Source organism: Agrobacterium sp. 22-223-1 (assembly GCF_053522385.1).
The window spans coordinates 56619-171961 of record NZ_JBNWCN010000005.1 but is presented as its reverse complement, the minus strand read 5'-3'; the positions used below and the strand labels follow the sequence as shown (position 1 = coordinate 171961).

Annotated in this window: 98 protein-coding genes and 2 pseudogenes (2 of these 100 cut by a window edge); 41 read left to right on the top strand and 59 right to left on the bottom strand. The window is 59.7% G+C overall.

All coding sequences use genetic code 11. The features are described 5' to 3' along the window. The 10 genes from ACQZ60_RS20070 to ACQZ60_RS20025 all read right to left on the bottom strand — a co-directional run. Positions 1–59, bottom strand: partial view of an NAD(P)/FAD-dependent oxidoreductase gene (locus ACQZ60_RS20070; protein ID WP_448735974.1) — the 5' end (the start) only. The gene continues 1162 nt to the left of window position 1, outside the view; only the first 59 of its 1221 coding nucleotides appear in the window; the start codon lies at positions 57–59; its stop codon lies off the left edge, out of view. After that, complete coding sequence (locus ACQZ60_RS20065) at positions 56–1453, bottom strand: FAD-dependent oxidoreductase (RefSeq protein WP_448735973.1); 1398 nt, start codon at positions 1451–1453, stop codon at positions 56–58. Before ACQZ60_RS20065 ends, ACQZ60_RS20070 begins: the two co-directional genes overlap by 4 nt. A gap of 144 nt (positions 1454–1597) precedes the next feature. After that, a complete protein-coding gene (locus ACQZ60_RS20060; RefSeq protein WP_020812344.1) occupies positions 1598–2392 on the bottom strand; it encodes an ABC transporter permease in 795 nt (264 codons plus the stop codon). 12 nt (positions 2393–2404) lie between these two features. Continuing rightward, positions 2405–3283 carry an ABC transporter permease gene (locus tag ACQZ60_RS20055; protein ID WP_003521979.1) on the bottom strand — a complete coding sequence of 293 codons (879 nt, stop codon included), beginning with the start codon at positions 3281–3283 and terminating at the stop codon, positions 2405–2407. After that, positions 3280–4353 carry an ABC transporter ATP-binding protein gene (locus ACQZ60_RS20050; protein WP_020812345.1) on the bottom strand — a complete coding sequence of 358 codons (1074 nt, stop codon included), beginning with the start codon at positions 4351–4353 and terminating at the stop codon, positions 3280–3282. The genes ACQZ60_RS20055 and ACQZ60_RS20050 overlap by 4 nt, the downstream gene beginning before the upstream one ends. A gap of 275 nt (positions 4354–4628) precedes the next feature. Beyond that, complete coding sequence (locus tag ACQZ60_RS20045) at positions 4629–5669, bottom strand: ABC transporter substrate-binding protein (protein WP_035261025.1); 1041 nt, start codon at positions 5667–5669, stop codon at positions 4629–4631. A 62-nt stretch (positions 5670–5731) separates the two neighbouring features. After that, on the bottom strand, positions 5732–6397 hold the full coding sequence (locus tag ACQZ60_RS20040) for an RraA family protein (protein WP_003521976.1): 666 nt from the start codon (positions 6395–6397) through the stop codon (positions 5732–5734). A gap of 15 nt (positions 6398–6412) precedes the next feature. Beyond that, on the bottom strand, positions 6413–7195 hold the full coding sequence (locus ACQZ60_RS20035; RefSeq protein ID WP_448736065.1) for a carbon-nitrogen hydrolase family protein: 783 nt from the start codon (positions 7193–7195) through the stop codon (positions 6413–6415). Positions 7196–7342: 147 nt separating this feature from the next. Beyond that, the gene (locus ACQZ60_RS20030; protein WP_020812348.1) at positions 7343–8251 is read right to left on the bottom strand and encodes a LysR family transcriptional regulator; all 909 of its coding nucleotides are present in this window, start codon (positions 8249–8251) and stop codon (positions 7343–7345) included. A 238-nt stretch (positions 8252–8489) separates the two neighbouring features. After that, entirely contained in the window at positions 8490–9149 is a 660-nt protein-coding gene (locus tag ACQZ60_RS20025; protein WP_269312848.1) for a hydrolase, read from the bottom strand. Positions 9150–9299: 150 nt separating this feature from the next. On the opposite strand from ACQZ60_RS20025, the gene ACQZ60_RS20020 reads away from it, so the two are divergent. Beyond that, complete coding sequence (locus ACQZ60_RS20020; protein ID WP_448735972.1) at positions 9300–10220, top strand: LysR family transcriptional regulator; 921 nt, start codon at positions 9300–9302, stop codon at positions 10218–10220. Between the two features lie 34 nt (positions 10221–10254). Here ACQZ60_RS20020 and ACQZ60_RS20015 read toward each other — a convergent pair whose 3' ends face one another. Then, the gene (locus tag ACQZ60_RS20015) at positions 10255–10608 is read right to left on the bottom strand and encodes an antibiotic biosynthesis monooxygenase (protein ID WP_003521971.1); all 354 of its coding nucleotides are present in this window, start codon (positions 10606–10608) and stop codon (positions 10255–10257) included. A gap of 126 nt (positions 10609–10734) precedes the next feature. Here ACQZ60_RS20015 and ACQZ60_RS20010 point away from each other — a divergent pair, with 126 nt between their 5' ends. Further along, complete coding sequence (locus ACQZ60_RS20010; protein WP_448735971.1) at positions 10735–11622, top strand: LysR family transcriptional regulator; 888 nt, start codon at positions 10735–10737, stop codon at positions 11620–11622. 19 nt (positions 11623–11641) lie between these two features. Here ACQZ60_RS20010 and ACQZ60_RS20005 read toward each other — a convergent pair whose 3' ends face one another. The 5 genes from ACQZ60_RS20005 to ACQZ60_RS19985 form a co-directional block, all read right to left on the bottom strand. After that, a complete protein-coding gene (locus ACQZ60_RS20005; protein WP_448735970.1) occupies positions 11642–12193 on the bottom strand; it encodes a DinB family protein in 552 nt (183 codons plus the stop codon). An 89-nt stretch (positions 12194–12282) separates the two neighbouring features. After that, complete coding sequence (locus ACQZ60_RS20000) at positions 12283–12879, bottom strand: NUDIX domain-containing protein (RefSeq protein ID WP_448735969.1); 597 nt, start codon at positions 12877–12879, stop codon at positions 12283–12285. A gap of 28 nt (positions 12880–12907) precedes the next feature. Continuing rightward, positions 12908–13753: a PhzF family phenazine biosynthesis protein gene (locus ACQZ60_RS19995; RefSeq protein WP_448735968.1), complete on the bottom strand. Its 846-nt coding sequence runs from the start codon at positions 13751–13753 to the stop codon at positions 12908–12910. 50 nt (positions 13754–13803) lie between these two features. Beyond that, a complete protein-coding gene (locus ACQZ60_RS19990; protein ID WP_080853727.1) occupies positions 13804–14433 on the bottom strand; it encodes a LysE family translocator in 630 nt (209 codons plus the stop codon). Positions 14434–14469: 36 nt separating this feature from the next. Next, a complete protein-coding gene (locus ACQZ60_RS19985; RefSeq protein ID WP_448735967.1) occupies positions 14470–14874 on the bottom strand; it encodes a VOC family protein in 405 nt (134 codons plus the stop codon). A 136-nt stretch (positions 14875–15010) separates the two neighbouring features. On the opposite strand from ACQZ60_RS19985, the gene ACQZ60_RS19980 reads away from it, so the two are divergent. The 11 genes and pseudogenes from ACQZ60_RS19980 (at position 15011) to ACQZ60_RS19930 (ending at position 28855) form a co-directional block, all read left to right on the top strand. After that, positions 15011–16357 carry an aminotransferase-like domain-containing protein gene (locus ACQZ60_RS19980; RefSeq protein WP_448735966.1) on the top strand — a complete coding sequence of 449 codons (1347 nt, stop codon included), beginning with the start codon at positions 15011–15013 and terminating at the stop codon, positions 16355–16357. Positions 16358–16411: 54 nt separating this feature from the next. Further along, positions 16412–17017 (top strand): annotated as a pseudogene (locus ACQZ60_RS19975) (nucleotidyltransferase domain-containing protein); the annotation flags it as partial. Between the two features lie 352 nt (positions 17018–17369). Beyond that, positions 17370–18137, top strand: a complete 768-nt coding sequence (locus ACQZ60_RS19970; protein ID WP_003521962.1) for an aspartate/glutamate racemase family protein — start codon at positions 17370–17372, stop codon at positions 18135–18137. 16 nt (positions 18138–18153) lie between these two features. Further along, positions 18154–19092 (top strand): ABC transporter permease, encoded by a 939-nt coding sequence (locus ACQZ60_RS19965; RefSeq protein WP_020812359.1) that lies wholly within the window; start codon positions 18154–18156, stop codon positions 19090–19092. Further along, positions 19092–19895, top strand: a complete 804-nt coding sequence (locus ACQZ60_RS19960; protein WP_080853733.1) for an ABC transporter permease — start codon at positions 19092–19094, stop codon at positions 19893–19895. The genes ACQZ60_RS19965 and ACQZ60_RS19960 overlap by 1 nt, the downstream gene beginning before the upstream one ends. A gap of 64 nt (positions 19896–19959) precedes the next feature. Continuing rightward, complete coding sequence (locus tag ACQZ60_RS19955; protein ID WP_448735965.1) at positions 19960–21063, top strand: ABC transporter substrate-binding protein; 1104 nt, start codon at positions 19960–19962, stop codon at positions 21061–21063. 71 nt (positions 21064–21134) lie between these two features. Continuing rightward, entirely contained in the window at positions 21135–22193 is a 1059-nt protein-coding gene (locus ACQZ60_RS19950; protein ID WP_448735964.1) for an ABC transporter ATP-binding protein, read from the top strand. A gap of 96 nt (positions 22194–22289) precedes the next feature. Then, the gene (locus ACQZ60_RS19945) at positions 22290–23831 is read left to right on the top strand and encodes a hydantoinase/oxoprolinase N-terminal domain-containing protein (RefSeq protein ID WP_425645143.1); all 1542 of its coding nucleotides are present in this window, start codon (positions 22290–22292) and stop codon (positions 23829–23831) included. A 4-nt stretch (positions 23832–23835) separates the two neighbouring features. Continuing rightward, positions 23836–24930 carry a DUF917 domain-containing protein gene (locus ACQZ60_RS19940; RefSeq protein ID WP_448735963.1) on the top strand — a complete coding sequence of 365 codons (1095 nt, stop codon included), beginning with the start codon at positions 23836–23838 and terminating at the stop codon, positions 24928–24930. Between the two features lies 1 nt (position 24931). Next, complete coding sequence (locus tag ACQZ60_RS19935) at positions 24932–26020, top strand: DUF917 domain-containing protein (protein WP_080853737.1); 1089 nt, start codon at positions 24932–24934, stop codon at positions 26018–26020. Positions 26021–26110: 90 nt separating this feature from the next. Further along, entirely contained in the window at positions 26111–28855 is a 2745-nt protein-coding gene (locus tag ACQZ60_RS19930) for a LuxR C-terminal-related transcriptional regulator (RefSeq protein ID WP_448735962.1), read from the top strand. 53 nt (positions 28856–28908) lie between these two features. On the opposite strand, the gene ACQZ60_RS19925 is transcribed toward ACQZ60_RS19930, so the two are convergent. The 4 genes from ACQZ60_RS19925 to ACQZ60_RS19910 form a co-directional block, all read right to left on the bottom strand. Further along, on the bottom strand, positions 28909–29871 hold the full coding sequence (locus ACQZ60_RS19925; protein ID WP_448735961.1) for a hypothetical protein: 963 nt from the start codon (positions 29869–29871) through the stop codon (positions 28909–28911). 82 nt (positions 29872–29953) lie between these two features. Next, positions 29954–31639: an ABC transporter permease gene (locus tag ACQZ60_RS19920; RefSeq protein ID WP_448735960.1), complete on the bottom strand. Its 1686-nt coding sequence runs from the start codon at positions 31637–31639 to the stop codon at positions 29954–29956. Further along, the gene (locus ACQZ60_RS19915) at positions 31636–32733 is read right to left on the bottom strand and encodes an ABC transporter ATP-binding protein (protein WP_448735959.1); all 1098 of its coding nucleotides are present in this window, start codon (positions 32731–32733) and stop codon (positions 31636–31638) included. The genes ACQZ60_RS19920 and ACQZ60_RS19915 overlap by 4 nt, the downstream gene beginning before the upstream one ends. 102 nt (positions 32734–32835) lie before the next feature. After that, positions 32836–33828, bottom strand: a complete 993-nt coding sequence (locus ACQZ60_RS19910) for an ABC transporter substrate-binding protein (protein ID WP_003521817.1) — start codon at positions 33826–33828, stop codon at positions 32836–32838. 293 nt (positions 33829–34121) lie between these two features. On the opposite strand from ACQZ60_RS19910, the gene ACQZ60_RS19905 reads away from it, so the two are divergent. Next, positions 34122–35255, top strand: coding sequence for an ROK family transcriptional regulator (locus ACQZ60_RS19905; protein WP_120356996.1), 1134 nt, complete (start codon positions 34122–34124; stop codon positions 35253–35255). A 61-nt stretch (positions 35256–35316) separates the two neighbouring features. Here the strand turns inward: ACQZ60_RS19905 and ACQZ60_RS19900 are convergent, their stop codons facing one another. The 8 genes from ACQZ60_RS19900 to ACQZ60_RS19865 form a co-directional block, all read right to left on the bottom strand. Continuing rightward, positions 35317–36240 carry a dihydrodipicolinate synthase family protein gene (locus ACQZ60_RS19900; protein ID WP_448735958.1) on the bottom strand — a complete coding sequence of 308 codons (924 nt, stop codon included), beginning with the start codon at positions 36238–36240 and terminating at the stop codon, positions 35317–35319. Between the two features lie 64 nt (positions 36241–36304). Continuing rightward, the gene (locus tag ACQZ60_RS19895) at positions 36305–37258 is read right to left on the bottom strand and encodes a phosphoglycerate dehydrogenase (protein WP_448735957.1); all 954 of its coding nucleotides are present in this window, start codon (positions 37256–37258) and stop codon (positions 36305–36307) included. 25 nt (positions 37259–37283) lie between these two features. Continuing rightward, complete coding sequence (locus ACQZ60_RS19890; RefSeq protein ID WP_020812373.1) at positions 37284–38351, bottom strand: ABC transporter ATP-binding protein; 1068 nt, start codon at positions 38349–38351, stop codon at positions 37284–37286. Positions 38352–38355: 4 nt separating this feature from the next. Then, on the bottom strand, positions 38356–39189 hold the full coding sequence (locus ACQZ60_RS19885) for a carbohydrate ABC transporter permease (RefSeq protein ID WP_020812374.1): 834 nt from the start codon (positions 39187–39189) through the stop codon (positions 38356–38358). Positions 39190–39206: 17 nt separating this feature from the next. Next, positions 39207–40100 (bottom strand): carbohydrate ABC transporter permease, encoded by an 894-nt coding sequence (locus ACQZ60_RS19880; protein ID WP_020812375.1) that lies wholly within the window; start codon positions 40098–40100, stop codon positions 39207–39209. A gap of 195 nt (positions 40101–40295) precedes the next feature. Beyond that, complete coding sequence (locus tag ACQZ60_RS19875) at positions 40296–41618, bottom strand: extracellular solute-binding protein (protein WP_020812376.1); 1323 nt, start codon at positions 41616–41618, stop codon at positions 40296–40298. Positions 41619–41928: 310 nt separating this feature from the next. Continuing rightward, the gene (locus ACQZ60_RS19870; RefSeq protein ID WP_020812378.1) at positions 41929–42636 is read right to left on the bottom strand and encodes a GntR family transcriptional regulator; all 708 of its coding nucleotides are present in this window, start codon (positions 42634–42636) and stop codon (positions 41929–41931) included. A 92-nt stretch (positions 42637–42728) separates the two neighbouring features. Beyond that, positions 42729–43586 carry a LysR family transcriptional regulator gene (locus tag ACQZ60_RS19865; RefSeq protein ID WP_031234334.1) on the bottom strand — a complete coding sequence of 286 codons (858 nt, stop codon included), beginning with the start codon at positions 43584–43586 and terminating at the stop codon, positions 42729–42731. A gap of 91 nt (positions 43587–43677) precedes the next feature. On the opposite strand from ACQZ60_RS19865, the gene ACQZ60_RS19860 reads away from it, so the two are divergent. Next, positions 43678–44928 carry an MFS transporter gene (locus tag ACQZ60_RS19860; protein ID WP_020812380.1) on the top strand — a complete coding sequence of 417 codons (1251 nt, stop codon included), beginning with the start codon at positions 43678–43680 and terminating at the stop codon, positions 44926–44928. 59 nt (positions 44929–44987) lie between these two features. Here the strand turns inward: ACQZ60_RS19860 and ACQZ60_RS19855 are convergent, their stop codons facing one another. Together ACQZ60_RS19855 and ACQZ60_RS19850 are read right to left on the bottom strand one after the other, a co-directional pair. Further along, the gene (locus ACQZ60_RS19855; protein ID WP_020812381.1) at positions 44988–46079 is read right to left on the bottom strand and encodes a rhodanese-like domain-containing protein; all 1092 of its coding nucleotides are present in this window, start codon (positions 46077–46079) and stop codon (positions 44988–44990) included. A 41-nt stretch (positions 46080–46120) separates the two neighbouring features. Continuing rightward, positions 46121–47728 carry an ABC transporter substrate-binding protein gene (locus ACQZ60_RS19850; RefSeq protein WP_448735956.1) on the bottom strand — a complete coding sequence of 536 codons (1608 nt, stop codon included), beginning with the start codon at positions 47726–47728 and terminating at the stop codon, positions 46121–46123. A 397-nt stretch (positions 47729–48125) separates the two neighbouring features. Between ACQZ60_RS19850 and ACQZ60_RS19845 the strand changes: the two genes are divergently transcribed. From ACQZ60_RS19845 to ACQZ60_RS19765, 17 genes are all read left to right on the top strand, one after another. After that, positions 48126–48968 carry an NADPH-dependent oxidoreductase gene (locus ACQZ60_RS19845; protein ID WP_448735955.1) on the top strand — a complete coding sequence of 281 codons (843 nt, stop codon included), beginning with the start codon at positions 48126–48128 and terminating at the stop codon, positions 48966–48968. Positions 48969–49273: 305 nt separating this feature from the next. Continuing rightward, complete coding sequence (locus ACQZ60_RS19840; protein WP_448735954.1) at positions 49274–50302, top strand: ketopantoate reductase family protein; 1029 nt, start codon at positions 49274–49276, stop codon at positions 50300–50302. Between the two features lie 49 nt (positions 50303–50351). Continuing rightward, complete coding sequence (locus tag ACQZ60_RS19835; RefSeq protein WP_080820244.1) at positions 50352–50921, top strand: TetR/AcrR family transcriptional regulator; 570 nt, start codon at positions 50352–50354, stop codon at positions 50919–50921. A 12-nt stretch (positions 50922–50933) separates the two neighbouring features. Further along, complete coding sequence (locus tag ACQZ60_RS19830) at positions 50934–51536, top strand: DsbA family protein (protein ID WP_448735953.1); 603 nt, start codon at positions 50934–50936, stop codon at positions 51534–51536. Positions 51537–51622: 86 nt separating this feature from the next. Further along, positions 51623–52999 (top strand): FAD-binding oxidoreductase, encoded by a 1377-nt coding sequence (locus ACQZ60_RS19825; protein ID WP_448735952.1) that lies wholly within the window; start codon positions 51623–51625, stop codon positions 52997–52999. A 38-nt stretch (positions 53000–53037) separates the two neighbouring features. Then, positions 53038–55443: a molybdopterin guanine dinucleotide-containing S/N-oxide reductase gene (locus ACQZ60_RS19820; RefSeq protein ID WP_448735951.1), complete on the top strand. Its 2406-nt coding sequence runs from the start codon at positions 53038–53040 to the stop codon at positions 55441–55443. A 336-nt stretch (positions 55444–55779) separates the two neighbouring features. Next, positions 55780–57435 carry an ABC transporter substrate-binding protein gene (locus tag ACQZ60_RS19815; RefSeq protein ID WP_448735950.1) on the top strand — a complete coding sequence of 552 codons (1656 nt, stop codon included), beginning with the start codon at positions 55780–55782 and terminating at the stop codon, positions 57433–57435. A gap of 38 nt (positions 57436–57473) precedes the next feature. After that, entirely contained in the window at positions 57474–58484 is a 1011-nt protein-coding gene (locus ACQZ60_RS19810) for an ABC transporter permease (protein ID WP_448735949.1), read from the top strand. Then, entirely contained in the window at positions 58481–59326 is an 846-nt protein-coding gene (locus tag ACQZ60_RS19805; protein ID WP_035262723.1) for an ABC transporter permease, read from the top strand. The genes ACQZ60_RS19810 and ACQZ60_RS19805 overlap by 4 nt, the downstream gene beginning before the upstream one ends. Further along, on the top strand, positions 59305–61023 hold the full coding sequence (locus ACQZ60_RS19800) for a dipeptide ABC transporter ATP-binding protein (RefSeq protein ID WP_035262720.1): 1719 nt from the start codon (positions 59305–59307) through the stop codon (positions 61021–61023). Before ACQZ60_RS19805 ends, ACQZ60_RS19800 begins: the two co-directional genes overlap by 22 nt. Next, positions 61020–62153 (top strand): LLM class flavin-dependent oxidoreductase, encoded by a 1134-nt coding sequence (locus ACQZ60_RS19795; RefSeq protein WP_020809094.1) that lies wholly within the window; start codon positions 61020–61022, stop codon positions 62151–62153. Before ACQZ60_RS19800 ends, ACQZ60_RS19795 begins: the two co-directional genes overlap by 4 nt. Before the next feature lie 108 nt (positions 62154–62261). Next, on the top strand, positions 62262–63365 hold the full coding sequence (locus tag ACQZ60_RS19790; protein WP_020809093.1) for an LLM class flavin-dependent oxidoreductase: 1104 nt from the start codon (positions 62262–62264) through the stop codon (positions 63363–63365). Between the two features lie 113 nt (positions 63366–63478). Further along, entirely contained in the window at positions 63479–64654 is a 1176-nt protein-coding gene (locus tag ACQZ60_RS19785; protein ID WP_020809092.1) for an acyl-CoA dehydrogenase family protein, read from the top strand. Between the two features lie 157 nt (positions 64655–64811). Continuing rightward, positions 64812–65741: an MYG1 family protein gene (locus ACQZ60_RS19780; protein WP_448735948.1), complete on the top strand. Its 930-nt coding sequence runs from the start codon at positions 64812–64814 to the stop codon at positions 65739–65741. 219 nt (positions 65742–65960) lie between these two features. Next, a complete protein-coding gene (locus tag ACQZ60_RS19775; RefSeq protein ID WP_059761233.1) occupies positions 65961–66509 on the top strand; it encodes a TRAP transporter small permease subunit in 549 nt (182 codons plus the stop codon). A 15-nt stretch (positions 66510–66524) separates the two neighbouring features. Continuing rightward, positions 66525–68033, top strand: a complete 1509-nt coding sequence (locus tag ACQZ60_RS19770) for a TRAP transporter large permease (RefSeq protein ID WP_049832270.1) — start codon at positions 66525–66527, stop codon at positions 68031–68033. A gap of 67 nt (positions 68034–68100) precedes the next feature. Next, a complete protein-coding gene (locus ACQZ60_RS19765) occupies positions 68101–69213 on the top strand; it encodes a TRAP transporter substrate-binding protein (RefSeq protein WP_020809088.1) in 1113 nt (370 codons plus the stop codon). A 63-nt stretch (positions 69214–69276) separates the two neighbouring features. On the opposite strand, the gene mctR is transcribed toward ACQZ60_RS19765, so the two are convergent. The 3 genes from mctR to ACQZ60_RS19750 all read right to left on the bottom strand — a co-directional run bounded on the left by mctR (position 69277) and on the right by ACQZ60_RS19750 (position 72762). After that, positions 69277–69909, bottom strand: coding sequence for a two-component system response regulator MctR (gene mctR / locus ACQZ60_RS19760; RefSeq protein WP_020809087.1), 633 nt, complete (start codon positions 69907–69909; stop codon positions 69277–69279). After that, a complete protein-coding gene (mctS, locus tag ACQZ60_RS19755; RefSeq protein WP_020809086.1) occupies positions 69906–71303 on the bottom strand; it encodes a two-component system sensor histidine kinase MctS in 1398 nt (465 codons plus the stop codon). Before mctS ends, mctR begins: the two co-directional genes overlap by 4 nt. A 175-nt stretch (positions 71304–71478) precedes the next feature. Further along, positions 71479–72762: a cystathionine gamma-synthase family protein gene (locus ACQZ60_RS19750; protein ID WP_262532062.1), complete on the bottom strand. Its 1284-nt coding sequence runs from the start codon at positions 72760–72762 to the stop codon at positions 71479–71481. A 123-nt stretch (positions 72763–72885) separates the two neighbouring features. On the opposite strand from ACQZ60_RS19750, the gene ACQZ60_RS19745 reads away from it, so the two are divergent. Next, positions 72886–73344 (top strand): Lrp/AsnC family transcriptional regulator, encoded by a 459-nt coding sequence (locus ACQZ60_RS19745; RefSeq protein ID WP_003521846.1) that lies wholly within the window; start codon positions 72886–72888, stop codon positions 73342–73344. Between the two features lie 55 nt (positions 73345–73399). Here ACQZ60_RS19745 and ACQZ60_RS19740 read toward each other — a convergent pair whose 3' ends face one another. After that, the gene (locus ACQZ60_RS19740) at positions 73400–75088 is read right to left on the bottom strand and encodes a dihydroxyacetone kinase family protein (RefSeq protein ID WP_448735947.1); all 1689 of its coding nucleotides are present in this window, start codon (positions 75086–75088) and stop codon (positions 73400–73402) included. Between the two features lie 235 nt (positions 75089–75323). On the opposite strand from ACQZ60_RS19740, the gene ACQZ60_RS19735 reads away from it, so the two are divergent. Then, a complete protein-coding gene (locus tag ACQZ60_RS19735; protein WP_020809082.1) occupies positions 75324–75686 on the top strand; it encodes a hypothetical protein in 363 nt (120 codons plus the stop codon). A 248-nt stretch (positions 75687–75934) separates the two neighbouring features. On the opposite strand, the gene ACQZ60_RS19730 is transcribed toward ACQZ60_RS19735, so the two are convergent. The 18 genes from ACQZ60_RS19730 to ACQZ60_RS19645 form a co-directional block, all read right to left on the bottom strand. After that, positions 75935–76123, bottom strand: coding sequence for a hypothetical protein (locus tag ACQZ60_RS19730; RefSeq protein ID WP_448735946.1), 189 nt, complete (start codon positions 76121–76123; stop codon positions 75935–75937). A 31-nt stretch (positions 76124–76154) separates the two neighbouring features. Then, the gene (locus tag ACQZ60_RS19725; protein ID WP_120356932.1) at positions 76155–77096 is read right to left on the bottom strand and encodes an electron transfer flavoprotein subunit alpha/FixB family protein; all 942 of its coding nucleotides are present in this window, start codon (positions 77094–77096) and stop codon (positions 76155–76157) included. Positions 77097–77121: 25 nt separating this feature from the next. Beyond that, positions 77122–77868, bottom strand: a complete 747-nt coding sequence (locus ACQZ60_RS19720) for an electron transfer flavoprotein subunit beta/FixA family protein (protein ID WP_448735945.1) — start codon at positions 77866–77868, stop codon at positions 77122–77124. An 88-nt stretch (positions 77869–77956) separates the two neighbouring features. Further along, positions 77957–78676, bottom strand: coding sequence for an ABC transporter ATP-binding protein (locus tag ACQZ60_RS19715; protein ID WP_269832928.1), 720 nt, complete (start codon positions 78674–78676; stop codon positions 77957–77959). After that, the gene (locus ACQZ60_RS19710) at positions 78676–79491 is read right to left on the bottom strand and encodes an ABC transporter ATP-binding protein (protein WP_080853767.1); all 816 of its coding nucleotides are present in this window, start codon (positions 79489–79491) and stop codon (positions 78676–78678) included. Before ACQZ60_RS19710 ends, ACQZ60_RS19715 begins: the two co-directional genes overlap by 1 nt. Next, positions 79488–80804: a high-affinity branched-chain amino acid ABC transporter permease LivM gene (livM, locus tag ACQZ60_RS19705; RefSeq protein ID WP_448735944.1), complete on the bottom strand. Its 1317-nt coding sequence runs from the start codon at positions 80802–80804 to the stop codon at positions 79488–79490. Before livM ends, ACQZ60_RS19710 begins: the two co-directional genes overlap by 4 nt. 7 nt (positions 80805–80811) lie before the next feature. Next, positions 80812–81729, bottom strand: coding sequence for an ABC transporter permease subunit (locus ACQZ60_RS19700; protein WP_059757520.1), 918 nt, complete (start codon positions 81727–81729; stop codon positions 80812–80814). An 82-nt stretch (positions 81730–81811) separates the two neighbouring features. Beyond that, positions 81812–82930 (bottom strand): ABC transporter substrate-binding protein, encoded by a 1119-nt coding sequence (locus tag ACQZ60_RS19695; RefSeq protein ID WP_448735943.1) that lies wholly within the window; start codon positions 82928–82930, stop codon positions 81812–81814. Positions 82931–83266: 336 nt separating this feature from the next. After that, positions 83267–84175: a LysR substrate-binding domain-containing protein gene (locus tag ACQZ60_RS19690; RefSeq protein WP_031234414.1), complete on the bottom strand. Its 909-nt coding sequence runs from the start codon at positions 84173–84175 to the stop codon at positions 83267–83269. An 85-nt stretch (positions 84176–84260) separates the two neighbouring features. Next, complete coding sequence (locus tag ACQZ60_RS19685) at positions 84261–85466, bottom strand: NAD(P)/FAD-dependent oxidoreductase (RefSeq protein WP_448735942.1); 1206 nt, start codon at positions 85464–85466, stop codon at positions 84261–84263. Next, positions 85463–86281, bottom strand: coding sequence for an NAD-dependent epimerase/dehydratase family protein (locus tag ACQZ60_RS19680; protein ID WP_448735941.1), 819 nt, complete (start codon positions 86279–86281; stop codon positions 85463–85465). Before ACQZ60_RS19680 ends, ACQZ60_RS19685 begins: the two co-directional genes overlap by 4 nt. A gap of 20 nt (positions 86282–86301) precedes the next feature. Next, on the bottom strand, positions 86302–87507 hold the full coding sequence (locus tag ACQZ60_RS19675; RefSeq protein ID WP_448736064.1) for a pyridoxal phosphate-dependent aminotransferase: 1206 nt from the start codon (positions 87505–87507) through the stop codon (positions 86302–86304). Further along, the gene (locus tag ACQZ60_RS19670; protein ID WP_020812710.1) at positions 87507–89123 is read right to left on the bottom strand and encodes a hydantoinase B/oxoprolinase family protein; all 1617 of its coding nucleotides are present in this window, start codon (positions 89121–89123) and stop codon (positions 87507–87509) included. The genes ACQZ60_RS19675 and ACQZ60_RS19670 overlap by 1 nt, the downstream gene beginning before the upstream one ends. A gap of 3 nt (positions 89124–89126) precedes the next feature. Continuing rightward, the gene (locus tag ACQZ60_RS19665; RefSeq protein WP_448735940.1) at positions 89127–91205 is read right to left on the bottom strand and encodes a hydantoinase/oxoprolinase family protein; all 2079 of its coding nucleotides are present in this window, start codon (positions 91203–91205) and stop codon (positions 89127–89129) included. Continuing rightward, the gene (locus ACQZ60_RS19660; protein WP_059757537.1) at positions 91202–92878 is read right to left on the bottom strand and encodes a thiamine pyrophosphate-binding protein; all 1677 of its coding nucleotides are present in this window, start codon (positions 92876–92878) and stop codon (positions 91202–91204) included. The genes ACQZ60_RS19665 and ACQZ60_RS19660 overlap by 4 nt, the downstream gene beginning before the upstream one ends. Then, positions 92868–93494 carry an SDR family NAD(P)-dependent oxidoreductase gene (locus tag ACQZ60_RS19655; RefSeq protein ID WP_080853775.1) on the bottom strand — a complete coding sequence of 209 codons (627 nt, stop codon included), beginning with the start codon at positions 93492–93494 and terminating at the stop codon, positions 92868–92870. Before ACQZ60_RS19655 ends, ACQZ60_RS19660 begins: the two co-directional genes overlap by 11 nt. 102 nt (positions 93495–93596) lie before the next feature. Further along, on the bottom strand, positions 93597–94337 hold the full coding sequence (locus ACQZ60_RS19650; RefSeq protein WP_448735939.1) for an SDR family oxidoreductase: 741 nt from the start codon (positions 94335–94337) through the stop codon (positions 93597–93599). Further along, positions 94330–95079 (bottom strand): SDR family NAD(P)-dependent oxidoreductase, encoded by a 750-nt coding sequence (locus ACQZ60_RS19645; RefSeq protein WP_448735938.1) that lies wholly within the window; start codon positions 95077–95079, stop codon positions 94330–94332. Before ACQZ60_RS19645 ends, ACQZ60_RS19650 begins: the two co-directional genes overlap by 8 nt. Positions 95080–95176: 97 nt before the next feature. Between ACQZ60_RS19645 and ydiJ the strand changes: the two genes are divergently transcribed. From ydiJ to ACQZ60_RS19630, 3 genes are all read left to right on the top strand, one after another. Then, positions 95177–98230, top strand: a complete 3054-nt coding sequence (gene ydiJ, locus ACQZ60_RS19640; protein ID WP_448735937.1) for a D-2-hydroxyglutarate dehydrogenase YdiJ — start codon at positions 95177–95179, stop codon at positions 98228–98230. Positions 98231–98284: 54 nt separating this feature from the next. Next, a complete protein-coding gene (locus ACQZ60_RS19635; protein ID WP_020812717.1) occupies positions 98285–99016 on the top strand; it encodes a FadR/GntR family transcriptional regulator in 732 nt (243 codons plus the stop codon). A 319-nt stretch (positions 99017–99335) separates the two neighbouring features. After that, positions 99336–99641: a hypothetical protein gene (locus tag ACQZ60_RS19630; RefSeq protein ID WP_448735936.1), complete on the top strand. Its 306-nt coding sequence runs from the start codon at positions 99336–99338 to the stop codon at positions 99639–99641. A 325-nt stretch (positions 99642–99966) separates the two neighbouring features. Here ACQZ60_RS19630 and ACQZ60_RS19625 read toward each other — a convergent pair whose 3' ends face one another. From ACQZ60_RS19625 to ACQZ60_RS19600, 6 genes are all read right to left on the bottom strand, one after another. Beyond that, positions 99967–101631: an HAL/PAL/TAL family ammonia-lyase gene (locus ACQZ60_RS19625; protein ID WP_448735935.1), complete on the bottom strand. Its 1665-nt coding sequence runs from the start codon at positions 101629–101631 to the stop codon at positions 99967–99969. 142 nt (positions 101632–101773) lie between these two features. Next, positions 101774–103081 (bottom strand): MFS transporter, encoded by a 1308-nt coding sequence (locus ACQZ60_RS19620; protein WP_020812720.1) that lies wholly within the window; start codon positions 103079–103081, stop codon positions 101774–101776. 103 nt (positions 103082–103184) lie between these two features. After that, positions 103185–104843: a urocanate hydratase gene (locus ACQZ60_RS19615; protein ID WP_020812721.1), complete on the bottom strand. Its 1659-nt coding sequence runs from the start codon at positions 104841–104843 to the stop codon at positions 103185–103187. Positions 104844–104845: 2 nt separating this feature from the next. Then, positions 104846–105937, bottom strand: a complete 1092-nt coding sequence (locus ACQZ60_RS19610; protein ID WP_020812722.1) for a DUF917 domain-containing protein — start codon at positions 105935–105937, stop codon at positions 104846–104848. Between the two features lie 2 nt (positions 105938–105939). Beyond that, entirely contained in the window at positions 105940–107178 is a 1239-nt protein-coding gene (locus ACQZ60_RS19605; RefSeq protein WP_020812723.1) for a Zn-dependent hydrolase, read from the bottom strand. Beyond that, positions 107178–108560, bottom strand: a complete 1383-nt coding sequence (locus tag ACQZ60_RS19600; protein ID WP_020812724.1) for a dihydroorotase — start codon at positions 108558–108560, stop codon at positions 107178–107180. Before ACQZ60_RS19600 ends, ACQZ60_RS19605 begins: the two co-directional genes overlap by 1 nt. A gap of 72 nt (positions 108561–108632) precedes the next feature. Between ACQZ60_RS19600 and ACQZ60_RS19595 the strand changes: the two genes are divergently transcribed. Further along, positions 108633–109853 carry a LysR family transcriptional regulator gene (locus tag ACQZ60_RS19595; protein ID WP_080707371.1) on the top strand — a complete coding sequence of 407 codons (1221 nt, stop codon included), beginning with the start codon at positions 108633–108635 and terminating at the stop codon, positions 109851–109853. A gap of 748 nt (positions 109854–110601) precedes the next feature. On the opposite strand, the pseudogene ACQZ60_RS19590 reads toward ACQZ60_RS19595, so the two are convergent. Continuing rightward, positions 110602–111012 (bottom strand): annotated as a pseudogene (locus tag ACQZ60_RS19590) (transposase family protein); the annotation flags it as partial. A gap of 532 nt (positions 111013–111544) precedes the next feature. Between ACQZ60_RS19590 and ACQZ60_RS19585 the strand changes: the two are divergent. The 3 genes from ACQZ60_RS19585 to ACQZ60_RS19575 form a co-directional block, all read left to right on the top strand. Further along, positions 111545–113548 (top strand): HAMP domain-containing methyl-accepting chemotaxis protein, encoded by a 2004-nt coding sequence (locus ACQZ60_RS19585; protein ID WP_448735934.1) that lies wholly within the window; start codon positions 111545–111547, stop codon positions 113546–113548. A gap of 75 nt (positions 113549–113623) precedes the next feature. Next, complete coding sequence (locus tag ACQZ60_RS19580; protein WP_448735933.1) at positions 113624–113932, top strand: hypothetical protein; 309 nt, start codon at positions 113624–113626, stop codon at positions 113930–113932. A gap of 380 nt (positions 113933–114312) precedes the next feature. Next, positions 114313–115343, top strand: partial view of a putative bifunctional diguanylate cyclase/phosphodiesterase gene (locus tag ACQZ60_RS19575; RefSeq protein ID WP_448735932.1) — the 5' end (the start) only. 1045 nt of this gene lie beyond the right edge of the window; 1031 of the gene's 2076 nt are visible here — the first part of the coding sequence; its start codon is at positions 114313–114315; the stop codon falls past the right edge of the window.

The window sequence follows — 115343 nt, the reverse complement described above, 5'->3', positions numbered from 1 at the left end:
TCCAGCGCCGCCGCCACGCCCGCCGGACCGCCGCCGACCACGATCACATCCGCACTCATCGGTCGTCTCCCTCGCGAACGGCAAGCGGAGCTGCCAGACGGTCGCCCGTCATCGCGGCCAGCCGGGCGTTGCAATAAAAACCCTGACAGCGGCCCATGCCGGCGCGGGTGCGCCGCCGCAGCCCGCCGAAATCGCCCGGCGGCACCGGGCTTAAAAAGGTCGCCTCGATTTCGCGGCGGGTGACGAGTTCGCAATGACAGACGATTTCGCCGTGATCGGCACGCTGCCAGTCCCGCTCGCAGGTTTCCGTCAGGTTGGGCATCGTCACGTCAGGAGCCGAGGGTGGTGGGACAAAATGCGTGCCGAAACCTTCGTGAAGCCTCAGCGCATGCTGCGCCAGGCCGAGTGCGGCGCTGAGGCCCGTGGAGCGAATGCCGCCAAGCGTGATCGCCCGCCGGTCCGGCCGGGCGGAAATGCGGTAATGCTTCTTTTCAGACGCGGGGCGCAGACCGGCATAAACGGCGGTCACGGAAACGGAAGCAAGCGCCGGAACGATCTCCGCGCCGCGTTCCAGCAGTGCTTCCAGCGTCGCCGTCTCGACCGTCGCGCGCTCCCGGTCTTCCTGCTCTTCCGCCGTCGGGCCGACGAGAACATTGCCGAAGGCGGTGGGGCACACCACGATGCCCTTGGTGATTTCGGTCGGAACGGGCAGGACGATGCGCGGCACATGCCGACGGGCAGCCTTGTCCAGCACCACGAACTGCCCCTTGCGGGGCTTGATGGCGAAGTCGGGCGAAAGCCCCAGACGCGCATCGACGATATCGCCGAACAGCCCGGCGGCGTTGACGACACTCGCGGCAAGGATAACGCCTGCCGTCGTCTCGATCAGCCACGTGCCGTCGAACGCACCGGACAGAACTTCCGCGTTACGCACCAGCTGCGCGCCGAGCGCCACCGCCTGCGTGAGATAGCCCAACGGGGCGGACCACGGATCGATGATATGTTCGCCCGGAACGTCGAGCGCGGCGACAAGGCGGTCGGACAGGCCCGGCATGGTTTCACGGGCCTGCCCCGCTGCGAGGAGATCAAGCCCGGCAATGCCGTTACGCCGCCCCTGATCGGCGATCGCCTGCAGTTTTTCCGCCTCGTCCGGGCTCCAGGCGCAGACCAACGCGCCTGTTTCGACAAGGCTGAGGCCCATCTGCCCGTGAATGGAGAGATATTCCGCCCGGCCTGCCCTCACCAGTTCCAGTTCCAGACTGCCTTCCGGCGCATCGAAACCGGTATGGAGGATGGCGCTATTGGCCTTGGAGGCGCCGGAGAGGATATCGGGGCCTTTTTCGATGACCACCACCTTCGCACCGGCCAGCGCGAAACGGCGGGCGACCGCGCAACCGACCACACCAGCGCCGATGACGGCGACATCAAATTCCGTGGAGGGGGTTTCAGCCATGGGCTTCCCTTTGCCTTCGTCTTTCAAAGCGAAATCAACGGGCGCGACGGATCGCGCCGATGCAGCAGCGGCGTTCATAAACGCGAGTGAAATTCGCGCCTGTGCCAGTAGGGGCAGCCAGCGCCAGCGGGCGGCCCCGAGACTTTATTTCACGAAAGTCTTGGTCAGGCCCGCCGTGCGGTCGACGATGAGGACGACGGCAAGGGTGAGCACGATCAAGAGAACGGAAATGGCCGCAACGAGCGGATCCGCCTGCGTTTCCACATGCTGATACATGGCCACGGGAAGCGTGGTGATGCGCGGGCCGGTGAGGAACAGCGAAATTACCGCTTCATCGAACGACACCAGAAAGGAAAGTGCCGCCGTCGCCACGACACCCGGCGCGATCATCGGCATGGTCACGCGTCGGAAAATCGTGAGCGGCGATGCCCCGAGCGTGGAAGCGGCCTCCTCGAAGATCAACGGCAGGCCGGCAAGCGAGGTGGTGAGAACACGCAGCGCATAGGGCAGCACGATGATGAGATGCGCGATCACCAGACCGGTGAAGGTGCCGAGCAGGCCGGCACCGGCAAAGACGATCAGGATCGCGAGGCCGAGAACGATGGTCGGCAGCAGCAGCGGCGCGGTGAAGAAGGCGAGAAGCGCATCCGCCCCGATCACCCGCATGCGCACGATGGCATAGGAGGCGGGCAGCGCTATCAGCATGGAGAGCACGGTGACGATGATGGCGAGAAGGGTGCTGGTGCCGAGCGCTCCCATCATCTTGGAATTGTGCATGAGATCGACATACCAGCGCAGGCTCCAGCCGGAGGGCGGAAAGGTCATGTAGCTATCGGCCGAAAACGAGATCGGCACGACGAGAACGACGGGCGCCAGCAGGAAAAGGAACATGACGAAGGCGACGATTTTCAGCGCCAGCGGAGCGGGACGTTCTTCCATCTTCGATCTCCTTTAAAGAATGGCCCGCAGAAGCCGGGAATAGAGCACCAGGGCAGCGCCGAAAATCACGAGAATGATCATCGACAGCGTCGCCGCAAGCGGCCAGTTGAGCGTCACAATGGCCTGATCGTAGATTTCCGTCGCCAGAAGGAAGACGCGTCCGCCGCCGAGCAGCTTGGGGGTGATGAACGAACTGACGGCGAGAACGAAGGAAAGCAGGCAACCGAGGGCGACGCCGGGCATGGTGAGCGGCACGATGATCCGCCAGAATACCTTCCACGGCGATGCGCCGAGCGTTTCCGCCGCCTCTTCGACACGCGGATCGAGCCTGCCGAAACCCGCCAGCAGCGCCAGAATCATATAGGGCATCAGGATTTCGGTTAGCCCGATGACGACGCCGACCTTGTTGAACAGCAGCCGCACGCCGCTTTCGGCACCGAGCGCTAAGAGGATGTTGTTGATGAGGCCGTCATCGGCAAGGATCGCGATCCAGCCATAGGTGCGCACCACGGCCGAGGTGAGCAATGGCGAAATGACGAGCACCAGCAGCAGCGTCTTCCAGCGACCCTGCGCCCGGTGAAGATAAAGCGCGATGGGATAGGAGGCGATGAGTGTGAGAACCGTGATCAGAAGGCTTGTCAGGATGCTCTGGCCGATCAGTTCGATATAAAAACCGTCGGTCAGGGTGGACGACCAGTTGTCGAGCGTGTGGGCCTCCCCGAGACCGCCGCCGCCAAGGCTTTCACGGAAAGAAAGCAGGAGCAGGTTGAAGACGGGCATCACGAAGGCCAGCCCATTGACCGCAATGATCGGCCCGAGAAGAAGCGTTGCGAGAAACACCATGGAGGATGTGCGGCTGCCGGGAGCCGTGATCATGACCGCCGCTGTCATTGGCCTGCTCCGAAGACCAGCGTGTCCTCCACCCGCCAGACGAGGCTGACCGCGCTGCCCGCCGCCACAGGTGTTTCCCCGCCGGAAGTCGCGCGCTCCACCGACAATGTCTGTCCGCCCGCGGCGATCTCGTAGTGAAGGATATCGCCTGCATAATAGACATCGCGAACCTCACCGGCGATGCGATTGACCGGCGCTCCGTCGAAATCGGGTGCGGCGTCACCGGCAACCGTCATGGCCATGCGGTGCGGCCGTACCATAAGGTCGATGGTGCCACTGTGCGAGCCGGGCGCACGCAATACCGCATCCCCGACCGTGATGTGATCGCCGACGGCATTGCCGACCAGCCTGTTTGTGCGGCCGACGAAGGAGGCGACGAAAGCCGTTGCCGGGCGCTCGTAAAGATCATGCGGCGTGCCAAGCTGTTCCAGACGCCCGCCATTGAGCACGGCGACCTTGTCGCACATGCTGAGCGCCTCGACCTGATCATGCGTAACGAAGATGGACGTGATGCCGAGCTGTTTCTGAATGCGGCGGATTTCAGAGCGCATCTCATCGCGCAGCTTGGCGTCGAGATTGGAAAGAGGTTCATCGAACAAAAGGATGGAGGGCTGGATGACGAGTGCACGCGCCAGTGCGACGCGCTGCTGCTGACCGCCGGAAAGCTGGGCGGGGCGGCGGTCCTCGCGCCCTTCCAGCCGCACCATGGCAATCGCTTCGCGTGCACGCCGTTCCGCTTCGGCAGCCGGTACCTTGCGCATTTCAAGACCGAACATGACGTTCTTGAGAACCGTCATATGCGGGAAAAGCGCGTAGCTCTGAAAAACGAGGCCGATATCGCGCTTATAGGGCGCAAGCTGCGTCACATCCTTGCCGTCGATCAGGATCGAACCTGACGTCACGGGCGCAAGGCCGGCAATCATGCGCAGCGATGTCGACTTGCCGCAGCCGGATGGACCGAGGAAGGCAACCAGTTCGCCCTTGGGAATCTCGAGATTGAGATTATCCACGGCGACCATGGTTTCGTAGCGCTTGGTCAATGAACGAATCGAGAGGAATCCTGGCTGCATGATGTCTGAAGTTCCCATTCTGGCTTTTTGCCTTTCTCCAGAACATGTCCCATCCCGGCGGGTCGCGGACATGCCCTGTCCCTTGATCTATGCAATCGGGGCGGAAATTCACCTGCACTCTGCGCGGCGCTTTCCCTATGCAGGCCTTCGGGCCCCCACCCCTCCATCGATCCCAACACCGACGGAGGAAATGAGCCGGGGCCCATGCCGTTTCCGCATCCGCCCGAAGGGGATGCGGAAGTCTTGCCATTTTTCACGACAGAGACGCGAAAGCCTTAGCGGCTGAGCGGGATGACCTTGCGGCGCCAGTCCTGCGTGATCTGGTCACGAACCTTCGAGAGGCCGATCCAGTCGACCGGGATAACCTTGTCCATCGCCTTGACGACCGTGCGATCGCTGACATCGGGAGCCACCGTGGCCTTGGCGTTCGTCGGCGCATAATACATGGCGGCGGTGAAGGCGGCCTGGGCTTCCGGGCTCAGCGCGTAATCGATGAACTTGCGGGCCGCCTCGGACGACGGGCCGCCCTTGACGAGATTGAGCGTATTGATCTGCAGGATCGTGCCTTCCTTCGGAAGAACGACCTTCATCTTGCCCTTGGAACCATCGGCATTCACCTGGCTGCGGGCATTCCAGCCCACGCCCAGCGACACCTGACCGTTGACGACAGTCGGATAGACTTCCGGCTTCGGTTCCCAGGTCTGGACGTTCGGCGCGACTTCCGCCATGGCATTGATGCCGGCGTCGATATTCTTGATGAAGTCGGTGCCGCCATTCATGTGGTCCATGATGATGGTCGTACCGATACCGACGATGTCAGGAGCGCTCAGCATGGCGATCTTGCCCTTTAAGGCGCTGTCTTTGAGGGCATTCCAGCTATCCGGTGCGGTCTTGATTGCATCGGTATTGTAGATGAGAACGAGGTTGTCGAAAGTCACGCCGACACCGGCGACGCCTTCGAAGCGGGCGTTCGGATAGAGGTCGGCAACGTTCTTGGTAACGCTTTCATCGACCTTGTCGAACAGGCCTTCGTCCGTGCCGGTCTTGGCGACGGAGACGTCCATCAGCGCGATATCGGATTGCGGAGCAGCTTTCTGCGCACGCAGCGAGCCGAGCATGGCGGCAGAACCCTGCTGCGGGAAATAGTCTACCTTGATATCCGGGTTGGCAGCCATGAAAGGCTCGATGACGGCCTTGGTGTAACGCTCCTGGAAAAGGCCGCTATAGCCGAGGAACGTCACGGTCTGCTGGGCGTGCGCCGGCAGGGCGGCCGCGCCAAGCATGAGAATCCCACTCAGAAGTATCGATTTCTTCATTGTCCTGTTCTCCTCTATTGTTATTGGGAGTGGCGAACGGATCCGCCACCCGAAAGATTGTGTCAGGCGCTCAGCTTGGCCTGGACGAATTTATTGGCGCCGGAAATATCCGGCAGCTTCTCGCCGTTGCGCAGGCGCTCCAGAAGCACGATCTCGGCTTCCTGCATGCCGATGGCGCGTTCCGCCATGGCGCGGGCCTGGCTCGGATGAAGGGCGACAACGCCGCTTTCATCGCACAGGATCGCGTCGCCCGGATTGATCATCTGGCCGCCGACGCTGATCGGAACGTTGATCGCGCCTTCCAGACCAAGGATCTTGGTGGTGATCGGCGACGGGCCGCGGCACCACATGGGCATGTCGACCTTGGTGAACTCCGAGAAGTCGGTCGCCGGGCCATCGACGACACCGGCTTTGACGCCGGCCATCTTCATGGTGTTGGTGATGACACCGCCCCAGCAGGCGTGGCGGGTATCACCGCAACGGTCGATGAGAACGATATCGCCCGGACGCACAAGTTGCGTCAGATAGTGAAGCATGGTCGAATCCGCATTCGGGATGCGCAGCGTGACGGCGGTGCCCGCCACGCGCTTGCCCGGAAGAACGGCCCGGATTTCAGGATCGACGAAACCGGAATGAAGCACATGGCCGATCGTTGCGACTTCGACCTTTTCAAGAAGCTCGATGATGTCGGCGCCGATCTGTTCCGGCATGGGGTTGACGATAAACATTGGGTCTTTCTCCGATCAGAGAACGTGGTGGTTCGCCACCGGCACGTTGGCGCGCACCTTGGCCGAATAGTCGAAGTCGAGAGCGGCGCCGGCAGTTCCGACGGTGTCGGAGCATTGCGCGACGATGTGACCCCACGGATCGATGACCATGGAATGACCCCAGCAAGCCTTCTTGCCGCCCGCATGGGTGCCGATCTGGCCGACAGCGAGGAAATAGGTCTGGGTTTCGACGGCGCGGGCGCGGGCCAGCACTTCCCAATGGTCCTTGCCTGTCATCAGCGTGAAAGCGGCCGGCAGAACGATGACATCTGCACCCTTGTCCCGCAGGGCGCGGAACAGTTCCGGGAAGCGGATGTCGTAGCAGATGCCGCAGCCGACCGTCCTGTCGCCAACCTTGTAGGTCACGACCTCTTCGCCACGGGCAACGGAATCGGATTCGCGGTAGCTGATGCCGTTCGGCGTATCGACATCGAACAGGTGAATTTTACGGTAACGGGCGATCTGTTTGCCGTCCGGGCCGAAAACGAGCGTCGAATTGTAGAAGCGGTTGCCTTCCTTCTCGACGATGGAACCGGCATGCAGCGTGATCGCGTGCTTTTTGGCCAGACCCGAAAGCAGCGAGTAAATCTCGCCGCCGGGGAATTCTTCCCCGCTCTCATGCATTTCCTGAGGATTATCTCCAAGAAATGCGAAGTATTCTGGAAGAACAACAAGATCAGGACTATCCGCCTTGACTGCCTTCTCAATTAAATCGGCAGCAACCTTGAGGTTTTCTGCCTTGTCGTTCTGGGTATTCATTTGAACAAGTGAGACTTTCACGTTGCTCTCCTCTCATGTTGCGAGGAGAATTAAGAACGGGAACTGTTTTCCTGACAAACGGAAAAACTCTATCGAAACCCATAAGGTAAGCTTATAGATTAATCATTTTGCGTTGCAGCATAAAATTTAAGCTGCGGCCGTCATCCATTGCGTGGTGGTTTCACTGACGATTTCCGTCGCCATGTCGGCAATGGCACGGGCAAGCGCGTTGTCACCGCGTTCCTGATAAACCGTGTGGAAGGTAAGAGGCGGCACCGGCGGCGTGATGTCGAGAATACGCGCTTCGCCCGATTTGATGATGCCGTCCACCAAAACGCGCGGCAAGGCGCCCACCCCGACGGCCGTGGCCACAAGGCGCGTCATGATCGACAGCGAATTGGAATTGTAGATGCGGCTATCGGACAGTCCATGGGAATCGAGAAGCGCCCGCAACGCCTGATGCGGCTGCGAGCCGGTCGAGAAGGTAAGCAGCGGAAAATGCGCGATATCTTCAAGCGTGACACCGGTTTCCGGCAGCGGCAGTTCGACGGCGCCGACCCAGCAGGATTCGAAGGTGCAGAGCGGTGAATTATAAATATCCGCAGCCATGATCGGCCCCATGATGAAACCGACATCCACCTCGCCGTTCTGAATGCGCTGCGAGAGTTTCAGGCTGGTATCGATGGTCAGATCCAGACTGACACCGGGATATTGCTCGTTCACGCGGCGGATAAGCAGCGGCAGCCAGGCATAGACGATCGTATCGGCGGCACCTATCCGCACCGTACCCCTCAGCGCCTCGCGGTTACTAACGATCTGCCGGAATTCGCCGGTGAGGTTGACGATCTTTTCGGCATGTTGCAGCGCCAGACGACCGGCGGGCGTCAGGTTGACGCAGCGCACATCGCGCGTGAACAGCACGACACCGAGCTCCCGCTCCAAAGCGGCGATCCGGTTGGATACCGATGCTTGCGTTGTGTGCAAACGTTCCGCGGCTGCCGAAAAGCTGCTCAATCGGGCAGCCCAGAGAAAAGTTTCGAGGAATCGCGTATTCATGGGCTCAATCTTCTCGCATGGCTCCGCGATCCAGCTCCAAGTCTCTGGCTTCGTCTTGCCCTTGGCCTTTGTGGTTCAAGGGGCAGTATGTCCGATGCGCGCGCCCATAGGCAAGCGATCAAAGCCGACGCCTCCCTTTCTCAAGGGATTGCGCCGGCCGCGTTTGCAGGGTGGGAGAATAGCCTTGAGGCGACGGGATGGCGGGAGCCAACAGACGCCCGCCATCCCTGCCCGGTTCTTAGTGACCGCCCTTTGTGGCCGGCACCGGCGTGTTGAGAAGCTGCTGTTCCCAGAGATAGGCGATGCCGCTGCCGCCGAAGTGCTGGATGAGGATTTCGGTCAGTTCCTCGATATGCTCGGTGCGCGCCCAATCGCGCTGCCATTCACCGGCGAGCGCCATCACGGTCATCGGGTTCGCACCGGCCGCGATCATGCGCTGGATGGCAACTTCATGAGATTCCTTCGAAATCCCGCCCGACGCATCGGTAATCACGGTCACGTCCCAGCCTTCGCCGGCGGCCTGGATGACGGGCATTGCGACGCAAACCTCGGTCCACAGGCCGGCGATGATCAGTTGCTTACGGCCGGTCGCCTTGACGACGTTCACCACATTCTCATCCTGCCAGGTGTTCACCCAGGTGCGATCGATGACTTCCTGGCCGGGAAAAACGTCGGTAATCTGCTTGAAGAGAAGTCCGCCCCGCGCCGCGATCACGCTGGTGAGAACCGTCGGAACATTGAAGGCTTTTGCCAGCTTCGCCAATGCGGTCGTGAGGTTGACCACAGCCTGCGGATCGTGGCTGTTCAGGTTCGCGAGCTGATAGGGCTGATGATCGATCAGAACGAGGACGGAATCTTCAGGGCGGAGAAGTGAATCGAGGCCGTTACGAAAGGTCATGGGTTCATCCTATGTTGGCGGTTTATTGAAGCGCTTGCGCAAAGACATGCACCCCTTCGGGCGTTGCCGCGGGACGAAACTTGTCATTCCTGTTTATGATGCGGTAGTCCTTGTCAGCGCTGAGCTGTGTCGCAAAATGAGGAACGCTGAGTGGATATCGAAGATCTCCGGACATTCGTCGAAGTTGCAGATGCGGGAGGCGTCACTTCAGCCGCACTGCGGCTCGGCGTCTCCAAGTCGATGGTCAGCCGGCGGCTCTTGCGGCTTGAAGCCGAACTTGGTGTCCAGCTTCTGGCCCGATCCACACGCGGCGCTTCCCTGACAGAAGCGGGCGCAACCTTCAGGGACTATGCGGCAAGGATTTCAGCCGAAATCGATGTGGCGAGAGAAACGATTCTTCCGGCTGGCGAGCTCCGCGGGCGTCTGCGGATTGCTGCGCCGCTTTCTTTCGGCCCGACGCATTTCGCACGGGTGATTGCGCAAATGGCGTGCCGCTATCCCCAACTCCAGATCCAGACCTGTTACACGGATCGTTTCGTGGATCTGATCGCAGAAGGGTATGATTGTGCGATCCGGGTCGGCCACCTTCAGGATTCCAACCTTGTCGCCAGACGCGTCGGCCCCCTCTACGGAAGTTTCGTCGCCAGCCCAGACTATATCAGGGCCAATGGCTCTCCGGAGACACCGGAAGAACTCCTAACTCATCAGGCGCTCATGCAGGGAACGGAGACCTGGCAGGTGATGGATGGAGACAGAGTGACAAGCATTCGCCCACAGGGACGTTTCAAGGCCGACAACGGGGCCGCGCTCGCCGTCGCCGCAGTTGCCGGTTTGGGGATCGCCGTGTTGCCCGACGATCTCATCAAGAATCATCTGGACTCGGGCGAGCTGGTCCGCGTCATGAAGCGCTATCCGCCGCCGCCGGCGGGAATATTTGTCGTCAGACCGCCCGGCCAGCATCCGGCAAGAAAAATCCGGGTGCTGACCGAAATGCTGATCGAGTGCTTTGACCATGGCCCGGCGACAGCGTTCCGCTCCAATGCCGGGGGAAGCCCCCCGGCCGCCACCTGACCGGCACGTTTTAAAACCGAGCGCGCTCTATCCGTCACTCAGCAATGGGCTTCGGGAGAACCAGATCGCCGACGGTGTATGTGTGAAACTCGCTCCTGGAGACGGCGTCCAGTTTCCGGAATTTTTCGACGAATTGCGGATCGGAAAAGAACTCGTCGACATTGCCGGTTCCCTGAATGGCCTCGACATTGACGACCGTCTCTCCGTCGGTGCTTTTCGCAAGGCTGCTCCAGAGAAACCCTTCTTTTCGTTCGGCAACATAGTGAACGACATCCTGAATAATGGCGAAGGCTTCGTCCTGCTTTCCCGGATGCGCATGAATGACGTTGACAACGAAGGTTGTGGGAGCGGGAGAGCCCGCAAAAGCTGCGATAGGTTTCGTTTCCATGAGTTATCTCCATTTGAAGCTCGGGCCATTTCGGCCGCGACGACATCTGGATATCGGAAGCAAAATAGCGGATAAACGAGCTGCTATTCTTAACATACCGGACAAAAATTCCTTAATTGCGGCGTCATGGACAAGCTCGGAACACTCGGCATATTCATTCAGGTGGCGGAAGCGGGAAGCTTCGTGGCCGCCGGGCATCGTCTCGGCATCTCAGGATCAGCCGTCGGAAAAGCCATTGCGCGTCTGGAGGAGGAGCTGGGCGTAAGACTGTTCAATCGCTCGACGCGCAGCATGGCCCTGACGGAGGACGGAAGTTTCTTCCTCGACACATGCCGGCGCATCCAGTCCGAATATGAGACCGTGCAGGCGCAACTGTCGAGATCGCAGGCCGTTCCGCGCGGGCAACTTCGTGTGAGCCTTCCACTTGCGGGCATGCTTCTGATGCCGACGATATCCGCCTTCATGGAGGCGTATCCCGAAATCAGCCTCGACCTCGATTTTACCGATCGTCTGGTTGATGTCATCGAAGAGGGATTCGATGCCGTCATCCGAACGGGCGAGATCAGGGACACACGGCTGATGAGCCGCAAGCTCGGCACTTTCAGACACAGCGTCGTGGCGGCGCCTGACTACCTCAAGACGCATGGACGCCCGGAGGTTCCGGAAGATCTTGCCCGGCACCGCTGTCTCCACCATCGGTTCGCCAATTCCGGAAAGCTTGAGCCGTGGCCGCTGGTTCGCGAAGGACGCGAAATCAGGATCGATATTCCGGTCGCCACCGTTGCGAGCACGCTGGAGCCCCTGATCTACCTTGCGGAACGATCATTCGGGATAACATGCCTGCCCTCATTCGCGGTGACATCCGAAATCGCTCAGGGGAAACTGGTATCGCTGCTGGACGATTATATGGCCGACACAGGGACCTTCCGCGTCCTCTGGCCGACCAATCGATATCTCTCTCCAAAAGTCAGAGCATTTGTAGACTATATGGCCGCCAATCTTTTCGCCCGATGATCGCACCGACGGCAAGCGCTCAGTAAGCGCCGCGATAATGGTCCCTGATGAAGACGGGAAGATCGTTTGACGGCGGCGTAAAAGGCACCTGATACATCATGTCGCCGACAAAGCCGCGGTGATAGGTGCCATGATTGACGATATGCAGCACAATCTGCTCGCGGGTCATGACGCCTTCGCCTCCTCCGACAAATTCGAAATGAACGGCTGTCGCGAGGTCTACGTCCGCCCAGGTGTCGACCATATCGACATACCAGCGGTCCATTTCCTGAACGGCTTCCCATAATTCGTCAATTGCGGGCGTATGGTCAGTGTTGCGGGCGGTGTAACCGTGTTTCTTTCCTTGTAGATGATGCCTGAAAATATCGTCCACCACATAAACGTGGTTCAGCGTATGCACCATGTTTCCGAACCGCGTCGGCCTCTGCCGAAGGGCTTCACCTTCCGGCAGCTCCATCACGCTTCTGAAGGTCAACCCGTTCGCCCAGGCCTTGTAGCGTACCAGCATTTTCAGGGTGTCCGTTGCCGAGGCGGTGGATGCGTGAACGGGGCTGAGCGGCGCAATACCCATGCTGAAACTCCTTCGTATTTTTGAACTTCAAAAACGATGATCGGGTTGATCCGGCGCCGACGCCCCGGACTGGAAGCATTGGATGACGATCAGCGTACCGCGATCTTTTCCTGCAAGAGCCGGATGGCGAGATGCTGGATCAGAATGATCGTCTTGGCATCGCGAATATCGCCATGGCCGATCATCCGCATCGCCTCGGGCAAGGCGATTTCCAGCACGTCGATGTCTTCGCCCTCGTCCGCTGAACCGCCACCTGCCCCGACCTTATGTTTCTCGGCATATTCGCCGTAGAAAAAGGCGAGATATTCCGTGACCGATCCGGGGCTCATATAGATATCGAACAGATGCGTAAGTTCGGAAACCTCATAACCGGTTTCCTCAACCAGTTCCGCACGCATTCGCGTCGCCGGGTCAGCGCCTTCCAGCAGCCCCGCCGGTGTCTCGATCAGCGATTCCAGACCGCCATTCAAAAGCACGGGCAACCGGAACTGGCGGGTCAGCAGGACATTGTCGCTTGCCGGATTATATAACAGGCATGTCGCCCCGTTGCCGCGATCATATGCTTCCCGGGTCTGCCGTTGCCAGCTTCCGTCCCTCAGCTGAAGTTCATACTCATACTTGGTCAGCCGTCCCCAATCATCCGCCAATACGCGTTCGGAAATGGGGCGGTAAACACTGCTACTCATCAAATTCACCTCGTTTTCGTCTGTTTTTTCAAAGGCCTTGCAACCGGCCTTCGACATGCGTGCGCGTTTCGCCGCCAACCCATATCTGGCCGGCATCGTCGCGCGTCAGGTAGATGCGACCGTGGCGGCCAAGGCGCGTTCCCTGCGCCGCGACATAGTCTTCGCCAACCACGCCCGTCGCAAACAGCCATTGCGCCAGCGAGGCGTTGAGGCTTCCGGTAACGGGGTCTTCAACGATGACGCCCAGATGATCGCTGAAGAAGGCGCGAACCTCAAAGGCGGTCTCGCCGCCTTGCGCATGAGGGCCAACCACACCGATATCGATACGGCCTGGCCAATTGCGGGCCGGGTCGAGGCCAAGCACCTTTTCGGCCGATGCCAACCTGATTCCCAGCCAGCCGGGACCATTATCGATCCAGGCGGCATCGATGATATCGCAAGCCTCGATCCTCAAAAGCTGCCGCACCTCTTCCAGTTCCGCCGGCGTCGGTGCGCCGGAACGGATAAGCGGCGGCGCGGCAAAACAAAGTCGCCCATGCGAGCGCTGGATCGTGACCAGTCCCGCACCGCATTCCTGAACAATGGCGGTTTGATTTTTTGGCATGCCGTTGGCGCAGAGCCAGGCATGGCAGCTGCCCAGTGTGGGATGCCCGGCAAAGGGCAACTCCCTGTCCAGCGAGAATATCCTGACCCGGTAATCAGCCTGCGCATGGGTGGGTTGCAGCAGGAAGGTGGTTTCGGAAAGGTTGAACCAGCGCGTCAATCCCTGCATTTCATCCGTCGACAAAGCATCGGCGCCGATGACGACCGCCAGCGGATTGCCGGAAAGCGGCCCGGAGCCGAACACGTCGATCATATGGATAACAAGACTCATGGCATGGCTCTTTCAGTTGGGATTGATCGGCAACGCGGACGGCGGGGCTGTCAGCTCTGCGAGAGAAGCAATTTCAACCCCGCAACGGCAAATACCGCAGAAAGCACGGATTCGATCCAGCGCCGCAATCTGGTGTAAAGCGCAATCATCGAGGCGGTGGAAAAGAGAAGCGCATAGCTGCCGAATACGATGACGCCGAGAAGGGCGCAGCCGCCAACGATCGCCGGCAACATGCCCGCCGGCGCGTCCTCGCGAAACCCCAGCGACATGATCGCTATCCACGCCATGATCGCCTTCGGGTTTCCGATATGCATGACGAGACCCTGCCGGTAGAGCGCCCGATAGGGCGGCGTCGCACGCCCGGTATTCGTCCCCACAAGGTCGGAGACCGGCTTCAGGGCCGACATGCCCGCTCGAAAGGCCAGATACAGCAGGTAGACGCCGCCAAATATCTTGATGATGAAAAGCGCCTGGGCATAGGCAGCCAGCACGGCGGACATGCCCGTCGCAGCAAGGATCGCCCAGAAGAGCGAGCCGGTGATGACACCGGCAGCCAAAGCGAGGGCGGGCAGACGGCCATCGCGCATTGCCGTGCCCATGATCGCCATGTTGCTTGGCCCCGGGCTGGCGGTGGCGACGATATAGGTGCCGTAGACGAGGGCGATCTGGCTGGCGATCATTCCGATTTTCTCCAGAAGCAGGACACTTCCCCAGCACTATTGCTGGAGGTCTCCGCGATGAACGATGTGGACCTTGTTGCCGTCAGGGTCACGCAGATAGGCGCCGAAATAGCCGTCTCCGTAATGCGGGCGCGGCCCCGGACCTCCTTCATCCGTGCCGCCACGCGCAAGGCCGCCGGCATAGGCCATCTCCACCGCCTCTTTCGACGGCGCCAGAAAGGCGACCATGCCGCCGTTGCCAACCGTGGCTGGCTCGCCGTTGAAAGGACGATAGACATAAAAGCGGGGCAACGGTGAGTGTGCTGCCACCCAGCAAAGCGCCGCAGGCCCGCCATCCGGGGTAACGACCCGCCGCGTCAGGCCGAGCGGGACAAGCACGGCATCGTAGAAGCGTTCCGCCCGCTCAAGATCACGCGTTCCGACGGTTACATGGCTGAACATTCGATCCTCCAAGCGCCGGCATCATGGCCGATTGCCCGCCGTAAAGTGTGGATTTCAATCAGCGTCGTCATAGCCTATGTTACACTTGCTGTTTATTGAAATAGTGTAACGTGACACTTTTATCGAAGGTAAGGCTGTGCTGCTGCAATCCCCCTGGACTCCCCGTCTTGCAGATATTGAGGCGAATGCCGCAGAACGGCTGGTGCTTGCTCTTGCCGATGACATCATTGAGGGTCGGCTGACGGGCGGCGACCGTCTGCCCGCCCATCGCGATCTCGCATGGAAACTGGGGGTGGGGCTTGGCACGGTAACAAAAGCCTATTCAGTGCTCGAAAGGCGCGGACTGACACGCAGCGTCAAGGGCCGTGGAACATTCGTGGCGCTTCAGGAGGCGCACAAGGATCGGCAGTTCGACCTCTCCTCCAATGCGCCGCCGGCCACGCTCAACGCCCGCATTCTGGCCAAGACGCTAACGGGGATCGCCCGCAGGATCGATGCGGATCACATCAATCTTTACGCCCCGCCCACCGGACATCTGGAACACCGCCGTCTTCTGGCCCACTGGCTAGAAACGCTGGGTCTGACCGTCGATCCGTCACATCTGGTGCTGACGAGCGGCGCCCGCCAGGCGCTGGCCCTGGCCTTCGATCTCGCCTGCGGCCCGAAGGGCCTGCTCCTGACCGAACGGATCACCTATCCCGGCGCGATCGCACTGGCCCGGCGTAAAGGATACCGGATGCAGGGTGTTGAAATCGATGCCGAAGGCATGGTGCCGGAAGCGCTTGCCGCAGCGCTCGCCGGCACGGCGTCGCGTGACGGCACAGCAGTCTATCTGACGCCGACGCTGCATAATCCGACAACCGTCACCATGGGCGCGGCGCGGCGGCAGATCATTGCGGATATTTGCCGCCGGGCCGGCGTATGGATCATCGAGGACGGCGTTTATGCGGCATCGGCAGAGGCCTTGCCGCCGCTCGCCTCATTGGCTCCTGAAATCTCGTTTCATGTGAACGGGCTCTCCAAGTCCCTTGGTCCCGGCCTGCAGATCGGCGTGCTTGCATTACCGGCAGAGCTGCACGACACCGCCGAAGACCTTCTGCAGGACATGCCGATGGCCCCATCCGCACTCTCCTGCGCGGTGGTTGAGGATTGGCTGACCTCCGGCATCATCTCGTCAATCCAGCGGGATCTACGCCATGAGGCCCGCCGGCGCTCCAGCCTGGCGATTTCACTGCTCGGCACGAACCAGCTTGGCTCGCATCCCGATGCATACAACGTCTGGCTGCCGATGGAACGCGACGCCGCCAATCGTTTCGCATTCGCCGCTGCGGCAATGCGTATCAAGTTGACCCCTCCCGAATCCATGCTGGTGAATCCCGGCGATCCGGCGAGCGGTATTCGGCTCTGTCTCGGCAACCCGTCATTCGACGATCTCACGGAGGCGCTGACGCTTCTGGCGGGACTGCTGAAGCGTTGGCCTTGAGGCCATCGGCAAATAAACGACGATACGAAAATTGCATGGAAGCGACCGTATATGATGAGTGATCACCCGCTTGTGCCGGACCAGAATGTGTGGACCCCCTGGAGCCCTGCCGAACTGTCCCAGCGACTGGACGGCGTATCGCGGCCATGGTGCGTTGTCGGCGGCTGGGCTCTCGATCTGTGGCACGGGAGCAAGACGCGTGAACATGACGATCTCGAATTCACGGTCCTGCGCGAAGATCTGGGTATTTTTCGCCGGAAACTGGGTGACATGGAGTTCTATACCGTCAGCGATGGCGTTATCGAACCGCTGCCAGCGGACCAGCACCCGGCTCCCGAGATTTTTCAAATATGGTGCTTCGATCGCCCTGCCGGGTGCTGGCGCGCCGATATGATGATCGAGCCGGGGACGAATGACACCTGGGTTTACAAGAGAAATCCGGAAATGACGCGGCCGCGGATCGAAATGGTGTCGCTGACCGCAGACGGCATCCCTTATCTCAATCCCTCCGCCGTGCTTCTGTTCAAGGCAAAGCACAGGCGCCCCAAGGACGAGGACGATTTCGCAAGAGCCCGGCCAAAGCTACCTCTTTCGGAACGCCTCTGGCTGCGAGACTGCCTTGACCGCCTGCACCCGGGTCACGACTGGGTACGGGCGCTGCGCCTCCCGAAGGCCCACTTGCGGTTAAACCGTTCGCAAAACGCCAGAAACGCCTCATTTTACGACTTTGATCGCCCAATGTTTAGTCAAACATCGGAGGCGCATCTGTTTTATGCAGCATTACCTATCTAAACGAATAGGTACTGCGCTTTCAAACCAGCCATACTACCCACCCAAAAGAGTGAAGCCCCTATTCGCCTAAGCTCTTTCGTCCGGCGGCAAGCCGATGCACCGTAAGGCATCGGAACAAGCGGCGCAGTCACCGGAGGCTCGGCAAGCGTCGGATACGCAACTTCAGGCCTGGTTTTGCCCGCATATGCAAGTCGTTGCGGTGCTGAAGGAGATATCGAGAATGCGTGACGTCCATGTTCGTGTCGTATCCCCCATCGTAACGCGCGGCTTTCGCAAACTGGCGGATCTCAAGGCGCTGGAATATCCCGGCATCAGCCTTTCCCACGCCGAAATAGCCACCGGGCCGGGCTCGATCGAAAGCGAGTTCGAGGCGGCGATGTCCGTTCCCGGCACCCTGCTTGAAATAGCCCGCGCCGAACGTGAAGGCGTCGATGCCGTCATCATCGATTGCATGGGCGATCCCGGCCTGCGCCCGGCCCGGGAGATTTCCGGCATGGTCGTTCTCGGGCCATGCCAAACCGGCATGCATGTTGCTTCCATGCTGGGACACAAATTCTCCGTCATTACCGTCATGCGCCGCCTGATCCCGTCTTTTGAAAACACCGCCGCCCTTAGTGGCCTTTCCAGCAAGCTGGCCTCAGTGCGCAGTGTCGATATTCCCGTGCTGGATCTCGAGGCGGACCTTGCCGCCACCGCCCGCCGCCTCGTCGAGGAAGGCAGGAAGGCGGTGGAGGAAGACGGCGCGGAAGCCCTGATCTTCGGCTGCACCGGCCTGATGGGATGCGCCGCCGGCCTGCGTGAAGGGCTGCTTGCCGAGGGCATCGACGTTCCCGTCGTCGATCCCATCCCGACAGCCGTTTCCATTGCCGCCGGCCTCGTCCGCGCCGGCCTTTCCCAGAGCAAGACGACCTATCCGGCGCCACCGGAAAAGGAACTGATCGGCTACGACGCACTGCACAGGGCCATGTTGCCGCAAGCGGCCGAATGACGGGAGATCACGCAACATGGCGGTATCCGCAATGACGACAACGGACAAGCAGATGGACGGCCTGCCCCTCGCTCAGGTTTCGCCGGCGCGAAAACGCTTCGATGACGGTTTCGGCTTCTGGCTGCTCCTGCTGCCCGCCCTGATTTTTTTCATCGCCTTTTTCGTCGTGCCCACCGCCTCGCTTTTCGCCCTCGCCTTCAACAAATCGGTGGCCGGCGTCATCACATTGTCGAGCGCGATCACTTTCGACAATTTCGTGCGCATCTTCACCCGCGCCATTTATTACGAGGCCATCCTGCGTTCCGTCGGCATTGCCGCCGTGGTGGCGCTCGTCTGCCTGGTGCTCGGATATCCGCTTGCCTATGTCATCGCGAAAACGGTCAATCCCGGCCGTAACACCCTGCTGATGATCCTCGTATTATCGTCCATGCAGCTCGACATGGTCATCCGGCTCTATGGGCTGATGGTACTTCTGGGCGATAACGGTCTCATCAACGGCGCACTCATCCGCATGGGCATCGTTTCGCAACCGCTGCCGCTGATGTACAACATCTTCGGTGTCGTGGTCGGGTTGGTGCAGATCACGCTGCCTTTCATGATCCTCTCCCTGATCGGTATCATCAAATCCATCCATCCGGCGCTGGAAGAAGCAGCCAGATCGCTCGGTGCCTCCCGCACGAAGGCCTTCTTCTCCATCGTGCTGCCGCTTTCCATGCCGGGAATTCTGGCGGGCACGCTGCTGGTCTTCGCACTCGCCATTTCATCCTATGTCGTGCCGGCGCTGATGGGCGGCTGGAAGGTCATGGTCATGCCGATCCACATCTACCAGCAGGTGGCGGAAACCGGACGCTGGCAATTCGGCGCGGCAATCGCCGTGGTCCTCTTCGTCACCAGCCTGATGGCGATCGCCGTCTATCACCGCGCTGCCATGCGCACCACGGGAGGGCGCAGCTGATGCGTGAGGAATCATCCATTCCGCTTGTTTTCAGGCTTCTGTCGGTCCTGACACTGACCGTCCTGCTGGTGCCAGTCATCATCGTCATCCTGTCCGGCCTGAATGCCGGCGACTACCTGACCTTTCCGCCGCAGGGTTTTTCCCTGCGCTGGGTCTATGCCTTCCTGACCTCGCCGACCTTCCTCTCGGCCTATGGCGTTTCCTTCCTCGTTGCCGGCATCTCGACAGCGATTTCGACGGTACTAGGCACCATGGCGGCCCTTTTCCTGACACGGTCGTCCAGCCGGCTTGTCGCACCTTTGCGCGCCTTCTTCATGATGCCCATCGTCCTGCCGGGGGTGGTGCTTGGCCTTGCGCTCTATGTGTTTTACGTCACCACCGGCATCGGGCTCGCGCGGAGCATGACCGGGCTTATCATCGGCCATGTCATCGTCACCTGCCCCTTCGTCATCGCCACGGTCACCGCCGCCCTCGTCGGCTTCGACCGCAGCCTGGAAGAGGCGGCGCGCTCGCTCGGGGCGTCTCCCTTCACCGCTTTTCGCCTCGTGACGCTGAAGATCATTTCGCCGGCCATCTCGGCGGGCACCATCTTCGCCTTCATCATTTCCTTCGGCCAGTTCGAGGTGACGCTGTTTCTCTCGACGCCAAACCTGCAGACGCTGCCGATGGCGATGTATGTGGCGCTGCGTTACGCCTTCGAACCCACTGCGGCTGCGGCAGGCATATTCGCCATCCTTCTCGTCGTCGTCTCGATGGTGGCGACCTCCAGGCTCATCAATCTGAAGCGCATTTTCGGCGGCTAGGGCTCCGCCGGACATTCAATGAAATACCCGTATCCATAGATTCAAAAACAAGGGGAACATGGACATGACAGGAATGACATTCGATCCCGGCCGCCGCAGGCTCCTCAAGATGGGTGCTGCAGCGGCAACCTTGCCGCTCTTCAACATCAACCACGCCTTCTCGCAGGATGTGACCTATGACGGTTCCGTTTTCGATGCCGGCGGCGCGGTGTTGCGGATAGGCGAATGGGGCGGCCCCTGGGGCGAGCTGGTGCACAAATATCTGCTGACCGACTTCGCGAAAGATTTCAACTGCAAGATCGAATATGATTCCACCTGGCCGTGGTTTCCCAAATTCGTCGCCAACGGGCCGAAGAAACCGCCGCTCGACATTACCAACTGGAACCTGCCGGAAATGTTCAAGACGGCGGCGGCGGGCGATTTCTTCCACACGATCGACGAAATCCTTCCCAACCTGCCGAACGGCAAAAATCTCTGGCCATTTGCCACTTCGAACGGCGTCGGCGTCACCTGGGCCTTCAACCAGTATGTGCATGCCTACCGCACCGATCTCGTCACGCCGCCGCCGACCAGCTTCAAGGACATGTGGAAGCCGGAATTCGCCGGCAAGCGCGGCACCTACATCACCTCCAACACGCTGCAGATGGACTTCTTCCTCGTCGCCTGCTCGCTGTTTGGCAAGGATCAGTATGATCTCGATGCCGGCTATAAGGCGATGAAGGAATTGATGCCCGCCAAGATTTCGGATTTCACCGGCAACATGCAGACGCTGATGGATCGCGGCGAGGTGGTCATCGCCGTGCAGAGCGACGCCGAACCCATGCAGGCCCGCGACAAGGGCGCGCCTTTCGCCGTCATGTACTGGAAGGAACTCCAGCCGATCCTGACCCAGACCTACACGGTCAGCCGCTATTCCGAGCCGACCCAGAAGAAGCTTGCCTATGCGCTTCTCAACCGGGCGCTGGAGCCGTCCTTCATGACCAATATGGGCAAGGAATTCTACCTGCGCCCCACCGTCTCCAACGCCGTCCTGCCGGATAATCTCGTCAAGGCCGGTATCGTCAACAGCGCCGACGCCACCAAGGATTTCTGGCTGCCGGACTGGAAGGCCTATCTCGAAAACGAAGACGAGATCGTCGAGACCGTGAACGAAATCTTCGCGGGTTGACCCTCGCACCCACAGAACGTCGTGGCCGGTTCCGCCGGCCACGTCCCAGAGGGAAAGGACAACGGAAGCCGATGTCGGATATTCAACTGAAAAGCCTCGTCAAATCCTATGGCGACAATGTCGCGGTCGCGGGCATCGATCTGCATATAGAACAGGGCGAGTTCTTCTCGCTGCTGGGACCTTCCGGCTGTGGCAAGTCCACGACATTGCGCATGATCGCCGGTTTCATCCGCCCATCATCGGGGCAGATTCTGATTGGATCGGACGATGTCACCCATCTGCCGCCGGAAAAGCGCGACATCGGCATCGTCTTCCAGAACTATGCGATTTTTCCGCATATGAGCGTGGCGGAAAACATCGCCTTCGGCCTGAAGCTGCGAAAGAAATCCAGAGAGGAAATCGACAGCTCCGTCGCCTTCGCGTTACGCCAGGTCGGGCTGATGGGATATGAAAACCGCTATCAGCGCCAGCTTTCCGGCGGCGAGCAGCAGCGTGTGGCCCTTGCCCGCGTGCTGGTTACCGAACCGCGCATCCTGCTTCTCGACGAACCGCTTTCGGCGCTCGACAAATCGCTGCGGGAGGAAATGAAATACTGGATCAAGGATCTGCAAAAGAAGCTCGGCATCACCACCGTTTATGTGACCCACGATCAGGATGAGGCGCTCACCATGTCCGACCGCATCGGTGTGATGCAGAAAGCCAGAGTCGAGCAGGTGGGCACCCCGCAGGAAATCTACGAGAGGCCGAAGACGCTTTTCGTCACCACCTTCATCGGCCAGTCCAACGTCATCGACGCCACAGTGAGGGGCCGCCAAGGCGAAAGTCTGGTGGTCAGCTTCGGCGACACCGTGGCGCTGACACGTGTTCCCGCCGAAGACTTCGCCGATGGCAAAGCCGTCAAGCTCGTCGTCAGGCCGGAAAACATCATCATCGGCGAGGCCGGCACCGGCGTTCCGGCAACCGTCATCTCTGAAACCTATCAGGGCGCCCTTGTCCGCTACCATCTTTCGGTCGGCGGGCAGGATATCGTCGCCGAACGGCAGAACCAGTCCCATCTCGCCAGGCTGTCGCCCGGACAGGCGATCGGCGTGACATGGGACCCGGAACGATCCGAAGTCTTGGTGGCCTGAGACCCGGCCACCGGAACCAGAAAATCGGGAAAGGATGCAATGTGCGGCGACTATCCGCGCAGGCGCCCTTCCCTTGTCTATCGACAGGAGAAAGACATGCGTATTGGCATTGATGTGGGTGGCACGAATACCGACGCCGCCCTTATGGATGGGGCAGCGGTCATCGGCGCCTGCAAAAGCCCGACAACGGCCGATGTCGGCTCGGGCATCGTGGCGGTGCTGAACAAGCTTCTGGGCATGACGGGCGTATCCGTCTCGCAAATTCAGGCGGTGATGATCGGCACGACCCATTTCACCAATGCCGTGGTGGAGCGCAAGCGCCTGCTGGAAGTCGCCGCCATCCGCCTCGGCCTGCCTGCCACCAAGGGCCTGCCGCCGCTGACCGACTGGCCGAAGGACTTGGCCGACACGCTTGGCCGCCACACCTTCATGCTGCGCGGCGGACATGAATTCGACGGGCGCACCATCGCGCCTCTCGACGAAAAGGGGTTGATGGAGGTTGCCGCCACCGTGCGCGAACGCGGCCTGAAGACGGCGGCCATCACCTCGGTTTTTTCGCCGGTCACGCCGGAAATGGAGCTTCGCGCCGCCGAAATCCTGCGCGATGCGGTTCCTGACATCGCCATCTCGCTCAGCCATGAAATCGGCAGGGTCGGCTTCCTCGAGCGTGAAAACGCCTCGATCATGAATGCCTCGCTGGCCGAGCTTTCCCGCAAGGTCGTCTCCTCCTTCCGCAGCGCGCTGAAGGAGCTCGACATCAAGGCGCCCTTTTTCATCAGCCAGAACGACGGAACATTGATGTCTCCCGACTATGTGGAGCGTTATCCCGTCCTTACCTTCGCCTCCGGTCCCACCAATTCCATGCGCGGCGCTGCGATGCTGGCCGGTGTCAAGGAAGCCATGGTGGTGGATATTGGCGGTACGACATCGGATGTCGGCATGCTCGTTCACGGTTTTCCGCGAGAATCGGCGGTTGCCGTCGATATTGGCGGTGTGCGCACCAATTTCCGCATGCCGGACGTGCTGGCCATCGGGCTTGGCGGCGGCTCGCTGGTGCGTGACGAGGGTAAGCGCATCGGTCCCGATTCCGTCGGTTACGAGATCACCAGCAAGGCGCTGGTTTTCGGCGGCGATACGCTGACAACCACGGATATCGTCGTGGCGGCCGGGCTGGAGGATATTGGCGACCGCTCCCGCGTTGCGCATATTCCCGCAAAAACCATCGAAACCGCACTCGACACCATGCATCGCATGGTCGATGAGGCCGTGGATCGCATGAAAACCAGCGCCGATCCTCTTCCCGTCATTCTGGTGGGCGGCGGCTCCATTCTGGTCTCGCGCGATCTGCCTTCGGCATCGAAGGTTCTGAGGCCAGAAAACGCCTCCGTCGCCAATGCCATCGGTGCGGCCATCGCGCAGGTGGGCGGCGAGGTGGACCGCATCTTCTCGCTGGAAGGCACCTCGCGTGACGCCGTTCTGGCAAGCGCCAAGGCCGAGGCTTCTGAACGGGCGGTAAAGGCGGGGGCGACTGCAGCCTCCGTCAAGATCATGGATATCGAGGAAGTGCCGCTTGCCTATCTGCCCGGCAGCGCCACCCGCATCCGCGTCAAGGCGGTTGGCGACCTGGTGATCGGTTGAGGACATGGCGATGAAACTCACACGCGAACATCTTGCCGATCTTGCCGTCGGCGCGGCTTTTCTCGGAACCGGCGGCGGCGGCGATCCCTATGTCGGGCGCATGATGGTACAGCAATGCCTTGACGAAGGCTGCGAGGTCGAGTTGATCGACCCCAGTGAATTGCCGGACGACAGCCTCGTCATCCCGACAGCCATGATGGGTGCGCCGACCGTGCTGGTGGAGAAAATCCCGTCTGGCGAAGAGGCCATCTTCTCGCTCCGTCGCCTTGAGAAACGGCTCGGCAAAAAAGCCGGCTACACCATGCCAATTGAGATAGGCGGCATCAATTCCACCATTCCGCTGGTCGTCGGCGCCCGGCTCGGTCTGCCCATCGTCGATGCCGATGGCATGGGGCGCGCCTTCCCGTTTCTCGAAATGGAGACATTCGGCGTTTACGGCATATCCGGCTCCCCCATGGCGGTGAGCAACGAGTGGGGCGATTGCGCGCTGATCGAAGCCGTCGATAACAGGCAGATGGAATGGCTCTCCCGCGCCGTCGCCATTCGCATGGGCGGCTGCGCCTATATTGCGGAATATGCCATGAGCGGCGCGGAGGTGAAGCGCACGGCAATTCCCAATACGCTGACACTGGCGATCCACATCGGCAAGGTGTTGCGCAAGGCGCAGGAGGACCACATCAATCCCATCGAGGCGCTTCTCGGTTTCCTGCCATCCACGCTTTACCGTTACGGCCGCGTCATCTTCAAGGGAAAGATCGTCGATGTGATGCGCGAAACCAAAGCCGGTTTCACCATTGGCCGCGCCCGCATCGAAGCCGTCGCACCGTTCACCTCGCAGATGGAAATCGAAATCCAGAACGAGAACCTGATCGCAAGGCAGGATGGCAAGGTAAGAGCCATCGTGCCGGACCTGATCTCGATCATGAACACGGAAACCGCCGAGCCAATCACCAGCGAAAACCTGCGTTACGGCCAGCGCGTCACCGTGGTCGCCGTCTCCGTGCCCGAGATCATGCGCACCCCGGAAGCGCTGAACGTTTTCGGCCCGGCCTGCTTCGGCCTGAAGGAACCCTTTACCTCCATCGAGGAGATCGACTGACATGGCAATCATCACGGAGCAGGACATAGACGATCTGGCCGTCGGCGCGGCCGTTCTCGGCACCGGCGGCGGCGGCGACCCCTATATCGGCAAACTTCTGGCCAAGGCCGCCATCGAAAAATACGGGCCGGTCGATCTGATCGCACTCGACGCGGTGCCCGATGGCGCAGCCGTCGTCGCCTGCGGCGCGATGGGAGCGCCCACCATCCTCATCGAAAAAATCCCCTCCGGCGAAGAGGGCGACCTTGCGCTTGAGACCTATGAGGACCACACCGGCATCGATGTCGGCGCCATCATTCCCTTCGAGGCGGGCGGCATCAATTCCATGATACCCATCGTGCTGGCGGCCAAAAAGCGCGTGCCCGTCATCGATGCGGACGGCATGGGCCGCGCCTTCCCGCAGCTTGAAATGGAAACCTTCAACGTCTACGGCGTGCCGGCAAGCCCGGTGGCGGTGGCCGACGAACGCGGCAACCGCGTGCTGATCGAGACCGAAGACGCCGCAAAGGCCGAGTGGCTGGCCCGCGGCGTGACCATCCGCATGGGCGGGCAGGCCTATATCGTCAATTACGGCATGGATGGCGAAACGGCAAAACGTGTTTCGGTGCCCGCCACCATGTCGCTCGCCATCGGCATTGGCCGGACCCTGCGCGAGGCGGCCGCAGGGCATCTCGATCCGGTCAGGGCGCTTGTCGATTTTTTTGCGGGCACGCATTACGGCCATGCCGAAATCATTACCTCCGGCAAGGTCTGCGATGTCGCCCGCAAGGAGGAAAACGGCTGGTCGGTGGGGATTGCCACCATCGAACCCTTCGACACCTCGAAACCGAAGGTCAAAATCCGCATCCAGAACGAAAATCTCGTCGCCGAGGAGGAAGGTGGCCGCGTGCTGGCAATCGTCCCCGATCTCATCACCGTGCTCGACATCGACACGGCCGAAGCCATCACCACCGAGAGGCTGCGTTATGGACAACGCGTGAACGTGCTTGCCGTGCGTGTGCCGCCCATCATGCGCACGCCGGAAGCGCTTGCCGTCTTCGGTCCCGCCGCCTTCGGCCTGCCGCAAGCCTATCGGCCACTCGGCTCTTGACGAACGCCCGGCATCAGGCGCTGATAATGCCCTGCCCTTTCCGGACATCATTCCGGCTGGGGCCGGTCGTTCAGTGACGAAAGAGGACCGATGCCGAGCCGTGTCTTGCGTGAAAAGCCGTTGCATGCCGTAAGAACCTTTACCGGCGCCGGGTTGCGCTTCAGCCCGCCGCGCATGCTTTTTTCAGGCATCGAAAGACCCTATCTGCTCTCCAAGCTGGCCGCAGGGCTTTCCAGACAGATCGTCGTTCTTCGCGCCCCGCCCGGTTTCGGCAAGACCGCCCTGATGAAAGCGGCCTATGAACGTCTGGTGGACGGCACCCTCACTTTGCCGGGCATGCGCGATACGGCGGTTTCCCATTGTTCCTGGCTCAATGCGTCCGGCATTGCATCCCCTGAGCGTTTCGTCGGTGAATTGCGTCAATCGCTTGGCCTTGCCGCAATGGCGGACACGCAGGATGCGATGACGGACGCCATGGAAGCGGTGGCGCGGCGTGAGGGCCTGACCATTCTTTTCATCGACAATGTCGACGAAATCGACACCGGCAGCCGATACCGGCTTCTGGAGCAGCTCATTCTTTCCGCGCCCGATGCGCTCCGTATCGCCTGCTCGTCCTGTTCTCCCGCGCAATTGCCGCTTGCCCGACTGAAGGCACGCGGGGTATTGACGGAGGTGACGGCGCGAGAGCTCGAATTCGAGCGATCCGACCTGCGGCGGCTTCTGGCCCGCGGTGCGATGGCGGCGCTTGTCGATCCCCTGATGGAAATCACCCGCGGCTGGCCCGCGCTGGCGCAACTCGCCGCCGGTATCGTGACCGGAGGCCCGACGGAAGAAGAGCGGCGCCTGTTGCTCGCCGGGACCCATGCCGATTTGATGGACTACACGCGCGAAACCGTCATCAACCGGCTTTCTCCGGCGCTTCTGTCCACCCTGCGCCGATTGTCGCCTTTCTCGGAATTTCGTCTTGATCTCGCATCCGACCTCGGTTTGCCCGGCTTGACGGAAGAGGATCTGGCCATGCTGGAGGCCATGCATCCCATTATCGAAAACGGGCCGAATGGCTGGCTCTCCCTGCACCCCGTGCTTCGCACCTGCCTCGAACGGGACACCGCCTTCGTTTCGGAAACGGAAAAGAAGGCGCTGCATCGCCAGGCCGCCCTCTGGTTTGCAACCCGCGCCCATCTGGAACGCGCCGTTTCCCACGCCGCCCAGAGCGGCGATTTCCATATGGCGGAAGAAATCATCGGCAAGGCCGGTGGCGTCGATATTTTCCTGCGGGCCGGGCATCAGGTGCTGGAGCACCTCATCGATAATTTTCCGCCGGAAATCCTGCATGCATCGCCCGGCCTGATGGTCTGTTATGCCGTGGTGCTCTCCAAGCGCGGCAATGCGGCGGCCGGGCGCGAACGGCTCGATATTCTGAAAGAAAACGGCGAATGGTCCGCTGCCGCACTTGCCGCCGTCGACCGTAGCGTCCTCGACCATATCGACAGCCTGATCGATGTTTATGAAGACCGCCGCATGAGCCCTGCCGAGGCGCAACGGCTGGAACGGTCCGCCGCCGCCCTGCCGCCGCATGCCACGTGGGAACTCGCCTGGCTCTTCAACCACCTCTGCATCATTTACACCCGGACCGGCGAGCTTGAGGAAGCGCGGCGGGCGGCGCTGAAGGCGCTCGGATATTACCGCGAGGAAAAAACGCCCTATGCCCAGGTCTTCATGCTCATCCACCTCGGCCTCGTCAGCACGCTGACCGGTGAATTTTCCGCCGCCCTGCAATTTTGCCGGGAGGCCGAGGAACTGGTGGAACGGGTGCACTGGACGGACAGGAACCTGCTTGCCATCGTCCGCCTCGCAACAGCCGATGTGCTTTATCAACAGGGTGAGGTGCTTCATGTCGAGCAGACCCTGACGGAATGCGTAGAGCCGCTGATACGCGGCGAAAGCTGGGTCGACCTTTTCATGCGCCTGTTCTGGCTGCTGGCCCGCAGCCGTCTTCAGGTCAGCGGCTTCGACGCCGCCGCTGCCGCAATCGACAAGGCGGAGGAAGTGGCGGTGGAGCGCAACCTGCCCCGCCTGAAGACCGCGGCTGCGATCATGCGTGTCGATCTGCTCGTCAGGGCCGGCATGATCGAGTCGGCAACGCAGGCGATGGAACGGGTGGAAACCCTGAAACAGGCGGGCGGTCCCGGCAACTGGACCTGGCGCGAGGCCTATGATTTCGACATCGCCAGCGCCCGGTTCGCGCTTGCGCAGGGGCAGGGGCCGCAGGCATTGCTAAGGCTCGAAGCCCTGATCCTTTCCGCCAAGGCGTCCGGCCGCGCCTATCACCGCATGCTGGCCGAAATCATGGCGGTACAGGCATCGTGGAAAGCGGGCCGACAACAACAGGCCTTCGCCTATCTGCAATCGGCCATCGCCCTTGCCCGCGCTCACGAGGCGACCCAGCTCTTTACCGATGAGGGGCACGATCTTGCCACCACATTGCGCGCCATCGTGCGCCGTTTCGGCCTGAAGGTATTCAGCCCGAACGCGGTGGAATTCATGAGCCGCATCGTCGGACACGGCCTTGGCCGCCAGCCACGCATGGTGATGCCGCTGGGCGGCAATGACGACGGCGCAACACATGCCGCCGGACTGCTGAGCGGGCGGGAAACCACCGTTTTGAAACTTCTCTCCGAAGGCCGCAGCAACAAGGAAATGGCCCGCGATCTCGGCCTTTCGGAAGCGACCGTGAAATTCCACCTGAAGAACATCTACGCGAAGCTTGGCGTCAGCCGGCGCGGCATGGCCGTCTCCGTCAGCAAACATCTCAAGCTGACCGACCGCGAATGACGCCGACATCGATATGCGATGTCGGCCGGCTCACATGAGGTTCGTAAACTGGACTACCCTTGAACCAGGTTGAGGCAAATGACGGTCCTGTCATCGCTGAATTCCGCCGTTGTCGAACCTTTGACGGACGGATATTCGCGCAGCTTGTGAAAATCCGCCGCCTCGACACGCGCGAATTCCGCTTCCCAGGCCACAACATCTGTCCCCACCGGCAGGGACAAATAGCCGTCGGAGAATATTTCAACGCTCGAGAGCCCGTCTTTGGCGATACGGACGTCAACCGTCCCCTCCTGCATGACGGTTCCGCCATTCACCGAGGCGTAACCCAGTACATGCCCATGCCGGTTTGCGAATTGCGGCTGAACACGGATTCCACCCATCAGGAATTCCTCGACCGTTTCAATGTCGTTCTCAAGGCCGCTCATCCCGGCCGCGGCAATAACGACATTTTCCGCATCCCGCGCCGTCATGATACCGTTTGCGACAGCCGAACGCAGGCCTGAGAAGATCGTCGCGCGCGTGCGCGCCTCGGCCGCATCGCCATCACCGATGGCGGCGAGAAGCTGTTTGAACACGAATATACGCGCCGAAGTGCTTACCGTATCGATCAGCTTTGTGTGCTGAAACAGACGGGTGCCGTTGATCCTGACGCCGGAATCGCCGGCAAGCAGCAGGCGGAAGCTGTCGCCCATATCCGCGACGATCGCCAATGTGGTCGATGGCGGATGGCCGGCATTGATACGCTGCGCCTCCTTTTTCAGGATATCGCTGATATTCTGAAAAAGCGCAGGCGCGGCGAGCGTTTCCAGCCTGCCGTCAAGGCTCATCTCAGCCACGGCATTGGCGGCGGCAAGGGCCGCGATGCGGCCGGAACTCAGCCCACCGTAACTTGCTCCGGTCGGGTCGGTCGCGCCGTCGAAAACGGCCAGAACCCGTCCGGGAATGAGAAGCGCCACATCGTCCCCCGGCTTTGCGGCGTTCTTGTATTTCGATTGCGAAAAGCTCGCGATATTCATCTTTCTGGTGTCCTTGCAGAGGGAGGCTGGCGGCGACACATGGGTCGCCGCTGCTGCAGTTTTGAATGATATTTGGATGGTTTCAGACGAAAGAGGCTTCCTTGTCTTCCGAAAGCCGGAAGACGACGAAGACGCAAAGTCCGGTGCTGACGAGAAGTAAGGTGGAAAGAGCCGCGGCCGTGCCGAACTCGCCGTCAATCACCTGAATATAGATCAGCACGGGCATCGTAATTGTCCGCGCCGTGTAGAGGATCAGCGTCGAGGACAATTCGTTGATGGCGGTGATGAAGCTCATCAAGGAACCGATGATGAGACCCGGCAACATCAGCGGCACCGTCACCGATATGAACGTCTTCGCCGGCGAAGCGCCGAGATTGACCGCGGCCTCCTCGATGGACGGCTTGATCTGCCGCAGGATCGACGTCGTGGAGCGCACGCCGTAAGGCAGGCGGCGGATAAACACCAGCAGGATGATGATGAGTGCCGTGCCGGTAATGTCAAAAGGCGGATAACGGAACGTCGTGACGTAGCCGATCGCCATGACGACGCCGGGTATCAGATAGGGCACCATCAGCAGAAGATCGAGCGAGCCCGATACTGCATTGTCCCGCCTGACTACGATGAAAGAGAGCAGGCCGGAAACGATGGCGATCAACACCACGGCGGCAATCGCAAAGGTGAAGCTGTTGGCAATCGCCTGCGGTGAATCGCGAAGAATGCGGGCATAGCTGTCCAACCCGAAACCGCCTGTGAAGACGGGGCCGTTCGTCGCGAGAAACGATGTGTAGATGACCGTAAGGGACGGCAGCATGGCGACAAAGACGACCAGATAGCAGAAACCGTGCACGATAGACGATTTCAGCGGGCGCATGGAGCGCTTTACCGGCCGGTTGGTCAATGAGCTGGCATAACGGCGCTTGGCGAGAATGTGCCGCTGCAACAGAAGTGCTGCCATGGAAATAGCGATCATCACCATGGAAATCGTGACTGCCATGGTCGGCGTGCCGGCCATTTCGGAGGTGTATTGCGCATAGGCGATGGTCGAGAGCGTCCTGATGCCCTTGCCGAGGATTGCCGGAGTTCCGAAGTCTGCGATGGACAATACGAAGCAGATGATCGCGCCGGTGCTGACTGCCGGAAAGACCAGCGGCAAGGTGATCTTGCGGAAGCGTTCGAACGCGGTGCAGCCGAGGTTTTCCGCCGCATCCTCATAGGATTTGTTGATGGTGTTCAGCGCATTTTCCGTCATCAGGAAGATATAGGGAAAGAACTTCAGGCTGAAGACCATCACGATACCCGGTATCCCGTAGATGGTCGGCAGTGAAATGCCGGCGAAAGACAGGAGATTGGTGACCGCACCGTTGGCGCCGAACAGCATGATCCAGGCATAGGCGCCGATGAAGGGCGGCGCGCACAGAACCAGCACCGCGAAGGTGGCAATGAAGGTACGGCCCTTGATGCGGTAACGCGAGGTGCAGAAGGCAAGCGGAATACCAAGCAGGCAGGCACCCAACATGCCGAGCACGCCGATCACAAGTGTGTTCCACAATGCCACGGTATAAAAACGCCGCGTCAGCACCTGAACATAGTTGCCGAAACCGAAATCACCCGTCTTGGCGTCGAAGAAGCTGATGAAGAACACGCTGAAAATCGGCAGGATCAAGAAGATCGCCAATATGACAACGGCAAATGCCGTCACGCTGGTCCAGAAGCCCGGCAGTCTCAGGCGGAAGCCGCCCGTGGTAGCGGTCGCGGTCATATCCGTCATGACAGGCGCTCCCCAGTAACGCCCTCACCGAAGAGCTTGGTATCGCCCGCAGCCCAGGAGAAAACCGTTTTCTGGCCGGGCTGAAGGGCGATGATATCGGGCGACGGCTTGGTGATCGCCTCGATTTCCTCTCCCGACGACAGCACCGCAGCAACATTCATCTCGCGGCCGGTGAAGCTGACCTGCCTTATGGTGACAGGCAGTTCGATGCGGCGTTTATCTTCGGTCGCGGGCGAGCCAACGGTAATCGCTTCGGGACGGATGGCGGCAACGACCGTTCGTTGCGGCGCAATGGCGTCGACCTGCGGCAGCCCCACACTGTGCCCGGAAATGGATATCTGCCCACCCGAACGATCCAGCGTCAGGAAGTTGTTTGCCCCCACGAAGGAGGCGACGAAACGGTTGGCGGGGTTGTTATAGACTTCCCAGGGCGCTGCGGCCTGCTGGATGACGCCGCCATACATCACGCAGACCAGATCGGACATGGCAAGCGCCTCCTCCTGATCGTGGGTCACATAAACCGTGGTAATGTTCATGGCCTGCTGGATTTCGCGCAGCTCGCGCCGCAGATCCACGCGCAGTTTCGCATCGAGGTTGGATAGGGGCTCGTCCATCAACAGCACTTTCGGATTGATGACGAGCGCACGCGCCAGGCCGACACGCTGCTGCTGACCGCCGGATAATTCATGCGGCATGCGCTTGGCGTAGGGAGCGAGCTGCACGATGTCGAGAATCTTGCCGACCCGTTCGCGAATCTCGGTGGAAGATGCCTTGCGCTGCTTCAAACCGAAGGCGATGTTGTCGAATACGGAAATATGCGGGAAGACCGCATAATCCTGAAAGACCATGCCGACATCGCGCTTATGCGCAGGCACATGTTCGATCGCCTGTCTTTCGATGCTGATACTGCCGCTATCCTGCTGGTGAAACCCGGCGATCGTGCGCAGGAGGGTCGTCTTGCCGCATCCGCTCGGACCGAGAAGCGTAAAGAACGATCCCGAGGGGATGGAGATATTGATGTCGGAAAGGGCAACGACATCCCGGTAACTCTTCTTGATGCTGGTGATTTCCACGGCGGCCATGTGCTGCTCCATGACAGATCCTGCACGGCCCGTGACCACGCTGGACAAAACGAAAGCGAATTGTGAATGGGATAAAGGGGGACGGCCGCTTCCGCGCCGTCCCCGGCAATTATCTTACTGAACGTCGAGCAATGTCTCGTTCCACTTTTCCATCAGGCGCGCGCGATTGTCCGCAGCCCATTTGAAATCGTATTTCGCGTCTGGAACATCGGAAAGCGGAACGAGTGCCGGATTGGCGGGGACATCGGTTCGAACCGAGCGACGACCCGCCTTCACCACGATTTCCTGCGCTTCCTTGGAGACGATGAAATCGATGAAGGCCTTGCCATTGCCGGCATTCGGCGCTCCCTTCACGAGCGCCATGCCGTCAGGCGCGATTGCCGTACCCTCTTTCGGATAAACGATTTCGACCGGCGCGCTGCCGAGCTTGTAGCGCAGCGCGGCATCTTCAAGCGTAATGCCAACGGCCTGTTCACCATCGTTGACGAAACGCGGCACCGCGCCTGAAGAGGTGGAAAGAACCGAGTTGCCGAGAATGCCGGTATAAATTTCCCAGCCTTTTTCCTCGCTGTCGAAATCCTGCAATACCGTCGCCATCTGAATATAGGCCGAGCCGGACTGGTCGGCGCGGGCCGACGAAATCAGGCCCTTATATTCCGGCTTTGCGAGATCGGCCCAGGACGTCGGAACGGGAGCGCCTTTCAGGGCCTCCTTATTGACGATAAAGGCCGTGACGACAGCCGTGAAAGGCACCCAGTTCGCGCTCGGTGAGAAGGCAGGGTTGATCGACGCAGCCTCAACCGGCTTGTATGGCTCGAAAAGGTCGGCGGAGAAATCGATGACCGTCCCGTCGACGCTCCAGATCACATCGCCCGCCGCCTTGCCGCTTTCCGCCTTGATGCGGTTCATCAGCTCGCCGGACCCGGCTTTGACAAGCTCGACCTTGGTGCCGGTTTTCTTTTCGAACATGGGCAGCAACTCGTCCATAAGCTGCTGCGGGGCGGCGGAATAGACCACGACGGTACCTTCGGCATGAGCGAAAGCCGCGCTGGCGAGGAAAGTGGCGCCGGCAAAAAGGCGCGCGAAAATAGTGCATGATTTACGCATAAGGGGGCTCCGTTTTTTTTGTTCCCTGACAGACCGGCCCTGCGACATGATTTCTTTTTGATTTTGCCTGTCGCCACCCGCTGCCTATTATTTATTTTCTTTACGTAAATTAATTAGTCAAGCCGGAATTTATTTTGAGTGCGAAAATAAAATATCCAATTGAAAAAACACAATTTTTTATGATTCTCACTCTCAGTCATCCGCTTTCGGCGGCAGGTTTTCCGGCAAAACGAGGTGTACAATCGCACGATTTGCGCTAATCATCCGGCGTAACTTCTCGCGGGGAGACTTGTTTGATCGATCTCGGCTACAATGAGCGGCGTCTGCTCGAGATTTTGCGCGGCAAGGGAGGCATGTCGCGTATCGAGCTGGCGCGGGAGATGGATGTTTCCGCACCGACCCTTACCCGCCTGACGGCCAATCTCCTGGAATCCGGCCTCATCGTCGAAGCGGAGGAGGCCCGCAATGACGGCAAACGGGGGAAACCCTCCACCGCCATCGAAATCAACCCGAACGGGCTTTTCACGCTGGGGGTCTACTTCAATCCAGACGATCTGCGTGTCTGCGTGGCCGATCTCAATGGCACGATAAGGCAGGAAATCAGATCGGAACTGGAAGGGCACAGTTTCGAGCATATTATGGAGATGGCCGAGGCCGCCGCCCGGCAAGTGCTTGAAAAAGCGAAGATAAGAAAGAAAGACGTGCTGGGTTGCGGCATCAGCTTTCCCGGCCATTTCAAGCGGGATCGCGGCCACGTCTTCCGTATCAAGCAGTTCGAAAGCTGGCGCGACATCGACGTCGACAAGGACTTCCAGCCCTATTTCGATTTCCCGGTCTTTCACGAAAATGACGGCAATACCGTCATTCTTTCCGAGCTCTATTACGGCGCAGGCCGCAATATTCGCAATTTCGCGATGATCTGGCTGACATATGGCATCGGAGGCGCTCTGGTGGTGCAGCGCCATCTCTATCGCGGCACCAATGGCAATGCCGGCGAGTTCGGCGGGCTGTTTCCGAAGTCCCATCCCCGCCCCTCGGGACAGGACCTGTGCGACACTCTGGCTGCTCAAGGCATCGGCATTCGACGCCTGAAGGACATTGACGAAAGTTATGCCGACCATCCCGCCGTGGTGTCGTGGCTGGAGCGGGCAACGGATCAGCTTCGTCTGCTTTCATTGACGGTCGCCCGCACGATGGATCCGGCAGCCATCATTTTCGGTGGGTCGCTGCCGGACTGGATTCTCGAACATATCGTGCGGCGTATCGGTTCGCTGGAAATACTCGGCGAGGATTTTTTCGTCGAGCCGCCGGAAATACGCAAATCGATCATGAGCGACCTGCCTCATCTGGGCGCCGCCAGCATACCGATCTACCGCGCCACCACGCCCAGCTATTATTCCGGGCGGGCGCTGAAAGGCTGGGCATGACATGCCATGGCCAGCAGAACTCTTTCCCCATTGGCCTCCCTGTCGATGACAGAGGAAGCCGCTACCTGGATATGCGCCGCCGGAATTCCTCCGTGCCCTGCATGATCTTGTCCAGAAGAGCCTCTATCGCCCAGAAACGCTCCTGAATATCGAACGTCACCGCACGGCTTTCGATTTCGCTTATGGTACCGAGGCGCTGGTGATAGAGCTTCGCCAGTTTGGGATAGCCCATGGGCTCCGCCATGGCGGCAAGCGCCAGATAGACCGACAGCTCGTCAGCCAGTTCCGGTTGCCGGCCGGCTTCCGTCAGCAGCCATTTGTAGAGATCGGGATGGAAATTGGTGAAGACCCCGGTGAAACCGCGCGATCCCGCTTTCATGGCGTCGAATGCAATCGCCGCATTGGCGTTGACGATGGCGAGCGGCGTATTCGCGGTGAGCGCTACACGCCGCTTGACCGTTTCAAGATCACAGGAGACATCCTTGAGGATAACGAAACGACCGCTATTGGCGCAGAAGGAAATTTCGGCATCGGTCATGAGACGGCGATAGGGCGCCGGGCATTCGTAAAGACCAAGCGGCAGGTCGGAAGGCAGACGCTCGAGAAGCCAGCCGAGATCGTCGAGAAACTTCGAACCGCCCTGCTGCCGGGCATCCAGCCTGTTGGTGACAAGCACCATGCCGTCAACACCCGTCTGCGCGATGGCATTGAGCTCTTTCTGCTGATCTTCAAGCGCCTCGCTGATATGGCCCGAGGCAATGACGGGGATGCGGCCGGCTGCGGCCTTCTTAACAAAAGCAGCCAGTTCCACGCGCTCCTCAAGGGTGAGGAACATCATCTCAGAAGACTGGCAAACGGCAAACAGCGCGTCCGATCCATTGGCGATGTACCATTCCACGAGATTGGCGACGCCCTCGAAATCTATCTTGCCGCCCCTGAAGGGGGTAATCATCACGGGAATGATGCCTTCGATACGCTTGGTCATTGTTTTCGTCCTGTCAAACATATGTGGTTCCGGCATTCCGATGCGGAAGCCTTGCCGGAGTGGATCAGAGCTGGTTGCGTGGCTGGCGGTTCGCGAGCACATCGATTACGGCCTCGGCGGTAATCCGGCCGATGGAGGTGTAGGTTTCGTAGGTTTCCGCTGCCGTATGCGGCGTGGTGACGATCTGCGGCAGGGTGAAGAGCGGATTATCGGGCAAGGCAGGCTCCATCTCATAGACATCGATCGCCGCTGCCTGAAGATGGCCGCTGACGATGGCGCCGTAAAGCGCCTTCTCATCCACAAGGGCGCCGCGCGCCGTGTTTATGAAGATCGAGCCGGGTTTCATCCGGGCAAAACGGCCGGCATCCATGAGACGGCGCGTCTCCGGCAGGCTCGGCATCATCATCACGAGAATGTCGGAAGACGAAAGCACCTCATCCATCTCGCACATCCGCACACCAAGCTTCGTTGCGGCAGCCTGGTCGGGAAACTTGTCGTAAGCGATCACCTCCACATCGAAACCGGAGAGTTTGCGCGCGATCTTGCGGGCGATGTTACCGAAACCGAGGAGACCGACGCGGCGGCCGATCAGTTCCTGCCCGACGAAACGGTCCCATGCGCCACCGCGCAAGGCATCGTGCAGATAGGGTATCCGGCGCATTGCCGAAAGGATCAGCCCAAGCGTCAGTTCGGCCACCGCATTGGCATTGCCGCCCGGCGCATTCGTCACCGCGATGCCATGCCGGTGGGCCGCATCGATATCGATATTATCGACACCGACACCAAAACGCGCGATCGCCTTCAGTCGCGGGGCAAGGTCGAAAACACGGTCGTTCCAGGTATCGACACCGGCGATAACGGCATCGACATCGCCAAGTCTTGCCGATAATTCGTCAAATGTCATCGGCCGCCCGAAGCCGTTTTCAACGACGTCGATACCTTCCGCCTCCAGCATCGCCTTGGCGTCCGCGCAATAGCGGGAATAATTCGTTGCCGTTACCAGTACGGTCTTGCTCATTGCAGTGTCTCTCGGAAAATCGGAATTAAATACGTGCACCGGCCTGATCGAACAGAACGCAGCGATCAGGATCGAAACTGACGGTCAGGATTTCGCCCGGCGCAGGCGCCATATCGCCCGGCAGGCGGCAATTCAGCCGGTTGCCGGCAATATCCAGCAAGGCGAGCGTGTCGGCCCCCAATGGTTCGATCAGTTGAACGGGACCGGAAATCGTGGCGGACAACGAAGCCCGATGGGCCGAATCCAGCGAAAGATGTTCTGGCCGCACGCCGAGTTCCGCTGCACCTTCATAGTCCCGGCGTTCGACCGAAACGGGGATGCGCGTACCATCCGGCAGGGTTGCAACACCCTTCGAAAGCTGCACGGGCAGGAAATTCATGGCCGGCGCCCCGATAAAACCGGCGACGAAACGGGTTCTCGGGTTGCGGTAAAGCTCCTGCGGCGCACCGATCTGCTGGATATGACCGTCTTTCAGCACGACGATACGATCGGCCATGGTCATGGCTTCCACCTGATCGTGGGTGACATAGATCATGGTGCTGCCGAGCCGCTGGTGAAGCTGCTTGATTTCCGCACGCAGATCGACACGCAACTGCGCGTCGAGATTGGAGAGCGGCTCATCGAAGAGAAAAACCTTCGGTCCGCGCACCATGGCGCGCCCCATCGCCACACGCTGGCGCTGGCCACCGGAAAGCTCGCGCGGGCGTCGCTTCAGCAGATGGGTAAGCTGCAGGGTGCGCGACACGTCGTCGACGCGCTGCTTCACCTGCGCCTCCGGCACACCGTTCATCCGCAGGGCAAAGCCGATGTTCTTTTCCACGGTCATATGCGGATAAAGCGCATATTCCTGAAACACCATCGCCACATCCCGCTCCCAGGGACGAAGCCTGTTGACGACCGTTCCGTCAATGGAGATCGAACCCTCCTGAAAATTCTCCAGGCCGGCAATCATGCGCAGCAGCGTCGATTTTCCGCAGCCGGAAGGGCCGACGAAGACAATGAATTCGCCATCGACAATATCAAAGGAGAGGCCATGGATGACACGGTGTGCGCCGTAAGCCTTGACGACGTTCTGAATGGAAAGAGTGGCCATGGAATTATCCTTTGACTGCCCCTGCGGACAGGCCCGCGACAAGGCGGCGCTGGACGAGCAGGGTAAGAATGAGCGGCGGAAGAGCGATCATGGTTGCGGCGGCCATCAGCGCGCCCCAGTTGGTGACGCCCTCGCCGATGAAATTGAACGACGCGACGATGGCGGTCTTGGTGTCGAAGCCGGAGAGCGCCAGAGCGAACAGGAAATAGTTCCAGGTGAAGATGAAGCAGAGAATGGATGACACCACCACGCCGGGCATGACCACCGGAAGAACGATGCGCCAGAGCACAGACAGCGGGCGGCAACCGTCCATCTGGGCGGCTTCCACCAGTTCACGCGGCATGGCGTCGAAATAGGGCAGCATCGTCCAGAGGGCGACCGGCATGGCGATGACGGCATGGGTCAGGATCAACACCGTGTAGGAACCGACAAGCCCGAGTTCGGAAAAGATGATGAACCAGGGCAGCAGGAACAGCGTGCCCGGCGCCATGCGTGAAAACAGCGCCAGTGTCGCGGGCCATGTGGTGCGGTGCCAGGAGACAGCAAAGGCCGCCGGAAATGCGAGCAGTATGCCGAGCAATGTCGCGCCCGTCGAAACGATGAGCGAATTCAGCGTATTGGACAGAAATTCCGTGCGCTCGAAAAGCTGCCGGTAATTGTCCAAGGTGGGTGTGAAAAAGAGGCTCGGCGGCAGCTTCGTCACCTCGTAACGATCCTTGAAGGACGACAGGATCATCCAGAGGATCGGGGTGATCGCGGCGATGACCAGAATGGCGGTGCTGAGGCCGCCGCGCAGTCTTTCGGCAAGGGAAGGCTGATATGCCTCGTGTTCGTGCATGAAAATTCCTCCTCGATTTACCAGGTGACGGCCTGTCGCAGCCGGGAAAAGGCGACGACGGTGACCATGACGACGGCCGCGAGCGTGATCATGCCGGCCGAGGCGTAGCCGAAACGGGAAAACTCGAAGCCCTGCTGGTAGGCGTAGATATTGAGCGTGGTCGACGCATTGCCCGGCCCGCCGCGCGTGGTGATGTAGATCACGTCGAAGAAACGCAGTAGATCGACCGAGCGCAGGATCGCGGCGGACAGGAGCGTCGGTGCAAGCAACGGCAGGGTGATGTGAACGAGCCTCTTCCAGCCGATGACGCCATCGATCTCCGCCGCCTCGAACACCTTCGTCGGCAGGGATTGAAGGCCGCCCAGAACCAGAAGTCCGATCAGCGGCGACCATTGCCATGTGTCGACGGCGGCAACCGTCAGAAGGACCCACTTGGGATCGGCGAGCCAGAGGCTCGGACCGATCCCCACCTCCCCGAGCAGCCAGTTCGCAACGCCGACGGCCGGATCGAGAATGACGATCGCCATCATGCCCACGACCACCGGCGGCATCATGAAGGGCATGACAGCCACCGTGCGAACGAGATTGCGCGCGCTACGCACCCGGTTGAGAGTGAAACCAAGCCAGGTGCCGATCACCATCTGCATGGCGAGCGCGAGTCCATAAAGCACCCATGTCAGTATGAAAGCGTTGTGAAATTCCCCGTCGGAAAGCAGCTCGAGATAATTCGCAAGACCGACGAAACGGTCGTCCATGCCGAGCGAGTTTTCGCGCAGCGAAAGCCAGATCGCATAAAGAATGGGGAAAACGATCATCAAGCCGACGAATGCCACGGCGGGCGCCATCATCCAGCGAAAGGAAAGAACGGTCTGGCCAGGGCCGGAGATGCGGGAAGGCATCGGAGCGGTCATCACACGGGGATCCCTCATGAAAATGATATTTGTGTCTGCAATTGCTTGCCCCAAGCCGCGCCAGACCGCACGCCGTGAAACTGACCGGCGGCCTGTGCAACGATTGGGGAGAGCAATATTTCCCGCCGGGGATCCGGCTCCGGACTTTGCAGCACGGAACCGGATTTCCCGGGAGGAATTCCTGGAGCCGGCGAATTATTGCAGGGCGAGCAGGGCCTTGTCCGCCTCGCAGGCGCCATCCTTGATCGTATTGTTGCCGAGCAGATAATCCTGAACCACCTTGCCGATGATCTCGCGGGTCTGCGGCACCTTGTCGGTCGGCGATGCGTAGTCGCCGGTGCCGGTTTTGCTGATCTGCCTGATGGCGTCGGCCCAGCTCTTGCGGATCGGCAATTCGTCGGTGAATTTTTTCATATCCGCACCGTCAAAGACCGAGCTGCGCGGCGGTGCGACACCGGCCTGAATGAGACGGGCCTCGATCTCCGGCGACGTTGCCCATTGCATGAACAGCCAGGTGGCCTCCTTGCGTTTGGAGAAATTCGACATCGACAGACCCCAGCCGAAGGCGACGGGCTTGGAAATGCCGGTTTCCTTGCCGGGCGGCAGCACCTTGATGGCAAGATCTTCAGCGCGGCCGGGGAATTTGACGATATTGGAGAATTCGTTGGAGGACTCATGCGTCATGGCGACCTTGCCCTGACCGAGAAGCTCGACGACCTGCGGGAAGGAATGGTTGGAAGCACCGACAGCGCCATAGGTTTTCAGAAGATCGCCATACATCTGCAGGCCGGCTATAGTCTTTTCCTGGCACAGGCCCGGCTTGGTCTTGTCCGCGGACTTGAAGTCGCCGCCAAGATTGAAGACGAAAGACGCCATCGGATAGGGTATCGCATTGCGCACGCCGCGCGCCGTCCATGCGTTGACCGACTTGTCGCATTCCGAAATTGTTTTTGCGGCGGCGGGAATGTCTTCGAGATATTGCGGTTCAGGAACGTTGCACTTGGCGAAAATATCCTTGCGCCAGTAGAACAGCGGACCTTCGACATTGATCGGCACGCCGGTCAGCTTGCCATCAAAAATCTCGTTCTTGCGCAGCCCCTCGCCGAAATCCTCGAAATTGAAATCCGGCGACGTCAGGCTCGCATCCTTCAGCAACGGGTTGAGATCGGCATACCAGCCAGCCTTGTTATAGACCGCGCCCTCACGGATTTTCAGTGAAATGAAGGCATCGACATCCGATGACCTGGCCTGCATGAGTGTCGACAGACGTGCGCGGATCGGGTCTTCGTTGAGAATCTCGACGCGGACCTTGATGCCGGTCTTTTCCGTGAATTCACTGGTCATATCCTTGATGGCATTCGGCCAGGGATGGTTCGTGAACAGAACATTTATTGTCTGGCCTTCCTGTGAGCGCCAGTTGAAATCGGCGGCTCCCGCAATCGAACCGGTAAAAACGACACATGATGCAAGGGCTGCCACTTTTGACGCCGCCGCCAGACTGTTTCTGAAAAATTTCATGTCAATCATATCCTCCCAAATCTCGGTTATTTTCCTCAATGACGTATCGCCCCCGGATGAGAATGCGGGCGCATACCTCTCCCTCCCGGTCGGCGCGGATTTGCTGCGCGACCGCATCTCCTCCCTCAAGACAGACGGAAGCTAGCAGGAAAATTTCACTGCCGCAATAGCTAACATGTTACCTTGATTGATAGTGACATTCCACCTGCGGCGCCTTTATGCATTCGCCAGCGGTTTCATTGGACGTCACGCTCTGGCGTGGCTGCCCCAAGCATAGGGAAACAGCCCGAAAGGCCCGCCAGAAGGGCGGCTACCGCGCGATCGCACGGTTTTTGGCATTGTGAATATGCTGCTCCATCGCGGCGGCGGCAGCGGCCGGATCGCGTGAGGCAATCGCATCGAGAAGGTTCAGGTGATCGTACATCGTGGGCAGGACGAGCGGAGGATTGAGCTGCGTATGCGCCTGGCGGATCAGCCGGATTTTTATAGCGTTCACACGGTAGATATTGGTGAGGATCGAATTCTGCAGGGAATCGATCATGCCGTGATGAAATCGGGAATCCAGTTCCTGCGCCCTGTCCACAAGGGCTCTGGAGACGTGATTGGCGTCCGGTTCGGCATTGCAGGCATCGATGATATCCAGATGTTCCTGCCGGATGGCCTCCAGCGTCTCATCGCTAACCAGCCTCGCAAATATCTGGACCGCCTCCTTTTCCAGAAACAGCCTGACCTGAAATGCATCCTGCACCAGATTGAGATCGACCTGGGCGATCTGCATGCCACGCTGCGGAACCGTCACCAGCAGCCCTTCGGCCTCAAGGCGCGGGATCAGCTCACGGATCGCCGCAAGCGGCAACTGGGTAAGCTCGACCAATTGCCGTTGCGAAACGAATTGTCCGGGGCGAAGCTGGCGGGAAAGAAGGTGCTCCGTGAAACTGGAATAGGCGCGGTCTCTCTGATTGACGTGCCCCTCCGCATTTCTCAGGCTACGGCCATCCTTTTTCTTTTTCTCTACCAATGAGCGAACCTCCAATGCATGTATCTAACATGTTAGTAAGGTTGCCAATGAGATTCAATCACGGCCGAAGATGAAATTCGAAAATAGGCCATTCAGGCTCGAGGGGACTGAAATGCCCGGGTGATCCGTCGCAGCACGGCGTTCGCGTGATCGCCGGTAACCGCGGAAATCATCACCACGTCCAGTTTCGAAAGCTCTGGGAGCAGGCCGTCCCTCACCTCCCGCAGACCGGCAGGCGCTACACTTCGCGCCAGCAGTGCGACGCCGATCCCGGCTTCCGCAGCCGCTCCCACCGCCGTTGCCCCGGTTCCGACGAACACCTCGCGCCAGGCGATGTCTGCCGCCTCCAGCGCCCGAAGGGCCATGGCTCGCAAATTGCAGGGCTCCGGTTGAAGCACCAGCGGCACCGGCAGGTTCGAAGGCAGATCGAAATCCGCGCTGCAATACCAGCCGAAGCTTTCCTGAAACAGCAACTCGCCATCGCGGCGGATATCGTCATGCCGCAACACGACGATCGCATCGAGCGCGCCGGCATCGTAGAGTTCAAGCAGGGTCCTGGTGCCGGCGGTGCGCAGATGAAGCGTAACGCTCGTCTCGCGCTCGCTGATCACCCGGAGTATCCGAGGCAGGTCGGCCCCGATCAAATGATGCGTGAAACCGATCGCGAGACGGGTCGGCTCCTGCCCAAAGACATCGAACGCCCGACGGCCAGCCGCGACATAAGCCCGCGCGGGCTCCAGAAAGCGTTCACCGGCGGCCGTCAAACGCACGCGGCGCGGCGTCCGTTCAACGAGACGATGCCCCAGCATGTCCTCAAGCCGGCGCAGGCGCAGCGATATCGCGGCCTGTGACGTGTTCATCACGCCTGCAACCCGTGTGAACGACTGCAATTCGGCAACGAGAAGAAAAGCCTCGACGGCCTCGGGATCCAATGAGCGCATGTTTTGCATAACAAGCTGTTATCGCTGAAATGCGCAAGCCCCTAATTCTATCGGTTTCTCGCGAGCGCTATTGCACGAAAACTCTCGATAGGAGCTTTTCGTGTCTTCACAGATTTCCTCGACCTCGCCCACGCCCGCCGCCGACCGCCGGATCTGGGCAGTCCTTGCCGTCGCCGTCGCAACGCAAACCGCCGGCTCGTTCGTATCGCAGGGGATTTACATCCTCGTGCCCTTCTGGCGGGAAGCATTCGGTATCTCCCTCGCATCCGCATCACTGGCCGTGACGGTCATGAACGGTGTGCAGATCGTGACGATGTTCACGCTCGGCCGCGCCATCGATATTCACGGCGAGCGCCGCATTGTCGGCATTGCCATGCTCGGCATGGCGCTTGCGATGGCCTGCGCGGCAGCATTCGCAAACAGCCTGCCCGCGCTGCTTTTGTGCATCGCGTTTCTGGGCGGCACCTATGCCGCTGTCCAACCGGGCGGCACGCGGGCGATCATGCGCTGGTTCCCGCCTGCCAAACGCGGCATAGCGACAGGGTTTCGGCAGGCTGCGGTTCCTTTCGGAACGATGATCGCGGCCGCCCTCCTCCCGTTCATGGCGGTTCGTTACGGATGGCATGCGGCAGCATGGCTCTGCGCCGGTGTTTCCGTCATGGGCGCCGCACTCTTCTGGGGTCTCTATCGCGAGGGAGGCGATGTGGCCGCAAAAACCGAGCGCCCGCTTCCCCTGGCAAAACTCGCCCGCGAGGTTGGGCAGAATCCGAGCTTCTGGCCCGTATTACGGCTTGGTATCGCCATGTCCGCGTTTCAATTCACCCTCACCGCACACGTCATCGGCTTCATGGCGGATGGATTGCGACTTGGCCTCTTTGCCGCATCGTCGATGTTTGCCGCAACGCAGCTTGCGGGCATTCCTGGCCGGATTTTACTGCCATGGCTCAGCGACCGCTTCCGGCCCGGCCTTCGCACGCAATCCTTCGGCCTGGTATCTGTCATAGCCGCAGGCGCGGCCGCAATCCTCGCGGCTCTGCCCATCGGCGCCCCGACGCCGATTATCCTCGTCGTGCTTGTCGTGCTGGGAATATTCGGGATCGGGTGGTTTCCGCTTTATCTTCTTCAGATCGCCGAAAGCGCACCGAAAGGTTCGATAGCGTCTACGATTGCCTTCGCTTCCACGATCTGCCTGGGTGTCATGGCAATCGGCCCCTATATATTCGGCCTTCTGGTCGATCATCTTGGCTACGGGGCAGCATGGTCCGCACTGATCGTGCCGGTGGCCGCAACAGCACTGCCCCTCGCAATCTCATCGCCGCGCCTGCCGAAAGCTCAGATCGGCTCTTCATGAAACGGGATAGGCGCGGCGGTAATCGAAGACATGAAAGTGACGGTAGCCTTCAGGAAAACCTATGCGGCTGCCGCCTCGGCACCCTGCTCGAAGTCGTGCAGGTGAAGAGCGATTTCAAAGCCCCGGCGTTTCAGCCAATGGGCAACGACCCTCGCGCGGGCGCCCAGCAGGTCATCCACCAGAATGACCCGTGCGCCGCGCACGGCAATGGTGCGATAGGCGACACCGAGAAGCTGGCCGCCTTCCGAAGAAATTGAACCTTTAAGGTGGGAGGCCGCGAATTCTTCCGGTGTTCTCACGTCGAGAAAATAGGTCGTTCGCGCCGTGTCCCGCAGCCATGTCTCGGCCGTGGCGCGATCGATGAACTGCAGCCCGTCATCGCGGGAAAATGCCTCCAGACGCGCCTTCGCAATATTTTTCGCGTCGTCGCTGGTGGACGGATATGTCTGCGAGCGCCCCGTTTCCAGCTCGAACCCGTCATCCGTCCAGCCGCGCGTGCCATCGTGCAAATAGCTGACATCGTTTTCAACACCGGCGTCGATCAAGGTCTGCGCGCCGAGGATAGCACGGGGAAGGCCCGCGCAGGAGACGACAACCCGTGTTTTGGGTGATGGCACGAGGTCGGAAAACCGCAGCAGAAGCTCGGCCCCGGGTACGCCGATGGCGCCCGGCACATGCGCCTTTTCATATTCCGCTATGGTGCGGGTGTCGATGACGACAACATCTTCGCCGGCTTCCTGCCACGCCTTCAGTTCACGGGCGAAAACCACGGGCGTGTTCTTTTCACCCCGGACCTTCTGGACAAAAGGAACGCCGGGAATATCGAATGTCGGCAGGGCGTCGACGCCGCCGTCGATCCATGCCGGAATTCCACCCCGCAGAAAATGAATATCGCTCCAGCCTCTGGCGGCCAGCCGTTCCGCCGCCTGCTCCGCGCTTCCCTTGCCATCGTCCACCAGAACGGTCCGCACGACGGGACGCGGAATGAAGCGGTCGATCTCCGCATCCAGCCTTTCAGCCGGAAGGTTGGTCGCAAACAATGGAGAAGCATACCCCACCTCTTCTGCGGGGCGAATGTCGAGAACGGCAAGTTCCCTGCCATCTGTCAGCCACTCGATGAGACGGTCTTTGGTTACGGCGTGTACGGACATTGCATATCCTCCTGACAAATTCTGGTTTTTCACATCGGGTTTCAAGCGGTCGGATCGAGCCATAGATCGCCGAAACTCCAGTTCAGCCCCTGCGCGCCGGTGACATAGTTCCGGACGCGTCTGTGCGCCACGATCTGGCTTCCCGCCGCCACAAGATCGACGGAGGCGACGTCGTCATGGATGAGATGCTGGAACCTGCTCCAGGTCACCCAGCGCTTTTTCGGATCGGGCTCGATGGCCGCCGCCTCCAGAAGCGCATCCGCCTCCGGATTGGCGTAGTTGGCCGCGTTGGAAAAGGGCAGCCCGATCTTGAAATTCCTGCTCCAATAGGCCCGCTGGATGCCGAGCGACGGATCGAAGGTGTTGGAAAGGGATTCCACCACCAGATCAAAGGCGCGGTCCGTGTAGACCGTCTTCAGATAGGTCGGCAGGTCGTATTTGCGGATTTCGACGGCGATGCCGATCTTTTCAAGCTGGCTGCGAAGGACATCGGCAAAGCCGGGCGTCAGATAGGAATTATAGGTCAACCGCACCGGAAAACGCTTGCCGTCGCCCTTGCGGGGATATCCCGCCGCATCGAGCAATTTTTCCGCTTCCCGAGGATCATAGGCATGGGCCTTGACGGACGCATCATACCAGTTCGGCAGGGCGGTGCTGACCGGGCTCGGCGAAATCTGCGCATAACCGAAGAGCGCCACATTGACGATTTCATCGAGATTGATCGCCTTCGCAATGGCCAGACGGACGTCTTTCTTGCGGAAGACTTCGTTATCGTAATTGAAAAACAGCTGCTGCTGCGGGCCCGCATAAGCATAGGTGTTCGTATCCAGAACGAGATCTGGATTCTGCTTCAATCGCTCTAGATCCGCCAGCGGCACCGGGTTGTCGCCAATATCCACTTCTCCCGTTTCCAGCGCCACCGCCCGCGCGGCCGGGTCGGTGATGATGCGCAGAATGATGCGATCGAGATAAGGTTTGCCGGCATCCCAATAGTCGGGATTTCGTTCAAAGATCAGATGGCTGCCCGGTGTCCACTCCGTCAACCTGAAAGGGCCGGTGCCAATCGCGGTCTGCAATGTCTGGCCATCGGCTGGCTTCAGCTTTTCGAAAATATGCTTGGGCACGATCGGCGATTCCGAACTCGATTGCGCGGCAATCAGAAATGGCGCCGGTTTGGACAGCACGATAATGGCGGTCAGGGGATCCGGCGTCTCCACCGCCTCGACGTTCTGATAGGTGATACGGCCGCGCGGATGGGCTTCCTTCAGGCGGAAAATCGAAAACGCGACGTCTTCCGAGGTGAAGTCCCGACCATCGTGCCATTTCACATTTGGGCGAAGTTTGAACGTGTAACGAAGATGGTCGTCCGAAACGGACCATTCCGTCGCCAGCAGCGGCTGCGGCTTCAGGTCGAAATCGAATGTCAGAAGACCTTCAACGATCTTCGGGCCGATTGCCTGTCCGGTCCCCGATGAGGTGTTGATGGCGAAAAGCGCGTTGCCGGGATCGACACGATAGAGCAGCCTGAGCGTGCCGCCGGAGACGGGCCGGCCCGCGTCGCCATTCGCTGCGAATAGCGAACCCGGCAAGGCCGTTCCTGCCGTTGCCAGAAGAAGCATCCTGTTAAACTGGCGGCGTCCTATCGTCATGAAAATCCCCGTTTGAAAACGTCGTTTCGATGACAAAAGCATCAGGGCAAATCAGGGTTTCCATAAGAAGAAAATTCTTCTTTGCCGCCAAAGAAAACATTTCTTGCAGAATTCTATTTCAGTACGCATGCAAACACGCGCGAAAATTTGTGCCGAATTATCCATTTTGCCCAAATCCTCGTTGCCTCCCTGCGGCCGATGGCGAATGAGAGGAAATCGCACTGGCGTTTCGTTTTGAATTCCCATGGAAATGTTGTTTCACTGAAAAATCGGGATTGAGTAGGACATTGCTCGGCAGATGGGTCGGCGAAGCATATCAAATGGTACACCTCACAGGCTTTCCAATCCCCGCCATGGGCCCTGCGGTCCATCACCAGCATTACGGAGTTTTTTAGCGATGACCCTGACCAGTCCGATTACAAAATTGGAAATACCGCAGCAGCGTGTTGAAGCCCGCTATGGAACGCAGGCCGATTTTTCTCCGCCTTTCTGGAACGACACCATCGACGCCTTGCTGAACCACCGCACCGCCCGCGCCTATCTGCCGAAAGCTCTGCCACAGGGCAGCCTGGAACTTCTGGTCGCAGCCGCGCAATCTGCACCGACATCGTCCAATCTTCAGGCGTGGAGCGTGGTGGCGGTTCAGGACAAGGAGCGCAAGGCACGTCTGGCGGGCTTCACGGGCGGCAATGCCCATATAAAGGATGCACCTGTTTTCCTCATCTGGCTTATCGACCTGAAGCGGCTGCGCACGGTCGCTTCAAACCAGGGAAACAAGGGCGAAGGGCTGGATTATCTGGAAAGCTTCCTGATCGGCGCCATCGATGCGGCGCTGGCAGCGCAAAATGCTGTTGCCGCAATTGATTCACTCGGCCTTGGCTCCTGCTATGTGGGCGGTATCCGCAACAGACCGGAAGACGTGTCGCGCGAACTGAACCTTCCCCCCGAGACGGTTGCCGTCTTTGGCCTGACGGTCGGCTATCCCGACCCGGCGGTGAAAACCGATGTCAAACCGCGCCTGTCGCAATCATCCATTCTGTTTCATGAAACCTATTCGGAACCGGCACGCGACGATCTCAATTCTTACGATGAAGTCTTGAAAGTGTTTCAGGAAAAACAGGGCCTGCCGCAAAACGGCTGGACGGCGCCCATCGCCCAGCGTGTGGAGAACGCCGCCGCGCTGAAGGGCCGCGCGGAACTGAGCCAGACATTGCGTCGCCTCGGTTTCGGTATCAAATAAACTCCGTCGCGGCTGGCGGTATTAAACGCAGAGGCGCCTCTGGCTCGGCAATGCGAAGCGCCGGCCAGGGCAGCGCAATCTCTCCCGAAATCGCCGATTTCGGGAACTGATTTTCTATAAAATTAGTAGATATAGAATGACCGGTCTTCCTTTACCGCTCGAAGGCCTTACGATCCGTTCCAGACTGCTTCTGAACCGCATCCCGCCACCGTCCTCAATCGCCGCCCGCACAGACCGCCGAACCAATCAATAACCGAAATCCTCCGGAAAATCCGGAGTGTAAAAGACAGGACGAGAAACGACAGATGCCACGTTACGTTATCATTGGCGCCGGCGCGGTGGGCGCGAGCCTTGCAGCGCAGTTCGCACTTTCCGGCATTGATTATGCGCTTTTCGGGCGGGGCGCCCAGATAAGCCATATCAAGCAGCACGGCCTCACCTTCCAGCGCCCCGCGGAGACGCGGCAGATCGATCTGAAGGTTTTCGACCTGACGGATCTTCCGGAATTGAAGCCGGACGATATCCTCCTGCTCACGGTGAAAGCTCAGGATGCCGTAAGCGCGCTCGCCTTCTGGTCCTGGCAAAGCGTCTCGAACGCGACGACACCGGCAGCGGCAAACCTGCCTATCGTGACTTTTCAAAACGGACTGGCGACAGAAGCGAATGCCCTGAGAACATTTGCCCGGGTCTATGGTGCAAGCATTCTGACACCGGCGCGGTTCACCGAAACCGGCAAGGTGGTGGTGGGCGGCGAGCCGCAATTGGGCATCGTGACAGTCGGACGTTTTCCGCTCGGACAGGATGACGTGACCGCGCAGGTCACGGCGGACCTCAACAGCGCGGGATATCTTGCCGAGGCAAGCGACGACATCCGCCGCTGGAAAGCAGCAAAGCTCCTTCACAACGTTCGCAACGTCCTCGAACTTTTCGACGGTCCGGCCGATCTGAACGACAGGATCAGCGCCGCTCTGGTGGATGAGGCCCGCCATGTGCTGGACGCGGCAGGCTACACCCTTGCCTCACCCTCCGAGCGAACCGTCGACATTTCGAACTGGCGGGTTGCGCCGAACAGCGGAATTCATCCGGGCCAGCAATCGACCTGGCAGAGTTTCAGGCGCGGAGCCTCGAGCGAAGTGGATTTCCTCAACGGCGAAATCGTTCTGCTGGGCCGGCTTCACGATGTTCCGACACCCTATAACGAAGCCGTTCAAACGCTTGCCGGAAAACTGGCGCATCAGGGCGGGTTTTCAAAGCCGCTGCCACTCGATGCAATCACGTCTCTCATCGCCGCCCCGGACCGGACGGCGCATGCCAATCCCGCCGCTTCTTCATGACCGGCGGCCCATAACAGTGCGACTTTTGAAACGACAGTGTGAAACGATAATGCGAGAAGCCATATCAGACCATATCCTCGCCGCCGCTGGCACGCTCTTCTATCGCGAGGGCATCCGGGCTGTCGGCATAGATCGGATCATAGAAGAAGCGAATGTTGCGAAAGCGACGCTCTACCGGCATTTCCCGTCGAAGGATCACCTCGTTGCGGCCTATCTGGAAGCGCGTCATGAGCGCGTGATCTATTCGCTTCAGAAAGTGCTGGATGCGGACATGGCTCCGAAGGAGCAGATCCGGTTGATCTTCGAGCAGCTCCACGAAAAGGCCGACAGCCCGGATTTTCGCGGCTGCGCCTTCGCTCTTGCGGTTGCGGAACATGGCGAATCCGAGCGCGTCGTGGTCGTTGCGCGTGCCCATAAGGCGAAGGTCAGGGACGTGTTTGCCGCTGTTCTGGCAAGAGCCGGCAGCACCGTGGAGATTGCCGCCGCCCATCTTTCGCTTCTCTACGAAGGGGCCTTAGCGACCGTCGCCGTCGGGCGCGATCCCAAAGCGGTGCTGATTGCGCGTGACTGCGCGCTCTCTGTCTTCGACACGGCCGCCTCCACCGATCAACCCAACTGAAAGCAGCAGACAATGACAAAGACGATCGATTATTTTTTCAGCATCGGCTCTCCATGGGCCTTCATCGGTCTTGAACCGTTTGCTGCACTGGCGAAAGAACAGGGCGCCACGATCCGCCCCCATGTCATTCCGCTGATCGAGGAAAATGGCGGCATTTATTCGCGAAACCGGCCGGAGGCCAGACGCGCCTACTGGATCAGGGATCTGAAGCGCTGGGCGGCATTGCGCGGAAAAGTGCTGAATTTCGACAATCGCGCCGCGCTCTCGGATCCCTCACCGGCCGGCCTGATGGTGGCCGCAGCCATCGAAACGGGCGAGGACTGGCTGAAGCTGGCAGTTGCGCTTCAGGAAGCCTTCTGGGTTCGCGGTGAAGACATCGGCAAGGCGGACGTCCGCCGGGCGATTGCAACGGCCGCAGGCTTTGATGCTGCAGCCCTCGATGAGCACGGCCAAAGCGATGCGGTTGCAGCATTGCAAAAGGCCAGCTTCGAAGCGGCGAGGACAGCCGGTGTGTTCGGGGTGCCGACCTATCGCTATCAGGATGAACTCTACTGGGGGCAGGACAGCCTTCCGTTCCTCGAGCGTCATCTCAGCGGAGAAAAGCTCGCCGCCTGATATCGCCGCCAGAAGGCGGAGACAGTCCTGGCGATCTGCCGGGCAAAGCGCTTCGCCTTCAATGCAGATTCCCATGGAATTTTCTTATGCCTGACCTCTCATCTCCTCTCATCCAATCGCTGCGGAACCTCCTCGGGGAACGTCTTTCAACGTCACTGACACTGCGCGAGCAGCATGGGCGCGGCGAAGCGCATCATGCAGCCGTGTTTCCCGATGCGGTCGCTTTCGCCGAAACCACGTCGGAGGTATCCGAGATCGTGCGGCTATGTGCGGCGGAGGGGGTGCCCGTCATCGCTTTCGGTGCCGGCACTTCGCTTGAGGGGCATTTGACGGCTGTCAATGGCGGGGTCTCGATCGACCTTTCGCGCATGTCGAAGATAGCCCGTATCAGCATTGACGATCTGGATTGCACGGTTGAGGCGGGCGTAACGCGGGAGCAGTTGAACACATATCTGCGCGACATGGGATTGTTCTTTCCCATCGACCCCGGCGCAAACGCCTCGATTGGCGGCATGGCCGCAACCCGCGCTTCGGGCACCAATGCCGTCCGCTACGGAACCATGCGGGAAAACGTGCTCGGGCTGACCGTGGTGCTGCCGACCGGTCAGATTATCAGAACCGGCGGCCGCGCCAGAAAATCTTCCGCCGGATATGACCTGACGCGGCTGTTCGTGGGCTCGGAAGGAACGCTGGGTATCATCACCGAAGTAACGCTGCGTCTCTACGGAATTCCGGAAACCATCTCGGCCGCACTCTGCTCTTTCGAGAGCGTCGAACAGGCGGTGGCGGCTGCCATTCAGGTCGTGCAGCTTGGCATCCCGGTCGCCCGCATGGAGCTTATGGACCGTGGCCTGATCAGGGCCGTCAACGCCTATTCCGGGCTGGACCTGAAGATCGAGGATACGTTGGCTTTCGAGTTTCATGGCTCACCCGCCGGCGTTCAGGAGCAGGTCGACATGGTATCCGCCATCGTGGAGGAACATGGCGGCAAGGATTTCGAGTGGGCCAATGCGCCTGAGGAGCGCAACCGTCTCTGGAAAGCGAGGCATAATGCGTTTTATGCCGTCGTATCGCAGAGGCCAAACGCCAAAGGCTGGTCATCGGATGTCTGTGTTCCGGTCTCGCAGCTCAGCAACTGCATATTGAAAACCCGCGAACTTCTGAAAGATTGCAGCGTACCGGCGGCTATCCTCGGCCATGTCGGCGACGGCAATTATCATGTCGTCTTCGCGGTCGATCCCGACAATGCGGAAGAACTCGGCGAAGTGGCGGCGATCAACAAGAAGATGGTGCGATACGCGCTGTCTGTCGGCGGCACCTCGACCGGCGAACATGGCGTCGGCACCGGGAAGATCGCTTATCTGCGCGAGGAACATGGCGAGGCGGTCGATCTGATGGCGCTCATCAAACATGCGATCGATCCTGCCGGTATTATGAATCCGGGGAAAATCCTGCCGAACTAGAATTGCCACTTTGCAGTCGATGATCGTGAGGCCATGCGATGAATTCCTTCAAAACTCACAGTTCCCACTGGGGGGCATTCTCCGGGCGGCTTGCAAATGGGCGACTGGAGATCGAGCCCCATCCCGGTGACCCGCATCCGTCACCGCTGCTGGGCAATCTTCCGGCGATTGCCGACAGCCCCGTTCGCATCAAACGGCCTGCCGTTCGGCGGGGCTGGCTTGAACGCGAGACCGGCCACGCGCAGCGACGCGGCGCTGACGATTTCGTCGAAGTCAGCTGGGCCGAAGCGACAAAGCTGGTCGCCGATGAGCTGAGACGGGTCTATGACCGTCATGGTCCGGGCGCAGTGTTCGGCGGCTCCTATGGCTGGTCGAGCGCCGGCCGGTTTCATCATGCGCAAAGCCAGATTCACCGCTTCTTGAATGTCCTTGGCGGATATGTCCGGTCCGTCAACACGTATAGTTCCGGCGCCGCCATGGTCATAATTCCCCATGTGCTTGGACCGTATGACAGCTTCGACCGCAAGAGCGTGACCTGGGATGCGATCGAACGCAGCAGCGAACTGGTGCTTGCCTTCGGTGGGATGGCGATCAAGAATGCCGATGTCCACGGCGGAGGGATCAGCACGCACACCGTTCGGCAGAAACTGGCCGGCGCGAGCGCTCGCGGTGCGCATTTCACATTTGTCAGCCCCCTGGCGGACGATTTTCCCGCTGATGCGGGTGCCGAGTGGCTTCCTATTATTCCCGGTACGGACGTGGCGATGATGCTCGGGCTTGCGCACGTCCTCGTCACGGAAGGGCTGCACGACCGGAGGTTTCTGGAGCGTTACACGGTCGGATATGACCGGTTCGAAAACTATCTTCTTGGCAGGGAGGACGGCCAGCACAAAAGCCCCGAATGGGCGGCCGCGATCTGTAACATCGCCCCGGAAACGATCCGCAAGCTGGCGCGCAGGATGGCCGGTTCGAGAACCCTGATCACGGTCAGTCACTCGCTTCAGCGGGCCGATTATGGCGAACAGCCGGTGTGGATGGGCATCGTCCTTGCCGCCATGCTCGGCCAGATCGGACTGGACGGCGGCGGATTTTCCTATTCCCTCGGCGCATTGGGCAATATCGGCAAGAACCTGCTCGCCGTTCCCTTGCCAACGCTGCAGCAATTCAAGAACCCCGTTCCGGACTATATTCCCTGTGCACGCATTGCCGATATGCTGCACAATCCCGGTGCCGAGTTCCATTACAACGGGCACGCGCTTCGTTATCCCGATATCCGGCTTGTCTATTGGGCGGGCGGCAATCCATTTCACCATCATCAGGATATCAACCGGCTGCGGGCCGCTTTCCGGCGTCCCGAAACGATCATCGTCCACGAATCCGCCTGGACCTCCACCGCTCGACATGCCGATATCGTGCTGCCCGCCACGACCACGCTTGAGCGTGACGACATCGGCGCTGCCGATCGCGATCCCCTGATGATCGCCATGAAGCGGCTGATCGACCCCGTCGGCGAGGCACGCGACGATTATGAGATATTCGCCGGGATTGCGCGGGAACTTGGCAGGTTCGATGCCTTTACCGAAAATCGCAGCAGCGGAGAATGGCTCGCCTTCCTGTACGAAACGACCCGTCAGGCGCTTGCGGCCGGCGGCCATGACGCACCGGACTTTGAAACCTTCTGGAAGCGGGGAGAACTGCGCCTTCCAGTCAAGCCAGACGACGGTGGCCCGGCGCGCGCTTTCCTTCAGGACCCCGGAACGAAGCCGCTGGCGACGCCGTCAGGAAAGATCGAAATCTTTTCAGAGACTGTCGAGGGCTTCGGATATGATGACTGCAAAGGTCATCCGCGCTGGTATCCACCAAGAATGGAGACGCCCGATGACGCCCACCTCCATCCCCTGCATCTCGTCTGCAATCAGCCGTATCAACGTCTGCACAGCCAGCTGGACTATGGCGATTTCAGCCGTTCGACCAAGATCAGGGATCGGGAGCCCGTCCGCATCCATCCGGCCGACGCTTCGGCCCGTGGAATATCTGACGGCGACGTCGTCAGGCTTTTTAATGCGCGCGGCAGCTGTCTCGCTGGCGCCGTCATCAGTGAAGACGTCATGCCGGGCGTGATGCAGCTTGCCACCGGCGCATGGTTCGAGCCACAGGATCCCGCGGTGGACAATGCCATCTGCATCCATGGCAATCCCAATATCCTGACCCGCGACATCGGCACTTCGAAACTGTCGCAGGGTTCCACCGGCCAGATCGCGAAGGTGGAGATTGAGCTTTTCACCGGCAACTTGCCGCCCGTCAGGGTTTTCGAAGCCATGACATTTGCGCCGCGGAACAAAGCGTCTTCGTCGCCAGACCATCATCGACCACCGGAGCGAGACGGCAATTCAAGGGCGTCTGAAACGCCAATCCAAACAGTCGGCAAAATGGCGATAAAATAATTCACTAAATCGATAGAAAAAGAATAACCAGTCTTTCTCCCTCACGCCCGGCTGCTAGTTTATGGGCAAGATAAACACGCAACGAGGGACCGCGTCATGACTGGAATATGTAGAAGCGGGCGCGCTCCTCAGCCAAGCGAACTCCCACGAGCCGCTCGCTAACCCTCGCGACGCCCAACCCGACTGCCCAATGAATTCAAGCATTCTCCCGCTCGGCTGAAAGGCCGACGCGGCAACGGTTTGACATGCCTGCTGCCAATGACGGCGGCCGCATGTGCGTCCGCAGGAGATGCCGAAATTGCAACGAAAAAACTTTGAATTTTTCAGGATCATATCATGACAAGACGTTCTTTCTCATTCTCCCTGTCGCGTCGCCGGCTGCTTTTCACGGCCTCTCTGGCCGTCTCCGCCTCGCTGTTTTTATCGACAGCGGCACCTCTGAGCGCAGTGGCTGCGGATACGCCGCGCGACGGCGGTGACATCACCTTTCTGATCGATTCACTGGGCGACACCTGGATCCCAAACAACAGCGCCATCTCCAGTTTCCAGGGCCACATCTGGGGGCATGTGACGGACAAGCTGCTTTACGTCGATGCGGAAGGTAAAGTCAGCCCATGGATCGCCGAACGCTGGGAGCAGAACGACACCGCAACGGAATTCACCCTTCACTTAAAGAGCGGGGTGACTTTCTCGGATGGCGAACCGCTTGATGCGAAGGCCGTCGTCGCCAATCTCGACATCTGGTATGCCGGCCGCAAGAGCGAGGGGATCAACCCGATCGGCCTCTTCCCCAAGACCTACGATCACGCCGAGGCGGTCGATGCCACGACGGTCAAGGTATTCTTCAAGAAGCCCACGCTCGGTTTCATTCCAACCCTTGGCTATCACGGCTCCATCCTGATCTCTCCCAAGAGCATCGCCCAGCCTGCCGGCCAGCAGGCAGACCTCAGCAAGACCGCCGGCAGCGGACCTTACGTGGTGGATTCCTGGAAAGAGGGCGACCATGTCACTCTGGTCAAGCGCAAGGACTATAATTGGGGTCCGGCCGCAGTCGGCCATACCGGACCCGCCTATCTCGATACCATCACCTACAAGCTGGTTTCGGAGCCATCCCTTCGCGTCGCCTCCGTTCAGTCCGGCCAGGCGGACGTCGCCTACAATGCCTCGCCCCAGGAGCTGAAATCGCTCAAGGAGGAAGGCTTCACCGTCGCGACCCCACGTTACCTCGGCTTCGTCAACGGCTGGGCGGTCAACACCAAGCTTCAACCCTATGATGACGTGAAGGTGCGTCAGGCGCTCCAAGCAGGCATCAACCGTCAGGAAATCATCGACACCGTCTATACGCAGGACTGGAAGCTTGCGACGTCGTTCATCCAGAGCAACGTCCCCGGCGCGACGGATCACAGCGATCTCCTCGCCTATAATCCGGACAAGGCGGAGAAGCTTCTGGACGAAGCCGGATGGGTCAAGGGCGCGGACGGCGTTCGGGTGAAAGACGGCAAGCCGCTGGAATTGACGATCCATTCCAATCCTTATCTGGCAACCTCGAAATCCGTCGATGAGCTGATTGCCCAGCAGCTCGGCAGGCTCGGATGGAAGGTCAACATCAGGGCCTATGATGTCGTAACCTACGGCGAGAAGGTCAAATTCGGCGGCGCCGCAGTTCCCGCATATGAAGTCACGCGCAGCTTCATCGACGCCGGCACCGTCGCCAGCATCCTGACCAACGCCAACAATGGCGAGAACTGGTTTGCGCTCGATGAGCGCGATGCGACGCTCAACAATCTGCGCGACAAAATCGCCGGCGCAGGTTCCGTCGAAGACCGAAAGCCGCTTCTGGACAGCCTGCAGAAATATCTGCTGGAACAGGGATACTTCATACCGCGCACGCAAATCGTTCAGCGCATTTACGTGCAGTCGCCGAAGCTGAAGGGCGAAGTCTATAACGGTGTCGCCTACGCCAGCTATTACACAGCGTTCATTGCCGAATGAGGCCAGCACCCACCGAGTAACGTCAAGGAGGTGACGGCATGAGCAATGCCTACCTAACCTACGCCGCAAAGCGGCTCGGCCAGGCGATCGTCGTCATCCTTCTGGCCTATGTCTTCACCTTCGTGGTCGTCAGCGTTTTGCCCGGCGACCCGATCACCAGCGTTCTGCGCAACCCGCAGAACGGTTTCACCGAGCAGGAGATCGCCGAAATCATTGCTGCACAGGGGCTGGACAGGCCGATCATCGTGCAGCTCTGGCACTCCCTGTCGGCATTCCTGACGGGCAACCTCGGCATTTCCATGCGCTCCAATCGACCCGTCACGACCCTGATTGCCGAGGTGCTGCCATCGACGCTGGTTTTGGCCTCCGCCGGGCTGACGGTCGCCTTGATCCTCGCCTTCGCCGTTGCCTATGGCACGCAGGTCGTACCGAAACGATATGGGCAAGGATTGCTGCGAGCCTTCCCCTCGCTGTTCCTGTCGACACCCAATTTCGTCATCGGACTGTTTCTGATCCATCTCTTCGGTTTTCAGCTCAGGCTGTTCCGGGTCATCGAGCCCGACAGCTTCTGGGCGACGCTGTTTGCAGCGATCACCATTGGCATACCGTTTTCCGCGCAGATCGCGGAAGTCCTGATCGCCAATCTCGATCATGAAGCGGAGCAGGATTACGCGGCGGTTGCCCGCAGCCGCGGCATCGGGCCGAGAAGGCTTTTCACGACACATCTGCTCAAGCCCGCCTCGCTACCGGTGGTAACCGTTATCGCCCTGACCGTGGGCGAGCTTCTGGGCAACTCGCTGATCACGGAAACCGTGTTCGGCCGTACCGGCATCGGCAGTCTCGTACAGCGCTCCGTCAGCACGCAGGACCTGCCGGTCCTGCAGGCCATCGTCTCGCTGGGAGCCGTGGTGTTCGTCGTCGTCAACCTTATCGCCGATCTTCTCTATCCGCTGCTCGATCCGCGGGTGAAAATTATCGTTGGCCGAAAACGTCGCCTGGCAACCATCGACGACACGCCGCTTGGCCTTGAAACGGGGGCCAAGCCATGAGCCTTATCTCCAGCCCGGTCTCCGGCAGCAATCCGTTCGAGAAGCTGAGAGCTCTCAACATCACTGCAACCGTCGCCCTTTCCCTCCTCGTCATCGCAATCGTCGTCGCCTGGTCGATTGCGCCGCAACTGTTCACCAGCCAGAGCCCGATCAACGGCGTTCCGGCCGACAAGCTTCTTGCGCCAAGTTTTGCGCACTGGTTCGGCACCGATCATCTGGGGCGCGATCTCTATACACGGGTCGTTTATGGCACAGCATCATCCGTATCGAGCGCCCTGGTCGCTGTCGTCATCGGCGTCTTCATCGGCGGGGTGATCGGTTTGCTCGCCGGATTTTTCGGCGGCTGGGTGGATATCGTCTTTGCGCGTTTTGTCGACGTGCTGCTGTCTATCCCGAAGTTCCTGCTCGCGGTCATCATCGTCACGGCCATCGGCTTCGAAACGATCAATGCGGCGATTGCGACAGGCATATCAGCCATCGCCTTCTTCGCCCGCGTGGCTCGCTCCGAGGTCATCAAAACCCGTCAGGCGACCTTCGTGGAGGCGTCCTTTCTGCTGGGGGGCTCGCGCCGCTACATCGTTCTGAGACACGTCCTTCCAAATGCATCCCGCTCGATGCTGCCGCTTGCCGTGCTGCAATTCGGCGAGTCCATTCTGGTGATCGCCAGCCTCGCCTTCCTCGGCTACGGCGACCCTCCGCCTTCTTCCGACTGGGGCCTGCTGATTTCAATCGGCAAGGACTACCTCAAATGGCCCTGGCTCGTTTATGCGCCCGCGTTCGTTACGATCGTGACCGTCCTCTCTGTCAACAGGATCAGCCGATGGCTTCGCAAATCGCACTGAAAACAGCGCCAATCCTTCCCGAGTTCGTGGCAGCGTCTCCACAACACGCGACGCCCCTCCTCGCGGTCGAAAATCTCGCCGTTTCCTACGGGCGGCAGGAGGTCGTCCATAATGTCGGTTTCGAAATCGGGCGTGGCGAAAGCCTTGCCCTCATCGGGGAATCCGGTTCTGGAAAATCGACAATCGCGAAAGCCGTGCTGCGGCTTCTTCCCAACGGTGCGAACGCCACGGGTCAGGTCGTTTTCGACAGGCAGAACATTCTCGCATTGCCGGAACGCCGTTTCAGGCCGTTTCGCGGCCGTGAAATCGGTTTCGTGCCGCAGGATCCGGGCAACTCTCTCAATCCCGTGAGAACAATCGGCTCGCAGGCGCTGGAGGCCGCAGCGCTGACGGAAGAGGTCAACCCTTCGATCCGCAAGACACTTATTCTCGAAACATTCGCCAAGGTGGGTCTCGACAATCCGCAACGGGTCTACGATTCCTATCCACATCAACTGTCCGGCGGGATGTTGCAACGCGTGCTGATCGCGCTCGCAATATTGCCCCGTCCTGCACTGCTGGTGGCGGACGAGCCAACTTCGGCGCTGGACGTAACGATCCAGAAGCGCATCCTTGATCTTCTCTCCCGCCTTCGGGATGAGCTGAATATCAGCCTGCTTCTCATTACCCACGACCTCGCAATAGCGGCGGAGAGGGCAGACAATCTCGTCGTGCTGAAGAACGGCGTCGTGCAGGAAGCAGGCAGGACGTCGGCCGTTTTTTCCTCCCCCTCCTCACCCTACGCCAAAAAGCTCCATGGCGACGTGCCCGCGCTCAACCCGGAGCGTTACGCCAGGTTCCGCGATCCGGGGTTCAGCCTTCTCGAGAGCGACAAATCGCCAAAGATCGCCGTCAGCGGCGTCACCAAGCGCTTCACCGTCGATGGCAAAACCCTGACGGCGGTGGACGATATTTCGTTTACGGTTCCGGCGGGCACAACCCATGCCCTCGTCGGCGAATCCGGCTCCGGCAAGACCACGACGATCCGCCTGCTGCTGGGGCTCGAAGAGCCTGAAAGCGGCACGATCACGGTTGCCGACGAGACCGTCACGAGCAAAAGCCGGGCTTCGCTCCGGTCCGTCTGGCGGCATCTTCAGCTGGTTTACCAGAACCCGTTTACGTCACTCGACCCGACATGGAAGGTGGGGCAGCTTGTGCGTGAACCACTCGACCGGTTCGAGATCGGGACGCCGAAAGAGCGCTCCGAGCGGGTACGGGAAGCTCTCGCTAATGTCGGTTTGAGCGAGCACCTCCTGGAGCGCAAACCGTCGGCCCTCTCCGGCGGGCAGCGGCAACGTGTGGCAATCGCCCGTTCGCTGGTCCTCAAACCGGATGTGATCGTGCTGGACGAACCCACATCCGCTCTCGATGTCAGCGTGCAGGCGGATATTGTCGAGGTTCTGCTGTCGCTGCAGGCCAAGCTCGGCCTGACCTATGTTTTCGTTTCGCACGACCTCGCCCTGGTCCGGCAACTTGCGCACAGCGTTTCGGTGATGCAGCGGGGACGCATCGTCGAGCATGGAGCCGTCACCGAGATTTTCGGCAATCCGAGACACGAATATACCGCGTCCCTGCTGAACTCCATCCCGTCGGGCATTGCCGGGACGGTTCGCGTTCCCGCGGTCCGGCACGCTCTGCGCAAGGAGCAACTCGCATGAATATTGCAGCAGCTTCCCGTGACCTTCCCGGGTTGTTTCGACCGAAACAGCGGCTTGGCTTCAATACGCGGGTGTCGTTCAACGACGATGACGGTCCGGCACAGGGGTTGCGGCAGGGCATAGAATTGTTCAGGCAGGCGGAAAGGCTGGGTTATCAGTCAGGCTGGGCCTATCAGCGTCACTTCGACCATTATCTTTCTTCCCCGTTACCTTTCTTTGCGGCAGTCGGCCAGCATACGCGGCACATCACACTTGGCTCCGCCGTCATCCCGATGCGTTATCAGGACCCGATCCTTTTGGCCGAAGCAGCGGGAACGACCGACCTTTTGATCGACGGACGGCTCGAACTTGCCATTTCGACTGGAGCCAACGGCGCCTTCGACGCCGTTTTCGGAACCGTCGACACCGATGCCCGGACAGAGGCAAAGCGGCGCCAGTCGCGCTTCCTCGCCGCCATTGCCGGCGATGTTCTGCACATCGTTACGGAGCGGGACACGGGCGCGCCTGCGGGAGCCGAGTTGCGGGTAACGCCACATAGCCCCACCCTTCGCAGCCGTATCCGCCAGGGCTCCGCCAGCCTCGATTCAGCGATACAGGCCGCCGAACTCGGGATCGGCCTGATTTCAGGAACCGTCCTTCACGATCAGGCCGAAGGCGAGACTTTCGGTCAGTATCAGGCGCGGATCATCGACGCCTATCGCACCCATTGGCTGCGCATCTGGAAAACGACGCCGCCGCCGGTCGCCGTTGCAGCTTCCGTTCTGGTCGGCACCACTCCGGAACTGCGAGAGAAGTACGCGGCCTACGATCTTGAGCGCCGCACGGCGGGAATTGCCGCCTCACGGCCAAAGGGTGCGCTGGCTCCTGCCGGCCAGCCGGTTGGCGCGCTGATTTCTCCTGTCTTTCAAGGCACACCGGATGCGGTCATAGAGGCGGTGTTGAGCGACCCGGGGCTGGCAGCCGCAGATGAACTCGTCCTGTTTCTGCCTCCCGCTTTCGGACTGTCCGAAAACATAAGATTGCTCACCGATCTTGCGACAACGGTTGCCCCCTCTCTTGGGTGGAAACCCGCTTCCGATCACCAAGGACCGGAACAGGCGGCAATCCAGGGTTCTAGACCGCCAGCATAGTCAGGCAATATTTTCTACATTTTCCATAGAAATAGAAAGACCTGTCTTCCTCATATGCCATGCCGGCTTTAGCTTTTACCCGACACCCAGAAACACCAAGGAGCTCCCATGGCTGCGGAATTCATCAGCGTCAGCTTTCCCAACGCGTCCAATGATCTGAACCCCATCCCGGATGCTCCGGTCGATCCGCTCTTCCTGGAACGTTATGCGCGTGCGCTGGACGATTACGGGTTCAACTACACGCTCATCCCCTATTCCTCTTCCTCATTCGATCCCTTCACACTGGGCGCGACGGTGCTTGCGCATACGAAGAACATCAAGATCATCGTCGCGCTCCGGCCCAACACCGTTTATCCGACGGTTGCCGCCAAATCCCTCGCCACGCTCGACCAGTTGAGCGGCGGGCGCGTCGTCGTCCACTTCATCGCGGGCGGCAGCGACGAGGAGCAGGCGCGTGAGGGAGATTTCCTCAACAAGGAAGAGCGTTACGAACGCCAGGAAGAATACATCCGCGTTCTCCGCCTTGCCTGGAGCTCGACCGAACCCTTCGATTTCGACGGCAAATATTACCAGTTCAAGCAGTTTCGCAGCGCCGTGCGCCCCACCAACGGCCTGATCCCGATTTCGCTCGGCGGCTCGTCGGATGCCGCCTATCGTATCGGCGGCTCGCTGTGCGACATTTTCGGCCTCTGGGGCGAACCGCTGGCTGAAACCAAGCAGCAGATCGACCGCATCTATGCCGAGGCCGCAAAAGCCGGACGAACCGATCGCCCGCGCATCTGGGTTACCTTCCGGCCAATCGTGGCTGAAACGGATGAGCTGGCCTGGGATAAGGCGCACAGGGTTCTCGACCGTCTGAACGAGAACCGCCAGAAGGGTCTTTCTCGCGCGCCGGTCAACGCAACACCACCCGCCAATATCGGCTCCCAGCGCCTGCTCGACATCGCCAAACGTGGCGATGTCCATGACCGCGCACTGTGGTATCCGACGGTCACCGCGACCAATGCAAGCGGCGCAACAACCGCTCTGGTCGGATCGCCGCGCACCATCGCCGACTCCATTCTCGACTATATCGATCTCGGCGCCGATCTGATTTCGATCCGTGGATACGACAATTATAACGATGCCGTCGACTACGGGCGATACATCCTGCCCCTCGTCCGCGAGGGCATTCGTGAGCGCGAAGAGGCAAAGAAGAAGGCAGCCGCCTGATCACGGCGGTCCGGCCACGCCGTCGGACCCATCCACCTCTTCTTACAGGACAGGGATCATCCACGCCCGCAACGGATGATCCCGCCCGCCGACCTTCAGAAAGCCGTTACCGCATGTCCTACGATCCCACCGCACTTGACGCCGCCGTGCGCGCCGTTTCCGAAGCCGCACCGGATGCGGATCAGACCGGTCAGTTTCCCTGGACCGGTATTCGCGCCGTTCATCAGGCTGGACTTCTCGAGAGCACCGTGGCCACGCGTTACGGCGGCCCGGGAGGAACCTTGAGTACCGCAGCCCATATTCTGGCGGCGTTGGGACGCGGCGATCCCTCTGTGGCGCTCATCAGCGCGATGACGATCTTCACGCATCTGGGACAGGCAGCAAAGGACCATTGGCCCGACGGGCTTTACAGGGACCTTCTTTCCAGGGCCAAACACCAGCCACTGCTGCTGAACGCCGCCCGTGTGGAGCCCGAGCTGGGCTCGCCGGCCCGTGGCGGATTGCCGGCCACGCGTGCGCACCGGACGGCGAATGGCTGGTCGATCACGGGCCGCAAGCGCTTCGTGACGGGCGCGCACGGCCTCACGCACTTCCTCGTCTGGGCGCACACCGACGAGGCTCAGGCTCGCGTCGGCACCTTCGTCGTGCCCAATGGCCTGCCCGGCATCAGGATCATAGAGAACTGGAAGAGCCTCGGAATGCGGGCGACCGGTTCGCACGACGTCGAATATACCGAGGTTGAAATCCCGGCAGAAAATGTGCTGGAACTCGTTGATCCTTCCGTTGCCCAGCAGGATAATCGCGGCCACGCGGCGATGACGCTTGCGCTGACCGCAATCTATCTGGGCGCGGCTGAGGCCGCTCAGGAAGCGTTCATTCGCTTCGCGCATGAACGCGTGCCCGCCAATCTGGGCCATGCCATTGCGCGGACAGAACGTTTTGTCACGCTTTCGGGCGAGATCGACCTTTTGGTCTCCGGCGCCCGGCAGATCATCTTTGGCGCGCTCGCAAACCATATCGGCGATGCGGAACACCTGATAAGGGCCCGGCTTCTCGCCGGCCGGCAAATCCGCGACGCCGTCCAGATAGCCGTTCGCGGCATCGGCAATCCCGGCCTCAACGCCGATCTCGGCCTCGAGCGGCATTTCCGCGATATCCAGTCGGTTCTCGTCCATGCTCCCCAGGAGGACACCTCGGTCGCCATTCTCGGACGCGCCGCCTTTGACCGCTGGAAAACGAGCGAGAATGACCGGTCGGCACCCAACCTGTCGATCCTGAAGACGGCTTGAAACGCGGTGACAAACCGCCTTTCATTCAGATCACGACGTCCAGCATATCGTTGCTTTTAGCCTCCATGGCGAATGGCGGGTTGAGATGCAGTCCGGCAAAGGGTATCAGGTGCCACTCCCAGGCGGATCTTCCGCAAGCAACAAGGCGCATCCTGACATGATCCCGGACTTCCTCGTCACCCATTCCGGTGGCTTCCATGCCGACGAACTGCTGTCGAGCGTCGTGCTCACCCGGCTTTTCCCGCAGGCACGCCTGATCCGCAGCAGGGCGCCCGAATGGATCGCACCCGGCGCAGACCGCATCGTCTATGACGTCGGCGGTGTTTATGACGCGGCGAAGGGCGCCTTCGATCACCACCAGCGCGGTGCACCGTTGCGGGAAGACGGTCAGCCCTATAGTTCGTTCGGACTGATCTGGAAGCATTTCGGCCGCGATTATCTTGCCGCCTTCGGCGTTCCTGAAGACCATATCGAAACCGTTCACGCCTCTTTCGATGCCAGCTTCGTGCTGCCGGTCGATCTGGTCGACAATGGCGCGCTCAGCCCCTCCACCGCGGGGGCACTCGCCGGGCTGACCCTGCCAGTCCTGCTGGAAACTCTGAAACCTGTTTTCGACGAGACAGATCCCGAAGCGGACAATCGCAGTTTCCACGCGGCGCTGGCCATCGCCCGCAGCTTCGTGGAGGCAAAGATTGCCAACAGCGCCGCGAAATTACGGGCTGAAGCGCTCGTGAGCCGGGCTATCGTGGATGCCGGCGAGGGACATATTCTGGAACTGCCGATGGGAATGCCGTTTCGGCCCGCCATCAAGAAGGCGGGTGCCGACCATTTGCTCTTCGTCGTTCATCCACGCAACAACGACTGGTGCCTGACCGGCATCCGCTGCGCGGATGAAGGCTTTGAGCTGCGAGCGGATCTGCCGGCGGCCTGGGCCGGCCTGACGGACAAAGATCTGGAAGCTGTTTGCGGCGTCGAAGGCGCGAGCTTCTGCCACAACGGCAGATTTGTCGCAGCGGCCAGAACCCGCGATGCCGCACTCGCCATGGCGGAGCTGGCGGTAAAAGAGGCGACCGCAGCCAAACAGTGACATGGTAGCCGACCGTGCAACCACGCCTTTGGGCCGGCAGCGGGAGGCGAAATTAAGCCCGGATGCGGGTTTTGATCTTGCCCATACCCAGTTCTCGGTACGTCTCAGGAAATTCGCCGGCGCGCGCCCTTGAGCGTCAGGCAGCCATGGTTATCCTGCCCGAATTATGGCGGTCACACACGTATTGAGGAGTACGCGGCCGCTTTCGGGGAGGATATCATGAAGTTTCTGTTGGCCGTTTCGCGCGCCATCGATGCCGCCAATGCAGCCATTGGCAAAGGCATTTCCTGGCTGCTTCTCGCGGCTATTTTCATCAGCGCCATCAATGCCGTCATGCGCAAGGCGTTTTCGATGAGCTCCAACGCCTGGCTTGAATCGCAGTGGTATTTGTTTTCCGCCGTGTTTCTGATCGCCGCCGCCTACACGCTTCTTAACAACGAGCATGTGAAGGTCGATCTGGTCTACGGAAATCTTCCGCGCAAAGGGCAGCTGTGGGTCGACATTCTCGGGACCATTTTCTTTCTCATGCCCTTCTGCCTCATCACGGTCTATCTCTCCTGGCCGGTGTTTCTGCAGAAACTTGCTTCTGGTGAGGTTTCAAACAACACGGGCGGCCTCATTCAATGGCCCGTCTGGGCGCTGATACCGATTGGCTTCAGCCTTCTCGCCATTCAGGGCGTTTCGGAACTCATCAAGCGTGTCGCGATCCTGCGCGGCGATATCCCCGATCCCGTTGCAGAGGCTGACGCCGCGGCGGCAATGCTCTGATCGAAGGAAAAAACAATAATGGCATTCATTGCGGAAAATCTCGCGCCCATCATGTTTGCGGCGCTCATCATCGTGCTGTTGCTCGGCTATCCCGTGGCCTTCGCGCTAGCCTTTGTCGGCTTCTTTTTCGGCTTCATCGGGATAGAACTCGGCCTGCTGCCAGCGACGCTGTTCCAGGCCATTCCCGATCGCATATTCGGCCAGATGTCGAACGAAACGCTGCTCGCGATACCGTTCTTTACCTTCATGGGGCTCATTCTTGAAAAGAGCGGCATGGCGGAGGATTTGCTGGACACGATCGGCCAGCTGTTTGGACCGGTCCGCGGCGGCATCGCGTTTGCCGTCATCTTCGTCGGGGCAATTCTGGCCGCCACCACCGGCGTCGTCGCCGCCTCAGTTATCTCGATGGGCCTCATCTCGCTTCCCATCATGTTGCGCTATGGCTATGACCGCAAGGTCGCCGCCGGCACGATCGCGGCGTCCGGCACGCTGGCGCAGATCATCCCGCCCAGCCTCGTATTGATCGTGCTGGCCGACCAGCTCGGCCGCTCGGTGGGCGACATGTACAAGGGCGCGCTCGTTCCGGGTCTCATGCTCGTGGCGGCCTATGCGCTTTATATCATCGTGACCTCGATCATCAGCCCCACGAAAGTTCCGGCCCTGCCGCTGGAGGCGCGGACCCTGCGCGGCACCAAGCTGCTGCTCAAGGTCATCACCTCGCTGGTGCCGCCGCTCGTATTGATATTCCTCGTGCTCGGCACGATCTTCCTCGGGATCGCCACTCCCACGGAAGGCGGGGCCATGGGTGCCGTCGGGGCGCTTGCCCTTGCGCTTGCCAACCGCAAGCTCAATTTCGGCCTGATCCAGCAATCGCTCCACGCCACGGCAAAGCTGTCGTCCTTCGTGCTGCTCATCCTGCTCGGCGCGCGCGTATTTTCCCTGACCTTCTATGGCGTGAACGGCCACGTCTGGGTCGAGCATCTGATGACATCGATCCCGGGCGGCGAGATCGGCTTCCTGATCGTCGCCAACCTGCTGGTCTTTTTCCTGGCCTTCTTCCTCGATTATTTCGAGCTGGCCTTCATCATCATCCCGCTGCTGGCGCCGGTCGCCGATGCGCTTGGCATCGACCTGATCTGGTTTGGCGTGATGCTGGCGGTCAACATGCAGACGTCGTTCATGCACCCGCCCTTCGGTTTCTCGCTGTTCTTCCTGCGGTCCGTCGCACCGACGCGCGCCTATAAGGACCGGATCACGGGACAGACCATCCAGCCGGTCACCTCGTCCCAGATATATCTGGGCGCCATCCCCTATCTGTTCATTCAGCTGACGATGGTCGTCATCATCATCGCCTTCCCCGGCATCGTGATGCACTACAAGTCAGGCGCCAAGCAGGTCGATCCTTCCGCCGTCCATATCAATGTACCGATGCCCGGCGCAGGCACGGACGCCGATCCCTTCGCCAATCCTTTCCTGGCGCCTGGCAACAGCGCACCGAGCTTCGGAAAGCCGGCCACCCCCTGACACTCGGCCGGGCGCAAAAGCGCCCGCCGCAACAAAATCGCTGACGTTCAATAGGAGGAGGTAATCTATGAAGGTCAACCCAGGTCGCAGACAACTCTTGTCGGGCGGCGTACTTGCAGGGGCGGCTGCGGCTGCTTCGGCACTTGCGACACCCGCCATAGCCCAGTCTTTGCCAACCGTTCGCTGGCGTCTCACGTCCGGCTTCCCGAACAATCTGGACACGATCTATGGCGGCGCCGTCGTCATGGCCAATGCATTGAAGGCCATTACGGGCGGCAAGTTCGAAATTCAGGTCTTCCAGGCGGGTGAAATCGTTCCCGGCGCGCAGGCCATCGACGCCGTAAAAGCCAATACCGTCGAGATTTCCCATACCTGCGGCTACTATTTCACCGGGAAAGATCCGACATTCGCCATCGGTTCGACCATCCCCTTCGGCCTGAACGCCCGCCAGCAGAACGCATGGCTCTACCACGGCGGCGGCAACGAGGCTTACAACGAATTCCTTTCCGACTACGGCGTCATCGGCATTCCCGGTGGAGCGACGGGCGCCCAGATGGGCGGATGGTATCGCAAGGAGATCAAGAGCATCGAGGATATCAAGGGCCTCAAGATGCGTATTGCCGGCGTCGCCGGACAGGTGCTCGCCAAGCTTGGCGCGGTGCCGCAGCAGCTTCCGGGTGGCGACATCTATCCGGCGCTGGAGCGGGGCACCATTGATGCCGCGGAGTGGGTCGGTCCCTATGACGACGAAAAGCTCGGCTTCTACCAGATCGCGCCTTATTACTATTATCCCGCGTTCTGGGAAGGTGGGCTGACGATCCACTTCTTCGTCAACAAGGACCAATATGCAGCACTGCCTGATGAATACAAGGCAGCGCTCGACACCGCCTGCAAGGCCGCCAACATCAACATGCAGGCGCTGTACGACGTCAAGAACAAGGATGCGATCCGCTCGCTGGTTTCCAAGGGCACGCAGCTTCGCCCGCTGCCCCGCGATGTGCTCGACGCCGCCTACAAGGCGACCTTCGAGCTTTATGACGAGTACACCCAGAAGCATCCCGCATGGGCCAAGATCTATCCGGGCTGGAAGAAATTCCGCGACGAGAGCTTCGAATGGTTCCGCGTCGCCGAATATACCTATGACAGCTACGGCTATGCCATGCAGACGGCCGGCAAATAAGCCGACATAGACTTTACCGAGGCCCCTGGATGGCGACATTCCGGGGCCTCAAGCCCTTAGCGGCTATTCTTTGATAAGCCCGTTATCGATCGCATAGCGGATGAGACCGGCGGTCGTCGCTATATCCAGTTTCCTCTTGATATTCTTGCGGTGGGTTTCCATCGTGCGCTCGGCGATGTCGAGCGCCAGGGCAGCATCGCGATTGCTCTTTCCGCGCGCGATCAGCAGCAGAACCTCCTGCTCGCGTGTCGTCAGCGCCTTCAGCCTGCCGGAAGACCCCTCCATCAGCACATCGCGAACGCCAGAGGAAAAATAGGTGCCGCCGGCAGCCACGGTTTCGATTGCGGCGACTATTTCTTCGGTCGCCACATCCTTCAGAATGTAACCGGCCGCGCCATACATGACCGAGGTCGATATATATTCCCGGCTGTCATGCATCGACAGCATCAGCACCCGGGCGGAAAGCTGCTTTTCCTTGAACAGCTCCAGGGCATCGATGCCATTGATCTGCGGCATGTTGATATCCATCAGCACCACATCGGGCCGCGTGGCGACAGCCGCGTCGATACCGGCCATGGCGGACACCGCGGTTCCAACGACTTCGAGATGCTCGTAAGTCTCGAGAACGGCCCTCAACCCATCCAGAACCAGAGGATGGTTGTCGATCAACAACACACGGATCGGATGAACGGTCACTCGGCGGCCTCCTGTAAGCCGCTATTGCGATCCTTCATGGCGGTGATGGGCAACACCGCCCGCAGAACGGTTCCCCTGGCGGAGCTTTCGACATCCAGCCTGCCCCCGAAATGCGTCATGCGTTCCTGCATGTTTCTCAAACCGAGCCCCTTGCTTGCAGGCATCCCGTTTTCTGTCCGAACGGCCGGAAAGCCGCGGCCATTGTCGCTGACATCCATCTGGACCCGTTCATCGCGACTGGAGAACCGGATGGCGACCTGCGTCGCGCCGGCATGGCGCTCGATATTGGTCAGCGCCTCCTGTGCGACACGGTAAAGCGCAACCCGTGCCTCCGGGACAAGCATATGCTTGAAGGCCACGGATTCAAGCGTCGCCGCAATTCCCGTGCGTTCGGAAAAACTCGAGATCAGGGATTCCAGAGCCGCCGTCAGCCCCAGATCGTCGAGAACACGCGGGCGAAGATCGTGGGAGATGCGGCGGACTTCCTTGATCGCTTCGTTCAGCGCAATGGCGCCTTTGCCGATTGCCTCGACAGCGCCGACATTATCCGGCGTGACCTTGCGCCGCGCGAGATCGATCGCAAAACGCACGCCGACGAGATTCTGGGAAATGCCGTCATGCAGCTCCCGGGCAATGCGCAGACGCTCCTCCTCCTGGGTATCGATGATCCTTTGCATCAATTCCTTGAGCCGGCCATCCGCCAGCCGCTGCTGGCGCAGATTGAGCAGCATGCAGGTGGCAAACACCAGCAATACGGCGGGAACCGCAAACAGGGCGACGATCAGGAAGTTCCAGGTGATCGAATGCCGCAACTCCTCCTTCGCCGCCGCCGTCGTCGCAAAAACGTCGTCGAGGTAAACGCCGGTACCGATCATCCAGCGCCATTTGTCGAGGCCGGCCGCAAAGGAAAGCTTGTCGGCCATTTTTTTGGTGGAAGGCTTTTCCCACTTGTACTGGACCAGCCCTCCCCCCTTTTTCGCCTCGACGATCAGATCGTAGATCACCCGGTTGCCATCGGGATCGTGGAGATCAAGCCAGTTGTTCCCCGGTCGGAAATTCTGCCGCGGATGGACCACGTTCAGCCCGTCATAGTCATAGACGAAGAAATAGCCGTCAGTACCATAGTCAAGGCCGGTCAGGATGCGCTTGACCTCTTCCTTCGCGGCCTCGTCATCAGGTCCTGCCCTGTCATAAACCGAGCGGATCGCCGAAAGGGCAAGATTGGTGAGGTTGAGGAGTTCAGCCTCCTTTGCAGCGAGCATGTTGCGTTCGAACGCATCGATGCTCGTGCGCGCCAGCGTCATGGACTGCCACGTAATCAGCGCTGTGATGACGATAATCGCAAGAACGAGAGGCCCGATGGCCAATGCGAGAATCTGGCTCCTGAGTTTCATGCGCCCCCCAACACATTCATCTTGCACACTTCACAACACTTAATGCCGCAAATCGGCGACGTTGGAAAGCGAGCAGCGCGGCGCGCGCCGTGCGTGACCCTATCCAGGTTTGTAAGCTGAGGGCAGCCTTCAATCATTTCTGTGGCGCGTGGGGTAAGCCGCGTTCCCCTTTTCGTCAGGCCTGATCCAGAGCAAGGGTCAGATCGGCGACAAGATCGTCGGGGTGTTCGATGCCGATTGACAGCCGGATCGTGGAATCCAGCACACCGATGCGCTGGCGGACATCGGCAGGAACTCCCGAATGCGTCATCGTTGCGGGGTGAGATGCAAGAGACTCCGTGCCGCCGAGACTTACCGCGAGTTTGAATATGTTGAGCGCATTGAGGAATTTGAAAGATGCGGCCTGCCCGCCGACTATGTCGAACGAGAAGGTCGATCCCGCGCCGGTGCATTGGGCGGCGAACACCCTGCCAACCGCGGATGCCGGATCGCTGAACGGCAGGTAATGGATTTTCTCGACCTTGGGATGCGCATTCAGGAATTCCGCCACGACCCTGGCGTTGCTGTCCGCCCGCTCCATCCGGATCTGCAGCGTCTCAAGGGAACGTCCGAGCATCCAGCAAGAATGCGGATCGAGCTGCGTGCCGATTGCTCCACGCAACGCCTTCACCTGTTTCATGACATCCTTCCGGCCGAGCGCTGCCCCGGCAATGAGGTCGGAATGCCCGCCAACATACTTCGTCAGCGAATAGAGCGAGATGTCCGCACCGTATTCGATGGGCCGCTGGAACACCGGGCCGAGAAGCGTATTATCGCAGGCGATGATCGGCCTGTGCCCCTGCCTTTCGCCGATCACGTCGGCGACCCGGCTCATCATCGAAATATCGACAATGCTGTTTGTCGGATTGGCGGGGGTCTCGATGAGGATGACGGAGACCCTGCCTTTCGCCATCGCCTCTTCTGCCGCAGCCATCACCGAGGTCTCGCTGACACCATCGGCGAACCCCACTGCCGAGACGCCGAAATTATGGAAGGTCTTGGCCAGCAGCGTCTCCGTGCCGCCATACAGCGGCTGGGAATGCAGCACGGTGTCACCGGGCCGGACAAAGGCGAAAAGCGTCGTCGAAATGGCGGACATGCCCGAGGAGAACAGCGCACAGCTCTCCGTGCGCTCATAAACCGCAAGACGATCCTCGACGATCTCGCTATTCGGATGGTTAAAGCGCGAATAGACGAGGCCCGCGCCCCTGCCCTCAGGCGGCTCTTTACGGCCGGAGACGTAGTCGAAGAAATCGCGCCCGTCTTCCGCCGATTTGAAAACGAAGGTCGATGTCAGGAACACGGGAGGCTTTACGGCGCCCTCCGACAATTCCGGATCATAACCGTAATTGAGCATCTGGGTTTCAGGATGGAGAGCGTGGTTACCGATATGGGTTTTGGACGGATGCGGCGCGGTCATTTCCGATGATCCCTCAGCTGGCGTTGAACTACCTGCAGGTTACACGCAGTGAAACCAAAATACCTTGCATTCTGAAGCGTCGAGTTGTCTCATGAAGCAATATATTGCGGAGAACGGTCATTTATGTCGCAAAAAATTGCAGACCCGATCGACAGGCGGATACTCAAGGAATTGTCTGCCGATGCGCGGATCACGAACAACGAACTTGCCGAGCGGGTCGGACTGTCGGCATCGGCGTGCCTGCGGCGGCTTCGACGCCTGGAGGAGATGGGCGCCATCAAAGGGTACTCCGCGATCATCAATCCGGCAATCGAGGGATGGACCATGACCGCCCTTGCGTCCGTCCGCCTAAGCCGCCAGCACGATGACGAAATCCGGATGTTCGAGGCGGCCGTGCTTGACTGGGACGAGGTTCTCGAATGCCATCTGGTCACGGGTCCGAGAGACTACATGCTCAAGGTCATGTGCGGTGGGCTGGAGGATTACGAGCGTTTCATCAAGGACAAGATTGCAAAGCTGAAATGCGTCGAGACCATCGAGACCAGCTTCGTCATGAACACGATCAAGGCGCGGCGCATCTGAGCGTCGCGGCCACGGCGGCAATCCGCTTTCTCATCCGGCCCGCCGCCCATCGGCGCTAATCGTTCCCGATTGCTTCAAGCCAGATGCTGACGGCGACCGCTCCCGCATCGGGATGTCCTATAGCCCGCTCGCCAAGATAGCTCGCGCGCCCGAGCCGCGGCCTCATCGACGCCGTCGCCTCGGCGCCTGCAATGCCTGCCGCCGAGGCGGATCGCCAGGCCTCGTCGGCCGAAGCTCCGGCTGCGAGCTTGTCCCAGAACGTCTCTGCCGCCGGATGAAGCGCATCTATCATCGTACGGTCCCCCGGTTTCGCGCCACCGAGTTCCGAGACGGCAAGAACGGCAGCCACGAACGCCTCCGCCATCTGTTGGGCCGTCGGCTTTTCGATCCCGGCAAGATGGCGCGAAGCGCGCATCAGGCCCGTGGCGTAAAAAGGGCCGGAGCTTCCGCCGATTGCCTTCCGCATCGCATTTGCCATCGCCATCAAGCCACCGGACACATCTGCGAAGCTCTCCCCGGGCAGCGCCAATATTGCTTCGGCGCCTCGCACCATGCTTGTTCCAAGGTCACCGTCGCCCGTAACACTGTCCAACTGCGTCAGTATGGGCTCTGCGGCGATCAAGGCTCGGGCGACCCGCTCCGCGGCGGAACGCAGTCGCTCACCGGCGGCTGTTATCCTGATTTCCGCAGTCACGCTCCTCTCGACACCTGCCGAAGGCAAGGCGCGGTTGCGGTTCACCGCACCGCCGCGCGGCCATGCACCGGCGTCTGTTGGCGCATCCATGAGGTTGAGCATTGCGTCGTCCACATGCATGACCGACAGGGAAAAGCCGGGCATGTCGAGGGCAGAGAGGAAGGTACCCGCCCATGCCCGTTCGACCACGACGCCCTTTGCTTCCAGGCGTGTGACGGCGGATCGCGCCACGACCGCAAGTTCCATTGGCGGCGTCGATCCCAGTCCGTTGACCAGAAGCGCAACCCGGTCTCCGCTCTTCAGCCTGCCATCGGCTTCGATCGTCTCGAGGACCAGATTCACGAGCTCGTCCGCCGATGCGATGGACATCCGCCGGACGCCCTGCTCGCCATGGATGCCGAGCCCGACTTCGATCTCAGCGTCGCCAAGGACGAAGCCCGGCCTGCCGACGGCAGGGAGCGTGCAGGACCCCAGCGATATTCCCATGGAGGACAATTTCCCAGTGGCTTCTCGCGCGATGCGGGCAACCTCTTGAAGGGGAAGTCCCTGCTCTGCAGCCGCGCCGGCGAGCTTGTGAACAAGCACTGTGCCTGCAATACCCCGGCGGCGATCGTCGGGAACTGTGTCCTTCAAGGCGACATCATCGGCAACGACCACGATCTCGACCGGAATTCCTTCAGCCCGTGCCAGCTCGGCCGCCAATCCGAAATTCAGCCGATCGCCCGTGTAGTTCTTGACGATAACCAGAGCACCGGCGGGTCCGGCCGCAGCCCTGATGCCGGCAAGAACCGCATCGGTGCTTGGCGAGGTGAAGACATCGCCTGCCACCGCAACGGTGAGCATGCCCGCGCCGACATAACCCGCATGCGCTGGCTCATGGCCACTGCCTCCACCCGACAGCACCGCCACCCTGCGCTTTTCCGGAGCCAGAAGGCCAGACCGGATAACGACATTCTCATCCGCAAGCAGGACCGTCGCGGGGCTGAGGGCCACCACGCCTTCGAGCATGTCCCGCACAACGGTGGCTGGATCGTTGATGAGTTTCTTCATGCCTTACTCCTCGATGCAGTTCGTTGGCCGGCGGGGACGCGCACGTGCCCTGCTGACCGTGAACAAGCACGATCTCCCGGCCAATTTCAAGTTCCGGGCATTCGAACTCGCGACATCGATTGAGGGCGTGCGAGGGAAACACAGGTGCATATCCGCCATTGCCTCTCGCGGCGGAGGCGCTATCATGATGGCGCTGTAAGACGGTAAGCTTTGGGAGGAGCGATACGTGAGACGGATGTGGCCAGACGAATTTGCGTTTCTGCTGGACGGTGCAGAAGAGGTTGACCTACATATTCCATCGGCGGCGCATGACGATGGTTCGCCCGGAAAAACAATATCCAGAAAGGCCTTGAAAGCCCGGATCAGCCAGCAGGATTTTGAAAATATCTGGCATCTCGCAGAGGCCCGCTACCGGCTGAACGGCAGGTTCTCTGACAAGGCGATTACGCTGATCGCCAACAACCCCCATTACCAGAAATGGCACCCCTCCGACGGCGGCAGCATCGAAAGCGTCTCCGATAGCGGTCAGAAATACACGACACGCTATGTGATCGTGCACTTTCTTCTGGACGATGTCAGCGAAGCTGTCGAAGCCTGAAATCCGGAGAAGCGGCTCCTGCCGGTGACAGCGCGGAGCGTTTGTGTTGCAACGGGACGAAGAGATTTCGGATAGCTGAAAACAGCGACATACATAGTTGCAAGCCGTCGGCGGATCGGAAACTCTTGCATTACCCGCTCCCGTTGTCACAGTGGCAGGTGCCCCGCAGGACCCGCGCCAACGATCGCAACGTCGAATTCAATCGCTTCTCGTGCGGGCGCAATGCACCGAGTTGTCATTTCGCGCGGTCAGTCCAAAAGTACATGCTTGAGAAATCGACGGATGCGGGCGAGCAAACCCTGGGGCATTCCCTCACATTTCCTGTCAGGCAAGTTACGGTTTTGGGACGGCTTCTTCGCTTGATCAACGGCGGGTGCGATTTCATTTCTTCGAATTTGCTCGGCATGATCGATGCTGATCTGAAATGGCATTTTCATTCCGGCAATCCTCCAGGTTGGCGTGATGAAACTACAGCGCCTTCTCGAGTTCCGGCAGCGCCTCGAAGAGGTCTGCGACGAGGCCATAGTCGGCCACCTGGAAGATCGGCGCTTCCTCGTCCTTGTTGATGGCGACGATGACCTTCGAATCCTTCATGCCGGCCAGATGCTGGATGGCGCCGGAAATGCCGGCGGCGATGTAAAGCTGCGGCGCAACCACCTTGCCGGTCTGGCCCACCTGCCAGTCGTTCGGTGCATAACCGGCATCGACAGCCGCACGGCTGGCGCCAACGGCGGCACCGAGCTTGTCGGCGACGGGAAGGATGACTTGCCTGAACTTTTCCGACGAACCGAGCGCGCGGCCACCCGAGATGATGATCTTGGCCGATGTCAGTTCCGGACGGTCGGACGATGCCAGTGCATCGGAGACGAAGCTGGAAAGGCCGGGGTTTGCAGCAGCGCCAATGGTTTCAATTGCTGCCGAACCGCCTTCGGCGGCGGCTGCAAAGGCGGTCGGACGCACGGTGATGACCTTCTTCGCATCGGTCGCCTGCACCGTCTGGATGGCGTTGCCGGCATAGATCGGCCGCTTGAAGGTGTCAGGGCTGACGACCTCGATGATTTCCGAGATCTGCGCAACATCGAGAAGCGCCGCAACGCGCGGCGTCACGTTCTTGGCCGAGGCGGTCGCCGGCGCAATGATGACGTCATAAGAAGGCGCAAGCGAAACGATCAGCGCCGCCAGCGGTTCTGCCAGCGCATTGGCATAGGAAGCGTCGTCGGCGAGCAGCACCTTGGATACGCCGGAGAGTTTCGCGGCAGCGTCGGCTGCGCCCTTTGCATTGGTGCCGGCGACGAGCACATGGACGTCGCTTCCCGTCCCCTTGGCAATCTGCGTTGCCGCCGTCAGCGTCTTTGCCGTCAGGTCGGAAAGGGTTGCGTTGTCGTGTTCTGCCAGAAGAAGAATGGCCATGAGAATATCTCCCTTTTCCGAAACCTTAGAGGACGCCGTCGGCTTTGAGCTTTTCGACCAGCTCGGCAACCGAGCCGACCTTGATGCCGGCCTTGCGGCCTGCCGGCTCTTCGGTCTTCAGCACCTTCAGGCGCGGCGAAACATCGACGCCGAAATCGGCCGGCGCCTTCTTGTCGAGCGGCTTCTTCTTCGCCTTCATGATGTTCGGCAGCGACGCATAACGCGGCTCATTGAGACGAAGATCGGTGGTGACGACGGCGGGAAGCTTCAGCTCAACCGTCTGCAGACCGCCATCGACTTCACGGGTGACCGCGACCTTGCCGTCGGACGGTACGACCTTGGAGGCGAAGGTGCCCTGGCCCCAGCCGAGCAATGCTGCCAGCATCTGGCCGGTCTGGTTCGAATCGTCATCGATCGCCTGTTTGCCGACGATGACGAGGCCGGGCTGCTCAGCCTCGGCAACACCCTTCAGAAGCTTGGCGACGGCGAGCGGCTCGACCGTCTCGTCGGTCTCGATCAGGATGGCGCGGTCGGCGCCCATGGCGAGCGCGGTGCGCAGCGTTTCTTCCGCCTTGGCCGGGCCGATGGAGACGACCACAACCTCTTCGGCCTTGCCGGCTTCCTTCAGGCGCAGCGCCTCTTCCACCGAGATTTCGTCGAACGGGTTCATCGACATCTTCACATTCGCAAGCTCAACGCCTGAACCATCCGCCTTCACGCGGATCTTCACGTTGTAATCGACGACTCGTTTGACGGGGACAAGGATCTTCATCGGCGGCTTTCCTCAGGCGTGGGTGGGAAAATTTCGGTCGGTATCGGCTGAAGCGTGCAGCATGGCAGAGCCTGCTCGCGGAGCCCGCTCAGTGTAGGCCGAGATAGGCCTTGCGGACGTCTTCATTGTCGAGAAGGGCGGCGCTTTCGCCGGACAGATGAATACGGCCGTTGACCATCACATAAGCCCGTTGCGACAGTTTCAGCGCATGATTAGCGTTCTGTTCGACCAGAAAGATGGTTTTGCCCATGCTGGCGATCTCGGACAAAACTTCGAACACGCGCTTGACGACGAGCGGCGCAAGGCCAAGCGAGGGCTCGTCGAACAGGATCAGTTCAGGCCGCGCCATCATGGCGCGCGCAATCGCCAGCATCTGCTGTTCGCCGCCCGACATGGTGCCAGCCATCTGGTTGCGGCGCTCCTTCAACCGCGGGAACAGGTCGAACATCGTCGCCCTGTCTTCGTCGAAATGCTCCATGCCGATTGGCGTCGTCCCCATCATCATGTTCTCCTCGACCGACATGTCCTGATAGATTTGCCGGCCTTCCGGCACCAATGCGATGCCGCGTCTGGCGATCCGATGGGTCGACAATCGCGAGATGTCCTCTCCGCGATGAAGAATACGGCCGCCAGTTGCCCGCGGCGATCCAAAGATGGTCGATAGAAGCGTCGTCTTGCCGGCCCCATTTGCACCGATCAGGCTGACGATCTCGCCGGAACGGATATGCACATCGACGGATTTCAGGGCCTCGACCGGCCCGTAGTGGGTATGCACGCCAACGAATTCGAGAAGCGGGGTTTGCTGCATCACTGGACCTCTTCTTCGCTGACGCCGAGATAGGCGGCAATCACGGCCGGATCATTCGCCACATGGTCAGGCGTGCCGTTGGATATGACTTCGCCGTGGTCGAGCACGACGATATGGTTCGAAATTCGCATCACCAGCCCCATGTCGTGCTCGATGACCAGCACCGTCAGGTCATGGTCGGCCCGCAATATCTGCAGGACTTCGGACAATTCCCTGGTTTCCGCCGGATTGAGGCCGGCAGCCGGCTCGTCGAGGCAGATCAGCTTTGGCGACGTGCACATGGCACGGGCAATTTCCAGCCGTCGCTGGCGGCCATAGGGCAGTTCACCGGCAAGCCGGTTGGCATCCTCGGCAAGATGCATGCGCTCCAGCCAATAATAGGCGCGGTCGACCGCCTCGCGTTCGGCGCGGCGATAGGCAGGTGTCGAAAAGACACCGCTCAGCAGATTGTTGGCGGTCTGCCGGTGCTGAGCCACGAGAAGGTTTTCCACCACCGACATCTCACGAAACAATCGGATGTTCTGGAAGGTGCGGGCGATACCGGCACGGGTCGCCAGATGCGAGCCGCCGGTAATCGGCCGGGCGATCAGTTCGCCGATATCCTGCGCACCGTTCTCGCCATGCAGAAGGATATTGCCTTCGCTCGCACGATAAAAACCGGTGATACAGTTGAACATCGTTGTCTTGCCGGCCCCGTTGGGGCCGATCAACGCGGTGATTGCGCCTTTTTCGACGGAAAAATTGACGTTGCGGTTAGCAACGATGCCGCCGAAGCGCATCGTCACATTGCAAACTTCAAGGAGCGGTGCGGTCATCGGCTTGCCTCCGCATTGGCGCCAAGAACAGGGGACGACGCCCGTTCGGCAGACTTGGACGGGAAGAAGGCCGGCCGGGTGACACGGACGAGGCCGCGCGGTTTCCAGATCATCATCACCACCATCAGCACGCCAAAAACGAAGACACGATACTCGGCGAAATCGCGCAGGAGCTCGGGAAGAATGGTCAGGACGAGAGCCGCCAGCACCACTCCGACCGTCGACCCGAGACCGCCGAGCACGACAATGGCGAGGATCAGCGCGGATTCGAAAAAGGTGAAGGATGTCGGGTTCACGAAGCCCTGATGGACGGCGAAGAACACACCGGCGAGGCCGCCGGTCGAAGCGCCCAGCATGAAGGCGGAAAGCTTGATGAAGACGTGATTGACGCCGAGAGAGCGGCAGGCGATCTCGTCTTCGCGCAGGGCTTCCCACATGCGGCCGAGCGGCATGACACGCAAACGCTGCACCGCATAGATCACCGCGCAGACAACGAGGAACAGCACCAGATAGATGAACCAGAACTTGTAATCGGCATTGTAGGGAATGCCGAACGCCTCGTGGAAGGGGGTTCCACCCTGGCGCGCCGTGCGGGTGAATTCGAGGCCGAACAGGGTCGGTGGCGGCACCGGTGCGCCGTTCGGACCACCGGTGAAGGCCAGCCAGTTATTGAGCACAAGACGAATGATTTCACCGAAACCAAGCGTGACGATGGCAAGGTAGTCGCCATGCATCTTGAGAACCGGAAAGGCGAGGATCATGCCGCAGAGGCCAGCCAGGAACGGAGCGATAATCAGCGCGCTCCAGAAGCCGAGACCGAGATATTGCGAGCCGAGCGCCAGAAGATAGGCACCGACCGCATAAAAGGCAACGAAACCGAGGTCCAGCAGACCGGCAAGGCCAACGACGATATTGAGGCCGAGACCCAGCAGGCAGTAGATCAGGGCGAGGATGGCAATACCCAAAAAATATTTGTCGGCGACGAAAGGCAATGCGAGACCGGCGAGAAACAGGATCGCAAGGAGCAGAGCAGGCGAACGCTCCTGCCCCGACCGCACCGTCACGCCACCGCCGCTGCGGCTCAGTATCGCCGAGATACGCCGACCGGCCGGCGTCATTGAGGCGACTGACAGCACAACCCTGCCGAGGGTAATGATGGCTGCGATCAGAACCGCGTGAGCAAGTTCGTTGCGGAAGGTGAAGCCGTCGAGCACAAGGCCGGAAATCGGCCCGACCAGCACGAGCGAGACACAGAAGGTCAGCAGGGCTTCCTTGCCGAGTTTCAGCAGAGGGTTTTCATGCGTGTTCATCATGGCCTCCTCACACCTTCTGGATTTCAGGCCGCCCGAGCAGGCCATAGGGGCGGAAGAAGAGAAGTACGATCAGCAGACCGAAAGCGAAAACATCCTTGTAGTCGGTGCTGACGTAACCGGCGAAAAGCGCTTCGGTCAGCCCAAGGAGAACACCGCCCAGCACCGCACCGGGGAGCGAACCGATCCCGCCGAGCACGGCGGCGGTAAAGGCCTTGATACCCATCACAAAGCCGATGAAGAAATTGAAGGAGCCATAATTGAACGTCACCAGCGTGCCCCCGACTGCCGCAGTCGATGCGCCGATGACAAAGACGGTGGAGATGATGCGGTCGGTATCGACGCCAAGCACCGCGGAAATCTGGCGGTTCTGCTGGGTCGCGCGGCACTGCCGTCCGATGCGCGTATGATTGATCACATAGGTCAGGATACCCATGGCGACCAGCGATGCGACCAGGATGATGGTCTGCATATAGGTAATCTGCGCAAAGTGCTCTTCGCCACCGAAGCGGAAAGCGCCCTGTATCAGTATCGGAACGCCCTGGTCACGCGCGCCCTGGGCGATCTGAACATAGCTTTGCAGCATCAGCGAAATGCCGATGGCCGAGATCAGCGGCGCAAGTTTGGTCGAACCGCGCAAAGGCCGGTATGCAACGCGCTCAATCGCCCAGCCGTAGACCGCCGTGATGAAACAGGTGATGACGAGAATGGATATCAGCGCGAAGGGCACTGACTGGATGCCGAAAAAGCTGATGACGGCAAGCACGATCGCCGCGACGTAGGCAGAGACCATGTAAACGTCGCCATGGGCAAAGTTGATCATGCGAATGACGCCATAGACCATGGTATAGCCCACGGCGATGAGACCATAGATGGTGCCCAGCGTGATCCCGTTGATCAGCTGCTGCGCCAAGATGTAAAAATCCATGGCGAACCCCTTTTTCGATTGTTTTTGCCTGCGCAGGCGGGGCCGGCTCGGCCATGCCGACCGGCCCCGGTAACAGGATCGTTTAGTTGCGAACCGGAGCGCCCTTGTCGTCGAAAGAGTAGAAGACGAACTTGAAGTCCTTGACGTCGCCCTTGTCGTTCCAGCCGAGATTACCGACCGCGGACTTGACCGTGTTGGCGTGCAGCCATTTCACCTGATCCTCGATCTTGCCATCCTTGGTGCCCTGAATGGCCGCCACGATGGTCTGGGCGCTGGCATAACCGAACAAGGTGTAGTTGTCGGGCGCGATGTTCTGCTTTTTGAGGTCCGCAAGTGCATCCGCGGATGCCGGATCTTCCCTGGGGTCTGCCGCCGACGAATAATAGACACCCTTGAGGTTCTGCGCGCCGCCGGCTGCGGTCACGATTTCGGCCTGGGCAAGCGCATCGCCACTGACGAAGGCAACGTCCAGTCCCTGTTCGTGAATCTGGCGGATGAGCGGGCCGGCTTCAGGAATGAGGCCGCCAAAATAGACGGCTTTTGCGCCCGAGCTCTTGATCTTGGTGACGAGCGCGTTGAAGTCGCGTTCACCGCGCGTCAGCCCTTCATAAAGAACCGGCTCGACCTTGCGATCGGCGAGCGTCTTCTTCAACGCATCCACGAGGCCCTGACCGTAGGTATCCTTGTCATGGATAAGAGCGATCTTGTCGATCTTCAGCGTGTCGAGGATGAACGAGCCGGCAACCACAGCCTGCTGGTCGTCACGACCGCAGGTACGGAACACCGTTTCGAGGTCGCGATCAGTGACGATCGGGTTGGTCGAAGACGGGGTAACCATGAGGATACCGGCGTCGTTGTAAATTTCAGATGCGGGAATGGTGCTGGACGAGCAGAAGTGACCGACGAGCGCCTGCACCTTGTCCTGGTCGACAAAACGATTGGCGACCGCGACCGCCTGCTTGGGCTCGCACGCGTCATCGCCCTTGACCAGCTCCACCTTCTTCCCATCGATGCCGCCGGCCTCGTTGACGTTTTTGATATAGGCAGAAACACCGGTCCACACCTGCTCACCAAAAGTGGCGTTGGCACCTGTCATCGGGCCCGCAACGCCGATCTTGATCGTGTCTGCAGCATATGCGCTGGAGACGACAAGAACCGACGCAAAGGCAGCGCCCGCAAGAAGCTTCGAAATAGAATTCATTTTTTAGATCCCTCTGGTTTGGCCCAATGACCGTTAGCTGCCCGGAGAATTGCTCTCTCTTTTTGTTGCGATAGCCATCCCCGGGGCCTGTCGCGACAACCAGGGAAAAGGAGCTTAATCGAGGGCGCGTTTGAGAGGGATTTCTGTCGTTCTCCGTCCATCCGGCCAGAAGAAAGACTGCATTACTTGCGGTCCTGACCAAACCAAGAAACAACAGCGATAGACAAGATTTACTTTCTCTCCCTGCTGACGCGGCAAGGCGACGAAATCCTGCAGCGCCGCGTCAAGAGAAGCGTCGGCGCATTTGTTCGTTCCGGTTTTCGGAGGGCTGAAAAATCAGTCGAATTCACGTCTGGAGGACCAATCCTCCGCACAAATCCACTCGCAGAACGTCGAGATGATTTTGACCCGCTTGTGGGCTCGCGGCACAACGAGATAGAACCCGGGCACATCTCGCTCCTCCATGCCGTCCAGCCGGTCTATGCCCAGAGGAGCGGCCAGCCTGCCCGCCTTGATATCGGACAGGGCATCAAGTCTCGACACAAGCCCGACGCCGAGGCCTGACACCGTTCCCCGGCGCATGGTAGCAGCATCCTGAAACTCGATTTCGCCGGCGATTTCCGCCGGCTCCAGCCCCAGGTGTCTCAGCACCTTGCCCCACAGGTTTCTGGCCATAACGGGATGTAAAAGCGTGAACGCCGTAAGGTCTTTCGGCTCCCGAATCCGCTCAGCGAGTTCGGGAGCACAGCAAATGATCTTCGGATCACGCACCAGCAGCTGGCAATCATAGTCCTTCCAGGCCCCGAAGCCCCACTGGATACAAACGTCCACCTCGTCAGCGGCGAAATCGCGGATGCTGACCATGGTCGTCATGCGAATATCCGCGCCGGGCATCAATTCGCGGAATCGTTCCAGTCTCTCCATGAGATAGCGGGTCGCGAAATAGGGGCTGACATTGATATTGATACGGTTTCGATAAGTGGAATTGGTAACGCGGCGAATGCCTTCGGTGAATTCATCGAAACCCGCCTCAATGAAGTGGGAGAGCACGATGGCCTGTTCCGTGGGTTCTATCACCCGCGCCTTGCGCTCGAAGAGCGGCACATGAAGAATGTCCTCCAGCAACTTGATCTGCTGGCTCACGGCCTGCGGGGTGACCAGCAATTCATCGGCAGCACTACGAAAGCTTCCCTGCCGCATGACGGCCCAGAAGGCGCGTAGCGCATTCAAAGGGGGAAGTCGCATATGCTGCCCGGCCAATTTCACCTCCGCTGCCAAACGAGATTTCCGACGCTTATCCGAGCTGTGTGCATCGGATAAGCGCTTTATATTAGATCACCGCCTTTTCAAGGAAAGGTCGATTTTCGACAATGCGTTCAAAGCCGACTTCCGTCAGGTCCAGTGTCCGGTATTTGCCATAAACGATCAGTTCGGAAACGCCGCGTCCTGTCGCCGGTCCCTGCTGCAGGCCATGCCCGGAAAAGCCGTTGGCGAAGATGAAGTTGCGAACCTGTGGATGACGGCCAACGACCAGATTGTGGTCCAGCGTGTTGAAGTCGTAATGACCGGCCCACTGGTTCACGACCTTGATCGCCTCGAAAGCGGCCGATCGTTCGGCAAGGGCCGGCCAGATGATTTCTTCAAACTCTTCGTAGCGCGGTTCGAAATCGTCCCAGTCCGCTGCCGGGTCTTCAATGGGTGGGCAGCCAGACAGGAAAAAACGACCCTCGGGACGGCAGAAGACGCCGCTCGGGTCGATCATCAGCGGCAACCGACCCTGGTTGACCGCAGCAGTGCCTTCCGGCGTTTTCGCACAATCGAAGACGAAAAGCGTGCGCTTACGGGGTTCAACCGGAATATGAAGACCGGCCATTCTGGCGGTCAAAGCGGCACGCGGGCCCGATGCGTTGACGATTGTACCAGCCTTGACCACGGCGCCGGATTTCAGCGTTATCTGCGTTACGGTATCGCCTTCACGGCCGATCCCAACCACCTCGCCGGTGACATATTCGGCACCCAACGAGCGGGCCTTGTTCTTGAAGCCATACATCAGACCGGTATTGTTGAACCAGCCTTCGCCGGACCGGCCATAGGACGCAAGTTCGATGTCGGCGACATTGAGGTGCGGGAAGGCTTCACCGAGTTCATCCCTGTTCCAGAGAACGACATCGGCACCACATGCCTTTTGCGCTACGTGATTTTCCCGCAGAATCTCCACCTGCTCCGGCGTACTGGCAAGGAAGAGATACCCGCCGGAATGGAAGCCGAGATCGGGCTTGTCATCTCCGACCTGCATCATCTCGCCGAAATTGCGGATCACCTCGGACCCGTACTGGCTGATCTTGACGTTGATCGGATTGGAGAACTGCGTGCGGATCGATGACGACGACAGCGATGTCGATGCGGTCAGATAGGTCGGATCCCGCTCTACGACCAGAATGGAGCCTTTGAAGTCCGGATTGGCGGCGAGATAATAGGCTACAGCGGAGCCGATGACCGCTCCGCCGACGATCACCACGTCATAGGCGTCTTTCATTTGGAGACCTCATCGTCAGGATGTCCGAGATCGACGAACCAGCCGCCGAGATAACGTGTGGCGGGCGCTTTTGGGTCATTCGGCGCCGTCCGTCCCTCGACATCGGCGCGAAATCGCTCGGAATTATCCTCCGGCTGAAAACCGATGTGGCCGCTCAGGGAATTGTCCACGGGCTTAACCTTATTATCGGAGATGCCGAAGCTGATTGTATGTCCAATCCGCGGAGCCGTCAGGCTGGCTTCGACGAGGCGCACGCAATCACCGAATGAAAGCCACGACCAAAGCATGCGACGGTCCGCAGGCTCTGGGAACGACGAGAATATGCGCAGGCAGGCAGATTCGATGCCGAACTTGTCCCAGTAGAGCCGGCTTAGTGCCTCCACGAAACATTTCGATACGCCGTAAAGGCTGTCGGGACGTACCGGCGCATCGACATCGATATGTGCTTCCAGCTCGTGATAGCCGATGGCGTGAACCGAAGAGGCATAGACGACGCGCTTCACGCCATTCTGCCGTGCGGCTTCGTAGATATTGTAGCTGCCCTGAATGTTGGAATCGAGAATGGTCGCCCAGCCCGTCTCAAGCGGCGCGCCGCCAAAATGAACGATGGCGTCGACACCCTCGGCAGCCTTCATCACGGCAGCTGCGTCCGAAAGTTCGAATGTCAGTGCTTCCTCGTTGGCGCGGACGTTTTCTACCGCAATGCGATCAGCAAGGCGCAGCGTGTCTGCAAGATGCGCAAGCCCCTTGCGCAACTCGGTGCCGAGCCGTCCGGCCGCGCCGGTGATCAGGATGGTCTTGAAGGGTTTTGTCATGGGATCCTTGAGGTCCTGTCTTAGCTTTGCAGTCTGGAAACGGCAGCGGCAATGCGGGCGATGGCATCCTGAAGGATGGCCTCGGATGTCGCGGTGGAAATACGGAAGAAGGGCGACAGGCCGTAGGCCGCACCCGGTACGGCCGCGACATGAGCCTCGCGAAGAAGATAGGTCGCAAAGTCGCTGTCATTGGCGATCGTGGCGCCTTCCGGCGTCTTCGCACCGATAAGTGCCGCGCAACCGATATAGGCGTAGAACGCGCCTTCCGGCGGATCGAGCGTCAGGCCGTCGATGGCGGAAATTCCGCGCACGACGAGGTCCCGGCGGCGCTCGAACGCCTCACGGAAGCGGCTGACCTCTTCCTGCGGTCCTTCGAGCGCAGCTTGCGCCGCGATCTGCGCCACCGCCGCAACCGATGTGCAGGACTGGCTCTGCACGGTCGACATTGCCTTGATGAGATCCTTCGGACCAGCGGCATAACCGACACGCCAGCCGGTCATCGCATAGGCCTTGGAGACGCCGTTGACGATCAGGCTGCGGTCGCGCAGGTCCGGGCAGGCCTTGCCGAAGCTGACGAAACTGCGGCCATCGAAAATGATGTGCTCGTAAATCTCGTCGGACAGGACGAGAACTTCCGGATGGCGGGCGAGAACGACGCCGAGCGCCTGAAGCTGCTCCTCGCTGTACACTGCGCCGGACGGATTGCCCGGCAGGTTGAGAAACAGCCATTTCGTCTTCGGTGTGATTGCTGCTTCCAGCACTTCGGGCGTCAGGCGAAAGCCGTCTTCGGCGCCGCAAGCCGGTGTCACCGGCACGCCGCCGAAAAGCTTCGCCATTTCCGGATAGGAGACGAAATAGGGAGCGGGAAGAATGACCTCGTCGCCCTTGTTGACGGTCGCCATCAGAGCATTGAAGATGATCTGCTTGGCGCCGTTGGCAACGGCGATCTCGTCGAGGGCAAAATCAAGTCCGTTCTCGCGTTTGAACTTGGCAACGATGGCGCGGCGCAGCTCCGGCGTGCCAGGTGCGGCCGTATAGAGCATCCGGTTTTCACGGGCCGCCTTGAATGCCGCCTCGGTCACATGCGCCGGGGCGGAAAAATCGGGTTCGCCGAGACCAAGATCGATCACATCGACCCCGGTGGCGGCCAGATCCTTGGCTGCCTGCGACACGGCCATGGAGGCCGAAGGTTTTACCGCCGCAAGACGGTCTGCAATCCTCGTCATCATTTCGTCTCCGTCACATAACCCTTGCGGACATCTTCGGCCTTCGCCGCGTCGCTGCGCTTTTCCGGATCGCCGAAACCGCCGCCGCCCGGTAAATGCAGGACCAGCCTGCGTCCGGAGGGCACATGCTGCCATCCTTTCGGCCGCAGCAACGTTCCGTCATCCAGCATGGCCTTGCCGGGCTTTCCCGGTTCGCCGCCATCGCGACCCGCCGCCGGTGTCCCGATGCGGTCGAACATGGCGGAGAAGTCGAACTCATGGCCATCGGCCGGGGCGATCTCGATGATCTGACCGAGACCGCCGCGATATTCGCCATCGCCGGCGGAATCCGGACGCAATTCCTTGCGCCAGACGACAATCGGCCCGGTATGTTCCGTCGCCTCGATCGGCATCGTATGGACACCGGAGGGGAAGGCTGTTGCAGACAGTCCATCAAGGCCCGGCCGCGCGCCCATGCCACCCGAATTGAACATCAGCACCTCGGCGCGCCGTCCCTGCGCACCGGCGACCGGCCGAGCGGAAATATGGATGTTCCATAGCGCTGCGGCGCCTTCGGCGAGGATTTTTCCCGGCAGCGCCTTTGCAAGCGCGCCAAGCACAAGGTCCGGCACCATGTGTCCGATCACGTGCCGAACAGAAACCGGAGCCGGGCGCTCGGCGTTGAGAATATTGATCGGAGAGGAAACGTTGAAGACGGCAAGCGAAGCCGCATTGTTGGGAATGTCGGGGGCGACAACGCATTTCAGCGCGTAGCAGGCATAGGCCTTCGTATAGATCAGCGGCACATTGATGCCCCACCGGCTCATCGCGTCCGTGCCGGAAAAATCGACATCGACCGACGTGTTACTGATCGTTACCTCGGCAGCCAGATTGATCGGCTCGTCGTAACCGTCAGTCAGAAGCTCGTTTTTCCATGCGCCTTTCGGCAGGGCGGCAATCCGCTCCATGATCGCTGTGTGGGTGCGCGAGAGGATGAAAGCGCCAAGCGTCTCGAGATTGGGAAGGCCGATCTCGTCCAGCATTTCGATCAGGCGACGATGACCGACGTCATTACAGGCCGCAAGCGAGAAGAAGTCGCCAATGACCTGGTTCGGTTCGCGAACATTGAGGCGCAGTATCTTCAACAGATCCCTGTTCACCTCGCCGCGCTCGGCGAACTTCATGATCGGGATCTGGATGCCTTCCTCATAAACCGACTTGCCATCGGCGCCGAAACCACGACCGCCGACATCGACGACATGCGCCGTGCAGGCGAAGAAGCCGATCAGCTCCTCTCCCTTGAAAGAAGGGGAAACCATGGTGATGTCGTGAAGATGGCCGGTGCCCTTCCAGGGATCGTTGGTGACGTAGGTGTCACCCGGATACATCTCGTCGCGCGGAATTTCCGCGATGAAGTGCAGCACGGCCTCGGCCATCGTGTTGACATGGCCCGGCGTGCCGGTCACGGCCTGCGCCAGCATTTCACCCTTTGCGTTGTAGACACCGGCGGAAAGGTCGCCTGCCTCGCGCACCGAGGTCGAAAAAGCGGTACGCAGCAGCGTCATCGCCTGTTCTTCGACGACTGAGATCAGCCGGTTCCACATCACCTGCATGCGGATTTCGTCAAGCTGGCTCATGGATTACAGTTCCTTTCGGATCAGAAGGATGGTGCCGTCGCTCTGGACGATGGCGTCAAACGGCGAGGTGACGATGGTCGAGGTTTCACGCTCGACGATAACCGCCGGACCGGTAACACGCTCGCCGACCTTGATCGCCGAGCGTTCCACGATGGCCGTTTTAAGGGGTGCTCCCGCGGCTGGATCGAACACATCGCGCGTGACGGGGGTGTCAATCGAGCTGCCGGCGGAGATCAGCCCATGGCGCTCACCACCGGGGCGCACATCCTGCGCCTTGACGGAGAATGTGACGAATTCGATTTCAGGCCCCTCCACTGCCCGGCCGAAGAACTGGGCATAGCGCGCCCTGAAATTCTCCTCGATCATGGCGCTGTCGGAAGCCTGGAAATGACGATCCGGCAGGCTGACCGGAATTTCCCAACCCTGGCCACGATAGCGCATGAACGCCACCACCTCACGGCTGATCTTGCCAGCCGTGCCGGCGCGCACGAAACCCTCGGCGGTCTCCTTGAGGTCGTCCAGCAGCGTGTTGAGCCGGACGGTATCGAAAGCCGACAGGCCCATGATCTGCGAGCCGACCGCCTCATAACCGAAGGGAGCCTTCAGGAAGCCGATCGCCGACCCGACACCGGCGCCCTGCGGGATGAGGCAGCGGTCGACGCCGAGCTTTTCGCAGAGCCGCGCGGCGTGCAGGGGTGCGGCACCGCCAAAGGCGATCATGGTGTTTTCCGAGATGTTCTTGCCGTTTTCAACCGCATGGACGCGGGCGGCATTGGCCATATTCTCATCCACCACCTCAACGATACCGAAAGCAGCCGAAAGCGGATCGAGCCTGAGCTTGTCGCCGACGTCGCGGGCTATCGCGACGGACGCCTTCGCGGTTGACAGCTTGATCTTGCCGCCAGCGAAATTGTCGGGATCGAGCTTGCCGAGAACAAGGTCGGCATCCGTGATTGCCGGCCGCTCGCCCCCACGCTGGTAACAGGCGGGACCCGGCTCGGACGCAGCCGATTCAGGCCCCGCCTGAATGCGTCCCATGGCATCGACCCAGGCGATCGAGCCGCCGCCAGCGCCAATCTCGATCATTTCAATGACCGGGATGGAGATCGGCATGCCTGATCCCTTGCAGAATCGGTAGGTGCGCGCAACCTCAAACGTCCGGGCGGTCTGCGGCTGGAAATCCTCGATGAGGCAGATCTTTGCCGTCGTCCCGCCCATATCGTAGGAGACCACCCGCTGAAGATCGAAGCGGCGCGCCACATCCGCTGCGAAAATCGCACCGCCAGCCGGGCCGGATTCGACCAGGCGCACGGGAAATTCGGCCGCCGTCTCTACCGAGACGAGGCCGCCGCCGGAATGGATCATGAAGACCGGGCAGGAGGCGCCCATTTCCTTGAGGCGGACCTGGAGGCGATTGAGATAGTCGGCCATTTGCGGGCGCACATAGGCGTTTGCACAAACAGTATTGAACCGTTCGAACTCGCGCATCTGCGGCGAAACCTCGCTGGAGATCGAGATCGGCAGAGCGAGTGTTCGGGCGAGAATTTCGCGGGCGCGGCGTTCATGGTCCGGGTTCATGTAGGAATGAATGAAGCCGATGGCGACGGCGCCGAAATCTTCCGCGGCGATCTGTCTGGCGATTTCCTCCAGCGCCTGCTCGTCCAGCGGCTGAAGTTCCGTACCCTGCGCCGAGATGCGGCCCTTGACCGGGAACCGGTCTTCCCGTGGAATGAGCGGTTTGGGCAGAACGAGATCGAGATCATATTGCTCGAAGCGGTTCTCCGTACGCATCTCGATAACGTCGCGAAAACCCTCGGTCGTCACCAGCGCGGTGCGCGCGCCACGACGCTCGATCAACGCGTTGGTGGCAAGCGTTGTACCGTGAATGATCAGCTCGATCTGCGAAATGGCGATACCAGCATCGCGGATGACGATGTCGATACCGTCCAGAATGGCCTGTTCGGGCGCTGAATAATTGGTCAGAACCTTGGTCGAATACAGCGTTCCACGCACGTCGAGGGCGATATCGGTGAACGTACCGCCGATATCTGCGCCGAGGCGGATGTCGTTTCCGATGGTCATGCGTTTTCCTTCTTGGCAAGCGCGGCCTGGCGCATTTCGGAAAGGGTCTGTCTCGGTGTCAAAGCTTCCGGCGAGATATCGAGATCGAGAAGCGCACCGGTTCTGGAGGAAAGCGCACGCTCGAAAGCTTCTGCGAAGTCAGCCGTCGCCGTCACCCGCTCGGCATGGAAACCATATGCTTTGGCAAGAGCGACAAAATCCGGATTGACCATTTCGGTTCCCGAGACGCGGGCCGGATAATGACGCTCCTGATGGGCGCGGATCGTGCCGTATATGCCGTTGTTCAGCAGAAGGATGATCGGCTGTGCTCCGTGTTGCAGGGCCGTTGCAAGTTCCTGGCAGTTCATCTGGAAATCACCGTCACCGGCAAAGCAGACGACTGTGCGCTCCGGGAAGGCAACCTTGGCGGCAATCGCCGCCGGTACGCCATAGCCCATCGCACCGGACTGCGGGGCGAGAAGCCGGGCCCTGGTGCCGAACCTGAAGAACTTGTTCGGCCAGACGGTGAAGTTGCCCGCGCCATTCGTCAGGATGACGTCTTCCGGCAATATCTCGTTGAGATAGGCTGTGACTTTGCCCATATCGACCGGCGACGGCAGATCCTTTAGGTTAAACCCTGCCTCGTAAGCAGCGCGGCCCTTCTTTCGCCACTCGGCCCATGGCCCCTTGACCGGTTCGAGCGCCGAGAGCGCTTCGGCAAAGGCATTCGGGCCGGCATGGATACCGAGTTCAGGCTGGTAGATCTTGCCGATCTCCAGATCGGAACCGTGCACGTGGATGATGCGCTGACGCGGCTGCGGGACGTCGAACAGCGTATATCCATCGGTGGAGTTTTCACCGAAGCGGTTATTGATCGCGAGGATCACATCCGCATCGCGCAGCAGTTCCTTCACCGACGCAACCATACCCACTCCGGCTTCGCCGCAGAAAGTGACGGAAGCGTTGTCATACTGGTCCTGATAGCGAAACACAGAAACGACCGGGATATCGGATGCTTCCGCAAAAGCCTGAAGGCGCTTGGCCGAACCTTCCTCCCAGTTACAGCCACCATAAAGAATGACGGGACGCCTGGCCTGCGACAGCAGCGTCACAAGGCGCTGCATGGCAAATTCCGAAGGCGCGGCCTCGATGATTTCGGCCGGGCCGGAAAGCGGCGCCTTTTCCGTCATTGACGTCAGCATGTCTTCCGGAAGGGCGATGACAACCGGGCCGGGACGGCCGGTAACCGCCATCGTCCAGGCGCGGGCGACGATTTCGGGAATGCGCTCGACCTGATCGATCTCGACGGCCCATTTCGCCACCGTTCCAAATGTGGCCTTGTAGTCTACTTCCTGAAAGGCTTCCCTGCCCTTCATGTCGGTGCCGACCTGGCCGACGAACAGGATCATCGGCGAGGAATCCTGCATGGCGGTGTGAACGCCGATCGAGGCATTGGTGGCTCCAGGGCCACGGGTGACGAAGCAGATGCCGGGCTGACCGGTCAGCTTGCCATAGGCGGCAGCCATGAAAGAGGCGCCTCCTTCATTGCGGCACACGACATAATCGAGCCTGCCGACCGTATCATGCAACGCGTCCAGCACGGCAAGATAACTCTCTCCCGGCACTCCGAAGCCTTTGCGCACACCGAGCGCCAACAGGCATTCGACCAAAAGCTGCCCACCATTACGTAACATTGCGCGTTCCCTGATGATTATGAGCGTCGGCTTTGTAGCGTAAAGGCGCCAGACCGACGGTTTCCAGATGTTCGAGAATAGAGGCGACCAGCGAATGAAACGGAGGTTTTTCGCAAATGATCGACTGTGCCGTAATGCCGACGTCGGCCAGTTCGCCTTGAAGGGCGTCCACAAATGCATCATTCGCGCCGGCTACGCTTCGCTCCAGGATCGACGGGCTTTCGCCGGAGTGAGGCGAAACCACAAACAGAGCGCCAAGCCCCTGCTCCTTCATCGCCGGCAGGACCAACCGCGTCAGATGAAACATTGCGGAGAGGTTCACTTCGAGAGCCATGTCTATGTCGGCTTCCTGAAGCTTCTCAAACGCCTTTTCGGTGGGCCACCGCAATGCGGCGTGCACGACGATATCGGGTTTCATACCCTCGACGATCACCCGCACCGCCTCACGATCGGTCAGATCGATCGCCATGGGAAGCACGCCGAAATCGCTGCGAAGCTCTTCCAGAACCAGCCTGTCGCGCCCAAGGGCGCAAGTTTCATAGCCGGCGCAAGCAAGTGCCGCCGCCACCGCACGGCCCGCCCCCCTTGTTGCTCCTGTTACAAGTGCCCTCGACATCGATCACCCTCATATTTGCAAAGATGATGACCACATCGCCGCACCGGCGAAATCAAGAAAATGAAAAACTTCGACAAGTAATGCTTGTTGCTGCGAGCATCCTTACTCCTGAAACTTGACCATCGTACCGCCGCCGGTCGCCTGGTCTGTCGGGAAAACCTCGATGCGTGCGACATCGACAAATACCGGAAGCTCAATCGCGTTGACGATGATCGATGAAACGTGCTCCGGCTGAACAGGACGATAGCCGTCATAAAGCAGCGTGCGGGCAGAGTTTCCTGCCATTGCCGTCCGGTAGAGGTCCGTTTGGACCCGTCCCGGCACCACTTCGGTTACCCTGACAGACGTCCCCAGAAGATCGCATCGCAGGTTGTCGCAGAAGAGGCTGAGACCCGCCTTCGATGGGCCGTAGGCGCCCATATTCGGATATGGCGCCTGACCGCCGCTTGAGCCGATGTAAACCAGATGACCGCGCCTGCGCTCAACCATGCCCGGCAGGAGCGCCCGTGTGAGATGCATCGGCGCCTTGAGATTGACATCGATCATCGCGTCGATCTCGGCGGGATCGATCTCGTGGAACGTCGCACGGGTGGAGAGGATGCCCGCATTGTTGACAAGAACGTCGATCTCTACGCCCTTGACGGCATCTGCGATCCTTTCCGTCTCCCGCACATCCGCCTGAACCGCGATGACACCTTTTTCAGAGGACAGTTCATCGAGCTGTTCCCGGTTGCGGCCGATTGCATAGACCGTCAGGCCGCGCCGGGCGAGTTCAAGCACTGCGGCCTTGCCGATGCCGCTAGTCGCCCCTGTGACGACGGCGTTGCGATAGACGTCAAACATAGATGTAGCCCCCGCTGATGACGACGTTCTCGCCAGTCGCGTAGGTATTGCGGCTTGACGCCATCATGACGATCCATTCGGCCATTTCGACAGGCTCTGCGGCGCGACCCAACGCACTCGCTTTCGCAAGCTCGGGAAGAAAGCCGAGTTCCTTGGCGCGATCCGTGGCAAAACCCGCAGGTGCAACGGAATTGACGAGGATCTGATCTTTTGCGACTTCCGCAGCGAAGGATTTGGTGAGGCTGATGACTGCCGCTTTTGTTGCTGCATAGTGAGCGTTTTGAGGGTGCGCTTTAAAAGCATCGACAGACGTCACGTTGACAATACGGCCAGTCACTTCCGGCGCATTGACGTGCTGGCGCATATGAAGAATGGCCGCCACCATCATATGATACGTGCCCTTGACGTTGATCGCGTTTTCCAGATCCCATTCCTCGTCGGTGATTTCAAGGATCGGTTTGCGTGGATAGATCGCCGCGCTGTTGATCAGGCAATGTACCCTGCCCAGCCTCTCCGCAATCTCGTTGAAGCCACGGTGAGCGGTCTCGGATCTGGCGATATCAGCAACCGACGTTGCGACTTCCACACCGAGGGCCCGCAAAGTCTCCGCCGAAGACGCGAGCAATTCCGCATTTCTATCGATGAGGCCAATCCTGGCAACGCCGTGAGACGCCATGAGCTTTGCCGTCGTCAGGCCAAGACCCGAAGCTCCGCCAACGATGACTGCTGTTTGATCTTTCACGTTCCACCTCTCTATTTCAGTTGCGCCACCTTATTTGTATGTTATCACTTATATGCCAAGTTAATCCAACCTCAAGTAAATTTTTCTGCGAAAACTCATGATCCCAAGGCTGCAGACGAGTGGCGCCCCTCGTGCCGATACCGCCGGTTTTTTTGAACGTCTCGTAGAGGCAGGGTTTTCCGGCAACGCCGATGCCGGTGCTGCAACGCGCACCGTTTTTTCGACGGACAATTCCATCTACCAGGTGGAGCCGTCGGCCGTGGTGTTTCCCAAGGATGTCGAGGACATAAAAATCCTCATGCACGTCCTTTCCGAAGCACGCTTCGAAACAATGCAGGTCGTCGCGCGCGGGGGCGGCACGGGAACGAATGGCCAGTCTCTGACAACCGGGCTCGTCGTTGACTGTTCGCGGCACATGAACAGAATACTCGAAATCGACCCGGCGCGCAGGATCGCCCGCGTGGAGGCCGGCGTCGTCAAGGACCAGCTCAACGTCGCGCTCAGGGAACACGGCCTTTTCTTCGCTCCGGAACTGTCCACGTCCAATCGAGCGACAATAGGCGGCATGGTATCGACCGATGCGTGCGGTCAGGGCTCATGCCTCTACGGGAAAACGAGCAATCATGTCCTCGGGCTCAGAGTGATCCTGAGTGACGCAACCGACTGGTGGTCCCACCCGCTCGATGACGCTTCGCTCGCCAAAATCATGGCCCGCACGGATCGCATTGGGCAGATCCATCGTACAATCGACCGCATCGCGCGGGATGACGGCGCCAGGATCGCAGAGGTTTTTCCCCGGCTCAACCGCTACATGACGGGATACGACCTGGCGCATATCCGTCGCGACGACGGACGCTTCGATCTCAATGCCGTCCTCTGCGGATCCGAGGGCACGCTGGCTGTCATCGCCGAGATCGAACTCAACCTGCTGCCAATTCCAGAGCATTCGGCGCTCGTCAATGTTCGTTACGCCGATTTCAACGCCGCCCTGGAAGACGCCCGGCGCCTCACCGCGCTTAACGTAGCCTCGGTCGAGACCATCGACGAGAAGGTGCTGGGCTTGGCGAAAGGCGACATTGTCTGGAGCGGCATTGCCAGATTTTTTCCCGATGATGGAGAGCACTCAACCAACGGCATCAATATCGTTGAGGTGCTGGCCGACAATCCGGCGGAGTTGCGCCTGAAAGTCGAAGCGGTGACGTCTGCATTGCAGGGTGAGGCCGAAATTCGCAGCAAGGGCCACACCATCGCTTCGGCTGCTGCCGATATCGAGGCGATCTGGAACATGCGCAAGCGGGCCGTTGGCCTTCTGGGCAATGTGGATGGGCCGGTTCGTCCCGTTGCGTTCGTCGAAGACACAGCGGTTCCTCCAGCCAACCTCGCCGCCTACATCAGAGAGTTTCGTGCGCTGCTCGATGGGGCCGGCCTTTCCTACGGCATGTTCGGCCACGTCGACGCCGGGGTCCTTCACGTTCGGCCAGCCCTTGACCTGACGCGTAAGAACCATGTGCCGCTCATTCGCGAGATTACCGACGCCGTCGTTGCCCTCACACGCAAGCATGGCGGCGTTCTTTGGGGCGAACACGGAAAGGGCGTCAGATCCGAATATGTTCCCGAGTTCTTCGGCGACCTTTATCCGCGTCTACAGGAAATCAAACGGGCGTTCGATCCGGCCAACCGCCTCAACCCCGGCAAGATTGCAACGCCTGACAATGAACCGCTTCTGAAGATCGACGATGTGCCCCTGCGGGGCTCCGTTGACAGGGAGATTGGCAATAACATCCGCGCCGCCTTCGACAATGCCGCATACTGCAATGGAAACGGTGCGTGTTTCGATTTCGATGCGACGAGCCCGATGTGTCCGTCCTACAAAGCGACCCGGAACCGTATCTACTCGCCCAAAGGTCGCGCTGCATTGATGCGGGAATGGCTGCGGCTTCTCGCCGAACGGGGCGTCGACCCGAGGAGGGAAGCTGAAAGACTAAGCAAATCTGGAAAGGCTCTGGCATTTGTCAGGCGCATGTTCAACACGCTCAATCCGGCCAATCGTTCCGACTTCTCGCATGAAGTGCGGGAAGCCATGGATACCTGTCTTGCCTGCAAGGCATGCGCGGGCCAGTGCCCGGTAAAGGTCAGCGTGCCTGCTTTCCGCTCGAAGTTTCTGAACCTTTATTACGGCCGGTACCTGCGGCCTTTGAAGGATCCGCTGGTCGCCAGCATCGAGAGCACCTTGCCGCTCATGGCCAGGTTGGGCTCGCTTTATAATCTGCTGGTTTGCAGTTCACCCGGCCGGGCCGTGATGAGGCTGGCAGGTCTCACAGCGCTTCCCGGCCTGGCGTCCTCGCCGCTCCCGCGACTGGCAGCGCGTATGGGAGTCGAAATCGCAAGGCCGGACAGGATCGAGTCGTTGCCTCCGGATCAACGAGAGCGCGTCGTCATTTTCGTGCCTGACGCCTTCACAGCCCATTTTGATCCGTCCGTGGGCGTTGCCGCGATAGAGGTTGCGCGATTGCTCGACTTGATCCCGTTCATCGCACCGCCCCTGACGAACGGCAAGGCGCTGCATGTCCACGGTTACCTCGACCGATTCAGAAAGGCCGCTTCGAAAACCTCGGGCGAACTTCAACGGCTTGCTGCAACCGGCGTTCCGCTGGTTGGTCTCGATCCGTCCATGACGCTCGCTTTCCGCAGCGAATACAGGGAACTGTACGGTGTGAACACGTCAACGCATGTGCTCCTTCCACAGGAATGGTTGGCGGATATCACCAAGCTGAGAGATACGGCGGGAGTGACCCGGAGTGGCCGGCAATTCAGACTGTTGCCGCACTGCACGGAGCGCACCAATACGCCCTCCTCGTCGATGCAGTGGAAAGAGGTTTTCAACGCCTTCGGCATGGATCTGCAAATCGCAAACACAGGCTGCTGCGGCATGGCGGGAACCTTCGGACATGAAGTGCGCAACCGCGACATATCCGAAAAACTATATGGGATGAGCTGGTCTGCCGAAGTCGCGCGTTCCGACGATATGGTTACGATGGCAACGGGCTATTCATGCCGCTCTCAGGTGAAGGAAATCGATCGGAGGCGGCTCCCGCATCCCCTGGAGACGCTGTCGGATGCCTTAAAAACGATGCGTCGCAAAGTGGAATGATATGTGATATGTGATATGTGTTAAATTTAACCGATAGGTGAGCAGGGGCATCCATTGTCGATCATTACGCAACGCGGCAATCTGGCGGAAATCGTTGTTGCAAAGCTCAACGAGCGCATCGACTCAGGCCTTTATTCCGCAGGAGAAAAGATACCATCCAGCGCCCAGCTTTGCGAGGAGTTCGGCGTATCGCGTACGGTCATTCGCGAAGCGCTTATGTCGCTCAAAGTTTCCGGCAGGGTCATAGCACGCCAGGGCGCAGGCGTGTTTGTCACAGACAAAGACGCAAAGACACTGAACTTTGAGATCAGCCGGATAGAAGACATTCGTTCAGCAATGCAGATTCTCGAATTGCGGCTTGGCGTCGAAATGCAGGCGGCAGCTCTCGCTGCAACGCGCCGAACGCCGGAGGCGCTGGCAGAGATCGCACGAGCCTACGATCACCTCGAAGCGCTTGAAACTGAAAGCGCTGAAATCGAGGCACGCGCCGATTTCGAATTCCACCTTGCGATTGCGCGGGCCACACGCAACCCGCACTTTCCAAGCTTTCTGGAAGCAGTGATGGAGAATATCAACTTCGAACTGGTGTTCAAACATCGCCAGTCATCGCGCGCCTACCAGACCTATCTCAAAAAAATCAACAAAGAGCACGCGTCCATATTGTCAGCAATCACTCAGGGCGACGCCAAAGGCGCCAAGAATGCAATCGCAGCCCATCTTGAGGAAAGCCTCAATCGATATCGTGCATTGCTGGACGAGCCGGCAAGCAGCGAAGCTGCGGAGTAATTGGGGCGAGGCGTGTTTCTGGATAGCCAAACCAAAGAGGACTGGGGCAAAGAACGACTCGGCCAACTCGAGGCCGCGAAACTCTTGCCCGGCTCGAGAGACTGACGGAAAACTTGCTGGCCAAAAGCATCGAAGACGAAGAGCATCCCTAGAATCGGCAGCAAACCTTTTGTGCGACGCAGCCCCGCGAGCCGTTGAGGGCCGAGTTCATTGCAGGGAGATCGAACACCCGCCGGATCGATTCAGGGTCATACAAAGTTTGAGTTGACCCTCCTGGATGGTGAGGCGACACTTGAAAGCCGAAACAGGGGGGGAAACGATGGATCAGCCACAACGATGGCGCCATATGGCAAGCGCGCCGAAAAACGGAGATCGGATTCTCATCACGATACGGTCGTCCGAACAAGGGCCGTCCCAGGTAGACCTTGCGTATTGGTCGAAGGGCGACCACTACGGTTCAGAAGGCTGGCGCGCTTCGGACTCTTCGCCGGGGCGGATCATCGAATACTCGGAGCCGGAATTGAAGTGCTGGATGCCTATGCCCTCAGCCAATATCGATGGCCTTACGATGCCCGCTCCCTGGGAAGGCGAGGACGCCCGGGAGCTTGATGGGTCTGGGATCTGAGGTTCCCTTCGGACAGGGCCTGGGCCATGGACATCCTCGGCGTTAGAACGAAAGCATTGCTTCCCGCCATACGTGCCGAATGATGTTGGCCTGCCTTCCGCGAAACGTATCGTCGCCATAGACGGTTTTGAGGAGATGCAAGGGATCAGCGGTCACGACGGTTTTTATCCGAGAGGAACCCGAAGCACGCATCCCATATAGAGTTCCTCACGAATAGGGATGGCCGAAGTCTTCGGGCCGTGCGCAGCGTCGATTATTTGCTCTGCGAAACGGGGCCGAAGACGTCGGTCCTCTCATCTGGTTCGACAACCAATATAACAACCGCTCAACGGGCCCTTAGAAAACGATAACCCTCATTGAAATCATTGGTATATATTCGGTCCGTCGCCACAAAGGGCACAGTTCTGCGATAATCTTCAAACAGCGCTTTTGTTCCCGCTCCCAACTGCCCGGGCTTGCGCAGATCAACAGCTTGCGCGGCATGTAGCAACTGTATCGAGGACATCCAGTAGAGGTTATCCAGAATTCGGTCGAGATTGGCGACCGAAAGCGGTGCGTGACTGTCCAGATCCTCGATATTTCCTGCCATCGCAATCGAGCCGACGGGAGCCTGCGCGCCGATCTGCTGGTTTTCGGCCAGAAGCGCGACGAGTGGTTTCTGGATCGCGCCAAACGCATGTCCTTGATTGGTTTCAGCAGCAAGGAATCGCGAAAGATGCGTCAAATCCGGGTTCTCGAAGCGGATCGTCTGCATCGTAATGGCCTGTGACAGACGCACCAGCGCCGTGTTCAGAGCCTCAACCCTTGAGGCCACCGGCAGCATCTCAAAACCTGCACTCGGATAGATCGCTCCCGATACTTCGCCCTCGATAAAATACTGCGAGACCTGTCCGGAAGCCTTGTCGTCCGAGGCTCCCGCAACTACGCCCGGATTGTCATCACTGTGATTGATCTGGATTTCCAGCGCCCTGGTCAGATCCCGCATCGCAACTTCGGCTCCGCCAAGCACATAGGCCATGGTGCGATAAGACAGCGGGTCCTGCAGTGCCCGATCCTTCGCGGGTGACCAGAGATAGCTGCCTTCAAGGGCAGAGCGAACCATCAGTGCCCCGGATGTATTTTCGGCAAAGGGGCGCAGCTCGTTCGTCGCCGCGAGGAAAGGGGCGACATTGCCGTTAAAACCTTCCAGTGCCAAACCAAAGACAACGGCTTCCTTTTCGAGATAACCCGCCGTGTCGTGCGCCAGCAGGGCAGCCTGCCCGGCGGTCAGCGCATTCGTGCTGAGGATCGAAAGGAAATCCTTGCCAACCGGCTCGAGCGGAGCGATGCCGGCGTCAGTCAGGGCGCGCGCTGCGGGAATGCGCTTGCCTTTCATGAAGACCTCCCCCTCGCCGACCATCGCCAGACCGATATGGGAGGCAAGGGTGATATCCGCCTCTCCAACAGAACCGCGTGAAGGAACGACCGGGGTGATCCCCTGCTCCAGAAACTGTCGATACATTTCCGCGACAGCGCTCTGAACGCCGGTTCGGCCGGTTGCAATTTGGTTTAGACGGATCGCCATGCCCGCCCTCACGGCCTCGACCGCCATCGGCTCACCCACGCCTGCGCCATGCGCGCGCAGAGATGTCGAATTGAAGGCGCGTGACAGTTTCAGCAGATCGTCGTCCAGCACGCGCTTGCCGTCCTTCATCGCAAAAACTGGGCGATCCTTGTTCCAGCCAACGCCGACCGTCAGGCCGTAGACCGCCTTACCTTGCAGGGCGGCCTCCATCACCAGATCGAAGCCTTCGGCGATCCGTTTGCCCGCGCTCTCGGTGAGAGTAATTTTGGCGCTGTCGTCCCGCGCCAGGCCGACGACCTGTTCCACGGTCAGGTTTTGACCGTCGATGGACCAATGTTCCGCCCGTGCGTTTGAAGCAGCAAGCCCGGCGATCGCAAAAGCTGTGACAATGGAGAAGCGATGAATAGTCCCGTTTTTAACAGACATGATGTTCCCTTGAGTTGGTTATTATTATGCCGTCATGTTTGCAGCACTGTCCGGTGTCGAAACGGCTTCGCTTCGACTGGAAACTTCCAGACATGACGGGTGGAGCAATTGGGCGAGCTGGGCCTTGAGCGGCCCATCTCCTTTAGTTCGTGGAATACGGCTTCGGCAGGATCAGGACCGCTATCAGCGATATGAATGCGGCGGCCATGACGTAAAATCCGGGCGCGTGATAACCGATGCCCGTGCTGCCAAGCCAGGTCAGCGTCGCCGGGGCAAATCCTCCGAAGATCGTCACGGCGGCATTGTAGGCCAATGACATGCCGGTGGTGCGGATATTCGTCGGGAAAACCTCGGACAGGGTTGCAGGTGCGACCCCGACATATCCCGAGACCATGATGCAGAAGAGGCTTTGCACGATGATGAGCGTCGTCAGCGTTGGCGAAGATTGCAGCCACCAGATCAGGGGATAGACCGCGACCAGCATCGCGCCGGCGGCAATGGTAAGCATCAAGCGCCGACCGATCCTGTCCGAAATGCTGCCGGCGCTGACGCAACCGACCGCGAGGAAGACGTTGCCAATCAGCGATGCCGTAAACGCCTCCGAAGGGCTGAAACCGAAAGCACGCTGAACGAAGATCGGCATGTAGATGATCAGCACATAAACGCAGACCGCCCACAGGATCGAGAAAGCGAAGCCTTTGATCAGATGGCCGAAATAGTCCGAGAAGACGAGCTTCAGGGGTGTTTTGGCGGACTGGTTCTCGAGACTTGCCTGTTCGGCCTGAAAAGCCGGCGTTTCGTCCAGCGTCTTGCGCAGCCACAGGCCCACCGGCGCGATCAATACGCCAATGAAGAACGGGATCCGCCAGCCCCAGTCTCCGATCTCCTGCTCCGTCAGAAGCGAGGTAACCGCAAAGGCGACGAGTGCCCCCATGATGTTGGAAATCGCCATGCTTGCCTGCAGCCAGGAAGCATATTTGCCTTTTTTGTCAGCGGGCGCATGTTCGACAAGAAAGGCGGCTGCTCCGCCGATTTCTCCACCGGCGGAGAAGCCCTGAAGCACTCGTCCGGCAAGGATCATGAGCGGCGCTCCCACACCAATCGCGGCATAAGTCGGCGCCACCGCGATCAACAGGGTGCCCGCCGCCATGATCATGATGGTCAGGAACAGTGCGGCCTTTCGGCCAGCCTTGTCGCCATAGACCCCGATCACGATGGCTCCCAGGGGACGGATCACGAAGCCTAGCCCAAAAGCGAGAAAGGCTTTCACGAGTTCGACTGTATGATCGCCGCCGGGAAAGAAATTATGGGCGATGTAGATTGCAAACAGCGCATAGACGGTGAAGTCATACCATTCCAGGGCATTGCCTATCGATGCTGCTGCAACGGCGCGCTCCGGTGATGACCGTCTGGCCGGTGTCACTGACAAATTTTGATATGTTTTTTCCATTATTGTCCCCTCTTGGCCTGCCGGTGCCGGCAGGCGATGTTGATTGGTGATCGTAATTTTCCGCCCTTCGTGGCGATTGATGGCGTCTCCTCGCTTTGACCTGTCAGATCTGCACGTGATTTATGCCCTTGCTGGCAATTTCATCCTGTGCCTCGGCATAGCCCGCATCCGCGTAACGGATGACGCCGAGCCCCGTATCGTTATCGAGCGATTGCGAGAGCCGGTCGTCAGCCGCATTGGTGCCATCAGCGACGATCGTGACCCCTGCCGAGGTCATGAAACCCGCATAACCCCCGCCGCCGGAGTGAAGCGCGACGAGGTCGGCGCGCGAAGCGCAGAGCAACATCGCGTCGAGAAGCGGCCAGTCGGCGATGGCGTCCGAACCGTCGAGCATGTTCTCCGTCATGATGTTCGGATGCGCCATGCCGGCTGAATCGAGGTGATCGCGAGAGAAGGCAACCGGCCCCTTCAATTCGCCCGAAGCGACCAGACCGTTGACCCGCCGTGCGAGTGCGCTTCGTTCGCCATGGCCGAGCCAGGCGATGCGCGCCGGCAGCCCCTCGAACGGAACATGCTTGCGCGCCAGCGAAATCCAGTTGGTAACGATCTTGTTGTCCGGAAACATCTCCAGCACCAGCTCGTCTATCCGCCCAATGTCCGAGGTCTCGCCCGACAGGGCCATCCAGCGGAAGGGACCAATCGCCCGGCAAAACAGCGGGCGCAGATAGGCTTCGGTGAAGACCGGAATGTCGAAGGCGTCAGCAACGCCGCCGGCCTGCGCCTGCGTGCGGATCAGGTTGCCATTGTCGAAAACCTCCGAGCCGGCCCGCTGGAATTCCAGCATGGCTGTTACCTGTTTGGCAATCGACGCCCTGCCGGCCTCGATCAGCTCATCCGGGTTCTGGCTGCGCAGGCGGCGCACCCGGTCCAGATCGTAACCGATTGGAATATAGCCATAAACGAGATCGTGGGCGGAGGTCTGGTCGGTCACGATATCCGGAATGATCCCCCGCGCGGCTATTTCGGGATAGATTTCCGCTGCATTGCCGACAAGGCCGACGGACAGCGCCTCACCCTTCGCGCGGGCCTCTTCAATCCGTGCCAGTGCGCTATCGAGATCATCGGCAATCTCGTCGAGATAGCCGATATCCTTGCGGGTGCGGGCCCGTTCCGGATTGATCTCCACGCACAGGATGGCCGCGCCCGCCATGCGGCCGGCAAGCGGCTGCGCGCCTCCCATGCCGCCAAGGCCCGCGGTCAATACGAAACGCCCGTTGAGCGTACCGCCGAAGCGGCGTTCGGCAATACGCATGAAGATTTCATAGGTGCCCTGAATGACGCCCTGCGAGCCGATATATTGCCATGCCCCCGCAGTCAGGCCGCCCCAGCATATGAGGCCCTTGCGTTCGAGAGCATAAAAATTCTCGGCCTTGGCCCATTGGCCGACCATGTTGCAATTGGCCATAATGACCATCGGGGCCTCAGTCGAAGTCTTCATCAAGCCGACCGGCTTTCCCGACTGGATGACAAGCGTCTGATCCTCATCCATGGTCGTCAATGCGCGTACGATGGCATCATATGCGGCCTTGTTGCGCGCCGCCTTCCCGAGTGCTGCGTATACGACGAGATTTTCCGGGTCTTCACCGACAGCCAGCACGTTTTCCATAAGGCGCAGCAGGGCTTCCTGCCGCCAGCCCTTCGCGCGAAGGTCCGGGCCTGAAGGGATCGGGAAGCCGGGATTGCGGGGATTCTCTCTCGGCATCTTCAGGCCTCCAATGCGTAGTCGGTCAGGTTGATGCCCATGACCTTTTCGGGGTGGACATAAATCGCCGGGTCCATCAGGCCCGCGCCGATCGGAATGAGGGTCTTTGGGACATGCAGCAGGTGGATCTTCATGCCGACCTTCAGCTCGCCGACAGACAGCGGCTCAATCTCCTGCGACAATGTGGTGATGACATCCGGAAAGGTCGCAAGGCGACGACCATCGACCGCATCGACGGCCATGTATTCGTTCATCACATGCAGGGTCAGCGCCCCTTCGCCCCTGCCGATGGTAACGGTACCGACGTCGAAAGCCTCATTCGTATAATGGACATCCTTCGCGGTGATCTCTCCCTCGATCATGATCCTGCCGCCCGTGGTCGCAAGGATCGCATCGAGGACTGCCGCATGCCCTCGAGGCTCGGCGGCGAGGATTGCATGGCCAAGTTCCAGCGCCTTGGAAATTCCGCCGAGTGCCGCATTCTTCGCGACGTAACCGGCGCGAACCGGGTTGCGGGCCGAGGCAATGAAACCGCCGGACATGTCGGAGGCAGTGCGCAGGATAGGAGAGATCCGGCCGGTTGCGCCGCGCGTTACAAGCTCGATATAGCGGTTCTGATCGCGATTTCCGCCGACGGCCGTCTGGATCGACTGGTCCGGTTTTCCAGCCATGCCGATCGCGCCCATATCGCCGGTCGGATGGGCGCGCATGTCACCCACCGCGTCCAGTACCTTGCAGCCGAGGATAGCCGAAGGCAGCCATGCATTGAGGGTCGAGGACTTGCCGTTCTGCCCGATCATCAGGGCCGCGACCTTCGCACCAAGCTCATCCTGCAAAAGCTGCACGGCCTTGACATAATCAACGCCCCGCATTTCCCAGGGCGTGGTGGAGGCAGGCGCGCCGATGGCGGCAGCCGTCGCCACCCATTCGTCTTCGTTCAATTCGTTAATCGAGACGAGTTCCGGCGCACCGGCGTTCACCGCGGCGTAGCCCAGCATCCGTCCATGGTGGACCCAGCCGCCGCCGCCGGCCGCATAGACCGCGCCTCCCCGCACTGCGGGTTCCACATCTTTTTCCGTCAGAATTCTGGCCACCTTCAGCCCTCCCTTTTTCTGTCCAATTCCATAATCGTGTTTGCCAGAACTTCAGCCGCCAGAGCGAGGTCGGCCGCATCGGCCCACTCTTCCGGGCAATGGGAACGGCCGTCGCGGCATGGAACGAAGAGCATCGCCGAAGGGCACAGCCGTGCCATGAACGCCGCATCATGGCCCGCACCCGACACCATCTTGCGATAGGGCGTGTCCAGCCGGTCTGCGGCCTTTGCCAGCATCTCCTGCAATCCATCATCCATCTGCACGCCGGGATTGCCGGAAATCAGCCGCGCTTCGATCGTATTTTCACCGTCCGCATCAAGTCCGGTCAGCCAGGACACGAACGCCTCCTTGTCCTCCGCCCGCTCGGCGCGGATATCGACCAGCATGCGGACCCGCCCCGGCACCACATTGGCGGCGTTGGGGGAAATTTCGAACTCGCCCACGGTTGCGGTAAAATGCCCGGGACCACCGGAAAGCTCCGTCGCGTACCGCTCGATCTCACTCACGATCCGCGCCGCAGCGACAAGGGCATCCGCGCGCAACCCCATCGGGGTCGTGCCGGCATGATCGGGACGACCCTTAACCTCGATCTCGACGCGATTGATGCCGACAATGGTCGTCACCACCCCAAGCGCAATCTTTTCCCGTTCGAGAACCGGCCCCTGCTCGATGTGTAGTTCCAGAAAGGCCTTCAGGTCATCAGCCAAGGGAGCTTCAAGACTTTCCGGCTTGCCGCCCACGTCACGTATGGCGGTCGCCAGATCGCGCCCGTCACTGATACGCCTCAGCCAGTCCTGCGGCAGAACGCCCGCCATCGCTCGCGAACCGATGCAGGAAACGCCAAAAATGGAGACTTCTTCAGCAAGAAAATCGACGACGGCCAAGTTGTGCCGCAAGGCAACACCGCGCCGTGAGAGAATGCGTGCGACCTCCAATGCAACGACGACACCGGCAACACCATCAAAACGTCCGCCGTCCGGCACAGTGTCGGAATGCGAACCCAGCATGATCGTTCCGGCCTGCGGCTCGGTGCCTTCGCGGCGGCCGATCAGGTTCCCGCCCGCATCCGTCGAGACATTCAATCCTTCACCCAGGAAACGCCGACGAAGATAGTCGCGCCCTTCATCGAAACGGGGCGAGAAGGCGCGACGGGTCCAGGGACGTTCCGGATCGGTGATCTGCGCCAGTGCGTCGAGATCCGTTTCTATGTCCTTTATCGACGCGTCGAGATTGCGGCGCATCACAACAGCACCTTGCGCAGACCAAGTGTTTCGGGCGGCCGCACGAAAATGCCGGTTCCCGGCGCAGCCAGCACGTTCTCACCGTCGAAGACCATCTCGCCTCGCCGCCAGGTGGCTGCAACCGTCCAGGGCAGTTCCATGCCGTGATAAGGCGACCACCCCGCAATGGAATGAGGACTGCTGGCCGCGTCATACACCACGGGCCGATCGACAAGCACCATGACGTCGGCGTCACGCCCGACCTGCAGCCCGCCTTTCTGGTGGTCCAGACGAAAATGTCTGGCCGGATTTTCGGCCATAAGCCGGGCCGCCCACACCAGCGGTACACCGCGTGCGATCGCGCCCTTGACGAAAAGTGGCACCATCACCTCCAGCCCCGGGACGCCGGAGGCATTTTTCAGCATATCGGGATTGGTCTTGCGGTCCTCGCTCCAGCTCACATGATCGGTAGACACCATCGACACCCGCCCTTCCGCCAGATGGCGCCAGATCGCCTCCACTTCTTTGCGGGCGCGTATCGGCGGGTTGATCTTGGCCTTGCCGCCAAGCCGCGCGACGTCGTTCTCCTCATCCAGAACAAGGTAGTGAATGCAGCATTCGACGGAGGAATACCGGCCGTTCCTGCGATACATCTCGGCGATCTCGTAGCCGCGACTGACGGAGCAATGGACGACATGCGCCGGGCAATCTGTCTCGGCGCCAGTTTCATAAATCTGCAGCATCGCCAGCGTTTCGGCCAGTTCTGGACGCGAAAGGCCGTGCGCGCGCCAATCGGTGATGCCGGATGCCTCCACCTCGGAAATCGCGGCGCGGACATAGGCGTCGTCCTCATTGTGCACGCCTGCGGCGAGCCCGGTCTTTGCAATCTCGGCGAAACAGGCGCGAAGCAGCGCGGGTGGGATACGCGGAAAGCGTTGAGGATCCGTGCCGAAAGTCGAGAACTTGTAGGCGCAAACTCCCGCCGCCGCCTGTTCGGCAATGCGGGCGGCCCCCTCTTGCGGATCGACAGTGCCATAAAGCGCGACATCGATGCGCGCCTCTTCGTCGATCATCGCGACCTTGCGCCTGACGGCCTCGGCGGAACACACAAGATTGCCCTCATCATAGGGCATGTCCACGATTGTCGTGACGCCGCCCGCCGCCGCCGCACGGGTCGAGGCCGCAAAACCTTCCGCCCCCTTCTGCGACAGCGAATGCACCTGTGCGTCTATGGCGCCAGGCAATAGGATGCCGGTGCCGAAATCATGATTTTCTCTTCCAGCCGGCGCGGGGCCTTCTCCGATGAGTGCCGTTTTCCCGTCGCGAATGGCCACGAAACCTCGAGAAATCTCGCGGTCGGTCAGAATGACTCGCCCCGCCAAAACCGTATCGAAATCCGCCATGTCGTCCTCCTGTCATATTTCGACTATGAGGCACAATTAAATTAGTGGTATATCCCAAAATCCGGACAGACGATGCCGAAATGGGAAGATCGAGACGGGGCGTGGGCGGTGAAGGTTTCGACGATTCTTTTATGTGACCAGGTGGTTCGCCTCGGCGGCATCCACCTTGCGTCCAATACAACGGGAATTCCGGTTGCAACCGTATCTGATGCCGTCAACCGCCTGGAAACCGCCCTCTCCGTCAAGCTTTTCGTGCAGGGCGCAAAAGGCCTGATCCTGACGGCGGAAGGCGGAAGACTTGGCCCGTATCTCGCGCAGGCCGCCCATGAAATCTTCGCGATCCATGGCGCGTGCGGCGATGACCGTACGAAAGATATTTATCAGAGAAGCGTGTCGCTGATTGCACTCTTCCGCTTCGTGGACATTCTCGAATCGGGCTCGATCCGTAAATCCGCATTGAGGCTTCAAATCGGGCAACCACAGCTGACGCGGATGATGGCGATGCTGGAAGACAATCTGGGCGTCCAGCTTTTTGAACGGACCCGCAGCGGCTCGCGCGCATCGCCCGAGGGGCTTCGCATATCGCCCCACGTCAACAAATTACGCGATATCTGGGCTGCGCTGGACTCCACATCCGCCCTGCGTTTCAAGCGGCATCTGCGCCATTGGTCATTCGGCGGCATTCCTCCCGCAACGACGGACAGCCCGTCGGCAATTATTCTGGCGCGCATTGCCGCCAACTGGGCACGGCGTTTCGACACACCGCTGCTGATGCAGCCCGGACTTGCAGACAGCCTGCTGGAAGGACTTGAACAGCAGCGATACGATGCAGTCCTTGTCGACATGCCAGTCAACAATTCTCGCCTGCGCAGCCGTGAGGTTCTGCGCAGCCACCTTTCATGTTTCCTGCAGCATGAAGCACCTGAAATGACGGATGCAGATTCGCCGTCACAGATGCGCGAGGCGATCCTCAAGCACCCTCTGGTACTGCCTTCCCGCGCCTCCGGACTGCGCCAGACGGCCGAAAGCTTTCTCGAGCATCTGCTTGGACCAACGTGGCTGTCAAAGGTGCAGTTGATTGAGATCGACAGCATACCGGTGGCAGTGCAACTGATTGTCGGCCACGGATATTGTTCGATATTGCCGTCCAGCGTGGGAATAACCTCCCCGAAGGTCACGAGAATCCCATTGCCGATGACATTTTCCGTTCCATTGCTATTGGCCTGGCGTGCCGATGACAGAGGTACAGATATGGCGCAGCGCGTTCTTCAGCTGCTTGATATGACGAGCTAATGGTGGCCGAGCGGGCTCGGCTCCTGCAACTCGGGTTCAAGTATCTATTACTTTACAGAGCGGTCGGCTTCGGGCGCAATGAACTTGCAAGAGAAATAGAGGACGGTCGTGGGAAGCCTGTCTTCAGGCTTGGTCAAGCTCGGCACTATCTCTTCTATTCTTGCCATCACGGCGCTGATGTCAGTCAGTTGAGCTTCGGGCTGTCCAAGTGTCGCTCGCGCCAGTTCCTGAAAGCACGCGAACGATCGCAACTTCGATGTTCTGGTCGAGAACCTGTCCACCTCACCGATCCAGTACTGGCTTGCCAGCCTCATAGTCGCAATGTTTGGCAACACGTGATTTGGTCTTTGTTGTGCTTTTGCATCGCAGGGTAGACAGAAGCTTGATTTTCCGGTGATCGTAATTTTTGCGCCTCTGTAGGATCGCAAGAAACAAAAAAACTCCCGGCGCATTTGCTCCGGGAGTTTTGGATGTTCGGTTGCGGGGGCCTCAATCCACGGAGACTTGTCAGATCGGGGCGGGTGGTAGGTACACCCCTTCGGCTTCAGCCTTGAGATAATTTATCGATGCGCTATTCGGCAGTATCGAGTGGTAACAGCGCCTTCTTTCGTTCTGCAATCACCGTTGGATCGCTCATGATGTCCGTCCGCCGGCCCGGCCTACGGGCATGCTTGACGTAGCCATTCTTGTCGCTGTTGCCCTTTATCGTCGGCTTGGCCTGCTGGTCCTGACGCTCCTTAATATCGGCCAGCATATCGCCATAGGCTTCGCGTCGCAGACGCGGCTGACGAAACGTCCGGCGCTGCTTGCGCGACAACCACAGTCCAGCACTAGATATCCAACCGCGCACCGTCTCGCGCAACACCCATAAACCATCGCGCTCTGTCAGTTTCTCGGTTGCCAACGTCAGACCGAAATCCGCATACCGTTCCCGAACCAGCGCCATCGCATAGTCGCGGACCCCTTCAATGATCCAGTTGTTCGACGGCTGGCCGATCACGTTGTACCGAATCGACACCGCGCCGCCAGTTCGTATCCGCTCCAAAATCTGACGCACCTAACGCGTGCTCAGGTCAAGTACATATGCCGCTGACACTATGGTCATCCCGCGGGCGACCACCTTCGATAGAATCTCGATCCGCTGCGCAATCAATCCCATCTGCAATCTCCCAGGCACCGACTAGCTGTAGTCGGAAGCAATAGTGGGGGGTAAGATTGCAGAGCTGTCACTTACCCTACCATCTCGGAAGGCCGATACGCGCGTAAACGACGTCAGCCTCGAAAATCGATCCCTGACCTGCGGCAAAGTGCGAAACGACAACACATCAAAAATCGCATTCGGTCTCCCGGAGCGATATGTCAAGCTGACCAAGTTGGCCAAAAACCGGCAATTTCACATCCAAAAAACGCACCTTTATCCAGATGCCGCGAGAATAATCAAAAGAGCGAGAGGGGGAAGAAATTTGTTAATGTCTTTAATCGCTCATTATCCATGCCGACAAAGCGCTCGTTGAAAGTGTTGTCAAATTGAACACGCAACGTGGCTTGCTGAGCGAGTGGATGAAGCTGCTCATAAGCCTGGATGATCCAGGAAATCTCTCGAAAAAACAACATTGAATGGAAAACGAACGCCTCCCTATGGCTGGGACAGCGGCGCGCAGCATTTCCGTTTCTAAAGGCGAGGTATTTCTATGTTTTCCGTTGATACGCTAAAAATTGGCACGAAGCTCTTAATTCTCACGGGTATAACGGTCGCCATCGGCGCAGGCGTCGGCATTTATGAAGCGACGAAACTGCGCTCAATTGACAACACCTACAGCGCAGTTCTGGACAGCGATGCCAATGGAACCGTGAAACTGGCGGAGATTACAGGCAATTCCGATTCGATCGGACGTGTTCTCTATCGCATGATTGCCGAAAGTGACCAGGCCAGTATACGAGTATCGGAGAAAGAACTCGGTGATGTTTTTAACGAAACTGAAAAATTCGTGGAACAGGCCGCCGCGTATTATCCCGATCGAAAAGCGGATTTCGATGCACTGAAATCTGATCTGGATAACCTTCGCGCGACAACTCCTAAAATTATAAACGCCGCGCTTAGTGCCGAGAATGATGTGGGGCTGAAGCTTGTCAGTGACAGTTTCGCGCCGATGCGCCTTAAATTCGACGCCAATGCGACAAAGCTCTATGATTGGGCGAAAGCGGAACTGCGGCGCAAGAACGATATTGCAAGTGAAGTAACCGATACAACGATCTTGACCAGCTACGTGGTGCTGGTGGTCGGCGCCATTTTGGCGATCGTTCTTGGCATTCTCATGAGTGTCACGCAGGTCGTTCGACCGGTCAGGCGCTTGACGGATACGATGGCTGAACTGGCCAAAGATAAGCTCGAAACGAATATTCCTTTTACGGACCTGCCAAATGAGATCGGCTCGATGGCGCGCGCGGTGGAGGTGTTCAAGCAGAACGCTGTCAAGGTGCGTGAATTGAATACGCAGGAAGCGGCATTGCAGGCCAAAAGTGCGGATCTTCAAACGAGCATCGCGACAATCGTTTCCGCTGCGGTTGCCGGTGATTTCACCCAGCGTATTACGAAGGATTACGACAGCCCCGAGCTCAACCGCTTCGCAGCAAGTGTCAACGAACTGGTGGCCTCTGTCGATCGCGGGATTGCGGAAACCCGGCGCGTTGTTTCGGCCCTGGCTGAAGGCGACATGACAGAGAAGATGCGCGGCGACTTCCAGGGCGCTTTTGGCGAGTTGCAGCAGAACGTCAATGCAACGATGAGCAATCTGGGATCGGTGCTCAGCGAAGTGCGCTCGGCCATCGATACGATCAACGCGGGCTCCGGCGAAATGCGGATTGCATCCGGCGACCTGTCGAGGCGGACAGAACAGCAGGCCGCCTCACTGGAGGAGACCTCCTCAGCGCTTGAGGAAATCACCGCCGCCGTGAAGAACTCGACCGAGCGCGCGCTGGAGGCCAGTCACATGGTCGACGAAGCACGCCGCAGCACCGAGCAGTCAAGCATCGTGGTCAAGGATGCCGTCTCCGCCATGGGCCGCATCGAGCAGGCCTCCGGCGAGATCAACCAGATCATCAATGTCATCGATGAGATCGCTTTCCAGACCAATCTTCTGGCGTTGAATGCAGGCGTCGAAGCGGCCCGCGCTGGCGAGGCCGGCAAGGGCTTTGCCGTCGTCGCCCAGGAGGTGCGCGAACTCGCCCAGCGTTCGGCGGCAGCCGCCAAGAATATCAAGGGCCTGATTTCACGGTCGGGTGAAGAAGTGCACGCCGGCGTCAAACTGGTAACGGAGACAGGCAAGGCGCTCGGCCTCATTCAGGGGCACGTCGTCAAGATAAACGAACATGTGCACTCGATTGCAACAGCGGCCAAGGAGCAGTCGACCGGGCTGCACGAGGTCAGCACCGCCGTCAACCAGATGGACCAGGTTACCCAGCAGAATGCCGCCATGGTCGAGGAATCGACAGCCGCCACCAGCAGACTTGCCGATGAGGCCGTAAATCTCACCCGACTGATCACGCGCTTCAAGCTTGATGCGCGCACCGCTCCACAGATAGCAGGCCAGACCAGCAAACCCGCCGCCTCGCCTGCGCGCGCGCTCGGTAGCAAGCTCGCCAGCGCCTTTGGCGGCCGTAGCGTCGCAGCCTCCGCTGAGTGGAGCGAATTCTGATGAAACCGACTGTCCAAACCCAGCTCAACAGGCGCTGAGAGTCAGCAAACTCATCACAACGAACAGCAAACCCCGATGACGACGCAAATACCGTTCGGTGCAAACAACGATATATCGAAGAGAAATCAGCAAATGTCACAGTCTACAGCAAATCTCAATCATCCGGCCGTTTTCAACGATACCGAGATCCAGACAATGCTCGAAAAGGAACGGGACAATCTTATAAAGACGACAAATTTTCTTGAAGCAATGTGCGCCAAGCTTTCGTTAACTGCCGCTGGTCTGCCATCGCTGTCGGTCGTCGAAGAGAATTCGCAAGACCCCGATGACCCGCAATTGACCATTGAGGCGGCAGGCATCACCCCGGTCAAAATTCCCATGTGATTTGTAAGAGCGCGGAAGCAACATCCATTTCGCGCAGCAGGATCTCCAGCTTACCGGCCACTGCCTCACGGGGCCGAGGCTTCGCAGCCCAGATGACTTGGGTTTCTCAATATCAATGTTTGCGATGAATCTCCAGAACCAGGCCGGGGGTGAGACCGGCCGTGGCCGCTGAGGGCTTGAAAAATAAACTTCAGAGAAAAGAAGGAACTCTTTGTGTGTCTGCCGGAAACCGATGCTTCGGCCCAGAATTCAAACCCGCAGATAGCCCGCGGTTGCCGGGTCATGGGCAAGCGCCGTTCGTCCGCTCGTCACCACGCGCATGCGAGGCTGCGCCAATATTCTAACCGCCCGTCGGGATTGGCGCCCAAAGAGGAAATGATGTGACTTCACTTCGCAAACACCATCCTTCCATTGAGCGCTATATTAGATCGATTGGCCGTTATTTCGTCATTGCCGTTGTGACCATGACACTTCTGATCGTGGCGACTTATAAAACCGTTTCAATCGCGCTCGATCGACATTCGCTGCAACAGGACATCAGTTATCTGCTGGGCCGGCAATTCATCCGCTTCCAGCAGCTGTCGAGCCAGACGCGCGCGATCATGCGAGCCTCCGCGGACCCATCGACACCAGATTATGTCGTAAACCCCATGGTCGACAATATTCGCGAATCTATCAGCGACATGCGCGCCATGAACGCGAAGCTGGACGAACTCCACGAAAAGATTGCTGGTAATCTTCTCGAAAAACTCAACCCGAGGGACGAAGTCATGGAAAATCTTCGTTCCGAATTCGACGCACGGCTCGAAGATTTCCTAAGCCGCGCCGAACGCGTTGTCGAGGCTACGCGGGAAGATCGGCGTCAGCGCTATTCCTTCTGGGGACCGATCGATTTTGCCGTGGCGTCCGACAGCCTGCTCATGCGCCAGTTCAGTGCGTTGATCGAAGGAGCGCACGACAGGAGTGAAGGCAGCATCAGCCATGCGCGACTAATAAGCACATTGCTTCTCAGCCTGAACGCGGCGGCGCTCATTCTGGCAACCGTGCTTCTTTTCCTTCCTCTCCTCAGGAAACTGCACAACGAACATCGCCGCACCCTCGATTTCGAGGTCAAGCTAACGCATCTGGCGCATTCAGACGCTCTGACAGGTCTCAATAATCGATCCTCCTTCAACGATGCATTGACCGGATTGTTTGACGATCTCGAGCGGACCGGAAGAGGTTTTGCCATGTTGCTTGTCGATCTCGATCATTTCAAGGACATCAACGACAGCCTCGGACATCCTGCCGGCGATGCGGTTCTCAAGCAGGTCGCCAATGTCCTGCGCAAGACCTTCCGCCCCGACGATATCGTTGCACGGCTCGGCGGCGACGAATTCGCAGTGCTCCTGCCGGAAATCGACGATGCGAC

Bases quoted from the DNA above. Each gene is read 5' to 3' on its own strand.
- ACQZ60_RS20065 (WP_448735973.1), bottom strand. From the start codon at position 1,453: ATGGCTGAAACCCCCTCCACGGAATTTGATGTCGCCGTCATCGGCGCT.
- ACQZ60_RS20060 (WP_020812344.1), bottom strand. From the start codon at position 2,392: ATGGAAGAACGTCCCGCTCCGCTGGCGCTGAAAATCGTCGCCTTCGTC.
- ACQZ60_RS20055 (WP_003521979.1), bottom strand. From the start codon at position 3,283: ATGACAGCGGCGGTCATGATCACGGCTCCCGGCAGCCGCACATCCTCC.
- ACQZ60_RS20050 (WP_020812345.1), bottom strand. From the start codon at position 4,353: ATGCAGCCAGGATTCCTCTCGATTCGTTCATTGACCAAGCGCTACGAA.
- ACQZ60_RS20045 (WP_035261025.1), bottom strand. From the start codon at position 5,669: ATGAAGAAATCGATACTTCTGAGTGGGATTCTCATGCTTGGCGCGGCC.
- ACQZ60_RS20040 (WP_003521976.1), bottom strand. From the start codon at position 6,397: ATGTTTATCGTCAACCCCATGCCGGAACAGATCGGCGCCGACATCATC.
- ACQZ60_RS20035 (WP_448736065.1), bottom strand. From the start codon at position 7,195: ATGAATACCCAGAACGACAAGGCAGAAAACCTCAAGGTTGCTGCCGAT.
- ACQZ60_RS20030 (WP_020812348.1), bottom strand. From the start codon at position 8,251: ATGAATACGCGATTCCTCGAAACTTTTCTCTGGGCTGCCCGATTGAGC.
- ACQZ60_RS20025 (WP_269312848.1), bottom strand. From the start codon at position 9,149: ATGACCTTTCGTAACGGCCTCGATTCACTTCTCCGCCCTGAAGATTCC.
- ACQZ60_RS20015 (WP_003521971.1), bottom strand. From the start codon at position 10,608: ATGGAAACGAAACCTATCGCAGCTTTTGCGGGCTCTCCCGCTCCCACA.
- ACQZ60_RS20010 (WP_448735971.1), top strand. From the start codon at position 10,735: ATGGACAAGCTCGGAACACTCGGCATATTCATTCAGGTGGCGGAAGCG.
- ACQZ60_RS20005 (WP_448735970.1), bottom strand. From the start codon at position 12,193: ATGGGTATTGCGCCGCTCAGCCCCGTTCACGCATCCACCGCCTCGGCA.
- ACQZ60_RS20000 (WP_448735969.1), bottom strand. From the start codon at position 12,879: ATGAGTAGCAGTGTTTACCGCCCCATTTCCGAACGCGTATTGGCGGAT.
- ACQZ60_RS19995 (WP_448735968.1), bottom strand. From the start codon at position 13,753: ATGAGTCTTGTTATCCATATGATCGACGTGTTCGGCTCCGGGCCGCTT.
- ACQZ60_RS19990 (WP_080853727.1), bottom strand. From the start codon at position 14,433: ATGATCGCCAGCCAGATCGCCCTCGTCTACGGCACCTATATCGTCGCC.
- ACQZ60_RS19985 (WP_448735967.1), bottom strand. From the start codon at position 14,874: ATGTTCAGCCATGTAACCGTCGGAACGCGTGATCTTGAGCGGGCGGAA.
- ACQZ60_RS19970 (WP_003521962.1), top strand. From the start codon at position 17,370: ATGCGTGACGTCCATGTTCGTGTCGTATCCCCCATCGTAACGCGCGGC.
- ACQZ60_RS19965 (WP_020812359.1), top strand. From the start codon at position 18,154: ATGGCGGTATCCGCAATGACGACAACGGACAAGCAGATGGACGGCCTG.
- ACQZ60_RS19960 (WP_080853733.1), top strand. From the start codon at position 19,092: ATGCGTGAGGAATCATCCATTCCGCTTGTTTTCAGGCTTCTGTCGGTC.
- ACQZ60_RS19955 (WP_448735965.1), top strand. From the start codon at position 19,960: ATGACAGGAATGACATTCGATCCCGGCCGCCGCAGGCTCCTCAAGATG.
- ACQZ60_RS19950 (WP_448735964.1), top strand. From the start codon at position 21,135: ATGTCGGATATTCAACTGAAAAGCCTCGTCAAATCCTATGGCGACAAT.
- ACQZ60_RS19945 (WP_425645143.1), top strand. From the start codon at position 22,290: ATGCGTATTGGCATTGATGTGGGTGGCACGAATACCGACGCCGCCCTT.
- ACQZ60_RS19940 (WP_448735963.1), top strand. From the start codon at position 23,836: ATGGCGATGAAACTCACACGCGAACATCTTGCCGATCTTGCCGTCGGC.
- ACQZ60_RS19935 (WP_080853737.1), top strand. From the start codon at position 24,932: ATGGCAATCATCACGGAGCAGGACATAGACGATCTGGCCGTCGGCGCG.
- ACQZ60_RS19930 (WP_448735962.1), top strand. From the start codon at position 26,111: ATGCCGAGCCGTGTCTTGCGTGAAAAGCCGTTGCATGCCGTAAGAACC.
- ACQZ60_RS19925 (WP_448735961.1), bottom strand. From the start codon at position 29,871: ATGAATATCGCGAGCTTTTCGCAATCGAAATACAAGAACGCCGCAAAG.
- ACQZ60_RS19920 (WP_448735960.1), bottom strand. From the start codon at position 31,639: ATGACGGATATGACCGCGACCGCTACCACGGGCGGCTTCCGCCTGAGA.
- ACQZ60_RS19915 (WP_448735959.1), bottom strand. From the start codon at position 32,733: ATGGAGCAGCACATGGCCGCCGTGGAAATCACCAGCATCAAGAAGAGT.
- ACQZ60_RS19910 (WP_003521817.1), bottom strand. From the start codon at position 33,828: ATGCGTAAATCATGCACTATTTTCGCGCGCCTTTTTGCCGGCGCCACT.
- ACQZ60_RS19900 (WP_448735958.1), bottom strand. From the start codon at position 36,240: ATGACCAAGCGTATCGAAGGCATCATTCCCGTGATGATTACCCCCTTC.
- ACQZ60_RS19895 (WP_448735957.1), bottom strand. From the start codon at position 37,258: ATGAGCAAGACCGTACTGGTAACGGCAACGAATTATTCCCGCTATTGC.
- ACQZ60_RS19890 (WP_020812373.1), bottom strand. From the start codon at position 38,351: ATGGCCACTCTTTCCATTCAGAACGTCGTCAAGGCTTACGGCGCACAC.
- ACQZ60_RS19885 (WP_020812374.1), bottom strand. From the start codon at position 39,189: ATGCACGAACACGAGGCATATCAGCCTTCCCTTGCCGAAAGACTGCGC.
- ACQZ60_RS19880 (WP_020812375.1), bottom strand. From the start codon at position 40,100: ATGACCGCTCCGATGCCTTCCCGCATCTCCGGCCCTGGCCAGACCGTT.
- ACQZ60_RS19875 (WP_020812376.1), bottom strand. From the start codon at position 41,618: ATGAAATTTTTCAGAAACAGTCTGGCGGCGGCGTCAAAAGTGGCAGCC.
- ACQZ60_RS19865 (WP_031234334.1), bottom strand. From the start codon at position 43,586: ATGCAAAACATGCGCTCATTGGATCCCGAGGCCGTCGAGGCTTTTCTT.
- ACQZ60_RS19855 (WP_020812381.1), bottom strand. From the start codon at position 46,079: ATGTCCGTACACGCCGTAACCAAAGACCGTCTCATCGAGTGGCTGACA.
- ACQZ60_RS19850 (WP_448735956.1), bottom strand. From the start codon at position 47,728: ATGACGATAGGACGCCGCCAGTTTAACAGGATGCTTCTTCTGGCAACG.
- ACQZ60_RS19845 (WP_448735955.1), top strand. From the start codon at position 48,126: ATGACCCTGACCAGTCCGATTACAAAATTGGAAATACCGCAGCAGCGT.
- ACQZ60_RS19840 (WP_448735954.1), top strand. From the start codon at position 49,274: ATGCCACGTTACGTTATCATTGGCGCCGGCGCGGTGGGCGCGAGCCTT.
- ACQZ60_RS19835 (WP_080820244.1), top strand. From the start codon at position 50,352: ATGCGAGAAGCCATATCAGACCATATCCTCGCCGCCGCTGGCACGCTC.
- ACQZ60_RS19830 (WP_448735953.1), top strand. From the start codon at position 50,934: ATGACAAAGACGATCGATTATTTTTTCAGCATCGGCTCTCCATGGGCC.
- ACQZ60_RS19825 (WP_448735952.1), top strand. From the start codon at position 51,623: ATGCCTGACCTCTCATCTCCTCTCATCCAATCGCTGCGGAACCTCCTC.
- ACQZ60_RS19820 (WP_448735951.1), top strand. From the start codon at position 53,038: ATGAATTCCTTCAAAACTCACAGTTCCCACTGGGGGGCATTCTCCGGG.
- ACQZ60_RS19815 (WP_448735950.1), top strand. From the start codon at position 55,780: ATGACAAGACGTTCTTTCTCATTCTCCCTGTCGCGTCGCCGGCTGCTT.
- ACQZ60_RS19810 (WP_448735949.1), top strand. From the start codon at position 57,474: ATGAGCAATGCCTACCTAACCTACGCCGCAAAGCGGCTCGGCCAGGCG.
- ACQZ60_RS19805 (WP_035262723.1), top strand. From the start codon at position 58,481: ATGAGCCTTATCTCCAGCCCGGTCTCCGGCAGCAATCCGTTCGAGAAG.
- ACQZ60_RS19800 (WP_035262720.1), top strand. From the start codon at position 59,305: ATGGCTTCGCAAATCGCACTGAAAACAGCGCCAATCCTTCCCGAGTTC.
- ACQZ60_RS19795 (WP_020809094.1), top strand. From the start codon at position 61,020: ATGAATATTGCAGCAGCTTCCCGTGACCTTCCCGGGTTGTTTCGACCG.
- ACQZ60_RS19790 (WP_020809093.1), top strand. From the start codon at position 62,262: ATGGCTGCGGAATTCATCAGCGTCAGCTTTCCCAACGCGTCCAATGAT.
- ACQZ60_RS19785 (WP_020809092.1), top strand. From the start codon at position 63,479: ATGTCCTACGATCCCACCGCACTTGACGCCGCCGTGCGCGCCGTTTCC.
- ACQZ60_RS19780 (WP_448735948.1), top strand. From the start codon at position 64,812: ATGATCCCGGACTTCCTCGTCACCCATTCCGGTGGCTTCCATGCCGAC.
- ACQZ60_RS19775 (WP_059761233.1), top strand. From the start codon at position 65,961: ATGAAGTTTCTGTTGGCCGTTTCGCGCGCCATCGATGCCGCCAATGCA.
- ACQZ60_RS19765 (WP_020809088.1), top strand. From the start codon at position 68,101: ATGAAGGTCAACCCAGGTCGCAGACAACTCTTGTCGGGCGGCGTACTT.
- mctS (WP_020809086.1), bottom strand. From the start codon at position 71,303: ATGAAACTCAGGAGCCAGATTCTCGCATTGGCCATCGGGCCTCTCGTT.
- ACQZ60_RS19750 (WP_262532062.1), bottom strand. From the start codon at position 72,762: ATGACCGCGCCGCATCCGTCCAAAACCCATATCGGTAACCACGCTCTC.
- ACQZ60_RS19745 (WP_003521846.1), top strand. From the start codon at position 72,886: ATGTCGCAAAAAATTGCAGACCCGATCGACAGGCGGATACTCAAGGAA.
- ACQZ60_RS19740 (WP_448735947.1), bottom strand. From the start codon at position 75,088: ATGAAGAAACTCATCAACGATCCAGCCACCGTTGTGCGGGACATGCTC.
- ACQZ60_RS19735 (WP_020809082.1), top strand. From the start codon at position 75,324: ATGTGGCCAGACGAATTTGCGTTTCTGCTGGACGGTGCAGAAGAGGTT.
- ACQZ60_RS19730 (WP_448735946.1), bottom strand. From the start codon at position 76,123: ATGAAAATGCCATTTCAGATCAGCATCGATCATGCCGAGCAAATTCGA.
- ACQZ60_RS19725 (WP_120356932.1), bottom strand. From the start codon at position 77,096: ATGGCCATTCTTCTTCTGGCAGAACACGACAACGCAACCCTTTCCGAC.
- ACQZ60_RS19720 (WP_448735945.1), bottom strand. From the start codon at position 77,868: ATGAAGATCCTTGTCCCCGTCAAACGAGTCGTCGATTACAACGTGAAG.
- ACQZ60_RS19715 (WP_269832928.1), bottom strand. From the start codon at position 78,676: ATGCAGCAAACCCCGCTTCTCGAATTCGTTGGCGTGCATACCCACTAC.
- ACQZ60_RS19710 (WP_080853767.1), bottom strand. From the start codon at position 79,491: ATGACCGCACCGCTCCTTGAAGTTTGCAATGTGACGATGCGCTTCGGC.
- livM (WP_448735944.1), bottom strand. From the start codon at position 80,804: ATGATGAACACGCATGAAAACCCTCTGCTGAAACTCGGCAAGGAAGCC.
- ACQZ60_RS19700 (WP_059757520.1), bottom strand. From the start codon at position 81,729: ATGGATTTTTACATCTTGGCGCAGCAGCTGATCAACGGGATCACGCTG.
- ACQZ60_RS19695 (WP_448735943.1), bottom strand. From the start codon at position 82,930: ATGAATTCTATTTCGAAGCTTCTTGCGGGCGCTGCCTTTGCGTCGGTT.
- ACQZ60_RS19690 (WP_031234414.1), bottom strand. From the start codon at position 84,175: ATGCGACTTCCCCCTTTGAATGCGCTACGCGCCTTCTGGGCCGTCATG.
- ACQZ60_RS19685 (WP_448735942.1), bottom strand. From the start codon at position 85,466: ATGAAAGACGCCTATGACGTGGTGATCGTCGGCGGAGCGGTCATCGGC.
- ACQZ60_RS19680 (WP_448735941.1), bottom strand. From the start codon at position 86,281: ATGACAAAACCCTTCAAGACCATCCTGATCACCGGCGCGGCCGGACGG.
- ACQZ60_RS19675 (WP_448736064.1), bottom strand. From the start codon at position 87,507: ATGACGAGGATTGCAGACCGTCTTGCGGCGGTAAAACCTTCGGCCTCC.
- ACQZ60_RS19670 (WP_020812710.1), bottom strand. From the start codon at position 89,123: ATGAGCCAGCTTGACGAAATCCGCATGCAGGTGATGTGGAACCGGCTG.
- ACQZ60_RS19665 (WP_448735940.1), bottom strand. From the start codon at position 91,205: ATGACCATCGGAAACGACATCCGCCTCGGCGCAGATATCGGCGGTACG.
- ACQZ60_RS19660 (WP_059757537.1), bottom strand. From the start codon at position 92,878: ATGTTACGTAATGGTGGGCAGCTTTTGGTCGAATGCCTGTTGGCGCTC.
- ACQZ60_RS19655 (WP_080853775.1), bottom strand. From the start codon at position 93,494: ATGTCGAGGGCACTTGTAACAGGAGCAACAAGGGGGGCGGGCCGTGCG.
- ACQZ60_RS19650 (WP_448735939.1), bottom strand. From the start codon at position 94,337: ATGTTTGACGTCTATCGCAACGCCGTCGTCACAGGGGCGACTAGCGGC.
- ydiJ (WP_448735937.1), top strand. From the start codon at position 95,177: ATGATCCCAAGGCTGCAGACGAGTGGCGCCCCTCGTGCCGATACCGCC.
- ACQZ60_RS19630 (WP_448735936.1), top strand. From the start codon at position 99,336: ATGGATCAGCCACAACGATGGCGCCATATGGCAAGCGCGCCGAAAAAC.
- ACQZ60_RS19625 (WP_448735935.1), bottom strand. From the start codon at position 101,631: ATGTCTGTTAAAAACGGGACTATTCATCGCTTCTCCATTGTCACAGCT.
- ACQZ60_RS19620 (WP_020812720.1), bottom strand. From the start codon at position 103,081: ATGGAAAAAACATATCAAAATTTGTCAGTGACACCGGCCAGACGGTCA.
- ACQZ60_RS19615 (WP_020812721.1), bottom strand. From the start codon at position 104,843: ATGCCGAGAGAGAATCCCCGCAATCCCGGCTTCCCGATCCCTTCAGGC.
- ACQZ60_RS19605 (WP_020812723.1), bottom strand. From the start codon at position 107,178: ATGCGCCGCAATCTCGACGCGTCGATAAAGGACATAGAAACGGATCTC.
- ACQZ60_RS19600 (WP_020812724.1), bottom strand. From the start codon at position 108,560: ATGGCGGATTTCGATACGGTTTTGGCGGGGCGAGTCATTCTGACCGAC.
- ACQZ60_RS19595 (WP_080707371.1), top strand. From the start codon at position 108,633: ATGCCGAAATGGGAAGATCGAGACGGGGCGTGGGCGGTGAAGGTTTCG.
- ACQZ60_RS19585 (WP_448735934.1), top strand. From the start codon at position 111,545: ATGTTTTCCGTTGATACGCTAAAAATTGGCACGAAGCTCTTAATTCTC.
- ACQZ60_RS19580 (WP_448735933.1), top strand. From the start codon at position 113,624: ATGACGACGCAAATACCGTTCGGTGCAAACAACGATATATCGAAGAGA.